Genomic DNA, 115,343 nt, shown 5'->3' with positions numbered 1-115,343 from the left:
TTAAGTTCGGAATCAGTTCATAGGCTTGAAAAATAAATCCGATATTTCCTCTACGAAATTCAGCGAGTTGATTTTCATTCATCTTTACGATGTTCTGTCCGTTTATGTAAATATTTCCTTCAGCAGGCTTCATAAGGCCTGCCATCAAATTGAGCAGTGTTGATTTGCCTGATCCTGAGCTGCCTAGCAGTGCGACCATGCTGCCTTTCTCTACTTGAAAGTCGATGTGCTGCAGGACGGGAGTGACCTCATTTCCATTGCGAAAGGAGTGGGACAGCTGTTCGATACGTAGCATTGGGGCATTACCTCCTTCTTGTGTTCTAATGTCATGTTCATCTTGTTGTTGTGTCATGAGTATGACCAATGCCTTTCTAGTAACTAAATTATCATATCAACTTATGGATGGGCATGCGAGCTTAAATATCGTGAAATTAGCTAATGTGACAAAAATGAAAGATTTAAGTAGGGAGAACCACGGATAAGACAACTTTCGACACAGTTACCCCTTCATTTCTTTCAAAAAAATAGCCAGACGTGATATGCTATTTAGAGATGTTGTTTGGGTTGTTGCATATTTCCTATGTGCAATAGCTACTGAAAGGATGGCAAAATGAAGACGTTACCTCAAATGTTTATCGAACAGATGCAAAATCGACTTGGCGAGGAGTGGGAGTCTTTTTTGCACAGCTATCATATATCGCCTTATGCTGGATTGCGGGTAAATACGCTTAAAAAAAGTGTAGAGGCATGGAAAGAAATTGCCCCCATGGAATTGACGCCGATACCTTGGACGAAGGATGGATTCTATATTGATCCTTCACTTCGCCCAGGCAAGCATCCTTATTATCATGCTGGCTTCTATTATATTCAGGAACCGAGTGCGATGGCGCCAGTTGAGCTGTTGGAGCCGCAGGATGGGGATTATGTGCTGGACTTATGTGCAGCACCTGGAGGAAAGTCGGTTCAAATCGCATCCCGAATTGGGCAAAATGGAGTGCTTGTTACGAATGACATTCATCCGGATCGGACCAAAGCACTTGTAAGAAATATGGAGCTGTACGGAGTCACACGAGCGGTTGTGTTAAATGAAGACCCATCCCGAATTGCCGATGCTTTTCCACAATGGTTTGATCGTGTACTCGTGGATGCACCGTGCTCTGGAGAAGGAATGTTCCGCAAAGACCCTGATATGGTTCGTGCATGGGAACGTGAGCCGGTTACTGCTTACTCGGCCATGCAGCAGGAAATATTGGACAGTGCTGCCAAGCTTGTTGCTCCGGGAGGTCGCCTAGTCTATTCGACTTGTACATTCTCTCCTGAAGAGAATGAAGCTTCGATTGCACGATTCCTAACCAAATATTCTGACTTCCGTGTGAGAGCGGTAGATTTGAAACACGGAATGGAAGCGGGACGACCAGAGTGGGCGCGAGCATGTATGGAAGAGCAGGGCTGGGAGGCTTCAGATGAAGCAATTGAAGCAACGGCAGGAACGATACGCTTATGGCCCCACAGAGTAAATGGCGAAGGTCATTATGTTGCGGTATTGGAACGAGAGGGAGAGCGACCAGCTCGCTCTGCTGCAAGCTTGCAACAACTGACAGCAGATGCTGGTGCAGTTCGTAAACTATCTCATGTCTCTAGCCGTCCTAAGCAGAAGGGTAAAGGGAAGCAGACCCATAAACCAGACTCTCGCAAAGATCAGATGGTAAGACTACCGAAAGGACTGCGCCGTCCAGAGCGTGAATATATCGATACGTATGCAGGGTGGAGCAAGCAACAGCTATTGAATGACAGGTATGAGCTAAATGCTTGTATTGGCAGCTATGCCTATGATTGTCCGCTTCCAGTGGAAAGCTTGCTAAAGTTGAAAGTTGCACGACCAGGCCTGTTTTTAGGCACGTTGAAAAATGGACGCTTTGAGCCTTCTCATGCGTTAGCACTTGCTTTGCAGCCAAGCGATATGCTTCGTGTATTGCCGTTGGAATTGGAACAGCAAGAAGTGATTGCTTATTTACGAGGCGATACGTTGACGATTGATCCGGAACGCCTATGCACCGTTTCCGATTTGGGTGTGAAAGATAGGAAAGGTTACGTTATGATAACATTAGAAAATTGTCCGCTTGGCTTCGGCAAATGGGTGGATGGTATTTTGAAAAATGAATATCCAGCTGCATGGAGGTGGACAACCTAATGGCTAAAATGAGATTGGACAAGCTGCTCGGACATATGGGGTTTGGTTCCCGTTCAGAGATTAAACGATGGGCTAAGGCTGGGCTCATAACGGTGAATGGTGCTGCTGTCAAAGACAGCGGCAAGCAAGTGGAACCCGATACAGATGATGTGCGATTCGATGGAGAGAAAGTGGAGTATCGAGAGTATGTTTATATTATGCTGCATAAGCCGCCAGGGGTTATTTCTGCGACAGAAGATCGTCGGGAGCGAACCGTAATTGATTTGCTGCCGGACGAGATGTTATGCTTTGAGCCATTCCCAGTCGGAAGACTTGATAAAGATACAGAAGGATTATTGCTGCTTACGAATGATGGCAAGCTGGCACATGAACTTCTAGCTCCGCGCAAGCATGTGCCGAAGACGTACTTCGCTCGTGTCAGTGGGGAGGTAACAGAAGAGGATGTAGCAGCCATGACACTCGGAGTAACGTTGGATGATGGTTATGTAACGAAGCCAGCACAGCTTGTCATAAAGAGCAAGGAGTCACTGGCAACGGGAGAAGTGATTAGCCATATTGAACTGACGATTACCGAAGGAAAGTTCCATCAGGTAAAGCGCATGTTTGAGTCAGTAGGCAAGCAAGTTGTGTATTTAAAACGACTAACGATGGGACCTTTGCAGCTCGATTCTGAGCTACCAATTGGACAATGGCGGGAATTGCGTGAGGAAGAACTGGCTTCTTTGCAGCAAGCTACTACTTAGCTTTTTAGCTTCTTGGCTTCTTAGTTAGTTTGAAAACAGCAGATGGAGGTTTACAGCATGAATAACATTAAAATGATTGCCCTTGATATGGATGGAACCTTGCTCCATGATGATCATTCTTTATCTGAGATGAATGCGAATACGATTCGCGAAGTTGCTGCTCAAGGCGTGGAGATCGTATTATGTACGGGTAGAAGCCCTGTGAGTACATTGCCTTATTTGGAGCAGTTGGGTCTAGAAGGTGTTGTTATTACTCATAATGGAGCGGCTACAGTAGCTTCTAAAGATAAAAGCATGCTTCATCAATTTGAGCTGAGCCAAATGGATCTAGAGCCATACTTAACATACTGCAATGAAGAAAAGGTGCATTATGATATCAACACAGCCTTTGACCTTTATGTGAACCAAGTTGATCTACTTTCCGCGGATTGGTTGGATACGTATAAGCAATTTTTAATTGAACCGAAGAATTTCCCAGGCTGGGACAACCTACCAAGCCCTGTTCTGAAGCTGACGATGAGTGGCTACAAAGAAGATATGGATCGTGTTCAACAGGCGTTGAGTCTATGGGATCACAAGGTCCAATTTATTCGGTCTGGCGATTTCTTTATCGATATTATGCATAGGGAAGCAACGAAAGGTAACGCCTTGAAGCATTTAACGCAGCTGCGCGGCATTTCGAGCGAGAATGTAATGGCTGTCGGCAACTATTATAATGACATGACCATGATTCAATTTGCTGGTATTGGCGTTGCAATGGATAACTCACCGCTCGATGTGAAGGCAGCGGCAGATGAAATTACGTTATCGAATAATGATGACGGTGTTCATGCAGTACTGAAGAAATATTTCTTAACTTAATAGGTGAACGCCGAAAAAGGAGGGGAGCAGTCCCCTCCTTTTTGGTGTTGCCATCGTTCGCGGCATCAGTAAGTTAAAGCACGAGAGATGATGACCAACAAGATGAACAATACCAAAACAACACCTATCGAATTGTAGTATCCTCCTACTGCGCCCATCTTCTCATTCCTCCTCTACCCTTGTAGTTAGCTCTACCGAAGGGGGTACAGGGTTCCGTGCAGATGTATTGATGCGGCGGAACTTCCGTCATTCGGCATACCGTATCATATGCTTCTATCACGTCTCGGTATAGGCGATTGTCCAAGGTGATTGTAATTGGGCGCATGTCTAACCGGATAGCATGGCATGCTAATGTTGATTAATACTTGTCAGAATAAGCAGGGGGTTATTATGTATCGCTTAGAAATGAGACCGGACTTTGTAACGGCAGGGGCAGAAGCTATCGATATACTCATAGATGGCGTATATACGGCGACGTTGCTCGTCATGTATCGGGAAGGAAGTAGGTTATACAGTACGCTTATTATCGATGAAGACGTGCTAAGCTCAAGTGAGATGGAGCATCAATTGGAACAAGTCGTAGAGCGCTACATTGATCGATTGTCTGATGCAGTAGATGCCGAGCAGCGAGAGTTGCAGGTTATTAATGGTAAATATTCGCATATTGTAAGTTCTTCTGTTGAGACATCGTGGGAGGAATGGGATGATGATGAGGAGGAAGAATATGAAGTTGATGATGAGTATGTTCTCGATGATGCCTATCAAGAGGATCAAACTGACGATGGGATCGTCGTTCAGGATTATTCAACGCTCAAGCTAACGACATCGAATCAAGGGCTTCAACAGCATATAGGCGACTACAAGCATGAATTAGCAATTTGTCCCCCACATCCAAGTGAGGCACTTGGCATTCAAATCATTCTCGCAAGAGATGATGGAGATACGTTGATGTATGATATTTATACGGAGCAGGGAGGCTCGTTGCCAGCAGGTTTGGTGACGATTAATACGGAAGGTGAGCAATTGTCGGGTTTTATAGACTTTAGAGTTCCTGGTACGAGCCGTGAGCGACACTATATAGGAGAATCGATCGTGCAAGAGCTGGCAAAGGAACAATCGTTTACAGCACTGCATTTGAACATGATGTTCCACGATGAAATAATTGATGATGCTTTATTTTACGTACATGTAGATGACGAGTAGGAAGAGCGTATTTTACACAGAAAAGTAAATATGCATTGCCCATAACATGAGTGTGCAGTTGAATCATGATATGATAACGAACCGCGGCTATATTTAAGTGGCCGCGGTTCGTTATACGTACACGAGAGTAGATGAAAGCTAGAGCAGATAGACAGCACGCAATCCTTTTGGATAATGGTTTTTAATCATATCATTAGCTAATTTACCCCAGCCAATTGGCAAACCATCGATAGCGACAAGCGTCCAGCCTTTCGTAACTTCGCTGCTGTTAACTTGTATATCTTGATCAAGCAGTAATGCTTCACCGTTCAAGTATTTCTGTATGGCTGCTACATCCGCTGCTGTAGACAACTGAATAGATGATGATGCAGATGTCGGATCAAGCAAAGATAACGCCAATGCATGAGCAGGCTCAATGCGCTGTTTGAGCACATGGGCGAGATGCAGGCCGGGACGTGGTACACGAAGTCCATTCAACTTTCCTTCCAGCCAATTGCTCTGTTCCGCGCTGAAATCAGATGGAGCTGGGAGCCAATATAGTTCCTCTCCGAACAGAATAGGCTTGCCGGACAAAGGAGTTTGCCAGCTAGGCATATATTCGCGCGTCCATTGCACAAACTGTTCGTATACGCCATCTGCATTTGAAGACGGATTGTGCTTACGGCCAGCTGCCTTTTTCTGTTTTCCTTTATTTCCTTTTTCAAAGCGAGTTGAAGTATCACTAGATGCGTACGACGTCATAGCAACGGAAACAGATGAAATCGTGCTTTCTGCTGTATCTTCAAGATGGCTAGCACGATGTAAGACAGCTACATAATGGCCTTCTCCGCGCTGTTTATGCGGCCATATGCGTTCTTGTTTCACAAGTGTAAAATCTGGATAACGATCCAGCCAACGTTCAATCGTTTGTTCATTTTCCGCGTAATTGAACGTACATGTGGAGTAAGCGATTGTACCTCCAGGCTTTAACATTTTAACCGCGGCTTGAATGATGTCCCACTGACGAGTTGCGCACAATGTCACGTGATCAGGAGACCATTCTTGAATAGCATCTGGATCTTTACGGAACATGCCTTCGCCAGAGCACGGCGCATCGAGCATAATGCGATCAAAGAACATAGGGAAGCGCTCTGCCAGTGTATCTGGATCGGAGTTCGTAACGATTGCATTCGTACATCCCATTCGTTCCACATTGCTTGCTAATATTTTGGCGCGTTCACGATGTATTTCATTTGCGATAAGCAGTCCCTTGCCTTGCAGGCGTCCAGCAATATGTGTCGTCTTCCCACCTGGTGCAGCTGCTAGATCGAGGACGATCTCGCCTGGCTGTGGATCGAGCAATTGAACGGCGGACATGGCAGACGGTTCTTGGATGTAGTACAATCCTGCTGCGTGATACGGGTGTTTGCCTGGACGTGTAGTGGAGTCGTAATAATAACCTTCGTCACACCATGGCACGGATTGCAGGGAAAAGGTGCTCATCATTGGCTCTAGTTTCGTTTTATGCAGTTCCCACTTAAGGGGATGGATGCGCAGTCCGTACGTACGTTCTTTATAAAAGCTCTGTAAAAATGCTTCTGTTTCTTCTCCCAGCATCTGTTTCATTTGCTGCTTATACGTTTCTGGGAGGATAGGTTGGGTATTGATGTTGGTCATACTTGAGTTATTGCTCCTTTTAGTAAATGTAAATTCAGATAACAACGGAGTTGGGGAGCTTAGCCAAGCCAAACCAAATCAAGCTTAATCGTAATGGTAAGGCTCTGCTGAACTCCTGCTTGAACAATTATTAATTGTGTAATACTACTATAGTAATAGTGTACCGAACGTAGGCTATTGCATGCAATGTTCTAGTTGATTCCATTTTCTTAAGATATTGTAACGAAACTAAGCAGCTATTGAAACGTAAGGACATAGTGTTCATCAAACGGATAAATGGATAATAAGTTTGTGTGAACAACCGTATCGCAGATGTTGGATACAGAGATAGATGAAAGGGGTCAACAACAGATGAATGATATCGTAGTGGAACTGCGAAATGTCACCAAAAAAATTCGTGGAAAAACACTAATTGATCAGCTCTCCTTCCAGGTAAAGCGTGGAGAGATTTATGGTTTCTTGGGCCCTAATGGTGCCGGGAAAACAACGACAATTCGAATGATGGTCGGCTTAATGAGTATAACGTCGGGTACCATTCTTATAGAGGGTCATGATGTGGTCAAGAATCGGGCTGAGGCGATGGCTCATGTTGGGGCAATTGTTGAAAATCCAGAGTTGTACAAGTTTATGACCGGCAGACAGAACCTTCAGCACTTTACGCGTATGAGCGGGAAAGCTGTTTCTCAATCACGTATAGATGATATCGTTAAGCTTGTCGAGTTGGAACAGGCCTTGGACAAAAAGGTGAAGAACTACTCTCTAGGTATGAGGCAGCGTCTCGGTATAGCACAAGCACTGCTGCATCAGCCATCTATTCTTATTTTGGATGAACCGACCAATGGTCTTGATCCTGCCGGAATTAGAGAGCTGAGGGATTATTTGAAGCGTTTAGCTAGAGAAGAGAACATTTCTATCTTGGTATCTAGTCACTTGCTATCAGAAATCGAGCTTATGTGTGACCGAGTAGTGGTTATCCAACATGGTAAATATGTAGGAGAACAAATTCTTGACACGAAGCATACAGAAGAGCAGCAGGCGACTCGTACGATTCAATTCCATGTGGAGCAAGGGGAAACGGCCGTACAGTCGTTGGAGGGAACTTCCTATCAACCAGCACAAGTGGAGAATAACGTCGTAACGCTTACACTTACTCGCGATCAAATACCTGAAGTTGTTGAACACTTCGTTCGTCATCATATCAAGATTTATGAAGTACGCTCTATTGCGGAAACATTAGAGGACAAGTTCTTGTCGATGACGAAAGGAGGTCACATTCAATGAGTTACTTTACATCATTAGTTCAGAATGAATGGATGAAGATAACGAGCAAGAGACAGCTGCCGTACTACCTTATTTTCTTATTTGTCGTTCTAGCCGCTGCAATTGGACTTCAGTTATGGTCTCAATCCGAAGGCGGTAGCGAAGTGGGCAGTGTGGGGTTCACTTCATTTATTTTTGGGATTACGAGTGTGTTTACAGGTATTTTTTCCATCGTCATTGCATCGCAGATTATTACAGATGAGTTCAAAGATGGAACGATTAAGCAATTGCTGATTAGACCTGCTAGCCGAACAATGATACTAATGTCCAAGTTAGTTACGATTATTTTAGTCGTCTTGTTCGTTAATTTGGCTATGCTGCTTGTAACGGCACTTGCCGCGTTTATTTTATTTGACTCTTCTGCTGGCGGAATTAATGTGTTGTGGGAGGGAACCATTCTTCCATTCTTTTTGACTCTGCCAAATGAATTGTTTTATATATTGGTTGCGTTCACAGCAGCTGTGTTGACAAGAAGCTTAGGGCTTTCCATTAGTATTGCCGTTATCTTGAATTCGTTGGCTGGTATGCTTTCCATCTTTATTGCTGAAAAACCATGGTATAAGTATACGGTGTTTCCACATCTTAATTGGAAATCGTATTATATGGGTCAGCCACCAATAGAAGGTGTAACATTTGGCTTTACATTCGGTATTTTTACGCTGTACATGTTAGCGCTGCTTCTTATTTCCATTTGGGTGTTCAAAAAACGCGATATACAATAATGGTTAGCTCGATTGTTCAATACGCATTGAGAAATGAATGCATGAAAAACCTCCAGTCCCACTGTGCTAGTGGAACTGGAGGTTTTGTTCGTTATATGTATGGTGGCATAGTTGACGTATGAAAAATGAAATTAGTACGAACTGAGTGGTGTAATTTTCCCTTCGATTTCTTGATAGCAAGTAACACGATTTTTGCCAGTTTGCTTGGAATGATACATCGCTTGATCTGCTTCTCGAACGAGTTCCTCGATTGATTGTCCTTTCATTAGGGAACTGTAGCCGATGCTAATCGTAGAGCCGGTTTCTTCTTCAACTCGTGCTCGAATTTGTTCAGCAATATGTGCGGGAGACAGTTGTTTCTGCTTCGGCTGAACAAATGCAATAATTTCTTCTCCACCAAACCTTCCCGCCAACCCACAATCATCCACTTCATCTCTGACAATTTGGGCGACTTTTATTAACACTTCATCCGCTACAAGATGGCCCTTCGTATCATTGAGTCGTTTGAAATTATCAATATCACAAAAGATAACGGATACTTTTTGGCTTTTTGCAATATATTGATTCATTCTTTGATACATGAAGCGACGATTGTACAATCCTGTTAATCCATCGGTAATGGAAGAACGATACGTAGTTTGTAAATTTTCGATAATTCGTTCAAAGAATATAAACAGTACGATTGTAAAATAAATTAAAATCATAAACAGCTTCGTAATGAGCAGTGACTCACTCATGCCGCCGTACCACAATACATTAATAAATATAGTAAGCAGTACGCCAAGGTAGGCAAGGATCGCACAGGTGTAGCGAGTGCGTTGATTGATTTTTGGGGCGATCCACCTGTAACATAATAATGCGATGACGACTTGATAAATAATAAGCGGCCATGCTGTAATCTCGATATAGCTGCCATCCGGAGATAACAGCATAGATAAGTAAGAGGTGATTGGCACGCCTAGAAATAAGATCATGAAACGCATGCGCATTTTGCGATTGAATCGTTTGTATAGTCGCAGGATGGCGACATTAATCATTAAAAATGAGGTCATGAATAATACGGATCTTCCCGCGCCGAGCACTTGCTGTGTCGGATTGTCCAGAGCTGAGTCATTAATAATCATTAATCGATCCAACGCCATAATGACGACAGATAGGAAAAGTAATATATAAGCATTTGAACGTTGTTTCATATACAGGCGAAAAGCCATCAGCATCATAATAAGCATGATATATAAGTGACACATACTCGTTAGTGCGATGATGTCGCTATCTGTGAACAACAATTTCACATTCTCGTACATGGGGGCACTCCTAATATTGTACTTTACTGTTATTTAACTTCTAATATATTATAAACGATGGTGTGTGAAATGCGAAGAAAAAGGAGGGCCAACTATGAAGATTTTACAAGCTTTGTTCTTCCCGCCTGAACAGCCCGGCGGTGTATCCTCCATGATTCCTCACTTATTGGAGCGATTCCAGTCCTCTAACTGGTCAATGGAGCTATTCTCACTGCCTAAACGTATTCGTGGTAAAGGTCAAGAAAGTGTAGAATTTGAAACTTTTAATTGGGAGAAGTATGAGAGTTCTCCTATCGTACAAAAATATATTCAGACCTATCGAGATTATATATGGTGGACCAAGCTGCGTATCCAGCAGCCTTATGATCTTATTCATGCGCATCATCCAATCGCTGCGCTAGCGATGAAGCGGCTGTTCCCGGATACCCCGCTCATTGTGACGATTCATTCTAGTTATGAGCAAGAGCTTATACTAAATGAGCATATTAAGCCAGGAAGCATTGAACATACATTTTTAACATCGATCTATAAGGAGCTGGAAGCGAGAGCGGATAAGATTATGACCGTGTCGGAGTCATTTAAGTCTTACTTGGGCGCGTATGTCCAGCGGCCTGAGCAGATTGAAGTATTGTCAAATGGATTCGATGAGAAAAGATTCAAGCCAATTGCACATGATAACGAGGTTCCTCAATTAATAACGGTATGTCGTCTTGTACCTGCAAAGGGGCTGGATGTTCTGCTGCATGCTTGTGCGGAATTGAAGCGAAGAGGGTATCCGTTCGTGCTCCATATTATTGGAGATGGCCCGATTCGAAAGCAATTAGAGCAGATGGCTGTAGAGTTAGACATTTACGATGAAACGATATTTTACGGCTACATGCTGCATCCAGAGGAGTTCATGCCGTTTTCTGACATATTCGTTCTCCCGTCTCGTGCAGAAGCGTTCGGTTCTGTATTTGCAGAGGCTGCCCTGTGCTGGTTGGCGCTGGTGGGAACCAATGTAGGTGGAATTTCGGAACAAATTGAGGATGGCGTAAATGGATTGCTAGTTGCTCCTAATGATGTTGGAGCGTTGACCAATGCGTTGGAGCGGGTAATAACAGATTCCTTTTTCCGCTATGAACTGGCGAGATCAGCATGGTCTAAAGCAAAGCAGGTGTATTCTTTATCGCGTGTTGTGCACGAACTGAAGCAAATCTACCTTGCGTATCGGAAGTAAGGCAGGTAGTCTATGCCTAATCAATGAATATGAGATAGAACGACAATATAATTAAGCCTGTGTATGAAATAAGCCGATGCATAGCGATGCATCGGCTTATTCGTTATACTAGAGAGAAAGTATGTTCGTAGGGAGGGATGCCGATGAGCAGAATGCTGCGATTTATCCATGCGGCAGATCTTCACCTTGATAGTCCACTGCGTGGGCTGCAATCACTGCCGGATGTGCTGCAGGAGCGATTAGAGCAAGGGGTGTTCCGAGCGTGGGACCGACTTGTCGAGTTGGCGATCCAAGCAGAAGCGGATGCCATTCTACTAAGCGGAGATTTGCATGACAGCACGCATCGTTCGTTAAGAGCAGTATGGCGATTAGAGAGAGGTATGAAACGGTTATCTGACAAAGGGATAGCTGTGTTTATTATACATGGTAATCACGATCCATTGACGACAGAAGAGAATTGGTCATGGCCATCTGGAGTAACGGTATTTGGTACTGATAAGCCATCCTCTCATTTCATATATGATCGATCTGGTAAGCCTGTAGCTGTCGTAACAGGTATGTCTTACGGCCAGAAGGCGGTCTATGACAATATGTCTCTTCAATACCCTGAACAGCCAGAGTGTCATGTGAAGGAGTATACATTGCAAGTTGATAGTGTGGTCAATGGAGACTCAATGCCATCATCAGAGCGCATGTATCGTATTGGCATGCTTCATGGAACGGTTGATGGACGTGCTGAACATGATCCATATGCACCGTGTTCACGAGGGGATTTAATTCGAAAAGGTTATGACTATTGGGCGCTAGGACATATCCACAAGCGGGAAGTTATACAGGAACAACCCTATATCGTATATGCGGGTAATATTCAGGGCAGGCATATAAAAGAAACAGGTGCGAAAGGCGTTTATGTGGTAGACGTTCAAGAGGATGGAGCTACTGAGCTTGTTTTTCATCCTTTGGATGATGTTCGATGGTTTGATGAAAGTTTATCTTTGCAGGGAATTGAGACGAGGCAGGAGCTGTTAGAGGCCATGTTTGCTCGTATAGAGGGATTGCGTGGCTCAGAGCGTTTGAGCTGTGCTCGGCTGACCTTGATAGGTTCTTCTCCACTGCATACAGAACTCAAGCGTGGGAGATTGGCAATAGAGCTAGAAGAAGCGTGGAGAGAGGCGGAGCGGCTTCGTTTAGAAGAGGGGCTTGATGCGGTATGGCCGATTCAGCTTCGTATACATAGTCAAGCGGTCGTTGAACTGGAAGCATGGAGGGAATCGGAATCTTTTGCAGGTGAGCTCATTCGAATGACAGATCAAGTATATGAATCTGATGAGGCTCTTGAAGTGCTTTTACAGGAGGCTTTGATAGCTTTAGGTGGGAATGCTAAGCTGCAGCAGTGGTTGGGAAATCAGTCTATAGAAGTTAGGCGTAAATGGTTGGAGGAAGCACTAGTATTGGCAGCCGAAATGCTGCATGGAGAGGAGCAACTGACATGAGAATCGAACGTGTCGATATAGAGCGGCTCGGTCATTTGCACAATAAGTCCTACTCCTTCTCGTCAAATGGATTGACGGTTATTTTGGGTCCAAATGAGTCAGGTAAAAGCACGATAACAGATGCGATAAAAATGATGCTTTACGGCAGGCCCAAACGCTCCTCGGATCGATATGGCATAGCAGGTGAGCAAGTGTTTGCAGGTCGAATGGAAGCGACAGATGTGCAAGGTGTTAGATGGCTGCTCTCACGATCCAACAACAAAGTCGATGGGAATACTGCCATTCAAAGGCTCGGCAATGATGGAGCCATATATGAACTGCGCCAATCGGACATGGAACGGGAACTGTTAGGCGGCGTGCATCCTGAATTATTCGGTCGACTTTTCGCCATTTCTCTCGATGAGCTGCATGCAGTACATACGCTGCAGGGCGATGAATTGCGTGCATTTATGTATGACAGCGGCTTTCAGGCGGGGAGATCGGTTGTATTAAGCGAGCAGGCTTTGCAGCAGGAGTTAGATCATTTGTTCAAGCAGCGGGGGCGTACACAGCTGATCGCAGTTACTTTGAATCATCTAGATCGTGTACATAAGATGAAGCGAGATGCGGAGCGATTGCAGGGGAAGCTGCAATCGTTGTATGAGGAGCAGGAACAATTGGAACGGCTGCGTTCTTCACTGCATGATGAAATTGCGCAGACTAAGCAGGACCGAGGGTGGATGGAACGTGCTCTTCATATTTCCGATGATTGGGTCCGCTTGCTTTCAATAAAGGCTCAACTCGCTGACTTGCAATCTTCCGCATCATGGCATGCGGCTTGGGATGAGCGCTGGGAGACATTCACTCGTGAACGTGAGCGATTGGAGCTCCGAGAAGAGCAGCTGGAATTGGACAAGCGGAAAATAGTACTGGAGTTAAGAAAGCTGTCTCCACGCAAAGAAGTATTGCAGTCTGCTGCCGAAGTAAAGCGATTGGTCAGTATGGTCGAAACGGTTAGGCATTGGGCCGATTCTGCACGTGAAATAATGCTAGAAATAGATAGCTGTACAGCGGAATTGCAGCTGTTAGCACGACAAGCTGGACCAGATTGGACACCAGAACAGCTCTATAAGGGAGATTGGCCCTACTCATTAGGTCATGAAGTTGAACGTATACAATCCGAAACGGAGCGAGTTAGTGGAGACAAACATACGGTTTCTCAAGAACATGCTCGAAAGATGCGGGAATACAGTGAGCTGACAAATGGGTGGGAACAAGCGGAGTTAGCTTGTGATGCGCATAAGTCAGCGGGAGTAACAGATAGCGGGTGGTCACCTGACGCTAACGAGATAGAGCGTGTACAGCGCCTGTGGGTTCAATTGCAGGAGGCAGAAGACCGGCTGCTGAGTCACCCAAATTCAAAGGTGTCCGCGAACGCTGGACAAGATGAAGCAATGCCGGATGATGGAAGCCTATCTCATCGAGGTAGTAGATCTGCTCGTAATAGCCGTATTAGCCGTAGCAAGGGCCAGTCGTCGCATCGTATTACAGCCCTTATTTTAATGTTGATGGGTACTTGTACAGCTGCTGTATTAGGGTTTAACGGGCTATGGTTAGCGGCCGGAATGCTGTTTATTATAGGTATCATTGGAGCTTCTATTTCTTTGTTTGTGTTAGAAGGCTGGAAGCAGGATTATTCTGCGGGTGCATCGCTACAAACTGTGCAAACAGAGCATCCACATACAGAAGCGCTGCAGCAGATTGCAGGTATAAGAGAAGAGATTGTAAAAGGTTTGAAACCTATTCTACCTATTGTGTCCTCCCAACATCAAGGAGAGCGGAAAGAAATGATCGTTCAATTATCATGGCAAATGGTGTTGGACTGGAAGGAAGAATGGCTGCGATTGGAGCGTAGACGACAGTCGTCAGCAGATGAGGTTGAACAAGCAGAACGTCGTATTCGCATATCTGCTCAAGAAGTAGAGGCTGCTATTCAACATGTCGAGCTGAATCAACAAGCATGGCAAAGGTGGCTTCAAGAGCATGCGATGCCGGAATGTTGGAGTTCGACAAATGTGCAGGAGCATTTGCGTCGTGTGGAACAAGCTATCCAGCTTCATCAGCAGATACAGAGGCTGCGTGAACGGGAGCATCGCTTATGGGAACAAGTTCAATCCTATTGGGATAAATGTTATCGCATTATGCAACAAGCCGAACAAGCGTTACAGTCATCAGGTGATGAGTGTGCAGCGAATATGGAAGATGTGGATGTCATTGGCGGCATGAAGCTCATTCCTGCTTTACCATTTGACAGTAAGCGATGGATTGAATTAAGGGAGGTACTATTTTCTTCTATCGTTCGTTTGCAAGAACGGATGGAGCATGAAGAACAGTCTTTTGTTATGTTCCGTCAGCTTGAACAGCAACGTCGTGAGCTTGATCTGAAACAGGAAGAACTGCAAGCAGAGCGCAACCAATCATCCCGATTGCATCAACAATTATGGGAAGAAGCAGGGAGCACTGGGGAAGATGAGTTTCTTGCGCTTCAACGTCAAGCGGCAGCGTATAAGCAATTACGTACAGAATTGCGCCAAGTAGAAGCCATTTGCTATCGTGGCGGTACTGAAGCAGATTTCATTCCAATAGAGGCGTTGCTAATCAAACATGATAAGCAGGAGCTTGCTCAGAAAGTGAGTATGCTTCTAGATCAAGTCGAACGTCATGAGGAACAGCAGCGTGAAGTCGAGCGCCAATTTGGTCGAGTGCAGCAAGAGATCGATAGTTTAAGGCAGCGTATTATGAACGAGCATATTGTTCAAGAGCAAGCTTCCTTAGAAGCGAAGCTAGATACACAGGCTGAACGATATGCTGTACATGCCATTGCGAAAACGCTGATAAGGCGCACACGACAGCGTTATGAAGAGGAGAAGCAGCCACTTGTATTTCAACGTGCGAGTCAGTATTTACAGCGTATGACAGAAGGGCGATATGTGAGAGTGCTGACGCCGTTTGGCAGTGATTCTATTGCTGTGGAGCGTATGGATGGGAAATTATTTGATAGTTTGCAATTGAGTAGAGGAACTGCAGAGCAGGTCTATTTGGCGATGCGCTTTGCTTTGGCGGATGGGATGTCTGAACGGACGTCGCTTCCATTTGTTTGGGATGATATATTTGTGAATTTTGACGAGGCTCGACTTCGTGCGACGCTGTCTTGTTTGCCGGATCTGCTAGTTCGTCATCAAGTCATATGGACCACTTGCCATCCACATATGGTGGATGTGTTGTTGGACATTGTGCCAGACGCTCATGTGTTGAACGTGTCCGAATAAATGGAATATGGATTTGAATGAGGGCAAGTCTATGGAGAGAATAGACTTGTCCTTTAGTTTTATTTCTAAATTAGAATTATTATTGATAAGTTGGGTTCGATATGTTATATTGAAACAAGAATAATATGATAATAATTATCATCTAATAATAAATATGAGTCTTAGACTCAAGATCAAGCTTAACAATGATTGGAGGAATTCCATTGACGAAACGGCAAAGTATCGTATTTTCACTGCTAAAGCGTACATGGTCGCCAACAACGGCAATAGATCTTTATACGACGCTTCATAAAGAGAATTGTAATGTTTCACTATCTACAATTTATTTGAGCCTGAAACTATTCGTAAAAGAAGGCTGGGTAGAGGAGATAGAGGGAGAAGGATCATCGAAATATTACGTAGTTAACGAAGAAATGTTGATTGGAGCATGATGGTTTAAGTTAATTACTCCAATACTGCTCGGTAAAGAAAGACGAGTTGTGGGGGAGTATGATAGGGAAATTGGATATACACATACAGATAGCCTGTCGGGAATGCATCCTGACAGGCTTTTGATATAAATTAGGTTAGTGTCGATTAAACGGATTGAATTTGGAACGTTGAAGTAGTTTAAAAGTGCTGGACCCTCGCATTAAGTCAGCAGGTGGTGCCTGCGGAATGGTTTCTGGCTTAATTCGGATGAGTAAGTACATCCAAAGTAGACTAAACATGCCGAATAAGGGGTATAGAAACGCTACCAGTGGTTTGAATCCGAACTGACTCATAATGAAGCAGAATACCATTAGTCCAGCAATGACGAGCTTAGGAGGCAGCTTGAATCGCTGACGAATTTGTAAGGAAACGCCGTATACATCCGCGAGGAAGGTCGTGAATATTTCTGAAAAAATCAGCACGATATAGACGATCTGAATGAACATGCTGAGTCCATCTGCAATATGGCCCATCGGAATATCGTACTGTGTAATACCTGGCATATGGGCAGATAGGGCGAAATGTCCAGCAAACAGCATGGCTCCTATCATAATACCGCCAATCCATCCTCCCCAGCGAATGACTTTTTCATCCCTCATCGACGCGCCTAATGGTACGAGAACGGCCTGAGCCATAGCTAAATTAAATGCGCTGTACAGAATGGGGGCAGACCATGCCGCATATAGAGGCTTATCACTGATTAACATAAATGCATTTGAGGTACTTGGCATCTCAATCGTATCCCATAAAATAAAAGCAGTAAAAATCAGCATGGTCGGTACGACGATTGAGTTTAAGTGCAAAATCGCATTCATTCCCCGATTCAGTACGAAGTAGGCAGCGATCATCGTAAGGAGCAATCCCGTCTGGTAATGCATATTTAGATGCTCTACGAAAATAGATCCTGCACCAGCGAGCATAACCCCATTGACACTTATTAGAACAACTAATGTAAACATGCTAATATGCTTTCCGGTTCGTTCGCCAAATAAAGCGATATTAACATCTTCGTAGGATTGAGCCTGAAGACGATTAGCGATGAGCATAAGCTTCGTTCCAAGCCAAACGAATAGGATGCTTGCTATAAATATTGTAATCATAGCTAATCTGCCATAGGATGTGAAGAACTGTACGATTTCTTGCCCTGTTGCAAATCCAGCACCAACTACAGTTCCGATGTATGTGAACGAGATTTGCATAATTCGAAGTAATGACTTCATTGTGGGTAACCTCCTTGAGCGAAGTTGTACTTGTCCGAAGCAAGCTCATGATAAGATGTATGCCAAAAAGCAGTTGGACATGACTTGAAAAGGGATAAGAATCGCTAATTTGCCTTGTATAAGATGAGGGGGATTTGAGGAGGGAGAAGTGATTGCAAAACATCGCAAAAAACCCTATCGAAGAGCTGTAGAGATTCGAAAGGGTTCTAGGTTCCTTATGGGATGATTGTATTAACATCTTAGAAAGTACGGAATAAGATGAGTTACTTGATTGATTAAGCTGGATGGGAAAATAATTTAACGGATTGAATAATCTGTGTCTTCGGGTCGAGATCTAACCGCAATAAGGCATCGTCTCCTGTATAACTCCATACGTAACCTGTATCTCGATCAGGTTTGCCAAGCACTTTCTCGGCATTGCCTTGATGGTCGCCTACTTTAAGCCCTTCGATACCAGTCGATTGCCCTGCACCGGACACTTCAACGAAAGCGATATTCCCGTTCTCCATGCATCCGACCGTATATCCATCATATTCCCATATTTCGATCTTAGGTGTGTCATCCATAATAAATTGTGATTGTGGCTTTCCCAATTGTTTGGTGATTTCTTTCTCCGTGGAGGTTAAAGATAATCCTAAAAGCTTAGGCGAATTGCGATCGAACGCGTCACCATCTTGCCGCTTGTCCTTGGGAGCTGTTGTGGATGTAACTTTATTAGATTGAGATTGAGACGAAGGGTTATTTGAATGGTTGTCCACTTCTTGTCTATGTGTGCTTTCTTGTTCAACTCGACAACCTGCTAGTACGCTGATGATGAGCGAGAAAGTCATGAGAACAAGAAGGCTACGACGCCACTTTCGCATCATCATGTTTGCCTCCCTTAACCGCCACGCGACGGATCTATCCTATATTACCCTATATCGAAGAGTAGAATCAAATATAGGCTAAATAATGTATGGTACACTGCCTGTAATAAACTATATATCGTTTTAGACGCATAAATCTCCATTTTGTTGCAGAAGAATAGCAATTGTTTACTTTTCTCATTGCGTATTGTTGGCATATAATAATAAGTAAGCAGGAGAGGGGGCTGAGCAAATGGTACAGGAAACAACCGTTCCATTTATGCAGGGTAAAGTGTCAGAGGCTAAGGTACATTTCGAACGTGCATTAGATTGCAAACACACAGAATTCGATGATCTGTATCCTTATATGATAGAGCATCCCCAGTTTTTTTGGTACAAACGATACGTGGCATGGTCAGAGCTTCTGACGGTGGTTAAGTTGTGCCAGGAATTAGATGTACCTTGGAGACAATTGTTCAGTGTACAACAGGCAGAATATGTAGATAAACGAGTCATGTCAGCCAAAGTGCTGGATTACTGGTTTGAGAAGAATGATACACGTGAACATGTCGGACATTAATAGCTAGAGCATGTTTAGGAGGCCTGTGGAGCAGCGTGTTAGGTGCTTGACAGGCCTTTAAGCATATAGATTAGATGGAAGTGGCAAGGCAATCAATTAGATGGTGAGTGAGAAAAAGGAGTATTTTTATAATGGATGAATTGACGTTAGATCAGTATCGCAACGAGGGGACTTTTGTCCGTGTCGTAAGAGATTTTTTAGAGATAAATGATGTAAAAGGCTATGTGGTTGCTTGGGATGACGACACAGTTATGATTCGTAGGCGGAATAGACGCGTTGTGAAGTTAAAGCGGAGTTATTTCATCCAACGTATGGACGAGCCAAGACAGCTGCCGCCTGGTTTACTGGAAGATATTTGATTGATGTTGATGAGTATTGGATGGATGATTCTTTCGCAGTGTATCAGGCGAAATGGCTGCGTGTGTCTTGTGAGACTATTTTAGGTTGTGGTAAATCAAGGTTATGTTATTGCGGTAATTCGGACACAAGAAGCACAAAAAGTCCAAGACTGTGTTTGATGTGTTAGGGGATCTATTTGAGTGATTAGGCATAATAGCACATGTGTACGGACAAGCTAAGGCGTGCCCCTTTGGGTTCACCTTAGCTTATTTTTGTAGGAGTAGATGCTAATTGTCTAATGGAAATAGTAAAGTCACACTGTATAAAAATGAAATATCCCACCTAGAAGGCGTATTGCCTGATATCGTGCATGCTTATCATACTTTCACAGGAGCATGCTTTCAGGATGGGGCATTAGATCAGAAAACGAAGGAGCTTATTGCATTAGGAATCAGTCTATTTGCCAATAATGAAGTATGTACGCAATATCATGTTCGTGAAGCTCGGCATAAAGGCGCTTCGGATGCAGAGATATTAGAAGCAGTGGCAGTTTCAGCTGCTCTTGGTGGCGGACACGCGTTATCGCAAGGAGTGACAAGGGTGCAAGAAGCTTTACGGGTTGCGGAAAAGGAATAGCTGTAAGCACGGCGGAACTTGTCCATTATTGTGGGCAAGTTTTTTGATTTGAGCGATGATAAGGAAAACTTCTACAAGATCATGTGTGTTTAATTGACTTCATATATTACGCATGCTATATTAATATTTGTATTTATGTTCCAATAAGGTTCAACAAGGTATATGAATCTACTTTGTGTAATGATAGAGTTTATTCTAATTTGCAGTTATGGCGGAATTGGCAGACGCGCTAGATTCAGGTTCTAGTGCCCGCAAGGGCGTGGAGGTTCGAGTCCTCTTAACTGCACCATACATACACATTTTGACCCTCTTGCCCAGCAAGGGGTTTTTTGTTATTGATAAATGAATATAAATAAATAGGAATACATTCTCATGACAAGTTTGTAATAACCACGTATAGTAGAACCAAACAACGGAGAGAGATTGTATATCAACATGCATGCAATCAGGGGAGGTACATCTATGAAGCAACAACACCTATCAAAGCATAAGCGATTTAAAAATAAAGCAGCAGCATTACTTGCATTCACATTGTTATCTGGTACAGGTATACTGTACGGCATGCCAAGGATGCATAGCGTAGAAGCAGCAGCTATACCAGTTAGCATGCACGCTGTGAATCCAAGTGCTAATCAGGCTGTAGGAAAGACAATTGCCCGTGAAATAACAATGCAGGGCATTTCGATTGGAATGACAGAAGCGCAGCTTGTGAAGAAGTTGGGGCAGCCAATACGCAAGGATGCGAGTGAATATGGCTTCAAATGGTACATATACAACAAAGACTACAAAAAATATTTGCAGGTTGGCGTTAGTAACGGAAAAGTAGTCGCGCTTTACAGTAATTCTACAGGCTGGATATCCAAGAAAGGAATCAAGGTTGGCACGTCTCGTACTCAAGTAGAGAAGCTATACGGTAAGCCGATCAAAGAAATCAAGAAAGGAAATACGATTTACCGATATAATCAGGTACCTAACTCCGCTATCTATGCAGTGGATAATACGTACACGACTGTCTTTTATGATAAACATCGTAAAAATATCGTCACGGCTGTTCAAGTCATAGATAAACAAACCGAGTTGGCATTCAAAAGTTTTCACGGGAAGCCAAGCATACAATTGCAGCAAAGCTTTGAACGCCAGTTGTTAGACTTGGCTAATGCTTCACGGGCACAAATGGGCAAGAAGCCCTTTAAAGCGGACACTGAAATTGCCAGTACAGCTCGTAAGCATAGTCAAGATATGAGTAAGCGTTCTTTCTTCGACCATGATAATCCCGATGGTAAATCTCCATTTGATCGCATGGACGATGATAATATCTCGTATTCTTCAGCTGCAGAGAATATTGCTGCGGGTCAGACGAGCGCTATTATTGCTCATGAAGGATGGCTCAATTCATCGGGACATCGTAAAAATATTCTTGGGGATTTCGCGCGCTTAGGTGTTGGAGTAGCATTTGGCGGTGAGTTGGAAGTGTATTATACGCAAAATTTTTATACGCCATAGTTGGTATCATATTGGATGAAGTCAAGCTAAAGGAGGAGTTCTCATCAAGAGGGCTCCTTTTTACTGTCTGTATTTTACAGGCATTAAATGTAAAGAAGAATAGTTGCATTTGCTTGGTTTTTACGATTTCAAGCACGAGTACCCTTGTGGATAATCGAATCGCAAGGGTGTTTCTGATCTTTCTGAGTTTTTTAAAAAGCACCATGAGGCGAGAAAAAATGATCAAGTATACTAGAATCTATCACTCAGATCTATTTTTATAAATTACCAAAAATATTACAGTAAAATAAGAAATTAGCTCAACCTCAACGCCCCCAACGATTTGAATCCTGTAACTTCTGTAAACAAAATTATATTCCAATATTTATGACTTGTTCCTAAACTCTATCAGATGCATGATCTCAAGGTAAGATTTTAGGAGGTTATCATAGTTATGCAAGTAAAACCCTACATAAAGCGATGTATGGCAGGTCTACTGTTACTCACTTTAACACTCACCATGTTCCCTCTCTCTGCACTAGCCGGAAAGTATTCGATGTCTTATATTTACTTCGGTACGCCAAGTAAATATGTCCAAGCCGTTGATCAGACTCAAGATAGTTTGGACATGATCTCGCCAAGTTATTTTGATCTGAACAAAGACGGTTCTTTGTTGTTGAGCCCTGCGCTTGACCCTTCATTTATTACGGAAATGCACCGACGCGGCATAAAGGTTATTCCTTTTCTGAGCAATCATTGGGATCGTGAAGTTGGGAAACAAGCGATGCGCAATAAGGACAAGCTTGTGAAGCAAATTGCGGAAGCGGTCAAGAAATACAATTTAGATGGTGTCAACGTCGACATTGAAAATTTAACGACGGCAGAGCGTGACGTACATACCGAGTTTGTGCGCATGCTCAAACAGGCGCTGCCAGCTGACAAAGAAGTGTCTGTTGCGGTAGCGGCCAATCCACATGGATGGAAGACGGGCTGGCATGGATCGTATGACTATAAGGCACTCGCTGATGCTTGTGATTATCTGATTATGATGACATATGACCAAAGCTATCGTGGAGGGCCTGCTGGTCCTGTAGCTAGTTTGTCATTTGTGGAGAAATCCATTCAAGAAGGTTTGAAAGATATACCGAAACATAAATTAATTATGGGTATTCCTACTTTCGGTCGTTATTGGAATGAGGATGGAAGCATCAAAGGAGATGCCATTCAGCACAGCCGTATTGATTCACTAGTGAATCAATATGGTGGTCAATTCAGTTACGATAAGACATCCGAATCGGCAAAGGCTACCTTTACTATAAAAAAAGGAGATCCACTGCCGACCATTCACGATAAAAAGCTGACACCTGGTAATTATACCGTCTGGTACGATAACAATCGGTCGATTAAAGCGAAGTTAGGTCTTGTTAGTAAGTATGATCTCAAAGGTGCTGGTGTATGGAGCTTAAATGAGGATTCGGGTGATTTATGGAACCATTATCGTTCATGGCTAAATGGAGTGGCTTATTTGGATACGGTAGGTCACTGGGCAGAGCAATCGATTTCGATGCTGCAGGATAAAGGTTGGATGACGGGACTGAAACCGAATTATTTTGCTCCTAACTCAGCGCTAACACGTGCGCAGGCTGCTTCTATTCTTGTTCGAGCAAATGGCTTAAATGGGAATTCGGCACAAAGTGGAGGCAAGCAGCGATACTGGGATGTACCGGTTCAACATTGGGCTGCAGAGGCGATTCATATCGCTTCTGCGGCTGGTCTTGTATCAGGAATGCCTGATGGAAGCTTTGCTCCGAACCGGGCGGTAACGAGGGAAGAAATAGCGGTTATGATTAACAGGTTGGTGAAGCAATCGCCTTCGTCGAAGACTTCCAAACCAGTGATTGAATCGTTCAAAGATGTAACGCCATCTCGTTGGTCTTATCAAGCTATTATGGAGTTAGCGAATAAGGGTATTGTTAGTGGATATAAGGATGGAACTTTCCGTCCTGTTCAACAGGTGACTCGGGCAGAGATGGCGTCGCTGCTGTATACTGCATGTAAGTAACGAGTTACGAATAACGAACCATATTTGGTTGTACAAAGAAAGAACCCCTTATACGCTCATCTTATTGGAAATGAGGTGAGCGTATAAGGGGTCATATTATTTCCAGTCTTTCTCTTCGACTTGACCGTCGATTTCTTCTACGAAACGATCGAAGCATTTGCAGTAGAAGTCTTTACGGCAGATTGGGCATGGAATTGTAAGTAAGCGAGTAATGCTCTTGATGCCGTCACCACGAATTAAGCGCAATTGTGTTGCATCTTGCAAAGTTACGATAAGCTGGACTAGCTCGGAGTCATTGTTCTTTGTTTGTGTCGATAGTACAACTGATTTCACAAGCGGTTGATACGTCGTCATGATAGTTTTTCACCTGCATTTCAATTTTTGCGTACTATTCATCTTAGGTTATGAAGACAAGCCTTGTCAATGGAATCAAAGTGGAATTTCTAGCATGATATGCGATTTTTGAGCGCATATTATAACAAAATGGGTATTGTTGATTTTTTAAGCAATCCATTGTAGCAACTCCATTTGATGTCAGGAGGCTTAAGAAATAAATGGTTGACAACTGTGATAAGCGAAAAACGTGTTCCAAGCGAGTAGTTTGCATTTTTTTGAGTGTGGTTGTAATGACTCTTGTATTCGTGAATGGGAACGGAGCTCCGATAGAAGCTTCAGCCAATTCTTCACAAGCAGTGCAAACATCTAAGACAACAATTGCTATCGTCATCGATGACTTTGGTAATAACATGAAGGGTACAGATGATATGCTGAACCTTCCTGTACCAATTACCGTTGCCGTAATGCCTTTCCTGCAAACTTCGGCTAAAGATGCAGAGAAGGCGCATCAGAAGGGCCATGATGTGATTGTACATATGCCGATGGAGCCGAAGTCTGGCAAGGCAAGCTGGCTTGGCCCAGGTGCGATCTTAGCGAATATGACTGACGCAGAAATTGAAAAGCGTGTTCGCGAAGCGATAGCCGCTGTGCCGCATGCTGTAGGCATGAACAATCATATGGGTTCTAAAGTTACTGCTGACAAGCGAATTATGCGCGTTGTGCTCAAAGTTTGTAAAGAGAAAGGTCTTTATTTTCTAGACAGCCGAACTAATTTCCGCTCTATTGTTGGCGAAGTCGGACAAGAGGTTGGGGTAAACGTACTGAACAACCATCTCTTTTTTGACCAACAATATACGGTGGCTCATATTAGTAAACAATGGAGCAAACTCATGGAAATGTCCAAAACTCAGCCTGTTACGATTGCCATAGGGCATGTTGGTGTTATTGGGCCTAGAACAGCCTCCGTTTTGCGCGATTCTATTCCGGATGCGACACAGCAAGTTCGTTTCGTCCGTGTTTCTGACTTAGTTAAGGAACAACGTTCAGCCCATTCTCAAGAGAAAGTAGCAAAATAATGCATGATCGCATTGCACATCTGCTCGGCTACTGCAGACTGTTTTGAAGAATGGGTGAGCATCGCACGATCCGCATCATTGCTGATAAAGCCCATCTCTACGATAACAGCAGGCTGCTGCATTTTCCGCAGCAAATAAAAGGTTGGGCCAATTTGACAGTCATGGCGAGTGTTGAAAGATGGATTCATATTTTGCTGAATAAGATGCGCGAGCAGTGAGCTGCGACCTTCTTCAGAATGAAGCACGATAGGGCCGCGAGTTCGACTATTCTTACTCCAGTTCACGTGTAAGCTTATAAACATGGACACGGGCAGCTCTTTAGCAAGTTGGCGTCGTTGTGCCAAGTCTTTGCGATGGCGAGAACGAGTCGCTGACCAACGATTATCATCACTTAGTGCATAATCGCCCGTTCTGTTTAATACAGCGGGAATCCCTTTGCTGCGTAGAAGCAAGTATAATTTACGAGCAATAGCTAAGTTAATATCCTTTTCCAGTACATTACCGTGTACGGTACCGCCATCAATTCCACCGTGACCCGCATCAATAAGAATTGCGCCAGGATGGAATATATGCTTTGTATTCGGACTTAGGTTTAGGTTGTTCTCGGGACGAGCATGATGTTCGACATTCTCCATTTGTTCAGACTCATCGTTTGGAATAAGATAAGCAGCTTGAGCTGGCAAGCTGCTGGAGCAAATGGCGAATATGAGCAGCAGCATCGCTCCGATGAATAAAGTTCGTTTCATGGACATCACAAGATACCTCATTTCCTCCATCATTCCTATTTTGTAGGCTGTCACGAATGAAGGGAAGGCATCCTATGTGATTGTTGCCAGTGCTGCAATCGATTCCTTTGTTTAGATTAATGGAGTCATGAGCACACTATAGACAAAGAAAGAATCGCATACAATTCGAGGTGAGATCTGATGGCAAAAAAAGAAGATCTGATTAAATACATCACGAAGCAAGTTGTTACGTACGTAGATACCCCACAGACAGAGCGTCAAGAGCGTCGTATTGAGGAGCGTCAGCGCCCACGAGAGCATTGGATGGTACGCTGGTTTGGTCTTGTTCCATTTAGCATTAGCATGTGGGCGGAGCAGCATGTAAAGGGAAGCAAAGCAGAACAGCCAACGAAAGTACAAGGCCGCTCGATAAGCAACTTGTTTACGAAATGGATGAAACGAACATCGTAGAGATTATTGTCGATTGGCAACGATGATGAAAGCGATGAACAAGCAAAAGGCGTTCCACTGAACAGTGGTGCGCCTTTTGTATGATTTACTACTTCAATTTTTATTCTGCAATAATCGAAGTAATATACCCATGTTTCAGTATAATGTCCTCTGCAAGCCATCTTTTTGACGGAGTATTTGCTCCTGCTCCTGCCACAATCCAGTAGCGTTGACTAGGGGGAACGGATAGTGCGGAAGAGGAAGCCGGAATAGCGTTGGGATTTGAATGCGTTAATTCACTACTTGGCTCCGCCGCCGTCCATTGCTGTTTGCCAATGACCGCGTAAGGGATATTCCATGCTTTTTTGCTTTGTTCTTTACGAATGACATAAATCCAGTTCTGGGATGAAGTTGTAGGATTCCAGCTTTGTATCCAATTAACGGCACTCTTACCACGCAGCTGATTACTACTAGCCATCCATAAAATGTTGTCATAAGGGTCAAATGCCTGCCCTTGTATGCTGGCCTGAGCTTGTAAAGAATTCTTTGATGTTGAATCTGTACGTAACGTGCTGACTGTACGAATCGGGACACGTTTCTTTAGTTTGTTACTTGTCGAAACGGTCGTTAGATTCGTTTGTTCGTTCAGCTTATTGTCCAACTGCTGCATCCATGCTTGAGGAAGTAGTTCTCCCGTAATTGCATCGATCCACTTTGTTGAGGAAGAGGATTTTATTTTCCATGCAGCAATTAACGGTGTATAGTATATCGGTTCGATAGCTGTGACGGATTGATATTGGATACCATGCTGTATTAATGCCTGTTTTAGTGCAAGATGATCATAGGGCAGATCGGGTCCTTCACCATACTCAGTCAATTGGTAACTGCCTTGTTCTGTAGCATGAAAAATAAGATAGCCTATCGGCATATTGTCATGATTAAGTACACGGACAAGCCATCCGTGCGTTCCAGCACCTAACGGCTGGATATCGGTTGCAGCTTGTGTCCATGAAGTAAACGGGTCGTGCTGCGCCAATTGCTTGATCGTCGTTTGAACAGTCTGCTTCAGTGAAACTTCGATATTATCTTTTTTAGTAGTTGTAATAGCGTTAGAGGAGACAGCGGCATTGGTAACGGTTGGCGTAATTGTACAAGACAATACGGTCATTGTGATAACCATCATCCATAATTGTTGTTTACGTGTCGTGCTCGTCCACTTTGAGCTAAAAAACATGGGTTGCACCTCACTTTATCATGATCGCTGATAGTATAGCTTTACCCGAATTGACAATTTTTAAGCCGATTGTCGAGTAAAGATATGCATTGATGCATAAAATCTCACAGCTACTATTGTAAAAATAAATAGACAAAAAGGCTGTCGGTTTAGCACATGCTCTGCTTCCGACAGCCGTTCTAATTTTGACGCAGTGTGACGTATAGACGGATGAGGCGTAAATAAACGTCAATTTGATCTTCAAATGATGTCGTACGCTCATGTCATTACTTTGTTGGAACGTAAATAAACAATCGCAGCGTTGATGATAGACATTTCAATTCGAGGCTGGAACTGCCATTCGATTTCGTTGCGGCGCATTTCATATTGCTCTTCTAGCGTTCGTTCGTTCGGCGGCTCTTTATCGGTTGTTTCATGCTCGGTGTCGTCTCTCTTATCTTCAGTGACTTCGATTGTTAAAATAATGGATTCCGAAGCTTGGTCTGCTTTTGCTTTTATTTCTGATTCTGTTACGGAGACAGTCCCTTCATTTGCTGCTGCCTTAGCTTTATTTTCAGCTTCTTCCTTCAATAATGGCTCATAATAAGCGGCTAAACGATCCCACTCATCTTCTAGACGCTCACTAGCTTCCACAGCCCATGTTTCGTCACTGTTGCGCACATGCTCCGTCAGAAGCTGTTCGATCTGCTGGACTGCCTGATCCAAGGTGTAACGCCAAGCCATCGTATGGACCTGTGCAGGAAGCTTAGGTGTAAGTTCACACTGCATCATTTTATCCATAAAATCGGTATGCAGGGTCCCGCTAATAAGGGAGAACCCGATGGAATGGAGTTCTTCACGTTTCAAATCACAAGCGAATTCCAGCTTGACATTAAGCATAATCCATGGTTCATAGGCAACAGAATGGCGTCCGCGAGCAAACTGGATTTCTGATCCGCTATCTAAGCTCTCGTACAAGGAGACGAAGCGTCCGCTTTCTTTCGCAACCTCCATAATTTGAGCCAGCCGTCTTGAGCCAAAGTCCACATTTTCTCTAGGAATTCGATCAGGGCCGCGAGCACCGCCATTGAAACCAGGCGCTACACCAAATGTACGTTGTATGGCCGCTTCACCAGCCGCAACTGGGTTCGCTGGTACTCCCGGTGCAGTTACATAGCTAATAGGGGCTCGAAACGAATCGGCTGGCATGTTGGCTGGATCGAAGACAAAGGTGTAGCGCATCGTCTCCGCTTCGGTTCCTGTTCGATCTATAAAGCCCCAGTAATAAGGGCGATTCGTCAATAAACGATCGGCTTGCTCAGATAGTTTCACTGTTACGTAAACGGGTGTTTTCTCCATAATGCTGCAAGACATCGCATCAAGGTAGCGCATGATATAAGATGAGATTTGATCCGTATTCATACGCTTTTATGCCTCCGCTTCCGTACTGTATTGGTTCAAGAAGGATTGTACAGCTGCTCTTCGCTCATCCTGTGCTTGAATTGTTTTATCAGTGTGCACTTCGTCGCGAATCGAGTTGAGCGATTGCCCTAACGAATGAACTTCACGTTCAATATCTTCTTTTGAGTTGGCTTCTAGCAAAATACGTGACAGATTGCGCTCAAAGCTGCCTTGCTCCTCAAAACGCTCCAATATCATATCTAGCCTGCCGATCACCAACTCGAACATATTAATTTTCTCGTGCAGCAGGTTGAGGATATGCTCCTCAATGGTTCCTTGTGTGGAAAGGTTGTAAATCTTCACATCATTCGTTTGTCCCAGACGATGGACGCGTCCGATCCGTTGTTCGACACGCATGGGATTCCAAGGCAAATCAAAGTTGATCATATGGTGGCAAAATTGAAGGTTAATGCCTTCACCACCAGCTTCTGTAGCAATCATCACTTGAGCGCGACCGCGGAATAGATCCATCATCCAATCTTTCTTGCCTCGGTTCATACCACCCCGATACGGTACGGCTAGCAGACCGTGATTGCTGAAATATTGCATCAAATATTCTTGCGTAGCCCGATACTCGGTAAAGACGATAACTTTCTCATTCATTTCTCGAATTAGGTTCATCGCCGTCTCGGCTTTTGTATTTTCTTTAATACCTTTGATTAAGTCTACGAGCTCCCAAATCTTACTCCGGATTGGAGAGTCTTCTGCGAGCTTTTTAGACAAGTTGACTAAGGTTAAAAAGACAGCATCACGGCTGGAGCATACTTCACGCTGCAAGGTGATCATGGCGAACATGCTGCCAAGGTCTCCACCATTGGATTGATACTGTTCTTTGACGAATGTGGTAACCCCGTCATAGAGCGCTTGTTCCTCTGCTGAAAGGGTAAGTGGGATGTTTTTGACGATCCGCTTTGTAAAATGAACACCGCCTTCGCCGCGACGGTTGCGAATCATGACTTTAGATAGCTCCTGCTGCAAACCGCCTTCATTTTTCGGAAGACGTTTATCTGCCACATAATTAGCACTATATTCTCCCTGACGGCCTAGCTGACCTGGCTTCAGTAGTGTAATCAGGTTATACAGCTCATTCATGTCATTTTGCACTGGAGTTGCGGTTAGCAGAAGACAGAACTTTTTGCGCAACTGCACAATGAACTGGTAATTGGTTGTTTTGCGGTTTTTTAATTTATGGGCTTCATCGATAATAATCATGTCATACTCTTGTTCCATCAAAATGGAACGATGCGGTTCACGCTTTGCAGTATCCATGGATGCGACAACGACTTCGGATTGCCAATGATACGGCTTCTTCTGAGCGACAGCTGAGATACCAAACTTATGATTTAGCTCGCGTACCCATTGCAGAACGAGTGAAGCGGGCACAAGGATCAACGTTCGTTTCACCAAATTGCGAACCATGTATTCTTTCAGGATGAGTCCAGCTTCTATCGTTTTGCCTAGACCCACTTCATCCGCAAGTATGGCACGGCCTCGCATCTCATGCAGCACTTTACGGGCTGTGTCTAGCTGATGGGGAAGAGGTTCTACACTCGTTAGGTGCGTAAGGCATTGCAGCTCATCGAAACTTTTTACTAATCGTGCTTGCTCGGCTTCATAAGCTAGCTGGAACAACGTCCAATCGTCCCAAGGACCGTTGTGATCGATACGTGTGCGGAACGATTCCAACCAACTGCGGTCGATACGAAGCGGAACACGCTCTTCCGCGTGCTGCGGTTGTAAATCTTCATTCACGTGATGGACCTCCTTGTAGGAATGTGTTGGAACAGGTAGATGTAGTATGAACGATTTGAGAAGGTTTCATAACTAAGTTTCATAACTAAACAAGCTTTCTACTTGCTTGTTACTTCTGGATGGTGTCCATTACCTATATGGGTCAGGGTGGGGTATAATAGATGAATAAGTATATTTTGGAAATGAAAAGAGGGAGTTTCATGAGTATGTGGTTGGTCTTCGCCCTCTTGTCAGCTGTATCCGCTGCGTTCGTGGCCATCTTTGGTAAGATTGGCTTGCAAGGGGTAGATCCGAACGTAGCCACGACAATACGTGCTGTCATTATGGCGTTATTTATGATTGCGGTTATTGTCGTGCAAGGGAAATGGCAGTTAGTCGGCGAGGCGCTTGAAAATAGAAAAGCATTGCTGTATATCGGGTTAAGCGGTATTGCAGGAGCAGCTTCATGGCTGTTCTACTTCATCGCATTGAAATACGGAAAAGTAACGCAAGTTGCGCCGATTGATAAGCTGAGCGTCGTGTTTTCGATCATTTTGGCGATAATTATTCTTGGTGAGACGTTGAACTGGATGTCTGGGATTGGAGTCGTGCTTATTACAGCAGGTGTACTGTTTATTGCATTTAGCTAAGGGGGGACAGCGATGCTAACGATTGAGCAAGTACATAAGCATTATGATGGCTCGCATGTATTGAAAGGGATTTCGATGGAGGTGCCACGGGGGCAGTCGATTTTATTTCGCGGGGAGAACGGTTCTGGTAAAAGCACATTGCTGCGTATGATCTGTGGGCTTTTGAGGCCAACTTCTGGCCATGTACGGTGGATGGATGGTTTCGAAAAGGAAGCCCAGCGTGTGATCGGGTATGTGCCTGAGCGATTCCCTCAGTTGAATATGAGTCCGTATGAATATTTAATGGCTATGGGTCGCATTCAACGGATGTCTGATCACGATATTCAAAGTAGGATGGATGAGCTAATAGGGCTGTTCCGCATGGAATCGTATCGCAATCAACGCATGAATGGCTTTTCGAAAGGAATGCTGCAGAAGGTCAATCTCGTTCAAGCGATGCTGCGTAAGCCTGACCTGCTTGTGTTGGATGAGCCTTTATCCGGCTTGGATATCGATGCACAGAGGAAACTACAGCAACTGCTTATTGAGATGCATAGGGAGGGCACAGCATTGATGATGGTCTGTCATGAATCCGATCTGCTGGATAGTGTGGCTGAGCGTATCATTACGCTGGAACGAGGTTTGGTTGTAGGAGATGATGAGTTAGTAGACGTGAGTGAGAGTGGTGTCGAGCGGGTCGAGTCAGTTGCTCAGAAGATGAAAACAATGCGTGCGGAGTCAGCATCTCGTTCTCGTATTGTCTGTTGTCGGGTGGGCGAGGAACTGCGCCGTTTGCTGAATGCTTATGAAGGTGTTATTATGCTGAAGTCGTATGAGGAAGAGGAAGATTGTGAAACACATTGCAAAACGCATTGTATTTCCATAGAGGTACTTACGCCAGCTAGCGATGATGTACTGCGATTGATCTTAGCAGCAGCTGGTTCAGTCGTGTCTGTGCAGCAGATTAGCGCTGATAGTGCTAAGAGCACTGGAATTAAGGAAAATGAGGAGGAAGAATTATGCGCCTCTCATTAATTCGCTATTTTCTACTATCTTTCAGTCGTACGAATCGTTATGTAGCTCCATTGATCGTGTATTTGCTAACCTTTACGCTGTTCTATTCGCAGAAGCCCAATCCGATTATCGGCAGCTATGCCGCGACAGCGGTCATTTTTTTATTTATAGCAGGATGGTTCAGCTATGCATTTCATGAATCGCAAGATCGTGTACAAGAGCAGTTAGCGTTGTTACATACGAAAAAGATATCTACTTATTTTTTGAGCAAATGGGGAGCATTGGCACTCATGCTGGCTTGTCTCTCTTTGCTTACCGTCGTGTATCCAATTGCGATAGGTGCGTTCGCTGACTCGGTTAGTTTTCAAATGGGAGTTTTAGCATTTTTGATTCATTTAGAAGTTGGGATGATCGCCAGTGGTGTTGCGCAGATGTTTCAATCTCGATTTGTTCCCAGTAAAGGAATGGCGGTAAGTGGGATTATTATCGTTTTCGCGTTATCGTTGTCTCAGAGCAAGTTAGCCGAAATGCTTCCTGATATGCTGCACGTTCTGCTATGGCTGCTTCCGCCGGTGAAGCAAACGATTGAGGTGATAACGCAGAGTGCGGTGCTTTCTGTACATGAAATGTTATGGTCCCATGCGATTACCTTGGGGTACATCGTGGTTCTGCTTGTTATTTATGTGATGCGTGTAAAGCGAACGGATATGCATTGTAAATAGGGTGTAGCAGCTAACTATTATTCTAGTAGTGGCAATATCTATATCGTATCGTTTAGGCAAGCAAGATGTCGTGTAATAATAAAAAAAGTGATAGATATGGTAGCAGATTAAGAAGTGGAATAACAATATTTCGACGATTTTGAAGGGCTGTTGTCAATTGAGTCGTCTTATCGATATATAATGACAAGATGGGGTGTCGAAAAGATGAATGGAATTGTAAAAATATTCGGACGATCGTTATGGAGCATGTGCATAGTGCTTCTCGTTCTGCTCGGAGTGGAAGGTATTCGTCTCGCTGTGAACACGACGTTAGTCGCAAATGGCGCGATGAATCAAATAGAAGTATCGCACGGGAATATCATGATGGCTTTACTCGTGGTGATGCCAATACTCGTTCCGTTGGTTGTGTATCGTAAAGCGAAACGTGAAAATATATCGTCGAGCGCTTATTATGTGGGTGCGATTCTCTCTTATGTCGTGGCGGCAGCTGCCATGTCGGTGCTGAATATCGCATGGTACCAAGTGGAGCAGACGATGTTATCGCAACAGATTCAATACTTGAACTTTATTGATGTGTTTGGCTGGGGCCAATTCGATAACTTCGGTATGTTTATGTATCAGGGAACGGCATTCTTGCTAGTAATGGCTTGCTTGCATTTGCTCTTCTCCGTTCATGGGAAACTGGGCTTTGCGATTTGGTTCGCAGCTATTGCTAGTTTGTCTGTCGGCTTGTCCGTCGATATGCTGCGCGAGAAGATTGCGAACGGTTTGACATACTTACTGTTCAATGATACATGGATGGAAGTTAGCGTCATGATGGCCATTGCCGCGGGTGTGTTGGCAGCTGTAAGTTATCTCTTTATCGTGACGAAGAATAGGAAGAAAACATCGGCAGAAGGAAACCCTGCGGAATCCAATAATGGCCCAGAAGGGGCGCAAACTAATGGTTATGGCACTCCGGCGCAGCGGTTCGGCATTGGAGATATGCAAGCTCGTGATGGTGCGTTCGTACCAAGCGGAGCAGGGACGGGTGCAGGCGCAGGATTTGCGACAGGTGTTGGTGTAGGAGCTGTTGGAGCTTCGACAGCTGCTGGAGCGCACCGAAAAACGGATTATTCTTGGGATGTAGCTGACTATAAAGAAGAGTTGGAATCGATTAAGTCTTTTAAGCCTGCGGGAATGGAATACAGTTCTGAACCGAACAGCTCGTCGAGCGGTTCATCGAATAATTCTTATAGTTCGTCTTACGGATCGTCCAATAGTTCTAGCAGTGTGAAATATCCAGAACCGCCTGTATACCCACCAGAGCCGAGCATTCCAGATGGGCGGGAGTCGTAGATAAATTGTGTATTAGTGAGTGAAGAGCGAAGGTTGTTGCAAAGAACTTGTGTGATAATAAGGAACACATATGAAGTTTCATCTGATAGGATTCCGAAAGAATCGGAGGCAACAGAGTTATACGGTTGTCTCCTTTTTGCGTTCTTATAGCCGAAAAAGAGGGGGAACTTAGTGAGTATGTCGAATATATATGTGAAAGATTACCTAAATATTGTAGGGCATAGGGAAGGATGCCTATGGATTAGGATGCGTCCTTTGGCGCATTGGCTTAGTGGAGTTCGGTCTATTGAAGGGCGAAGATGGTATCCTGATCAGAAAGAATGGAGTATACCCGGTACAGAACCAAGTGTAAGGAGATTCGTCACCCTATTTAAAAATGAGCCTGTTATTGTAGAGGATTATGTACTGGCCATCTTCCCGATGCTCCGTATAGCTCGGAAGGAAGGGCATGGCGTCAAAGACTGCAACAAAAAATGATACTAAAAGGCTTTAGTGCAAAAACTCAAAAAGCATATCTTGGACATATGGACCGCTTCATAGAACACGGTAATTATATGATGGGAAATGTGACTTCAGCGGATGTGCAGAGCTATATGCTGCACCTGCATGAGCAGAAGCGATCACATTCCTATGTGAATCAAGCCATTAGTGCTCTACATTTCTGCCTATGCGATGTAGAAGGGAAAGTAGGATTTCCAAAACGTTGGACAAGACCTAAAACAGAAAAGAAGCTGCCGACTGTGTTGTCTCAAGAGATGTGATGCATATTTTGCAGCACGTAGATAATCGGAAGCATCGCACTATACTTACATTAGCTTACTCTTCTGGATTACGCGTAGGAGAAGTGGTTCGGCTGCGAGTTATGGATATCGATCCTCAACGTGGAGTCGTACATGTACGGCAAGCTAAGGGGAAAAAGGATCGATATACCGTGTTATCTCAAGTGGCCTACGAGCTGTTAGTGCAGTATATGGAGCACTGTATGTCAACGAGAGAACCAAAAGCCAGGCTATTCTCAGGGGGAACAAAAGACGGCAAGCCTTTGACGGAAAGAACGGTTCAATATGTATTTGAAAAAGCAAAGCAGCGAGCTGGTATACAAAAGCCAGCTACTGTGCATACGTTAAGGCATTCATTTGCGACTCATCTGTTGGAAGCGGGTACGGATTTGCGCTATATTCAAGAGCTTCTTGGTCATTCTAGTTCCAAAACGACTGAAATTTATACTCATGTCAGCACACGCGACATTCGGCGTATTCAAAGTCCTTTGGATCGGATGTGAGCAGAGATGGGCTAGGGAGGGTGTATTACGGCTGCGTAATTGATTGTTTAGCATAAGTGAGGCTATTTTAGATTCGCAGATTGTGGCCATATTAAATGATCTGCGAATTTCGTATATTGGGTTGAGATAGATATATTCACGAAATTCGTAGATTAGAAGTTAGCTGAAATTGACTTAAAGGCAGGAGAAAACAAATTAAAAAACCCAAACCAATAATGAGTTTGATAGGAATAGTTCTTTGCATGATAACAGTTTCAGTGCATTTATGTTATAGATTTATAAGAATATCTGATGTAGGAATAGGGATGCTGTTGTCTCTTACTAATGCCTTATTATTAGTGTTTACTTTACTGTGGAGTCTAATGGGGGTACTTGAATTGAGAATACTATTAAAGGCGTACAAGAATACAAAGAATGAGTTATATGACGAAAGATTAAATAAAGATAAAAATATGGCTGAGTTAAGAAGAAATAAATTTTATATGTCAATAAATATCAGTTATTTAATCATCATAATGTGCCAATTCGTTTATGTGATTTTTAATTGGGATGAAGTAAATATATAACAACAAGATCTTGAAAGAAAATTCGAAGAAGTGGTCAACATCAGCTAACACCGTATCTACGCTGCGGGCTACGCCCTTGGTTCGAAAGATGAGTAAAGCAGGGAAGTTGATTCAGCTCACAACCCTGCGAGGCTAAGTCCGTCGGACCCGGCGCGATGCGCCTTAAGCCTCGTAGGGTTCGTAGATACAAGAACGTTATAAGAAATCAGCGCTTAAACTGCAAAACTCAAACATTATTTCATTTAATAAAGTCTCGAATTGAAGGTGATTATTTTGTATGACTATTTAATGATATATTCTGATGAGGGGTATAGGAATTCTATTAAAGCAATTGATTTTGAACAATTTATGATAAGAACTTTGGGATTTGAACAATTAACGAAATTGAAATTGTATAAAGAAATTGGTGGGGAACTGGTTAGATTTACGGGCATTCAGGCGAACTCTGATGGGAGTTATGCTTTTGAGACTCTTGATGGAGTGGAAGAGATTAATTTAATAGAAATTGATTTACCAGAGAGAATTGACGATGAAATTGAAAGTGAAATTTTAAAAATAGCAAATACAATTGCTAATGAATATTCTTGGATTATAGATTTACGAGATGAGTAATATTTTTTGGTTATTTCGAAGAAGGCGCTGACATCCTATAACACCATATTCACGCATCGGGCATCCGCCCGCGGTCCCAGAAGGATATTCGGAGAAGTAATTGCTGTGGACACATCCGACTTTGTCGAATGTCGTGAATATACGAAACGTTATAAGAAATCCCCGCAGATATACTAAAGTTATTAGGAGATACTACAATGATTTATTTAGAAATACATCAAGTTCAAAGATTAATGAAGCTAGGTTTTAAACCGCCATACGATTTAGGAGAAGTATATGCAAGTCGGATCTACTATTACAATGATGATGCGTGGGCAGTAGGAGGAAGAATAACTGGAGAAGATTTAATACTAGCCCCTGAAGAAGTATATAAAGAAGGAATAAGACTGTATTCAATAGATGAAGTCTTGGACTGGGTCCACATGGAAGGACTTGGGCTCAGACTTGATAAAAACATAAACTCGGGTTATAAATTCACAATCATTGATGAGTTTGGAATAGAGCATAAGGGATCTGGCGGAACATTAAATTATGCTGTATTCAATACAGTAGAAAGATATCTTGTAAAAAGAAATAAGAAAGTGTAGTTGAAAAGATTCGAAGAAGGCGGGAACATCTTATAACAACGTATCTACGCTGCGGGCTTTGCCCATGGTTCGCAAGATGAGTAAAGCAGAGAAGTGGAGTCAGCTCACAACCCTGCCAGGCTAAGTCCTGCGGACCCAGTCGCTGGCGCTCCTTTAAGCCTCTCGTGTTCGTAGATACAAGAACGTTATAAGAAATCCCCGCAGACAATAAAACTATGGAGGAACAAATCATTAAAAATATTATTCAAATTGCTGAACGAATTAACCAGGCAGCTATGAAGAACCAAGTAAAAGAAATTGAAACTTTGATTAATGAAATAAACATATCAGAGCAAATGGGAATACATAGTTTTTTAGATATTAGAGGACTGGAAACGATCACAAACAATAAAGACATTCTTAATATACATCCAGGTGTGAAGGAGCACGTGATATGGTTATACTTTTGCAAAGTTGAATGGTCGGATCATAATTTCTCTGAACTCATAAGAATATATAGAGAAGAAAAATATTTAGCTTTGGAAAGTCGAATTGTAAGTGCTTTAAAAGAAGATGAAGTTAATGAAAATCAAATCGGAAAGATCCAAGAGGTTTTTAATTCAAAGGAGATAGAAAAACAATTAAAAAAGTGGAATGAAAGAAGAATGTAGGATGGTATCGCTTCGAAGGCAGTAGCATCTTATAACAATGTATCTACGCTACGGGCTACGTCCTTGGTTCGCAAGAAGAGGTAGGCAGAGGAGGGTATTCAGCTCACAACCCTGCGAGGCTAAGTTCTGCGCACCCAGTCGCTGACGCTCCTTTAAGCCTCTCGGGTTCGTAGATACGGGAACGTTAGACGCAAATATTGCAGTTGTGATAAAAGCTATTATGAAAGTGACCAATGGAGAGTGCAATGAAAATCAATAATCTAAAAACAAGATTAACGAATGAAGTGTGCATTACGAATAAGAATTTGTTTGTTGATTTTATAATTGATGATAGATGGTCGTTATACAAATTAGTTGAGAGACATGGTTTTATTACTAGTATTGGAAGTGGAAAGGAAGAATACCGATTAGAGAAAACAAATGAATTATTATTAAAGAAATTAAGTGAATTAGGAGGGAACAGATATCCAATCTTTATTTGTCCAGACTGTGGTGATCTTGGATGTGGCTATATTTCAGTAATAATCGAAAAGCAAGGAGGAACAATAATTTGGCGCGATTTTATGTTAGGAGAAAGTGTGAAATTAACACATATAGGACCATTTTGTTTTGATGTAGGTAACTATATTAAAGAAATAAAAAAAACAAGTACATATTTTGAAGGCTAATCATATGAAGGTAACAACTACGTCTAACAAAGTATTCACGCATCGGGCATGCGCCCTCGGTCCTAGAAGAAGATTCGGAGAAGTAGTTACTGGGACACATCCGACATTGTCGGACGTCGTGAATCCAAGAACGTTAGCTGAAATCGAACTGAATTCAATAAAAACACTAAAGGAGACAGAGTGTGAAGAATAATGGTTTGTTAGAAATAAAACTAACTAACTTATATAACATGATCAACGAAGAAGGCGACATTATTGATTTTATTTGGTGTTCAGAAGAGCTTTATTATCCATATTACTTACACTTTGGTGATACTAACTCCGAGTTTAGCTCGGGTTCACTTATTGCATTTTTAGGATTGTTATTGGAATGGGATGATGGTAGCGGATTTCCCTTTTGTCAAGAGAAAGAATTTAATACATGTTATGAATTTGATAAATTTATGGAATATTTCATTGTTGATAAAGAAAAGATAAAAGATCGCTTTCCATATATATTCGAATTAATAGTAATAACACTAAATTCAATATTCAATACAGAAGACATTTTAACTATATTTTCAAACATAACAAAAGAAGATTTAAAGAGATATGAAGATTTTGTTAGGTCCAATAAAGTAGAGAATATAGACAGAGAAGTTTATATGAAAGCATTGAATGAAGCGGGGATAGTTTTAGGTAATTCATAGAAGAGTTCGACATCAGCTAACACAGTATTCACGCATCGGGCATACGCCCTCGGTCCCAGAAGAGGAATCGGAGAAGTAGTTGCTGGGACACATCCGACATGTGTCGGACGTCGTGAATCCAAGAACATTATGTGAAAGGACTGAAAAATCTATATTGAAAGGAATTAGAAAGATGGGTTTGGGAACTTCTCAAGTAGATAAATACCTTGAATTACTGAATTATTCCAAATTGAAGAGGAAAAACCTTAAGGAATCTAATGAGTATTTACAGGTAGTTGAGAGAAACATTAATAAATTTAGTACTAAAGAATTGACGGTAATGAGAACAGAACTTACAGCTTTAGTAGAAACTTATAAACTAAGTTCAATAGTAACTTCAATGATTTCGACATTAGTTGCAATAGTAGTTGTAATAATAACTGCAATGAAAGAACTAGTACTTATTGATAAATCTGATTTCATTGAAAAGAATGTAATGTATGTTGTAATTGTTAGTGCTTGTTCGATAGTTTTCTTTCCTACAATACTTTTCTTAGGGAGATACATAAAAAAATATAGTATGTTGACTCAAGTATTAGGTTTAGTTGATAACCTAATAGATGAGAGAAAGAAGATTGATGAGCTGATAGGTGAAGCTTACAAAGAAAATTTGAAGTATCTCAAAGAAGACAGTCCCATCACATAACACAGCATTCACGCATCGGGCATATGCTCACGGTCCCAGAAGAGGATTCGGAGAAGTAGTTGCTGTGGACACATCCGACGGGACGTCGTGAACACAAGAACGTTATATGAAAGACATGTTACTAAATATTTGAGGAGTTTTCTTAAAGATGATAAAAAATATAGAAAACATAGAACCGTTTATTGGTAACTTTACAATCCGTCAAATAGAATGGCTTTCGAATTTTCACTTATATATTACTCAAGACAAGTTTTTTGAGAACATATCAATACTAGATATAACTTTTTTAATTAAGAAGGTTTCAAAAACATATGAAATAATTATAAGATTTTCGAATATATAAAGTCTTAAGCTTGAATCTGGAGGAGCACTAACACAAATAAGTGGATTTAATATTAGAGATTTAAAGGATCATGGATATCACCCAATGAAATATTTAGTTGAGGATTACGAGAACGGAATTATTAACTTTTATTGTAATGATATTGAATTTTTAAGTCTTAAAGAAAGTGAGAACATAACAATTTAGATTACATATAGAAATATTGAATGTTGTTCGAAGTGGACATGTCCATCATATAACAAAGTATCTATGCTGCGGGCTCCGCCCTTGGTTCGCGAGATGTGGTAAGCAGAGAAGTGGATTCTGCTCACAATCCTGTGAGGCTAAGTCCATCGTACCCGGTCGCTTTACGCTCCTTTAAGCCTCTCGGGTTCGTAGATACAAGAACGTTATAGGAAATTGCTGAAATGAACAAAACATATGATTCTTTGGGGGAACGAAGATGTCGACATACTACTATTTTAAGTGTAATAAATGCAATAGAAAAGGAGGATTTTATTCGAGACAGGCTTGGGGATGGGGAAATTTTGATATCATTGAAAGTTTTAAATTTCTAGCATTTCATACAGATCAGTGTGGGGAAGAATACATAAGAGTCATATCAGAACATAATGATGATTACGAAGAGGATTTAAATACAGAAACATTAGAGTTTTATAAGAGAGACAGTTACGAAAATTTCCCTCTATCTAATGATTGGGGATTTATGATGGATGTTAAAGAGAAGGGTATTGATGAATTAAATGAAGCCTGGGTAACTGAGAGGATAAAAGGAATAAAGCCTGATAATGGAATAAAAATCAGAGGAACAATAACTGCTATAGAATATGAAGAGAAAAAGCGTGGTTATGCCTATAAAGCTTATTTTTTGTCAGAAGATGAAAAGGAATATACTTTTATAGACTTCGATAAAGTACTGCCGCAGATAGGGACAAAGTATTTTATACTTGGTGAGATTGTGAATAGTGAAATAATAGAAAAGGTAAACGTAGGAGAAATAAAAGGGACATTGATAACAACAAGAGACATGAAGCTGCTTGTAGATTCAAAGTAGTCATCAACTTTCTATAACACAGTATTCACGCATCGGGCATTCGCCCTCGCTCTCAGAAGATGATTCGAAGAAGTAGTTGCTGTGGACACATGCGTGTGGACACATCCGGCTATGTCGGGCGCCGCAAATAGAAGAATGTTATCGGAAAATCATGCAATCTACCAAAAGGAGATAATATGGGGACAACAATGCTATGCTATGTCGAGAAGAAGATTTTTCGAAATGACGATATGTTAAAACAAAATGGAGTCTGGACCTCAATAGATAATTGGAAGAAGAACGAATATGCAGTGTTGTATCCTGAAAGAAAAGAGTCGTTATGGTATATAGATTGGAATGATTTGGTGTATAAGGGTGGAGGGTATGATCTCCATGCAATACTGGCTAATCAAAGAAACACTTACATTAAAATTCCATATATTAGTGATCCCAAAGGGTTGCCAAATGATGTTTCCGAACAGATAAGACAAGAGTTTGAAGGTGGAGAATCTCATGTATGTACTTGGTTTACGTTTGATGAACTATTCAAGTTTAATTGGGATCAAAAGATAGAATATGAGGATTATACTATGGATAACGAATTAGTCATTGATGTTGTTGATTATCGTGCAAGTGGAGAAGAATTTTTGAAGGCGCTGGAGAGACTAGTACATAGAGAAGACCCGTCAAATTTTAGAGTTGTAATTATGTTTCATAATTAATGATTACATATAAAAATTTCAAGGATGGCATGAACGTCCTATAACATAGCATTCACGTTTCAGGGCTATCACCCTCGGTTGTCCAGATGTATAGTCATGGAAGGGAGCCTGACAACAAACGCTCCAACCTAAGATAAGAGCTATCTAAGGCTGTGGCGTTTGTTGAATACAAGAACGTTATAGGAAATGCGCTGAAAGTGAGATAAACAATGATTATACAAAAGATGATTAAAGAATATTTTGATGAAGATGGAAGTCTTCGAGATATTTACATTACGCATGGATGCAAACTAGATTGGGAATCAATATTCGAATATTTTGATAAAAATAAAATCCAGTACAAAATCACCAAAGACGGAGAACTAGTTTATGAAAGGGCAATTAATCAATTAATGAAACTTAGACAAGACTATTCTCTTAACATATCGATAGATTACAAAGGCATTTCGATATCTGGGTATTTTTACGAAGCGGATCAAATTGAATTTGATACTTTGCCAGAGCAGATTCAAACTGAAGATGCAGTGAATTCACTGATAGAGTTCATGAAGGACATATCACAACAAACGAATAAAGAAGTGATATTAACTGAAGAAATGGACATAGAAAACGAAGTTTTTAGAGTAACTCCTAGTGGAACAATAAACTTTTAGTAAGTATTTCATTCGCAAATGACCTAACACAGCATTCCCGCTTCGGGCATTCGCTCTTGGTCCCAGGAGCAGCTTCGTGTGAGCTATGGACACATCCGATTCAGTTGGATGTTGTGAAAAAGCGAAGTACCTGGATTTTAAAATTTGAGCAGTCAGAGGAGAAAAATAAAATTATAAATAAGATTTCGGTTGAAGAGATGGCCAGTAAATTTATAGAAGAGGATCATCCAACCATATTAATTGATGGAAGACCATTAGATCTTATATTAAATGATTTATTTCCAAATGAATTGTTACTGGGGTTAATTCCAATGATTACAGATTGGATCAGCTTAGAAGAGGAAACGAAATTGGTAGAAGATGTATATGAAGCGAATCAGGAATTGAAGATATTACCGATTTTGATGTGCCCCGATGATTGCGACTTATCATGTACATTAGTTGTAGCTGAAGTTGAAACTATACATGACCAAATTAAGTGGCTGCGAATCGGAATTGATATGAATAATCCTAAGGAATTGATTGAACAGAATAGATTTTTTGAAACGAATGTCAAATGGCTAAATAATATGTCAGCGATGACCTTTAGTAAAGACGATTATAAATCATTGGATAAGATATATAGAAAAAATAATTGAGTGAAAGTAAACTTAGAGATGTCAGGTGCTTCGTATAACACCGTATCTAGGTTGCAGGCTGCGCCTTGATTCGTAAGCAGAGAAGTTGATGCAGCTCACAACCCTGTGAGGCTAAGTCCTATCGACTCAGTTGCTAGTGCTTCTTTAAGCCTAATAGCGTTCGTAGATTTGAGAAAGTTAGCCGAAATCAACTGAATAGAGAATATTTTTATAGGTGATTCAATGAAGAACTGGATAGAGATAAATTCAACACTAAATAATCAGATTTGGCAAAGTATATATAACAATTTTAATTTTAAACCTAGTATACATAAAGAAGATTGGCCAAGTTTCACGCTGCCAGGGCCCTTCATTGTTTATGATATTGCACATTTATTTGGAGAGGATTTTGAGTATCTCTACTTAGATCTAGAGAATTGTATATTAAATGCCATGATTGCTTGCTCTGAAGAAAATGAATATTTATATGCGCTTGACTGGCAGCATGAATCATATTTGTTTAACCCGCGTTTTGAAAGTCCTATAAATGAATTTAATGAGTGGCCGATTCCATTATACCCAAACGGAGACTATTACTTTTTTATAAAGAAGGATTTTTCATGGGGGTATCTAGGGCATCCATGGGAGAAATCGATAAGTGTATTTGGAGAAGAGCTAATAAGAGCAATTGAAACAAATAAACCTAAACTATTTACTAAAGCAATAAGAAAGAACATCTAAGAAATATTAAAGAGCTACATGGGGGATTCGCAGAAGTCACCTGCCGTATATAAATCCGTGTTCAAACCTCAGTCTCTGCTCTTGGTCTAAAACGAAGTAAAGAAGCGGTTCGAGTGGAATGATTTAGTGGAGTAGCGTACTCAAGCGGACAACATCCACATCTTTAAGATAAGAGCTATCAAAGGGATATGGACGACGTGAATACAAGCACGTTATTTGAAATTACCGAAATACTATCAAAAGAACAGGAGAAATAACATAATGGTACCTTTTCCTCAAGAATATGAATTCATTGAACTCTTTGAAACAGAACCAACAAAACTTGATGAAGTAGTTCCATTCTTTTATAACAACAAAACATACAAATTATGTAGACCGAATGGAAATTTGTTCTTTGAGATTGATCTGGTAGTCACTGGACTAGAATCGCGTGGAAAAAAGACGGAATTTTAGTAATCGATCTTACTTTGGAGAAGGTTAAGGGAATAGAGATTGAAAAAAGGTCTGGAATGGAATTTTTAAATCTCTATTTTGATGAAGAACAAGGGTTAAGAACGCTGGTAATAAAGACGAAGCCTGAAATATCAATCATATGGGGAACAGTTAGAGATTAAAGAAAATGTGAATGTTGTAATTCGAAGATATTGGTGAAATTTGACCATACTTTAGGGTCCGATGATATGGATGACATTACGGGAACAAGCCCCCTATTAAAATCATACGACAGAAGGTGCAAGATCATAAAATTATTATTCGTATGTAGTAAAAACAAATGGCGAAGTCTAACCGCGGAAACAGTCTTTAGTGACTTAACTGAGTATAATGTTAGATCTGCAGGTACCGAAGACAGTGCTAGAATTAAAGTTACAGGTGGTCATATTGGTTGGGCAGATATTATTTTTGTAATGGAGAAGAAGCATATAAGAAGAATCAGGGATAAGTATAATCAAGAGCTTATCAATAAAAAAATGATTTGTCTTGATATACCTGATGATTTTACATACATGGATGAAGAATTAATAGAGACATTGAAATCAAGAGTGTCAGAACATATAGAAATACCGGAGAATTTTTGAAAAGGGCTCGTAGAAGACGACAACTTCATATAATATAACTAGGAATAGGTTTGGCGGAGGGATATGACTACTTGAAACATTCGGGAGGAGTGAGCAAATGATATCCACTACAACGGCAAAAATGATAAATCGTTTACCGGATAAATTAGTCACATACATATCTAAAAAAATTGTAGCTAGATACCTAAAGAAATATGCAAACATAAACATAGTTGGTAGTGAAAACTTAAAAGGAATACAAACGCCAACGATTTTTATTTGCAATCATTTAAGCAATTCAGATGGATTAGTTTTAGGCAAGGTGCTAAAAGAGATTGATCCGACTTTTGTAGCAGGTGCTAAACTGTCCCATGATGCTGTTACAAGTATAGGGGTTAATGTAGTTAAGACTACAAATATTAAACCAAATACAGCTGATAAAGAGGGCCTTGAGAAAATTATTAAGCTTGTAAAACAAGGGGAAAGTTTATTGATTTTCCCTGAAGGAACAAGAAGTAGAGCTGGTAGTATGATTGAAGCAAAGAAAGGAATCCTTCTTATCGCAAGAATGACAGGAGCACCTATCGTGCCTATTGGGATATATGGGACAGAGAAACTGCTGCCTATCAATACAGACGGAGATATGAGAGCGGAAAGCTTTAATTATGCAGATGTCCATATCAATATTGGAAAACAATTTAAATTTCAAAAGAGAACAAAAGAACAAGACAAAAGTGAATATGAAGACTTCACTCTAAAATATATGATGTATAAAATAGCAGAATTATTGCCTGAGCATTATAGAGGCGTATATAAATAAGCAAGCTATAATTCTAGAACATAAAATACTGTGAGAATGCTCAACTATATATGCTAGAATCAAGATAGAAAGAAGAGGTAGGACGAAATTGTAGGAGGTGGAACGAATGAAATGGCAAGAAGTTAGAGAACTGTTTCCTGATCAATTTGTTCTAGTTTCCATTCTTAATTATCATGAGGAAGGCAACAAAAAAATTGTAGATGAAGTTGCGCCGATTCGCACGATATCAGAAAAAGAGGCTAATAAAGAGTTTTTTCAAGCAAAACCAGGCAACTTAGTTTACCATACTTCAAATCCAGATTTTGTAATTCATCTTCGTCGTGATCCTTTGATGAGAGTGAGACGTAACAGTAATGACAATTAACTATGATGGACAGTTAATAACAACGTCAATTACCGTTACATTTAGAGGACGAGTATTGAAAATAGACGATGTCATTATAGATACAGGGTCTTCACATACTATAATTAGTCCTGATATTTTAGAGGGAATTGGAGTGACTTACGAAACAGGAGATTCTATTTATGAAGCTTATGGGATTGGCGGAAGCATTCCTTTTTACACAAAAATTATGGACAGGATTGAAATAGGTACAAATAGTATTGAAAATATAGAAGTAGATATTGGTATACTGCCAAAAGATCATAAAGGGCTACTGGGTTTGGATATACTGAAACAACAAAATTGTATTATTGATTTAAAAACATTAGAACTACGTATTTGAACTGTGGAATGCGGAAATATTAAGGTGAGTTCTAATATTTGCAGAATGACCATAGCAAAAAACCTCCAAATCCACATCGTGGCTGGAGGTTTTTTACGTTGTTTAATAAACGCTAGTAAACATACTATTTAAATAAATTCAATGTCGTAATAATGATCGGCATGGCAAACACGTCGATAAGAAACGCACCTACGATAGGGACGATCAGGTAGGCTTTGCGGGAAGGCCCGAAGCGTTCCGTTACCGCAGCCATATTTGCCATGGCATTTGGTGTAGCGCCAAGCCCATGTCCTGTAAATCCGGCAACCATTACGGCTGCGTCATAGTCTTTGCCCAACATTCTGAACAAGATGAAAATGCCAAACAGCACGATAAAGATAACTTGTACCAACACGATGAGAAGAAGTGGAAGAGCAAGATCAGCTACTTCCCATAGCTTGATGCTCATGAGCGCCATGGATAGGAAGAGACCGAGTGTAACGTCACTTATTAGGCCAATGCTCTTCATGTCGATGGTACCTGGTTTGAATGCATCTATAATGTTGCGGACGATAACGGCTACAAACATAGCTCCGACATATCCGGGAAGGACAAAGTCTGTTGCTGTTGAGAACAGTCCTCCTAAATATGTCCCTAACGCCATACAAAATGTAATGATCAGCACTTGGATGAAAAATGTATTCGTTGTTATCGGTAGCACTTTTTCTTCTACGTTTGCTGTTTCTTCCGTTGTTTCCGTCGGCTTCAAATTATATTTGGATATCAAATATTTTACGGTCGGACCGCCAACTAGACCGCCGGCGATAAGTCCGAAGGTAGCTGCTGCAACCCCGATGGACAACGCAGAGGGAATTCCCATTGCTTCAATCGTTTGTCCAAATGCGCTTGCCGCGCCATGTCCGCCTTCCATGGAAACTGCCCCAGCCATCATCCCGATTAGTGGATGGAGGCCAAATAACGAGGCAAGGGAAACGCCAATCGCGTTTTGTGCCAAAGCTAGAAATCCGCAAGCAAGCCAGTAAATGACGAGCAGTTTGCCGCCTAGTTTAATCAGTTGAAAGCTTGCTCCCAATCCTACCGTGGTGAAGAAGGTGAGCATGAATAGACTTTGCAGCGATGTATCCAATGTAATTTCCATTACACCTGTCGCTTTCAGGATCGTAGCTAGGGCAGCAAACAGCAGTCCACCGACAACTGGTGCCGGAATGCAAAACTTTTGCAGTACGCCTAATTTCCTGACCAAGAAGGTCCCGAGTACGAGCAGGGCTACGGCCAAAAATATCGTATTCACTTGATTAAGTGCCAGCGTCATCCATATTCCTCCTCATAAATGCCATAATGGCTTCATTTGTTAAATAAGCGCCTAGCTTTACCGTTCTTCCGTTCTCGTCGAGAGTAGGATTCACCTCACAAATATCAAAAGAAAGCGTTTTCTTATGAGCGGCAACCGTGCGGATAAGGTCTCGAACAACCATCGGTGTTAATCCAAATGGAGACGAAGCACTGACTCCTGGTGCAAATGCCGCATTGATAACATCGGTACAAAGGGTGAGCATGACATAGTCCTGTTCTGCTATGAATGCGTGCAAGGACGAAACAATGTCATCCATTTGCTCTGCATGCATCTCTTCTTCTAATATATAGCGGGTACCTAGCTCGTCCGCTATATCGAACAGTTCCTGTGTATTTCCAAAACGCTGAATGCCCAGTACAAAATAAGAACTGTTGCTATCTTGCTCTAATATTTGTCGGAACATGGTCCCTGAGGACGGTTGTGTGTCATAGGGACGCATGTCGAAATGGGCGTCAATGTTAATAATTCCGAGTGAAGCATCTGGTCCAATATGTTTGCGAACACCTAAATAATGCCCATACAGCGTCTCATGTCCTCCGCCTAAAATAATAGGAGTAGTAGAGTTGGACAAGAGGTCAGAGACAGCATTACCCAATGCTTCTTGGGCTTCTTCAAGCTTATCATTGGAACAACTCACATTACCCGCATCTATTAGGCGGTGACCCTCTGCTTCTCTCCAAGGTATACTTGCGAGCGCTTGTCTAATTGCATTCGGAGCATTCGCCGCGCCTAATCTTCCTTGATTACGTCGAACGCCTTCCTCGCATTCAAAGCCGATAATGGCGCAAGTATTGGTAGAGAAAGTTTCCCGTGGTGCATGTAACTCCATTGGTTCCACGATTTGATGATAACGGAAGCTGCTTCTTCTTTCCGTATGATCCGTTCGGCCAATCCATACATCGGCTCCAACATGGTTTCGCAATGTCCCCACCCTTTCTGCGTATTTTGTTCATTATATGATGACATTCTTATAATTTTAAATATATAATACAAATAAATTAATAGCTTTTAGTTATAAATAGTGAAGGGAGGAGCAATTTGGATATTAAACAATTACATTATTTCGTAACCGTTGCCGATCAGTTGAGCTATTCCAAAGCCGCACAAAAGCTGCATATATCACAGCCATCTTTAAGCAATGCCATAAAGAACATAGAACGTGAGGTAGGTTCACCGTTGTTCGAACGAAGTACGAGAAAAATCGAACTGACGGATGCAGGCATCGTTTTATATCAAAAATCGATTGGGCTGCTTTCTCAGATGAATATTTTGAAAAAAGAAATGGAAGAAGTTAAAATGACCGGAAGAGGGGAACTTGTCATTGGGATGATCGAGTCGGTCAGGCAGTGGGTTCCTCAAGTGATCGGTGAATATCAAAGTCGCTTTCCTTCGATTCACATTAAGCTGTTTGAGGTTCTGAGCAGAAAAGCAGTGGTCAATTCATTGCGAAAATACCATACCCATCTTATCATTACGAATCAATGCATCCATGAAGATGATATTGAATCGATCCCTTTATATCATGAAAAGTTGGTCCTTGTGCTGCATCGGGATCACGCTCTCTCCAGAAAGAAGTCCATTACATTAGAAGAATTGGAACAAGAACCTTTCATTATTAGCATGGAAGGGTTCCAGACGAGAGAAGATATTTTGCATGCCTTTGCGCTCGAGCAAGTATCTCCGAACATCAAATTTGAAATCGAACGGTTTGAAACGGCTCTGACATTAGTAAGAGAAAATCTTGGCATTGCGATTATGCCTGAAAATTACTTAGTTGAACCGAGAGATCCGACCATTGTTCGAAAAACGATAGATTCACCTGCCTTAGAACGTACAGTCTATTTAATGTTTATGAAAAATCGTTATTTGGCACCAGCAGTCCAATGCTTCTTAGAAGAAATCCAGCGTAAGTTTGTATCGAGGAAAATGGAGCTATAGGTGTAAGTTATAGTAAAGTAACAGTATAGGTGTAGCTTAGGAATAGTGAGGGTATGAAAATGACGAAGAAATTGTATTATGATTCTGCATATATTCGAGAATGGAAGACACGAATTACACGAAAATTGGAGCGGGAAGATGGAGCTTATCTGGTACTGGAGGAATCAGCCTTTTATCCACACGGTGGAGGACAGCCCTGTGATTTGGGTTGGATCGACAACATTCCGGTACTTGATGTAGTTGTTGAAGAAGAAGAGATTCTGCATAAAGTCGAGCGTTTTCCTGAGGGTGAAGAGATTGACTGCCGCTTGGATTGGAATAGAAGGTTTGACCATATGCAGCAGCATAGCGGTCAGCATTTGCTGTCAGCTATTTGTTTGGATGTATGCGGGGCGGAGACGCTCAGTTTTCACCTAGGGCAAGATTACGCTACGATTGATATTGCACGAGCTGATCTGCCTCAAGATCAGTTGATGGCGCTTGAGCTGGCAGTTAACGAACAGATTTACCGCAATCGCAAAATAACGAGCTATTTTGTGAATCAGGAGCAAGCTGCCGCCCTGCCGCTAGTGAAGCAGCCGAAGGTAACGGACGATATCCGAATCGTTGAGATCGAAGGCATCGAATATAATGGATGCGGTGGTACCCATGTCTCGGCAACAGGCGAGTTAGGCATAATTAAGCTGCTAAAAGTAGAGAAGCAGAAAGGAAATATGCGTCTTTATTTTAAATGCGGATACCGTGCGTTGAACGAGTTTAATATCGGAATGGACATTCTCAGCAGTTTATCGGTCAAGTTTAAAGCAGCAAAGGAAGAGATCTTGGATCGGATTGTAAAATGGGAACAGGAGCAGAAGCAGCTCCAAGCTGAATTGAATGCTGTGAAGGCTGAAAATGATGCTTACTTAGCTGAGAAGTTGTTGGCAGATCGTCAGGGGAGGCTCATACAGCATGTTTTTGCGGACAAGTCACTTAAAGACATGCAGAACTTAGCGGCTAAGATCTCTGAGGAGACTGATGTTATCGTGCTCTTGATGTCCAACGCGGATCATAAAGTGCTTTTAGTCCAGGGAGGAACGAGCGGATTTGCTTGTGGTGCGTTCTTTAAACAGCATCTGGCTGACTATCGTGGCAAAGGTGGAGGCAGCGACAAGATGGCACAGGCTGGATTTGATACGAATGAGGATGCAGAAGCGTTTTACCATTTTACAGTGCAGTTTTTACAAGAGCTGTAGAGGTTTGCTGGATGAAGTAGAGGGCTAATGATGTGCTTTATAAAATAATAAAGAAGCCAAATGCGATATGGACGCTTGTACTGCAATGTCCATAATGGTAAAATATAACTTAAAAGAATATAAACTAACCAAGAAGGGATAATTTATCCCACTTAACTATACGGGCCAAGTGTTAACGCACTTGGTCTTTCTTTATCATTTCACATGGGAAAGTAATATTGAAGCCTTTCATTAAGGAGTTAGATTGAAAAATATAGTTGTTCGTTTATATGTTAGAGGAGGTTGGACAGGTGATAGTACGACCATTTAATAGGTTCATTCGTGTTATAAGTGAAAAATGTATGGACCGTATTCGAAATATAGCGCGCAATAGACAGCGCAGAAGATTAATCAACAAAACCCCTACTATTATTTCTAACAATTGCGTTGGAGGGATTATCTATCATGATTTAGGATTGCCTTTTAACTCACCAACCATTAACTTGTATTTTGAACATGACGAATTTATTAAATATGTAACTTATTTAGAAGAATACACGAAGACCGAATTGTTTGAAGATACGGAAACGGAGGACAATTTTCCTGTTGGCGTATTGCGGAATGAGTATGGGGAAGTAAGGCTGTACTTTATGCATTTTTCATCCTTTGAGGAAGCAAAAGAGAAATGGGTAGAGCGCACGAAACGCATAGATTTCACTAATATTTTTATCATTATGGATGGAGTTCTCCACTATACGAAAGAGGACTTAGAACAGTTTGATGACATTAGGTACACGAATAAAGTCATTCTTACAAATGGTGTTGAGAGCAGCTGTAAGGCATCATATCCGCTGTATTTTTATGATGAGACGTATTTTGATGGTAAATTGTTGACTTTTAGAAGTAAGTTCAGTACAAAAAGATATTTGGACGAGTTTGATTATGTTGCGTTTTTGAATGCTGGTGGCTCTAATGAAAATGAAAAAGTTATTCTAAGATCGAAGAAATAGATAGGGAGCGGGTGTACGCAGTGAAAGTATCATCAAAAACGGCTTTTCAGGCAATGATCAATTATTTAGAAGCCTATTACGAAAGAACAAAGTCTGATGATGTAGGTAGTATTTTAGGGGATTTAACTAGCGGTTTAGATCCAGCTGTTAAACACGACTGGGAAGAAGAGATTTCATAAGCTCATGAAATAGAAAGTTCCCAGTCGAGTCATCTATTTCTGAACAGTGATGTTGTTCATCAAGGGATTCATCTTTGTAGCTTAGTTCAAACGAATAATCCAAAAGCAATGTATGGTGGACTAGGTACTGTAAATGCTGAATGGAACACAGCGGAATGGTGAAATAGTAAACAAGATGTATAAGTTCCGGGCAGCAAGCATTTCTCTATAATGAGGAATGCTTCTTTTTATTTTATCTAGAATATCCATGAGTTAACGATAATAATATCTTTATTAGAGATAAATATATATTGCAAAACGATAAATAATGCTTTACATTTAAATAGATGATTATGAAGTGAGGTGTTTTTATGAAACGAGGTTCAACGCTTTTTTTAAAGATGGCTGTTTTTCTGATGGGAGCGCCGATTGTTGCTTTATGTATTTTCTTCCCTATCGTAGCGATGAAAGCAGCAGCCCATTATCCGGAGTTGGCTTATTCGCAATATCCTGCTTTAATAGGTGTATATGCAACCGCGGCAGCGTTTTTCGTAGCATTATATCAAGCATTAAAGCTGTTAGGCTATATTGATAAGAATATTGCTTTCTCAGATCGATCTGTACTCGCTTTAAAGAAAATAAAATGCTGTGCGATTACAATTAGTATTTTGTTTGTGGCTGGCTTGCCACTCCTATATCTCTTTGCGGAAGTGGATGACGCTCCAGGTGTCATCTTAATAGGGCTGGTTATTATATTTGCTTCAACGGTTATCGCAGTATTTGCTGCGGTACTTCAGAAGCTCTTACAAGATGCCATTGATATAAAATCAGAAAATGATTTGACAGTCTGAGGTGAAATGAACATGGCCATAATAATCAATATTGATGTCATGCTGGCTAAAAGGAAAATGAGCGTAACCGAACTTACAGAAAAGGTTGGCATTACGATGGCTAATCTGTCTATTTTGAAAAATGGAAAGGCAAAAGCAATTCGATTTTCAACATTAGAGGCAATTTGCAAAGCATTAGAATGCCAGCCTGGAGATATTTTAGAGTATAGAAACGAGGAAGAATCGTAGAAAAGCACGGATATCCTGTGGCTTTATTTTCTTGCTTATCGTTGTAGGGCTATCGGCTCTTTGTACATAAGTGTATAATAATGGAATAATATCTGTCGGCAAGCGCCCCAGTCCAAAGATAAGAACTATCTAAGGCTGGGGCGTTTTTTATTTGAAAATGTATGTTGGACGTACAAGTTGCTATATATGTCTAACCAACACAATTGTTAAGGAGCCATTTGATGAAGCCTATATGGATTAATGACCGTGTATCGTTGAAAGTTATCGGCGAGACGAATGCTAAAGAAGTATTGGACTTTGTAATTAGGAATCAAGGCTTTCTGAAGCCATGGGAAGTCGAACGAAATGCTGATTATTACAGCATAGAATATCATCAAACACTGCTTCGCGAAGAATTTAGCATAATTCAACAAGGCAATCTCTTTAAGGTTTGGCTCTTTAAGGAGGATACGATTATTGGATCGATAGCGCTCAGCAACATCGTAAGAGGCGCTTTTCAATCTTGTCATTTAGGATACCGAATAGATGAGCGGGAGCAAGGGAAAGGAATCATGACGGATGCTTTACGAGCAGTTATTGATGTGGCTTTTCAACAATTACAACTACATCGAATTGAGGCCAACATTATGCCTAGGAATAAGGCGTCTATAAGAGTGGTTGAAAAGCTCGGATTTGAACACGAAGGACTGGCTCGAAAGTATTTGAAAATAAAAGGGGTATGGGAAGACCATATACATATGGTTCTACTAAATGAAGAGATGCACTGATTGAAATTTACAGCACTCATTCTAAGGAGTTCGGAAGGTGATAACTTGGGAAAAGCAGTACATTATTCGATCGAGCCTCCAGGAAGTTTTCAAGACTTAGTTGACCTTTATGAAGCGCTAGGGTGGAACTCCCTTCATCTCACTAAAGATGAAGTACAGCAAATGTGCAGTGGGAGTTGGCATGCCGTATATGTCTATGATAATCATCAGCTAGTTGCTATGGGGCGCGTCATATCAGATGGTGTCATTACTGGTGTGATATGCGGGATATGCGTTCTGCCGAGCTATCAACTACAAGGCATCGGTAAAGAAATCGTAAAAAGGTTAACTCAACATTGTGTGGAACATCGAGTGATTCCTCAGCTTATGTGCATCGAAAGTTTGATACCTTACTATGAATCATTAGGATTTAAGAAATTTACTACCGGAATGATGATGCATATGGAACGATAACATTTTTATCAGGAGGACATCATCCATCATGAATACACAACAAATAAATGCAGAAATTTCATACACCAAATTATTTTCACAAAGCCATGAGGAAGAACACCTTATTCGATTTTGGGATGATGAGATTCCTGATATGTATTCGCGTAATTGTACGTTAATAAAAGAGAAAAGTGCTAATTTAGCAGAAGTCATTATAAATGAGCTTACATTGCGTAAAGAACAAAATAAGGATTTTTTACGAATAGAAATGAACTTTGATGTGGATAACGAGATACTGGAGAAGTTGCCCATGGTAAGGAGGTCGATATATTAGCATGCCAACAATCTATGGGATTGGACTTCGCGACAAGAAGAATTGAGCGTAAATCAAAAGTTTATCAGGTGGCGAGTAATCCGTTAGATTTATACGTTTGTTATGTTACAGACATACCAGTTGGGAATTGTGAACTTATGCTACTGGAAAACATAGCGAAGATCGAAGATTTCGACATTTTAGAAGAGCATCAAAGAAAAGGTTAATGTGAAAAAGGATGAGATCAATGCTCGGGTTACCAAAAGGCCAAGTTTACCTCGTTCCTTGGACGGAACAATGGGAAATTGAATTTAATGAAGAAAAGAGCAAAATTAGGTGCGAAGTGAATGGTAGCATCGTGGCGATTCATCACATAGGGAGTACTGCAATAAAAGGCTTAAGCGCGAAGCCGATTATAGACATTGCGATAGAGCTAAAGTCATTTGATGACGGGATTCATTGTATATCTGGGTTGGAGAGACTTGGATACGTATACAGAGGAACCGATGTGCTGCCTGATCGGCATTATTTTATTAAAGGTGAGCCTAGAACATATCAAATCCATATGTATCAGACTGGTAGCGAGTATCTGGATAATCAGCTGACGTTAAGAGATTATTTAAGAGAAAATGAAGAGGTAAGGAACGAGTATCAAAACCTTAAACAAAAACTAGCAAATGAACACTCGACGAATAAGCTAGCTTATGCGGATTTAAAGACAGAATTTATAAATAGAATCATACTGGAAGCTAACCAAGGGAAATAGTAATTGTATATTACCGTTCATTCACAAAACGGTGCTTACATCATCTGCTATTTAAATGTACAATAGAGCAAGTGGCTATACAGACAACAGACGACCCTGCCGAAGATAAGAGGTATCTAAGGTAGGGTTATTCGTTTATAATTGCAGCAGCAACATGCTATAAAAATGCTAATACTATATTCTTTTTACATGGAGATATGAAAATGTTACAAAGTCTATTTGTTGTATGTATATTAACGATGATTATACACATGTTTGAAACCTTATCTTATTCACTGCGCTTGGCTGGGATTAGGGTCAATAAATTGGCAGTTGCACTATCTTTAACGGGAATTATTTTATTAGTTTCAAGAACAGCCAATCTGATACAAGCACCGATGACAGCCAAATTCATCGACTATGCCAAGATTGAGCCTACATTTGACGTATTAGAATATCTTAGAATGATCCTTATCGCCGCATCCATAGGCACTCTGCTCGCAATATTGCTGTCTCCGACGTTTGCTCGTATTTGGGAAAGGGTAATCTTGAAGCTGCAGCTTGCTGGTTCTCTTCCGAAGATGATTTCGAGTGTTACCATTGGACAAATAAAGAACGCGAAGCACTATGTGAGAAAGCCGTCTTTTCGTATTTCTAACTTTCGTTACCTAGGAATTCCGAAGCGATTCATCATGTTGAACATACTCGTCACAGGCATCTACTCCGTAGGTGTATTAGCATCTTTATATGCGGCTCACTTGGTGCCTGAATTGAGTACTTCGGCCTCGCAAGCATCCGGTCTAATTAACGGGATTGCGACTATACTGCTCACTATTTTTATTGATCCACAAATTGGCCTACTTACAGACAAGGCATGCCAGGATGAGAAGTATAAAGAGCAGATTGGCAGAATCTATATCATGCTCATGGCTTCTAGATTTGTTGGAACGATCTTAGCTCAGTTGCTGCTCGTTCCTGCCGCGTATTTCATAAGTGAAATGGTGAAGATCTTTTGAACGTAGTGAGGATAGTTTCTCATGATCCTGGTCCTTGAGGTGATATCAATACGGATATTCGGATATTTCTTTATTACATTTATGGGATTATTTGTTGTCATCGCTTTATTTTCTTCATGGCTTTAACATTACATGCAATTGTGCGCAAGGAAAGGATAGAGATATATGCCATACGAAATTGAAAGCAAATTTGTCATTTCTGTAGCTTCCAGCGCTTTATTTGATCTTTCGGAATCCGATCAAGTATTTCAAGAAAAAGGGGAGGATGCTTACCGGAAATATCAAAGAGAGCATGAAAATGAAGTGTTTGCAATGGGGGTTGCTTTCCCTCTAATTAAAAGATTACTGAGTATTAATACTCCACAGGAGCAGCTTGTAGAGGTTGTCTTGTTATCCCGAAATGATCCAGATACGGGATTAAGAGTGTTCAAATCTATCGAATATTATGGATTGTCGATTAGTAGAGCCGTATTTGTTGCAGGCAGCAATCCGTTTGAATATATGGGCGCATTTAATGCGAGTTTGTTCTTATCTGGTAATCCGAAGGATGTAAAAGAGGCGGTAGAACGGGGGTATCCAGCGGGTTGTATTTATCCATCGAAATATGTTGATGATGAAGAGGATACGGAGCTGCGTTTGGCATTTGATTTTGATGGTATTATTGCGGATGATTCTGCTGAATCTATTTTTCAGGGCGGCGCCTTGGAGAACTTTCATTCCCATGAAAGAGATATGGCGGGTGAACCGTTGCCTGCTGGTCCGTTGTTGCGATTTTTCACTGAGATCGCGAATCTGCAAAAGAAAGTAATTGCCAAAAATCAAAGTGACCCAACCTATAAACCGAGGATCAGAATTGCAATTGCGACAGCGAGAAATGCTCCTGCGCACGAGAGAGTTATTACAACGCTCAGGAAGCTGGATATTCGAGTGGATGAGGCATTTTTCCTCGGTGGAATTGAGAAGAAAAGAGTACTAAGCATATTTAAACCACATATTTTCTTTGACGATCAGGTTAGCCATATTGAGGGAGTAGCGAGAATATTCCCTTCTGTTCATGTGCCTTTTGGTGTAACGAATAAATAATTAGAAGTAGGTGTACATATGGATACAAAACGAATAGCTGCTGAACGAGCAGTGGATTACATACAAGATGGGATGGTTGTAGGGTTAGGCACTGGCTCCACTGCCTATTGGGCTATTCAAAAATTGGGTTTAAAAGTGCAGGAAGGACTACGAATTAAAGCGATTGCTACATCTATTCAGTCGGAAGAGCTTGCACGGGAACTTGGAGTTTCGTTGGTTTCCTTTTCTGAAATGAATGAGATTGATATTACAATTGATGGTGCGGATGAAGTAGATCAGGAGCTTAATCTCATTAAAGGCGGGGGTGGAGCACTGTTACGAGAGAAGATCGTGGCTGCAGCTAGTAAACAACTTATTGTTATCGTGGATGAGAGCAAGTTAGTGAAGCGTCTAGGTGCGTTCCCTTTGCCGGTTGAGATCGTTCCATTTGGGCATGAGGTGACAATAAAAAAGCTTTATGATCTAGGCTGTGAACCGAGGTTGAGACAAATCAATAACGAGACCTATATAACGGACAATTCCAATTACATCGTTGATTGTCATTTTGGCCATATTGAAGATCCGCAACAACTGCACAACAAGCTTAATTTGATACCAGGTGTGGTTGATAACGGACTGTTCGTGAATATGACGAGCCGAGTAGTAGTTGGATACCAGGGTGGAGAAATAAGTGAGCTTGAAAAGTAGTTATAAATGAACCAGAACAAGTAGGTGGAAATATGGAGAGGTATACCCAGCTCGGTGTATATGGAATTCTTGTAAAGGACAATAAAATATTGTTAATAAGGAAATCTAGAGGGCCTCATACAGGCAAGTGGGATTTACCAGGGGGAAGAATGGAGTTTGGTGAACAACCTTATGAAGCTTTAAAAAGAGAGTTTCTAGAGGAAACAGGTATAAGTGAATTGGAGGGTACAATAAAGACTGCAACTTCGTATACCATTACGTACCCTTTCAAGGTGAATCAGTTAGAAGAATTGCATCACATAGGTATTATCTACGATGTTAAATTATTGAGCGATCGTTTTCAGTTAAAGACAGAAGGTGATCAACATGATTCGCTTGGAGCTGAGTGGATCTGTTTAGATGATTTGCACAATCTTGAAATTACACCGTTCGTTAAAGAGGTTTTTCATACATAGTATGGAATCGTTTAGATTGCTCGTGTGAATCGTACCTGTATGATCGACATATACTTAATAGGCCCTACTAATCAAGGAGATGCACGCACGTAGTAACGGGAGTACTTACATGATAGGAAGGGGAGATGTTCATGGAACTACAGTCTATTATGCAGCATTTAGATGATACAAGAGACGAATTAGTAGAAATACTCAGTGGATTAAATGAAGAGCAGTTACATAAAAGGAAAGACGCAAGCAGTTGGAGTGTTAGTCAAATAGGTGAACATCTATGTACGGTAGAAGAATTGTATGTCGTAGCCATAAGAAAAGGGTTAAAGAGCAATGAGGACTCATTTGTCGAAAGTAAACCAATAGAAGTTCTGCTGGATAGAAGTAAAAAATTTGAAGCACCTGATATGGTGAAACCGATGCAAGAGTACTTAGGATGCCATGAAATCTTGAAAAGACTATCTAACTCGCGTCACAAACTATACGAATTATTACACTCTTTAGAAGATCCGTCGGTTCTAAGCAGAAGATATTTTAAACACCCGGCTTTTCAGGAGTTGTCACTATTGGAATGGGTTAAGTCACTGTACATACATGAGCAAAGGCATATGAAGCAGATTCGTGAAATTATAGATGCTGGTTAACCCTTTGACGCCTGATAGGGCGTTTTTTTGTGCTTAAAAATGGAAGGAATACATAAGTCTGAATAAGTATGCATATTACTTCAGTAGGTATAAATAAATCATGTATATGCTTATTATCTCGTTATGTATGCAGAAATGTGTCAAAAATGACGAATTTCGAAGAATTGTTTACGATAATGTGAAAATCAATACTAACAATTGGATATAGATATGATATGATAATAGTAATCTTCAATGAATGACAAATCTCTGATTTCTTAGTAAATTGAGGAGGGTCCATCAATAGTTTAAAAAGGGGGTCTAGACATTCCATTTTCCCCTGAGCAGATGAGCTCAGGTTGATTTTTGGTGTTAAGATTGCTTTTTTTAAGTCGTTGATGAGCAGCATATTGGGGATGCTCGCTAATCAAGACTGGTGGTACCATATTTTCGAGAATCATTTTTCATGTCCAAAATTAAGAATAACAAGCGCAACTAAGGAACTTGAATGGCGGCTTTTCCAAGAAAACTGCCAGCCAAAGCCACTACCCATGCAAAATGGGGTTCAGGCCTTGGTTTTTGTGTATGCCTAGGGTTTGTAGAGAAATTCTCACTACCTAACGGTAACAGAATGTTATCACTGCAATTTACCGGATTTTTCATAGCCTATAAACGTAATTATTTTAAACTATAAATCATAGTGAGAGACCATGCAGCTAGAGAACCTACAACAGTAACTACAAATATTAGCGTGTAAGGACGGTAAAAAATGAGTAACAAACAAACGAAAACAGACGTTATTTTAATTGGTGCTGGCATTATGAGTGCAACGTTGGGGACATTGCTTAAAGAATTGGCACCAGAGTGGGAAATGAAAGTATTTGAGAAGCTTGCTAACGCAGGTGAGGAAAGCTCTAACGAGTGGAACAATGCAGGTACAGGGCATGCTGCACTATGTGAGCTTAACTACACTTCCGAGAAACCAGATGGAACCGTAGACATTAGCAAGGCTGTTAAAATTAACGAGCAGTTCCAAGTATCGATGCAATTTTGGTCATATCTTGTAAGCAGTAGTTTGATACGCAATCCTCAGGACTTTATTATGCCATTGCCTCATATGAGTATGGTACAAGGAGAGAAAAATGTAGCGTTTTTGAAAAATCGTTTTGAAGCGCTGTCAAACAATCCTTTGTTCCAAGGAATGGAGTATTCTGACGATCCAGCAACACTGGAAAAATGGATTCCGCTTATTATGAAAGGCCGTACATCGAATGAGCCTATTGCAGCAACGAAGATTGATTCCGGAACGGATGTCAACTTTGGCGCTTTAACGCGACTCTTGCTTGATTATTTAGAGACTAAGAATGTTAATATTGAATATAAGCAAAGCGTTGATGATATAAAACGTACGAGCGATGGCTTATGGGAATTGAAAGTGCGAAATGTCGACACCGGTAAGGTGGAACGTCATGTTGCCAAGTTCGTATTTATTGGGGGCGGGGGCGGAAGCTTGCATTTGCTGCAAAAATCCGGTATTCCTGAAGGTAAAGCTATCGGCGGTTTCCCAGTCAGCGGCCTCTTTATGGCATGCAACAACCCAGAAGTGATTGAGCAACATCATGCAAAAGTATATGGTAAAGCACCAGTTGGTGCGCCGCCAATGTCTGTGCCGCATTTGGATACTAGATATATCGACAACAAGAAGACGTTGCTCTTTGGACCGTTTGCAGGCTTTTCGCCTAAGTTTTTAAAAACAGGTTCTATCTTTGATCTAGTAACTTCCGTTAAACCGCATAATCTCGTAACGATGCTAGCGGCAGGAGCTAAAAATGTTCCATTAACGAAGTATTTGATCCAGCAAGTCATGTTATCGAAGGAACAGCGTATGGCAGATTTGCGTGGGTTTGTACCAGATGCTAAGAGTGAAGACTGGGATTTGGTAGTAGCAGGTCAACGTGTACAGGTAATTAAGGATACTGCTGAGGGCGGTAAAGGTACGCTTCAATTTGGAACGGAAGTTATAACTGCTGCAGATGGTTCAATCGCTGCTTTGCTTGGTGCTTCTCCTGGTGCTTCTACGGCTGTTCAAGTTATGCTGGAAGTTATGCAAAGATGTTTCCCGCAGCATATGAGCGAGTGGGAGCCTAAAATAAAAGAGATGATTCCGTCCTATGGCGTGTCACTTGTGCAAAACCCTGAACTTATCAAGGAAATTCATGCAGTAACAGCGCGTGCACTTGATTTACATAGTGAACCGCAACCCGTTGTGTAAGACGGGAGTTTACAAAATATATGATTAAGTTAAGCGGCCTTCGTTCTGAATTTCATGGTACGGAGGCCGTTTTACTTTGACTGGAATATTGCTGGGAGGTAAATCGTGGGAGGAACACTTTATGCAAAATAATATAGAAGGAATACGCTCTAATTATGCTATTGGGCAAATCGAAAGTTATCGATCAATCAATAAAGGCAGCATTTCAGATGCATATCATATTGTATCGGAGCAGCGGGAATGGGTCCTTCGAAGATTGAAGAATAGAGTACAAGGCATTAATGAATACATAATCGCTGCAATGTTAGAAAATGACCATATCTGCCCGAGGATGATGACAAACAAATCTGACTTAGGATACAGCTGACATGAAGCGTACATAACATACAATACCGATTTCTGTTAGGCATTATTTGATGAAAAACATTCAGTTATGGATTGTAAGGGGCGTACTTGCATTGCTTCAATACTCAAGTGATGAAAATAGCTTTATGGTAGGTAAAAACGAGAAGAATGATAGATGTAGAGTTGAAAATAAATAACATCATTCAGAATCGATTTGCTTAAATAGTGTGCCCCTCTTTTGTGTGACCTTTTCCCGGGTAATAATTTCAATATCCAAACCATTAGTGCGCATTTTTGATTGATTTTTCAAATCGGCAAGTGGTCTATCAAATCAACGGCTATGAGCGTGTGTCACTATCGCAAGTGTAACCTTCTTTTCAGAACTTTATCAATAGGAAATAGATGATTGCTTGCTAAGGATAGACAAGCGGCTGTCATATTGCATAGCGGTATAGTGTCATATGACAAAATTTAAATATGCTACATTGAAATGTGGTGAAAAATCACATGATATGACCGCCTGTGGTTTGTAGTTAATCGTTTTCCTTTGTTAGATATAAAAAATATAATTTTAAAATCAAACGTGGATATTCCTGGGGATCATGATGGTTATTTCCATATTATTAATGGTATGATAGTAGTAATTTACGAATGGTTATAAGTCGGAACATCATGGATTGAAGGGATGTAGAAGAAGTTATTATAGGAGAAAATATTGATCAACAAATTATAAAACTCAATTTTTTCGATACACGGTTTTGTTTGAATCTTGGAGCAGGTGGGATCACTTCTGTAAAATTAAGAGATAACACCTTTATTAAATTGCGATTGCTTACATTTGTACTTGGCGGAGTTATTCTTCAATTCCTTGTTAGCTGTATTGTGTTTATTTCTTTTGGTGTGGGAAATGAGCAATCGTACTTCTTGCCATTTTTATTTGGAGTTATAAACCTATGGAGTATTATAAGATGCATGCTTCCTAAGCAATATTATTTTAATGGAACATTATATCCAAGCGATGGATTGAAGATGATACAAGTTATTAAAATCAAAATAAATGAAAGTGAATAATAGTTAGAGAGATGTTACTAAATATAAAATGGAGGACACTTCATGAGAGGGAAATCAATCAAACTCTACATAATGGGTGAGAATTATAAAAATCTTAAAACAGCTGAATTAAGTAATTGGACCGGGAAAGCTTATATTGGGCAAAGGAAACATGTTCAGACACTGCAAGGTTTTGAAGAATTATCAGCACCAGGTATTTATGTGTTGATTTCAGAACTAGAAGACTCTTTTCAAAAGAAAATATATATAGGTGAAGCGGATGAAGTAAATAAAAGGATTTCCGACCACTTTAAAAATAAAGATTGGTGGAGTGACTTTGTAATTTTTATAAGCAAGGATGCTAATTTAACGAAATCTCATGTAAGATATCTCGAAAGAGAATTGTATGAAATAGCTAAAAGAAATCAGACTACTATTGAAACTGTAAATGCGAATACTCCCCCAGGTTCAAAATTGCCACTCTCAGACTGTGATGATATGAAACATTTTAATGAAAACATTATTTTTGTTTTAAGTAATTTAGGAATTATTGATTTTACTAAAAAGAAAGTTACTGAAGTCAAGGAAGATTTTGTTCAGGAACGGAATAAGGATAGCGTTTTTTATTTGAATGTATCTGGAATTAAAGGCGAAGAGACAAGAGAAGCGATGCTAGTAGCAGAAGACGGAGCATATAAACTTCTGAAGGGATCTTCTATACGAAAGGATATTGTGAATAGTTTTTCTAGTCATAACTATGTAAGGTTAAGAAATCAGCTTGAACAAGAAGGTTATTTCATATTATCCAATAGTGGCAGTTTTTTTGAACTTGCAAAAGATGTGGAATTTACCTCTCCATCGGGGGCAGCAGCTGTTGTGAGAAATTGTTCGATGAATGGAAGAAGAGAATGGAAATTAAAGAGTGGAGTGAGTTTAGATGAATATGAGAATAGAAGCTCTATCGAGAATCTTATTTAATAATATAAACATACATAAAAGGACGGACAATTATGACGCGACGGATCATTGTAACAGGCGGGGCTATTATTCGAGATAACCAAGGGAGAATCCTGCTGCAGAAGCGCTCTGATTATGGTGATTGGGGATTGCCGGGTGGCGGTATGGATCCTGGCGAAACCATTGAAGAGACGATGATTAGAGAAGTAAAGGAAGAAACGGGGCTCGAAGTTCTGCATTCCAATTTAGACTCCATATATACAGGTGAGCGAATGGAATATACATATCCAGATGGAACCGAAGTTGTATTCGTTATGTTTCTATTTCAGGTAGAGGCTGATTTACAAGGAAAGATTGCCGATGATGGTAAGAGTCTTATTTTCACAGACCCGCACAATGAGTCTTTGCAGCTTGTATTTAAACGAATAGAAGATATCGATATCCAAACTATCAATAAAGTACAAAAACCCGTATTTATGGATTTAAAACAAGGCAAAGTTGGCGTATTAAGGAATTAGTATCACTGGGCGTTATCGAATAGGTAATGGGACCATTTTGAAATATAGAATAAGGAGGCGTCCAATTATAATTCGTTCGAAACAGAGTGCTCTTGCAATGGCATTAATACTTAGCTTTGTTTATGCGGTTTCTATAGAAATCCTCTCCATTATTATTCGACAAATTGAGGGACCCATAAGGGTAGAAGTTATTATATTTGGGCTTATCGGCTTGTACGCCTTTCAAATGAATAAAATATCAGAAAGCAACAGCCCAGCCCAGTTAATTTGGAACAAAGTTATTCATGAATATACGAATGCTCTAGCATGAACGGACTAATTGCCCAACTATATAGCGAGGTAACGAAATGACCACTTTACTGACTGGAATCATTATCGGAATTTCCATAGCAGCACCTGTCGGCCCAATTGGTATCTTATGCATTAGAAAAACATTGGCTCACGGAAGAGCATATGGATTAGCCGCAGGATTAGGAGCGGCAGTTGCTGACGCCTTGTACGGGTGTATTGCAGCATTTGGTTTCACAATAGTGACACGATTTTTAGTGAGTTATTCCAATTGGATACATCTAATAGGTGCGTTGTTTTTGTTATATTTGGCTTACAGTACGTTTAGAGCGCCAGTTAGGGATCAAATGGAAAATGAGCCATATAAACTAGGCGTTATGAAAATCTTTGGCACAACCTTATTATTAACACTTACAAATCCATTAACGATCATTTCGTTCATTGGCATTTTTGCTGGAATGAATATCACATCCTCATCGGAATCATCTTTCATGCTTGTTCTCGGCGTATTTGCAGGTTCGGCATTTTGGTGGCTGGCACTTTGTTCAGTAGTAAGTCTATTCAAAAGAACGATTAGCGTAAAATCTATGAAATGGATAAACGCTCTATCCGGACTTATTTTACTCAGCTTCGGTATGTATATTATTGTATAATGCCTAATTTGAGGTGCATCTATGTAATGCAATGGTACAATTCATAGAAGACGTTACGAGCAGGCCTTTTCCTGACCTAGTTCAAGAGTTGATATTTAAACCATTAGGGATGAAAAATAGTAGTTACATTTGTGAAATGTCAGGAGAAAACGAGATTAATTTTGCTCATGGGCACAATAAAAATGGAAACGTGATCGATAATAAGTATTGTATATATCCTTATCCATCGGCAGGGGGCTTATGGTCAACAGCTTCAGATTTGGAGCTAGCTGTTTTCACTCGGCTGGGGTGTAGGTTGCTAATGTATGCTGAAGCTTCATCCGCATGTAGGTACTGGAGCTGTCATTGTGACCAATGCTGATCTCGATGTACATCAAAATGAAGGGCTTATCGGTGAACGAATGCGTTCCATCCCAATGGATGTGAATTTTACTTGGCCAGAATGAATTGTCGGAACGTTGTTCATGTTATGTAGTTACGCTCATAAATGACTGAAGAAGGAGTGGGATGATGCAGCCAGTTAAATTATTTTGTCTACCTTACGCAGGTGGTTCATCTGCTATTTATGCCCGATGGAAAAAGTACATTGACTCATCAAAAATCGAGCTTTTGCCTGTCGAACTTGCAGGGAGGGGCGCAAGAATGGGAGCACCACTTTTGGACTGTATGGATGAAGTGGTTGAGGATGTTTATCATACTATTAAAGATGAAATTGGATCAGGTCCGTTTGCATTTTTTGGATACAGTATGGGATGTATAGTTTCTCTTGAACTAGCACACCGGGTTGTGCAGCGAACAGGGCGGATGCCGCTTTATATGTGTATGGCTGCAAGAAAGGCACCGCATCTACCGGGGCGGAAAAATCCTCTACACACGCTTTTGCCTGAGCAATTCGAGCAGGAGGTTATTAAATTAGGAGGCACCCCTCCAGAACTATTCCAGGATGCGGAGCTAGTGAGCCTATTTGTCCCAATGCTTAGAGCAGATATGAAAGCTTTGGAAACACATCAATTCCAACCTAAGCCTACCCGCTTGACATGTGATTTCTCCGTTCTTGGAGGAATTCAAGATGACATTTCCCTCGAGGAGTTGAGTGAGTGGGGTCAGTATACAGAAGGAACGTGTACAACTTATCAATATGAGGGTGGACACTTCTTCTTGAATGACCACTCAGAAGCGATTGTCCAACATTTGCAACAATCGATTGAAGAGGCACTCCGTAGACAGAAGCTTCTGCTGCAGCATTAGAATAAGCGTGATTCTGAATTGTGAACGAACGCCAACCTGCTATTTTACGACTAACTTTATTCGTTATCGATATTGCATAAGTCATACCACTCCATGTAAACGGCTTTTCTCATAGTGCTCTTAAGCAATCGATGAGTAAATTTGAAACAATCCTGAACTATTATCTTTTCCAAAATATAAAATCACCGTTATATGTAATGCGAAAGGCTACTTGCTAAAATATGAACAGTCTTATTAGAAAGAGCAAACGAAGCAATCTCTAGAAGTAACTCCAATAGTATTTTGAATAGAGGATGTGCTTGTACATAGAGAAAAACAAAGGTAAAATATAACTATAAATATTAATGTGCGAGAATAGCCTTTCGTTCCTGATGAATAAACAACTAGCTAGAAAAATAGTAGATAATCGTACTGTAAAGACCAAGTGTTCCAAGCATTTGGTCTTTCATTATAGAGTGATACCTACGAATGAGGAGGCAGAACAATGAAGATTGGATTTGTACTCTTTAATGGAATTACGTTTTTGGACTTTATCGGATTTTATGATGTAATTTATCGGTTAAACAATTTCGTCAAAACACAGGGAACGACCTGGGATATTTGTGGGCTAACAGAAGAAATTACGGATGAGCTAGGATTTACGGTGAAAGTAACGAAAGTCAAGCCAGACCTTTCTCAATATGACTTGCTGTATGTGCCTGGTGGAATAGGAACTCGTAAGCTAAGATACGATAAAGAGTTTATTGAATGGCTGAAGCAGGCGGAGAAAGTGGAAACGATTGTGTCTGTATGCACGGGTGCGCTATTGCTTGGGGCAGCTGGGTTTTTGGAAAACAAAAAAGCTACGACTCATCCGAATGCATATGATCTGCTTGAACCTTACTGTGAAGAAGTAGTTCATGCAAGAATTGTGAAAGATGGCAATGTAATTACCGCTGGAGGGGTAGCGACAGCAATAGATCTTGCCTTATATATGGTTGAGCTATATGTCTCTAAAGAAGCGGTTGAAGTCATTAAGAAACATATCGATTACCCTTATGATGTGAAAGGGATTGTCGAAGTTTAAGTACGCGTTCAGGGATGTGATACCAACACTGAAATAGAACTTTAAGAAAAGGTGAACTTGATTCAAGAGGTTGGACAACTATTGTACATTTTGAAGATTGGAATGCACGTTCTTTCTACTTTCTAGAGCCAGATGGCAGCTCAAAGAAGGGCGACAATGGTTTATGTCTGACGTCATAGCTGCATCACGACCTACTAAGATTCATATAGAAGATGCACAAGGCATTGTCATTACATACTCTTCACGAAATGAAATTAAAATAATAACTACGTATACTTAATGAGGCGAGATATGAATTCTACCATTCCATCACAGCAACTGATTCAGGATATCGAATCTTCAGAAATCGACTATATGACAGAACGTATGATTGCGATTCAGAACAGGCCAGATAACCCTGAGGGGATTGAGATTCAGCGGTTTGGAAATGCAATATGCTACTATAGTCGAACAATGCCGTGGCCAACATTTAATACGGTAAAGGGTCTAACAAGCGCAGATATTGAAGTTGTTGAGCCGATTGTTGATTTTTATAAAAGCAGAGGTAGACAAGTGCAGCTTGAAATCATTCCTTCCATGGTCGATAAAAGCTTTTTGAAGCGTTTAGCAGACTTAGGACTGTATCAATCGGGATTCCATTGCTCTTTGTACACGGAACCTAGATTTCATTCTGAAGAAGTTCTGGATCGAGTTCTCATCAAGGAAGTTCAAGAGGATCAGTTTGATCTGTATGCGACCATTCATTGCAGAGGAACGGGTTTGTCGGATGACGGCATTCCTTATGTAGCTCAAAATAATAAGGTGCTGTATCATCGTCGAGGTTGGAAGTTCTTTATCGCGTATGTGGATGAAGTTCCAGCGGCAGTTAGTGTCATGTATATCAACAATGATTTGGCTTCGCTAACTTTTGCAGCAACATTGCCGGAATATCGCAACCGCGGATTGCACAGTATGATGCTGCAAACAAGAATAGCTGAAGCGAAATCTAATGATTGCAATCTGGCAATTAGTCAATGTGCTTTCCTATCACAAAGTCATCGGAATATGGAACGTATAGGAATGAAGTTGGGTTATGTGAGAGTCTCTTGGACGGAAGCTTAACTTGTTTAAAGAACGTGGGTTTTAATATTTTTTTGATGATGAACATAGGGAATTTGGAACGGCTACACTTAGACCTGTACCCAGAGTGCGTTCCTATTTTGGAGTTGTTTGATTTTATTGTTATGAGGTGAAGGGTATGCTATCATAAGCGTATCATTAACATGCTCGAACATTCTACTTTTTTGTCTCATATCTTCCGAAGCTTTTACCCCATATCCACTCATATTATGGAAACGAGTTAAGAAACTAGATTTTACCCTTAAATGCTTTTAAGTTGTTTAATTGATAACGCATACTCCCCTAATTCATTGACTTTTCTTCCGATAATTACATTTTTGAGGAGGGTCTCAAATTGAATGTTAATCACCTGCATTACTATAGGTATCGGCATATTAATTGTTTCATAGCACAATATCTTTCAGAATTACTTGACAAAGGAATCCCAGTAGATTATCTATTTTATGATTCATATATCGATACGGATGTCATAATGAATGAGATTATTGTGAATGGGGAAACTCGATGGGCCATGCAGGCACGTACATTAAAAGACATTAGTATTATTGGTATTCACATTTTACATAGATACTTCCCGAATTTGTTATCGGCATATCCGTACATGAAAAATAAATTTGAAGAGAATAAAATAGTATACTTGTGGGTTTCTCAATCATTTATACCTCATTTAGCACATTTACCAAGCGGTATCCACTCAATTGGTATCCAAGGCTATGAAGAGACTGAAAAATCGTTTATAATCTCCGATGTCCCGGGGTTAGTAGGGCATTCCTATGATGAACGACACATACAAGACGCATTTGATAAATTAGAAGAAGAGTATAAGTTTATTTATTATTTGTATGATAAAGAATATAGTTTTCCTGAAGAGACAATCCAACTACTTATTAGTGACTTTGAATATAACTTCATGAATATTAACGAAGATTTGACGTTGTATGACAGGGTTATTGAACTGCTTAGTAATCCACCCTTAAATAGGGATGAGCAGGAGATTCTATATACCCACCTAGAAAATGTTTTTGCTGTGGTTGCGGGATCACGATATTTTTTATCTAAATTTTTCAAGATAACTCGTTATTCTGATATTGATCAGCTAATAGAGATCAGTAAGCTTTCTGAGAACATTCAGAACATCCTAAGAAAAGCAATAGTTGGAGGGAACATAACGAAGTATAACGTCGAAGAAAAAATCATGAAGCTAAAATCACTGGAACAAGAAAATATTAAAACCATAAAAGAATTGATTATACACAAAAGAGAACAATACGAGAATAATAATGAGACACAAAATAAATCTCAATCTATGGCTGTCGACATAGGGTTAAAATATAAAAGTATTGATCTGAACCGTGGAAAACTAGAGTGGGTAGATGTAATACAAGATGAGTACCTATATGGATACGAGATATTTATCGATGATAAATGGTGTGGAAGCACCTTGTTAAATTCGTATGAGCTAGTAAATCTTAATTATGACACCAGCTATCACATACGCGTACGAGTTAAAAATTTTTCGGGCTATATTGAACAATATAATGATAGTGTAACGATTCATACAGGAAATAAAAGAATGAACATTGCACTAGGAAAACCAGTTTATTGCTCGTCAGAGGAAACATCCATCTTCACCAAAGAAAATGTGAACAATGGAATCGATGGAACAAGATGGGGCAGTGTAGTAGGAAGTGATCAAGAATGGATTTGTATTGATTTGCTAGAGACAGCTCGCATTCAGCGGGTAGTATTGAACTGGGAATCTCATGCCAAGTGCTATACAATTGATGTATCTGATGACAATGTGACATGGGAGACCATTATTGTTAATAATCATGGTGTAGGTGGGGTTGAGGAATTTAATAACCTTCAGAATATCGATTGCAGATATATTAGAATGAATGGCCTAATGAGAGGTACAACTTGGGGTTATTCTTTATGGGATTTTGAAGTGTACGCGGTATAATAATAGAGTAAGTTTTAAGGGTTTTTGTGTATTATTCAAATCAATTGAATGATAATATGCTTCGATTCCAATACGTGTATTGTCTTATATCAGCACATAATTATGTAAGTATGAGAAGTGGTCCGTAATAATGATATGCTCCCATCATAGTAGACAGTAGAAAAACAAAACTTCTACTACTACAGTGATGGGGGTTTTTGTGATGTCTAAAAGAAGCTCAACTTCTTTATGAAACAAAATTACATGCCGTTCAACAATGCCTAGCGCATAAATCGTACGGGCAACCTTTGCAATGTGCAGAGATAAGAATGTGCTAACTTGTAACTGATTTATTGTTATGAATCCGAGTGTATGCTACGATAACTACAAATATATTGGACTTATTTACTACTCAGTACCTAGATTGCTTTTTTAACCTCACATCACTCCATTTTTCGATTTATTATTGCCTTTCACGCTTGTTTTCTGCTTCTTCTGATAGTGCTGCAAGATCTCATTTACCAAATGTATTTCATATTTGTTAAGGTTTCATTTTCAAGGAGGGATTTCTTTGAATGTAAATCATATGGACTACTATAAGTATCGGTATCTCAATTGTTTCAAAGCTCAATACCTTGCCGAATTGCTTGAAAAAGGAATACCGGTGGATTATCTTTTTTTTGATGCTTATGTGGAGACGGATGACATTTTAGAGCATACTATTAATAATGGGCAAGAACGTTGGACATTGAATATAAAAACGCTAAGTGAATTAGCACATGTCGGGATATATGTATTGTATCGATATTTTCCTACTATGTCTTCCTCATATCCGTATGTGCAAGAAAAGCTTGCTGCAAATAAAACATTGTATATGTGGGCATCGCAAAATCATTTGCCGCATCTAGCGCATCTGCCAGATGGTGTTCATGTAATTGGACTGCAATCTTATAATGAGGAAGAAAAAACGTTTACCATCTCTGATGTTCCTGGTATATCAGGGCATCCGTATGAAGAGGTACATATTCAAAATGCCTTTAATCATTTGGAAGATAGCTTCAAGTACATCTACTATCTTTATGACGAAGATTATACTTTTACGGAAGAGATTGTAGAAATTTTAGTTAGAAAATTCGAAGACAGCTTCTTGCTTGTTAACGAGGATTTCAAGTTGTACGATCGGATGAATGAGCTGTTTCAGCTGCATTATGACACCCAAGATGAACAATTAACTTTATATCATCGTATGGAAAATGCATTGGCAGTTATTGCAGGCTCTCGTTACTTCTTAGCAAAGTTCTTAAAAGTTATTCGCTACCCAATAATTAGTGAATTAGAAGAAATTAGTAAACATGCTAATAGTCTTCAAAAAGTGTTTTTGAAAGGGAAAGTTGGAGCTAACATCAGCAACTATAAAATTGAAGATAAATTGTTGTTGTTAAAGTCATTGGAACTAGAAACGATATTGAAGATTAAACAATTAATTGTTCAAAAGAGAGAGGAACACGGACATCCTAAGGAGATAAGAGAGCATGCTCGTATAACCATTACTGATATGGGTCTAACTTGTAAGATGTTAGATTTAAACAAGGTGAAATTAGATTGGACTGAGGTTATGCAGGAAGAGTACCTGTATAGCTATGAGATATATGTGAATGATACGCTGCATGGAACTACATTGCTGAATACCTATGAAATAACGAATCTTGCGTATGACAGTCGTGTGGAAATACGTATACGAGTTAAAAATTTCTCTGGTTATATCGAGCAATGTAATGATTGTGTAACGATCCAAACGGGATATAAAGATACGAATTGTGCACTAGGCAAGCCGGTTACCTGCTCGTCAGAAGAAACTTCTATCTTCACGAAAGAAAATGTGAATAATGGTGTTGAGGGTACAAGATGGGGCAGTGTTGTTGGAAGTGACAAAGAATGGATTTGCATTGATTTGTTAGAACAAACGGAAGTTCAGCGAGTCGTATTGAACTGGGAATCCCATGCTCAGTCCTACACCATTGATGTATCGGATGACAATGTCAATTGGCAAACCGTTGTTACGAACGATAACGGTGTAGGCGGCGTTGAAGAATTTAATAACCTTAAAGATATTAAGTGCAGATATATAAAAATGAATGGCCGAAAGCGAGGCACGACTTGGGGATATTCATTATGGGATTTTGAAGTGTATGCAGTCTAATGCACCGAATACAACTTCATATGAGAAATCAACTATACAAAACAGCCCTTGTCCTTCAGGAGGATAAGGGCTGTTCCACATCAATGTGAAAATTATTATAATTCGGATACTTGCGCCATAGAACTGAGTTTCTTCGACAACAGCACGAGAATCAAGCCGAGGACGATAGCAGCAGCACCAATAATGGCAAATACATTGAAGTAGCCAAGTGTTGTAATATTGGATGCGAACTGGCTTCCTAGAATGTTCGCAATCCCTGTACTAGATAACCACACACCCATTAGTAAGGAAGTTAGCTTAACAGGCGAAATTTTGTTTACGATAGACAATCCAACAGGTGACAAGAACAATTCCCCAAGGGTATGGAAGAAGTATGTGCCTACGATAAACATAATATGAGCTTGAGATACAATACTGTTCGGATCGCTGCCAGTTTGCATAACTGCTACTAGCAGTACCATATATCCTACGCCCAATAGTATCATTCCGAGTCCCATTTTAACACCAAAGCTAAGGTCTCCACGTTTGGAACGAGCAAGCTTTAACCATAGTGCAGAGATGATTGGTGCGAGAATGATAATGAACAATGGGTTAATGGACTGGAACCACGACGTCGGTATTTCAAATCCGAACAACGTTTTATCAACAAATTGATTCGTATACAACGTCAACAAGCCGCCTGCTTGTTCAAATCCTGCCCAGAAGAAAATAACAAAGCATGTGATAATTAAAATAACTTTTGTGCGCTGCTTCTCAAGTGGTGTTAATGGTGTTTTTACTGCGGCATTCTTTTGATCGCTTTTACTACGCACAGGTGCTTTACCGATATCACCAAGATATTTAGGAGCCAACGTATTGAATATAATTTGCCCGATTACCATGCCGATACCGGACGCTAAGAATGCATATTTATAACCGTACAAGATCGTATCAGCCATAGGAATTTTGAACAACTGTTCTGCCAAGTACCCGCATACAAGCGGTGCGACAAAGCTGCCGACATTAATACCCATGTAAAATATCGTATAAGCGGAATCGACACGACGGTCACCCTTCGGATATAAATCACCGACGAGCGTAGATACATTCGGTTTGAAGAATCCATTACCGATAATGATAAACGCAAGGCCAACATACAGCATTGTCGTGGTTTGATCCATAAATAAAGCAAAGTTACCGATTGCAATCGCAATACCGCCAATCGTTACTGCAAGCCTTCTTCCTAGATATTTATCAGATAAATATCCACCCAACAGTGGTGTGAAGTAACATGCTCCGGTAAAAATACCGTAAACCGTAAGAGCGGTACTTTCTGAAAAGCCTAATCCTCCACTAATTAACGCGGTAGTTAAGTAAAGTACGAGCATAGCTCTCATTCCATAGTAACTGAATCTTTCCCACATTTCTGTGAAAAATAGTACATACAAGCCCGGTGGATGCTTGTCCTTGCGATTCGTTGCACTGGAAGCGGCTGCTTGATGAGTTGACATGATGTGTTCCTCCTGTCCGCAACGTTTATAATTATAAAAAAACGTAGTTGAATATTCATGATCATACGCTGATCTATTAGAGGGTGTCAACTGGAAATAGGGATTTACAATACTTAAATTCCAGTAATTTCAATAACGTAATATATACTATTAAAGATGAACAAGTTGTATCGTATACATGCGTGGTACATATTACCTAACCTTTTTGCCTAATCGTTAAATGCTCATAATGAACAGGCATAAAATTTAAAATATGGGTAAGTAACATCTAATAAGAAATAGGGTAAATTAAAAACAGCGTAGGGCGTATGAATTGGATTGTGGTGGCGTAACCGTACAAAAAGGGTTGCTGCACTGACTATATAGTCATGTTTAGTGTGGAGAGGGTCAAATGCGGCTGGATTCAGACTTTGTAACTTTCGAAATAAGAAATTATAATAAGAGTAACTTTATTGCAAAAATTATGAAATCTATTGTCAAAAGGAGAAGGTACATATCTAATGGAAATTCCCACGGTTGAGTTTATCCTCATTGCTTTACTGATTGCATTGACAGCCTTTTTTGTAGCAACTGAGTTTGCTATTGTCAAAATTCGTACGAGCCGTATCGATCAATTGGTATTGGAAGGACAAAAAAACGCCCTAGCAGCCAAAAAAGTAATCAGCAATCTAGATGGATATTTGTCTGCTTGTCAATTGGGTATTACCATTACTGCGCTTGGATTAGGATGGTTAGGAGAACCGACTGTTGAGAAGCTTCTTCATCCTCTATTTAACGAGTTTGGCTTAAAACCTGAGCTGGCTGGAATCCTTTCCTTTGTGATTGCGTTTGTTCTGATGACGTACATCCATGTGGTGGTAGGTGAACTAGCTCCTAAGTCATTGGCTATTCAAAAAGCAGAAAAGATTACTTTGCTGTTAGCGAAGCCAATCATTTTCTTTTATAAAATTATGTACCCGTTTATATGGCTCTTGAATGGTTCAGCGAATGCACTTATTCGTTTGTTCGGATTGAAGCCTGCGAGTGAGCATGAAGAGGCTCACTCGGAAGAAGAGCTTCAAATTATTTTAAGTGAGAGCTACGAAAGTGGTAAAATCAACAACACAGAGTATGGATATGTAAGTCGTATTTTTGCTTTTGATGAATTGTTGGCGAAAGAGATTATGGTGCCACGTACCGATATGATCTCGTTGGATGGTGATCTTACTGTAATGGAGAACATCCCGATTATGCGCGAGGAACAGTATACTCGTTATCCTGTCATACACAATGACAAGGACAATGTAATTGGAATGGTCAATATGAAGCAGTTATTCCTTACGATGGATGGGACGCTTCGTGAACAACCTTTGAAAAACTTAATTCGTCCTGTACTGACTGTCTCAGAAGCTATGCCGGTCAAGCAATTGCTGCGAAAAATGCAGCAAGATCATATTCATATGGCGATACTAGTCGATGAATACGGTGGTACATCAGGTATGATTACGATTGAGGATATTCTTGAAGAAATCGTCGGTGAAATTCGGGATGAATTTGATGCCGAAGAGCGCGCAGAGGTGGAGCGTGTAGGTGATGGTCATTATCGTGTTGATGGTAAAGTATTGCTCAGCGATGTCAATGACCTACTTGGTACTCATCTAGAAAGCGATGATTTTGATACGATTGCAGGTTGGTTGTACGATCGTCATCCAGAAGGAAAGCGTGGGAGTAAGATTGTAGTGGCAGGGGTTATGTTCACGATTCTTGAAAAGGAACGTCACCGTATCCGCAAAATTGAATTGAAGCGAATGGATGAAGTAGAGGGATAGTAATTCAACATTTACAGTTCATTGCTATTATGATATGTTAAGATTAACCAAAAAACGTATAGCACAGTGGCCGAAAGCATCGGACAATTCTCATAACTTGAGGATTGTCCTTTTTTGCGTTTCCAGGGGTTGCCAAGCGTGCTCAGAAGGAGATATATTCATATGATACACACCGTAGATCTGAAGTCATTCTATGTAGCAGGTACTTTTCATGATTGCTATGAGGACATGTACCTTTACGTGACGAAGCAAAGTGCCATTCAAAGTACTTTTCCTCGCAAACAAAAGGCAATGCCAATGGTTTATGGACTGCGGTTAGAACAGCGTTATTTCTCTGGAGTACGATGTAATAGCAATCAGGATATTTCGCATGGCGATTATGTAATTGAGGTACGTGGAGGAAGTTATGAAATGAGAGCGTACAGCCAGCTGTGTCTGGATGTAGAAGGAACTCTATCAGAAATTACTCCAACAGATCTTCCGAAACCAATTACGATCATTGAATTTGTTGGGACTCCTGACGGTTACGCACCTTGGTGGTGTTATATTCCGGTCTCATTTAAACCGTGGGAGGATATGAAAAATGATCGTAGATTGCCTCGTCACCTGAAGGCGGACATGATACTTAGAGAATCGCGCAGATGTTATTCGCTTGCTTACTAGCTAGATACTAACATGAAGAGGGGCAGATGTGATGAATATTCGTCCAGTTTTAAAGGAAGATGCTAGCTATATTCAAACGGTCGCTAGACAGTCTTGGAACGCCGCCTACGGTAATATTTATCCGCAATCATTTATCGATGAGTTTGTTAGTAAAGCTTACAGTGTAGATAGTCTGGAGCAGGGCGCAGAAAGAGACGAGCAGAGAGCGGAACGACATTTTTATGTTTGTGAAGCTGAGGGCTCTATTATTGCATTTGCCCAAGTAATGAGCCAGGAAACAGCTGGGGAATATGAGTTGCTGCGCATTTATGTGCAGCCAGAGCGGCAGAATGCAGGTGCTGGACGATTGCTATTATCTAATTTTTTGACTACAATCCCTCACATGAATAAGCTTGTAGCATGGGTAGAGGATAAAAATGAGCAAGGTCGGCGTTTTTATGAGCGCAATGGTTTTACAGTGACCTCGCAAATGGTAGAGAAGCATGAACATTTTGAAACCCAACTTATAGAGTATACTTGGCGGCGGTAATATTTTTATCGGTAGTAATCGATATTGTAACTTGAAGTACTAGAAATTGAATCTACGAATAGTAGAGCACCGAGTATATCGGTGCTCTTTTTGATATGTTCATTGATCAATTGGTTGTTTATGGATGAAATTAATTTCATGGAAGATATTAATTTTATTTGGAAAACGTTAACACACCTTGTATAGTTGACGTTGAAAGCGTTTTTCAGGTACTATGTAATCAAATGATAAATACTTCTTTGACATAATTTCATAGAGAAATGATAACGTATCGAAACTGATTTGCTAATTTTGATAGGATGCAGTAAGGAGACAACATTTTTATGATTGAAAATGAAAAGCCTTACATTGTAGTAGAAGTTGCAAAACTTTATTATCAAATGGACCTCAGCCAGAAGGAGATAGCAGAGAAGCTGGGAATATCTCGGCCCTCTGTTTCACGTTACTTAAAGCTGGCGAAGCAAAGCGGTGTCGTTAAGATTGAAGTATTTGATCCTATCGATTACTGCTTAAGCTTGAAGGAACAGTTTCAACAGCATTTCAATTTGAAAGAGTGCATTATTACGATGGCACCTGTGAATGATTCAGAAGTTATAAAAGAGGTAATATCTGAGAGTGTAGCCCAATATGTTCATGACATTGTCAAGGACGGTGATACAATTGGCGTCACTTGGGGAACGACACTGTATAAGATCGCCGGCAAAATGACTTCTAAGCATGTTCAAAATGTAAGAGTCGTTCAGCTAAACGGCGGAATAAGTTTCTCGGCAGATACGTACGCTTTCGAAATTGCCAGTCTTGTAAGCGCTGCATTTCATACAACCCCATACTATGTACCGGTTCCCGCAATTGTGGATCATACGCTTGTCAAACAAGCGATAGTATCGGATAAGCACATCAAAAAAGTGTTGGAGATTGGCCGTGAAGCAAACATTGCTATCGTAACAACAGGTACGCATCATAGTAATTCCGTCCTTATGAAGGCTGGCTATTTATCGGCTGATGAAATGAAAGCTTTGGATCAGACGAAGGCAGTTGGTGATATTTGCGCTCGTTATATTAATAGAGATGGACAAATCTGCTCTACAGAATTAGACGAACGCACAATAGGGATTGAACTGGATGTTCTAGCAAAGAAGGAAACGAGTATTCTAGCAGCAGGTGGACGTGAAAAAGTAGATGTGATGTTAGGTGCATTACGAGGGCGTTATGTAAATGTGCTCGTAACAGACCAATTCACAGCTCAAGCAATGCTAGATCAATTGAACGCAAACTAATGGAATGAAGAAGGGAAGATTCAAGATGAACCAACAACTTGCAAACATGATTGACCATACGCTATTGAAACCTAATGTACAAGATGAGCAAATCGTAGAGCTTTGCCAAGAGGCAAGACAATATCAATTCGCTTCGGTTTGTGTTGAGCCTTGTTACGTAGCTCTTGCAACTGAGCGATTGAAAGATAGCGGAGTGGACATTTGCACAGTTATTGGCTTCCCACTTGGGGCTAATACATTGGCAACAAAAGTGTTCGAGGCTAAAGATGCAATTGCAAACGGTGCAACTGAAATCGATTATGTCTTGAACATTAGCGATGTGTTAAACGGACGTTGGGAGCAAGTTGAGCGTGAAATGCGTGCGTTCACAGAACTTCGTGACGAAGCAAACACAGCTGTAATTGTTAAAGTCATCTTGGAAACGTGCTACTTGACGGATGCTCAAATTGTGGAAGCTTGCCGTTTGGCTCGTGAAACAGGATTGGATTTCGTGAAAACGTCTACAGGCTTTGGAACAGGCGGAGCAACAGTTGAGCACATTCGCATGATGCGTGAAACAGTTGGGGATGCATGCGGCGTGAAAGCTTCTGGAGGTATTCGTACTCGTGAAGACGCATTGGCAATGGTAGAAGCAGGAGCAAGCCGTATTGGTGCAAGCGCAAGTGTTGCTATCGTTACAGATGGCGGCAGCAAAGAAGGCAGCGGTTATTAAGATTTGATTTAGAGTTTCTAGTTGTGCTGCTTTTCGCTGCATAGCGAGCGGAAAGCTTACCACACAACCAACTTAGGGAGGACATCTCATGAACGTGTTAAGCGGCTTGATAGGGATTGCAGTTATTTTTGGAATCGGTTTTCTAATGTCTTCGAATCGTAAAGCGATCAAACCGCGTACGATATTGCTTGGTTTGCTGCTGCAAATTACCTTCGCTTACTTAGCTATTAAAAATGAATTCGGCGTTAAAGTAATGGGTGCGCTGTCTAACTTTGTTAATGGCTTGATCGGTTATGCGAATGAAGGAATTATGTTCTTGTTCGGCGGATTATATGATAAGGCAGCGAATGGTAGTGCAGACAGCGGAATCTTCTTCGTGTTTGCGTTTCAAGTATTGCCGCTCGTTATTTTCTTCGGTGCACTTATTGCAGCGCTTTATCATCTAGGTATTATGCAATTTATTATTCGCGTACTTGGCGGTGCTATTTCTAAGCTTCTAGGTACAAGCAAGCCGGAATCTTTGTCAGCAGCTGCTAACATTTTTGTTGGTCAGTCTGAAGCTCCACTTGTTGTTAAGCCATTCCTTCCTAAAATGACAAAGTCTGAGTTGTTTGCGGTAGTAACGGGTGGTCTAGCATCCGTATCCGGTTCTGTATTGGCAGGTATTGCAGGAATGGGTGTCGACCTCAAGTTCTTGTTGGCAGCATGTTTCATGTCTATGCCATCTGGACTCATTATGGCGAAGTTGTTCATGCCTGAAACGGATAATTCCGAGCGTACATTTACAATTGATGTGAAGAAAAATCAAGGTGAATCGGTCAACTTGATTGAAGCGATTTCCGTTGGTGCAATCGATGGTATGAAGCTTGCTGCAACGATTGGTGCGATGCTACTTGCAATGACTTCTCTTATCGCGATGTTGAACGGTGGTCTTGGCGCAGTTGGCGGCTGGTTCGGATTCAGTATTACACTTGAGCAAATCTTCGGTTATATCTTTGCTCCATTGGCACTAGCAATCGGTGTTCCTTGGAATGAAGCTGTGCAAGCTGGTACGTTTATCGGTCAAAAAATTGTATTGAACGAGTTTGTTGCTTACTCTAACTTTGCTCCAGTAATGGGCACACTATCTGAGAAGACACAAGTTATTATTACATTCGCATTGTGCGGATTTGCTAACTTCTCCTCAATTGCAATCTGTGTAGGTGGTATCGGAAGCCTTGTTCCTGAGCGTCGTGCAGAAATTGCTTCGATCGGTCTAAGAGCGATGTTCGCAGGGGTGCTTGCTTCCTTGCTTAGTGCAACCATTGCAGGTATGTTCGTATAATAAGAAGAAACAAGTTATAATAAGATAACGATAACTTTACTATTAGTTATTACATTATGTTTAGACACGGAGGGTTTTACTATGCATCAAACAGCGCATATTAATGAAGCAAAAGACTTTATTTTGACAAAGACGAATCTTCGTCCAACTATCGGTATGATTCTTGGTTCTGGCCTTGGTGGACTTGCAGACGACATCGCTAACGCAGTTGTCATTCCTTACAGCGAGATTCCTCACTTTGCTAAGTCTGAGGCAGTAGGACATGCGAACGAGCTTGTTATCGGTGAGTTGGAAGGCAAGATCGTTGTAGCTATGAAAGGTCGCTTCCACTACTATGAAGGTTATTCGTTGGATGATGTTACGTTCCCAGTACGTGTAATGAAAGCGCTTGGTGTAGAAAACGTTATTATTACGAATGCTTGTGGCGCAGTGAATACGAGCTACAAAGCTGGCGAGCTTATGCTTATTACAGACCACTTGAACCTTGTTATGAACAACCCACTCATGGGACCTAACAACGACGAGCTTGGCGTTCGTTTCCAAGACTTGTCCAAAGCATACAACCCAGAGCTTCGTGAACTGGCTCTACGTGTTGCAGATGCTCAAAGCATCAAAATGCAGCAAGGTGTTTACGCTTGGTGGACAGGCCCGGCTTATGAAACTCCAGCTGAAATCCGCATGATTCGTACGCTTGGTGCTGATGCAGTAGGTATGTCTACGGTACCAGAAGTAATCGTAGCGAACCATGCAGGCATGAACGTACTAGGTATTTCTTGCTTGACGAACATGGCTTGCGGTATTCTTGACCAACCGCTTAACCACGAAGAGGTTATCGAGGTAGCTGCACAAGTAAGAACTTCATTCGTTGCACTTATTAAAGGGATTTTGAAAGAAGTTTAATCACATATAAAGTAGTAAGATAAGGGTCTTATTCGGTAAGGCCCTTTTCTTATTTATTCATTTTGAGGAGAATGGTTGTAGTGAAAGGAATTATTTATGTTTTGTTGGGAGCTTGTTTCTACGGGGTATTATCTACGTTCGTAAAACTTGCTTATGGCGAAGGTTTCATCGTCAATGATGTTGTTGGTATACAATTGCTGATTGGTGCTTTGATTCTTTGGGGGCTAGTAGGAAGCAAGAAGATAGTGGGCTCTAAGCAAGCCAGCAGAGGTAGTCGCCAGCCGTCTATGAATGAAGCGCTGTTCCTACTTGTTGTAGGCTCCTCTACAGGCTTGACAGGCGTGTTTTACTATCAGAGTTTGCAATATGTATCCGCTTCCTTCGCGATATTGCTCTTGTTCCAGTTCACTTGGATGGGAGTTGTATTAGAAGCGATCACAACACGCAAATTTCCTGCCAAAGAGAAGCTGGTTGCACTTATTCCGTTGTTAGCAGGAACGGTCATTGCCGGCGGAATGTTGTCTAAGGGTGTTACTTTCCACACACATGGGATTATATATGGTCTATTATCAGCTCTAACGTATACGATCTTCATTTTTGTTAGTGGTCGAGTTGCCACAGATGCTGATTCGTTAACGCGTACTGCCTATATGGTAACAGGCGGCTTTATCGTTGCGGCTATCGTCGTGACGCCTACATTCTTCTTTGAGCCGTCGATTATTTTCGATGGACTTGGCAAATACGGTTTAATCCTTGGCATTATGGGTCCTGTATTGTCTACACTGTTCTTTGCAAAAGGAGTACCGCTTACGGGTGCTGGCATGGCATCTATATTAGGTGCGATGGAGCTTCCAATGGCCATCATTATGTCGATGCTCGTCCTTCACGAGCAAGTAAGCCTGCTTCAATGGGGGGGCGTTGCTCTCATTATGTTCGGTGTGGCATGGCCAGAGTTAGTTAGGCGTAGACGAGCTCGTGAGGCATCAATTATATAAACGAAAAAGGAGCGATGAGCTCCTTTTTTTGTTCGTAAGCGTGGATATATGTATGCAGATTTGATTTGTAAATGTACAGTAGATAACGTTGAAAAATAATTTACATGCACTATGCAGCAAGACTTAGTGACGAATTGTCTCTGAGTCTTATTGTTTATTTTGTAGAAGTTGTCTACAAATATATTGCTAATACTAGAGCAGCGGCGTACAATCTTGGCGAAAGCACAATCTATCACGAAATTGAAGCTTGTGCTGTTCATTGCTAGTCTATACTAATGAAAAGGGGAATGAAGAAATGATTAAGAAACTTACGGTTGCAAGTGTGTTGGCAGTAGCGTTGCTCGGTTCAGCAGTTGGGGTGCAGGCAGCGGCAGTTACTACGAATCAGGTATCCTCGTTAGGCTATCAAACAAATAGCTATGGAGCAGAGGCAGGTGTGAAATCTCTCAATAACATTCCTCCTGGGTGGGTGCATGTAAGAACAACGGGTCCGAGCTGGGATCAAACATTCATTATTAAAAATCTAAATGGCGCCCCTTATGGAGCGGAAGTAGGCATTAAGTCATTTTATAATCTGCCTAGTGGTTGGGTTCATGTAAGTACGACAGGGCCAAGCTGGGATCAAACGTTTATTATTAAGAATCTGAATGGTGCTCCAAGCGGAGCGCAAGTTGGAGTGAAATCGTTTTATAACATACCTGTTGGGTGGGTGCATATTTCAACGACTGGTCCAAGTTGGGATCAAACCTACATCTTCAAAAAACTCTAATTCACTTTAGGTGTACAAGCATTAATATTCCTCTTTGTTTCCTCTATACGACACACATTTACGTATTTTTGAGCATGATTCATTGCTTTTTAATGTCTATTCACGGGACTCTTCTTCCCTTAATGTTTGTGAGAATTCAGCCTTTTATTATATGATATTTTACGGAAAGAAACTTAAAAGCCTGCAATTCTCTTATACCAGCTGAGGCTGACGGCAAGAGATTGCAGGCTTTTGATGTTACTTAATAACGTAATGATAAAGGGGCTTATACAGCCGCTGCAGCGGTTTTGTCAGCGCACTCTGTTGAGCAGTGTCCGTTATGCTCTGCCTCACACGCATCGCACACGATATGCTGCAAGTGGCAGGAATCAAGTTCACAATTAATATAACGGTCTGCTGGCTTCTCACAGTGATGGCAGCGACCTACGATCACAGCTTCATCTGTATGGTTGATCGGTACAGAGATCCGCTCATCAAATACATAGCATGAACCATCAAATAGTCTTCCTTGTACTTCTGGATCTTTACCATAGGTAACGATACCACCATCAAGTTGGTAGACTTCATCAAATCCTTCTTGGATCATCCAGCTGCTCAAAATTTCACAGCGAATACCGCCTGTACAGTACGTAAGGATCTTCTTGTCCTTAAGATCGCTCATGTTGTCACGAATCCATTCTGGGAATTCTCTAAAGCTGTCTACTTCAGGACGAATGGCATTACGGAAATGCCCGAGGTCAAATTCATAGCCTGTACGTCCATCGAGTACAACTACATCATCACGTTGTAGATATTCATGCCATTCTGCTGGGCTGAGGTGGCCACCTGTAAGCACGTTAGGGTCAAGATTTCTATCATCTACACGGAACGTAACGAGTTCCTTTTTATAACGTACATGCATTTTCTTGAAAGCATGTTCTTCTACTGGATCTATTTTAAATACCGTATCTGCAAACAGAGGGTTCTGTTTCAAATCATGCATATACTGTTCAGTTTGTTCAATTGTTCCTGTTAATGTACCATTGATGCCGCCGTCCGCAATCAAGATGCGACCCTTAATGCCCAACTGTTTGCAATATTCCAAATGTTCTTGAGCAAGCTGCTCAGCATTCGGAACATCAACAAATTTATAGAAAAGCAAAAGCGCAAATTTAGCTTTTTCAGTCAAATGTATCACCTGTTCGTTTAGATTTGCATACTGCTGTTAGCAACTATTCATATAGTGCCTGATCAGTACGTTAGATAGTAAACCATTTTCTATAGAAAGTATTGTATCACAAATAGTGATGAAATTCACAGTGGGAGTTCAATCCTAATCTGACAGAAATCAAGAAACATCATTCGAGATTGTTGTGGACAAATTAACCATTTTGCTGATTAAATGAATCTACAATTACTACGTAACATCTAGGAGGCTTCTATGATTCGTAAATTAATAGTAGATAATGAAGTTATAGCTCAACAAATGCTCGGTGTACAAATCCCTTCTTATCAAGTAGAAGCAGAATTAATTGGCTTTTATGATATCCCTCAATTGAAGGACACTGTACAAACATTGATGTCTAGCAATGAGACTTGTGTAGGATATTTTGTAATGGAAGAACTGGCTGCCTTTATTTCATATACAGATGAAGGGAAGTTTATTGATATTTGTCGTCTGGTCGTTCATCCCGATCATTTTAGAAAAGGAATCGCAAAAAAATTAGTGGCGCATGTTATTGATGTAATTGCAAACAATAAAAAAGTAATTGTAAGTACAGGCGCGAAAAATACACCTGCTAAGCAATTGTACAAACAATTTGGTTTTCAAGAAATGAAAAATATCGAAGTGGCACCGGATTTATTCATTACTTTATTAGAGAGAAACTAGTTTCGTCAGAAATACTTAAAAGAGCTATCGGTCAATTGTTCAGGTTTAATCCTGTTCAATCTTCCAATAGCTCTTTATCATAATAGGATCAATATAGGATCAATTTAGCATAAAGTGACCGAACCGATGCTTATGCACCGAAATCTTTTTTATTTGATGCTGCAGGGCTATCTTTAATTAACCTTTGTTCAAGTTTAGCTCCAAATTCCTCAAAGTAATTCGTAAACCGATCGAATGCTTTTCGGTTCACGATCCAATCTGCCAGCTTCACGCAACCATAAGCGAAGAGCATACCCGCAAACATATCAATAATCCAATGGATATTCAAATAAAGCGTTGAAATCATAATCGAGATACCGAAAACACCAACAACCCAGCGATACCACTTGCTGCGTTCACGCATCGCTAATAGAACGGCTGCAAAAGCAATGGACGTATGCATACTAGGGAAGCAGTTAATCGTCACATTGAACGCCTCCGCTGCTGTTAATCCACGTTCTAGTAAGTCTGGAGTTCCTTGTACGTACCACACTTCCTGCAAGAAGATGAGGTTGTAAAAAGGTAGGATTAGCGGTACTTGCAATAAATAGCCTGCGAGCGCGTAGCGTCCAAATTTCTTCACGTCCTTCGTGAAGAAGGCGCGAATAATACATAGCCAATACGTCAATGTAAAGCCGTATATATACACAGACTGCATATATGTGGTTAACCATTCGGGTTGCCAAAGCTGAAACATCGATGGTGCGTTGCCGGGTATCGAGTTAAACCATTCATTCCAATTAAATGTATGGTGCATCGACTCGGTTTGCCAGGCTACGACTTTGAACCAGAATGGATTCGCATATTTGTAGATAATGTAGAAGATCAATAATGTCAGTAGTCCAGCTGGCATAAAGCGAAGCCAAGAAATGGGTTTGGCATCTTTACTCACTCCCCACAAGGAAGCAATCATGACAATAAGACACCACAATTGCCAGTTCTCAACTCGGAAGATGAGGAATACTAACAACGCCATAATAGTTGCTAAAATAATAAGATACGTTTTTCTTGTTAGCAAAGTTATTCACCTTTTCAGTTTTCTTTTGAATTTCACAGACAATTTTTGTATTATAGCATAGGGTTAAATGATTTTACGATAGAAAAATAATGACCATCTGGGTATAAATCAGGTTATGCTATACATTTGCTTCTGAGCATCCATATAAGTTCTTGGGACATAGCATAAATTGAAAGAGGTTGGAGCCTCATGCATATGAATATAGATGTACATAGGAAAACGAGTGTGCAAGAGTAGAGGGGTTTTGTTTAGATGAATGTTCACCTTGATCCATTTGATCGTGACTTTGAATCCATTGAAGCGATTGCGGACACGATTAGTCAGATTCTGCAATGTCCGGTTACGATCGAGGACAGTAACCATAGGCTGCTTGCATACAGCACGCATGCGCCTGATACCGACCCTGTTCGTATTGCAACGATCATCGGCAGGCGTGTACCGGAACATGTCATTAGTATGCTGTGGCGTGAAGGTATCATTCAACACATTATGGATAGCCAGGTTCCCGTTCTCATCGAACCGATTGATTCCATTGGCTTGAATCGGCGTATTGCCGTTGCGATCCGCCATCATCATGATATTCTGGGGTACATATGGGTGATGGATGAGTACAAAGGGATTGATGAACAAGGGCTGGATGATTTGAACAAGGCTTCACATGCAGCTAGAAGCAAACTGCTGCAAGTTCAAACTCAACGTCGTAGGCGCGAAGAACAGAGCTTTGAATTTTTCTGGGGAATGCTTACCGGAAGTATGGATTCCGAGCATCGAATCGTAGATCGAGCGCACCAACTTGGAATTACATTGCCGAAGTCCTATAGAGTTATGATTATTGAATTTGAAACATTGCTAAATGAAAAACTATATGAACAAGTGCTGTATACGATACTTACGGCACAGCGACATCGGAAAGTGCTGCATGTTAGGCAAGAGCAGCGCTTGCTTGTGCTTATCGATGCGACGGATGATGACATTGATGGGCACATTGCAGGCTGGATGCTGCTCATGGAGCGAATGCAGCAGCGCTTTGGGGTGAAACCCGTTCATTTAGCTAGCGGGCTATCTTATTCCGTGTATATAGATGTGGTGAAAAGTTATCAGGAAGCAATAACCGTTATGAATATAAAGAAGCATTTGCCTGAGGAAACGAAGCATTTGCATCGATATGAAGAATTGGGTTGGTATCGCTTCCTTCCTGCCATGATACAGGAGCGCCGAGCACGTCCCATGCAGCATTCGAGTTTGTCTAAGCTCAAAGCGTACGATAAAGAGCATCAGAGCGGGTTAGTTAGTACGCTGTCCCTATTTCTGCAAGCAGATTGCAATGTGAAACGAGCTGCTGAAATGCTGCATATTCACTCCAATACACTGATGTATCGCTTGAGGCGAATTACGGATATTGGCGGCGTTGATTTGAACGATATGGAGCAAAAAATATCATTGTATTTGGAATTAAAAATGGACCAATGGCAATCATAAATCAGTTAAGTATCCGCTTTGTGTAATTTCACAAGGCGGATTATTTTTTTTCATAAAGTTGGACGAAGCTGTGATCGCCATAAAAGGTTATATTAAATGTAAGCAATGATACTTTTAACATGTGCAATAAATGAGGGGGATTCAATGATGATTATCGGAGTTCCAACAGAAATAAAAAATAATGAAAACCGCGTTGCTGCAACGCCTGCCGGAGTCATGGCTTTAAGCCAAGCAGGGCATAAAGTGCTTATCCAAAGTGGAGCCGGTGTAGGCAGCGGATTCGAAGATCGCGATTATGAACAAGCAGGTGCTGTTATTGTACAGCAAGCTGCTGATGTGTGGGCACAAGCGGAGATGATTATGAAGGTTAAAGAGCCGCTTCCTGCTGAATATGGATACTTCCGCAAAGGACTTATTTTATTTACTTACTTGCATTTAGCAGCTGAGCCTGAGCTAGCAAAAGCGTTATTGGATTCGGGTGTAATCGGCATTGCTTACGAAACGGTGGAAGTCAATCGTACATTGCCTTTGCTGACTCCGATGAGTGAAGTAGCGGGACGTATGGCAGCACAAATTGGTGCTCAATTTTTAGAAAAAGTTCACGGTGGCAAAGGCATCTTATTAGGCGGTGTGCCAGGTGTACAACGTGGTAAGGTGACGATTATTGGTGGCGGAGTCGTTGGGACGAATGCAGCCAAAATTGCGGTTGGACTTGGGGCAGATGTAACGATTATCGACCTGAGTGCGGATCGTCTTCGTCAAATCGAGGATATTTTCGGTACAAGCGTGCAAACGTTGATGTCCAATCCGATGCATATCGCTGAGTCTGTTCGTCATTCGGACCTTGTCATTGGTGCTGTATTAATTCCAGGTGCTAAGGCGCCTAAACTTGTTACAGAGGCGATGATTCAATCGATGCAGCCAGGGTCTGTAGTTATTGACGTAGCAGTGGATCAGGGTGGTATCGTGGAAACGGTTGATCGCGTAACTACACATGACCAACCTACTTATGTGAAACATGGTGTTGTACACTATGCCGTAGCCAATATGCCAGGCGCTGTATCGCGCACTTCAACGATGGCACTGACTAATGTAACATTGCCTTACGCGCTGCAAATCGCTAACAAAGGACTCGAGCGTGCACTGCAAGAAAACAAGGCATTGCTAGCGGGTGTGAATACGGCTGGTGGTGAAATGACATATCATGCAGTAGCGCGTGACTTGGGCTATTCCTATGTGCCAGTAGAAGACGCATTGAAGAAGGCGCTTCTTGTACATTAATTACGATGAACGAACAAGCTGGTATCCAGATGAAAATGGATATCAGCTTTTTTCTTTTTCTATATGTATACTTGCTTCTGCGTAATGATAAACATTTGTATACATGGTTATCTGAACGGTGGTTATATAGTGATATAATTATAATCAAAATTTGGATATAGAAATAGAAGTAGGGAGGTGTAGCCTTGTATATCATGCGTAAATGTATCTCTTCACTCATAGCGACAATTATTTTCTCCTTCACACTACCCATGATATTTTTCGGAGTAAACATTACTACAATAGTGTCTTCGCTATTTATCGTAGACTCTACTGGTCGGCTGCTTTTGACAATGATTATGTTTGTGCTGGGAGGCACTTATTATGCTCTAGGAATTCCATTGTCCATATTAATTGACCTGATCATGCGGATAGGTAGTAAAAATGCGGGAGAAGCTCCTTCTACATCGTTTGTTATTATTCGCTTGTTGGGCTATTTGCTGTTATATGCAATTGGGGGAGTGGTATCAGCATATATTACCCTTAGTCTTTTTATTTATGACGATCAACATTCATGGGAATGGCGTCACATGCAATGGAAGGAGATCATCACCTTTATTGCGGCGGCGTGGTTATTTGCATGGATTGATTATTTACTCAGCAAGCTCAAACTTTTTAGCCCACGTAAACCTCTAATAGATAATGGGAATGATGAGTCTGTACTTATGGAGAAGAGTGAATAAGTACTGTTCTGAATTCCATTGTTGCTGATCGTTTATAGTTAATGATACAATATGGAAAAGTTTTACGGAATTAACTGCAATGGGAACAGGTAATCCTTCATTTATGTCTAATCAGAAGTGATCTTTTTACCGATGTATAAGTTGAGGCTTAGACATAAATGATAAGAGTATACAGATGATTATCATTTGCACATGGAGGGTTAAATGATGTATACTCTTGCTCTAGTCTTGTTACTCTGCCTCATTGCTGTTGGGTATTTGTGGTATGAGCGATTTGTTATTAAATCCACGAAGAAGTAGAAACATCTCTACATTGATCCGATGATAAAGAGAGGCAAGCTTCCTTCGTTATATGAGAGTTGGTGACTCGTGTATGGCTTCGTTTACACTTAAACAAGTCAAAGCATGGAAGACTTATCTAACGATTGTTGGATGGCTTGTCTTTATTTTATATTTGTTATATGCTACATACTTGTTGTTTTTCGGCTTTTATCGAGCTATGGACATGAGTGGTAAATACGCAATTAATCTCGTTCCTTTTCAAACGATTAAGGAATATATGTTCCACCTTGATTATTATCCATTTGATGTGTGGTTTAATAATTTATTCGGCAATGTATTGTTATTTTTGCCTTTAGGGTTTCTAATTCCGCTGTTGCTGCCTGTATTTAAGCGCTGGTGGATTATTGTACTTTTATCCTTTGCTCTCACAGTTACCATAGAGATGCTCCAATACGGTCTTCAGCTTGGTACATTAGATGTTGATGACATGATATTGAATCTTGGCGGAGGATGGCTTGGATACGGTTTGCATATTGTAGCTAGACATTTGTGGACGGAGCAGGCAAGAAGGATCAATAGCTCACACGCATCTGCAGTGGATTAACGAAAAGCGTAAGCGGATAGGATTAAGGACTTATATATAGGATTGGAAAACACCGTACCTAGGCGTATGGTGTTTTTTGTTTTTGTTGCCAAATATGAATTCTTTCTTAAATGTCAATCTCGTTATACGATGAAGCTTTACAATAAGTGCAGGAGGGTTGAATGGAATGTTAGATGGAACTTCTATTTTATTGGCAGAGGATGATCCCGAGATTGCTCGTATTGTCCGCGATCATTTTCGCAGGCAGCGATGCGATGTAACATGGGCATCCACTGGACTAGAATGTTGGGAAGATTTTCGTAATGGCGATTATGATCTGGTTATTGTAGATCTGATGATGCCTGAAATGGACGGATATGATTTATGCAAAAATATACGGTTAAATAGTGATGTACCGCTAATTATTATAAGTGCTCGTGCTGAGGATGAGGACAAGGTACGTGGTCTTCAACTTGGTGCAGATGATTATTTAACGAAGCCTTTTAGTTTGACAGAACTTACTGCAAGGATACAATCGATCCTTCGTCGTTATCGTCAAGGAAATGCCCAACCATCTCAAGCGATGAAAATGGTATTTAAGCATGGTTTATTAGTAGACTTTGAGCGTCAGCGTGCTTATTTGAACGAAGAAGATATTCATCTGACGAGTAAGGAATGGGCTTTGCTTGTGTTGATGGCAACACACCCGGATCGAACGTTTTCCAAGACCGAGTTATATGAGCATGTTTGGCAGCAGCGCCATGAGGACTGTACAAATACGATTAATGTTCATATTAAGAGTCTACGGACGAAACTTGGGGAACAAATTCGTAATCCGAAATTCATTGAGACCGTTTGGGGCAGTGGATATCGGTTTATTGGAGAACGTGACCAATGAAGCTCCGTAATTGGCTAATGAGCGCTTTTTTAATCGTTATGCTGCTTCCCGTTATTGCTTTTGGCTTATTTGCTTATATAACGTATGAGCACGATAAAAGCGAGTCGCTGGAAGAGTACGTTCAAGTTGCAGAGAAAATGCAGGAGTATGAGGGACAAATCGTGAACCCGAAATGGTATCGTGTACAGTCAAGTGAGAGATACAAGCCGCTTGAATTGCTGCTGGATGACTCTGTTGAGCTAACGTTGTATCGAGCAGACGGGTATCGTTTATTTTCCACGAATAAGGATGACCATCAACAATATTTCCTGCGTATCCCCGCTGAAGAGCTGTACAGCAAGCTTTATCATCTTGATAAGACACCACGTGCTTATAAAATGAAGCAACCTGTTTTTCACGGTGATCAACTCATTGGATTTTATGATTTGCGTGTAGAGAGAGAGCAGTATGTGGAGCAAGTCAGCAACACGGTATGGCAGCTTATTGCCGGAATTATTTTGTTCTTTGTCATTTTATATGTCATTGTATGGTTGCTTGTAAAGCGTAAGCTTATTCAGCCGATGCGCCATCTAATGAGCCAGATGAGTGCACTTGCGAATAATGAGCCTGTTACAGAGTGGAAGCAAGCTTCCAATGATGAGATGGGGATTTTGATACGACATTTTGGAAATATGCGTGAAGATATTGAGACTGCGCGTGAAGAAGTGGCGAGAGAGCAGCAGGATAAGCAATTTATGGTTGCTTCTCTATCTCATGATCTGAAAACGCCGCTAACTTCGATTCAAGCCTATATGGAAGCACTTGAGAATGGATCACAACTGACTCAAGAAGAGCAAGAGGATTATCGGGCAATTGTTAAATCAAAAGCAGAGCAGATGCGTGGGATGCTTGATGACCTAACGCTGTTTGCAGCATTGCGGTCTTCTAAATATCCAACGAACTTGATTGAGGTTGAAGGCGAAGAATTATTTGATATGCTGTTTTCTGGTTATGATGCCTTGTGCAGCAAACAGGGTGTGGAGTTAAAGACGAGTATCGAAGTGCAGGGCACTTATCAAATGGATCCTAAGCAGATGATGCGTCTGACAGACAATCTTGTTAGTAACGCGCTTCGTCATACCTCTGCTGGAAGATGTGTTGGTATGGCAGCTGTATCTGGCAATGTGCAATTACCAGATTGGCTGGCGCCGTTTGAGCAGCAGTTGAATGATGTGCAAAGGATAAATTCAGCGAGTCTTATTATTTTCAATGAAGGTGCGGTCATCCCTGATAAAGTTTTATCTGAATTGCTCGAGCCGTTCGTTCAAGGCGAGCAGTCACGACCCAAGTCCATGCAAGGTTTCGGATTAGGTCTAAGTATTACACAGGAAATTATACGCAGACACTGTGGGCAGCTTCATTTATGGTCAAAAGCTCCTTATGGTACGGTCGTGATGTGTCAATTTCCAATCCATCCAAATTCGAATACTGTGAAGGAGGACAAAGATACATGAGAACAAAAGGTTTGATAGTTATCAAGTGGATCTTTGTTGTCGTCATCGTTTTTTCGTTGACAGGCTGTGGCTGGAGTTGGAATTGGAATAAGTCCGAATCACCTAGTAATTTCTTAGATATGGTAACTCCGCCTAACTATGAATTGGTTTCTTATTATGCGGAGGCGAACATGACTTATACGTATAAGGACGGGAAGTCAAAGGATGAAAAGTATTTGATAAAAGAATGGGTGGATGCTAAGCAGGGGCGGGTTTATCGCGAAATGATAGAGGGAAATAAGGTTCATTATAGTATACAGACACCGCGAGACTTGCTCACTTATACACAGGGCGATAAAGTAGCCTACACCACTTCATTTTCCCCAGATGATCCAGAAGTGTCCTTTGGAACTCGCGAAAGTTTTATGATGCAGATGGAGTCGATTCGAAAAAATTACAACATTAAATCGTTAGAGGATGATACCTTTTTGGGACGACCCGTACAGCGTCTGCGTGCTGTAACGAAAGATTCATCTTATCGGTCAGAAATAGAACTGTGGATTGATAAGGAAACATGGATGGTATTGAAAGATTCAGAACGGTCCGACGAAGTTGAATTTGTAACGGAGTACACGCTCTTTGAAACGAGGAGCAAGTTCGAAGATAAAGAACTGGAGTTAATTATTCCGTCACATGTAAAGATTGAGGAGATGGATGAAAGCAGCAAGCCAGATCGAATTACTTTGCAAGAGGCTGCCAACTTACTAAAGAGCGGTTTGATGCATCTGCCTCAAAATCAAGATATTAAACTTTCACATGTGGAAAAAGAAGTGTATGACTTTGGAGAGGATGTAGACTGGACATTAATTTCACTTATTTATGATAAGCCTGACGGAACGCCAATGTTTCAATTGTATATCTCACCATCTGCAAATGTTGGAGATCATACTTCGTCAGACGATAACAAAGTGAAGGTCAGAAATAAGCAAGGGACGTATTGGGAAGAGCTTCAGATTCTATCTTGGGAGGAGAATGGCTATCTCTACGAACTAATGAGTCGTCATCCTGACTTAAAGCAAGATGAACTGCTTACATGGGCGAAGAAACTCATTCCATATCCATCCCCAGTAGAAAAGAAACGATAGATACAAGACAAGGACAGCGGAGGGATCGTCATGATAGAGAGAGAAAACCAACCTATGCGGATGCTGCATAAAAATATGTTAGATGTATTTAGGTGGCGCAGTATTTTTAGTACTTCCTTACTCTTATTAGGAGCCATCGCTTACTTCATATGTGCGTATATGTGGAGTTGGCTAATGTGGCCAGCCATTACAGCATGTATAATTGCTGTCTTGTTGTTTGTCTTGTATGTTTTTATTTGGCCTAAACTTGAGTATCAATACTTTTCCTTTATCGTTCACGAAGAGGAAATGGAGATTAAGCAAGGGGTCTGGTTCCGCAGTCACGTGCTCATTCCAATGACCAAAGTACAGCATGTAGAAACAGAGACAGGACCACTGCTGCGCAAATTCGGGCTAGCATCTACGATGATTGTTACAGCTGCCGGTACGCATAAAATTAGTGGATTGCTGCAGAAGGAGGCAGATGAGCTTAAGTCTTATATCGGTACGCTAGCACGGGTGGTGGATACTGATGAATGATCAAGACAATATACAACATTCACCAACTCGATATAAGCTTCATCCTGCCCAAATATTGCTATCTTGGCTGGAGGTCATTAAGGCTCTTATTCCATTAATTATAATTGTTTACTTAGATATAAGAGATTCGGCTCAATTAGAAGTATACCATGCCATTCTGCCTGGTTTTTTGCTACTTGGACTATTGACAAGCTACTTGTCTTGGCAGCGATTCTATTATGTGCTGGAGCATGACCGTGTTCGTATCCACAAAGGTATTTTGTTTAGAGAAGAACGTAATCTTTATTATTCTCGTATTCATTCTGTGAATGTGGAGCAGCCGTTACTTCATCGCTTACTAGGTATAGCTCGGATCAAGATTGAAATGCCGGGGGGGAAGTCTGAAGGGGATGGCGTACTAAAGGCAATAACACTAGCAACGGCAACCGAATTGGAGCAGTGGATTCGTAGTCAATCATCATCGATGAAGCAGAAACAAGAAGGCAAAGAAGAGGGACAGGTGCAGCAAGAGCCGAGAAATGATGCTCCCCCGTCACATCTAGCGTTGGAGCAGCCTCCCATTTTTTCACGTGATGTTATTGATAACAAACGAGAGCAAGAGCATGATGCCACAAAACAAACCGCTGCTTATACATACAAGCTGCCTTTGAGCGAAGTGTTATTTGCCTCGATTACAACGGTCAATATTGGTTTGGTTATTACATTTATACTGGGTGTTATTTCATTTGCTGATGACATCCTGCCAGCATCACTCTACGATCGAATTGTTTCAGTGATTCAGGTGATTTTCCCAACTTGGTGGGGAATCGTCATCGTAGGTGTAATTGCGGCATGGGCTCTTTCCACGGTTCTTTATATATTGAAGTATGGTGGATTCCAATTAGAGTCTGATGGAAATCAAATGAGTATTTCCTATGGATTGTTAGAGAAGAAGAAGCATGTCTTTCGCATTAAGCGCGTACAGGCGGTTGTTGTGAAGGAAGGTGTTCTGCGTCAAGTGCTTGGATATGCAGAAGTTGGACTTCATGTCGTATCTTCTAATAAAAACGAAACCGTAGTTTTGCATCCATTTATTCGTAAGCAAGTTCTGCGAGGCTGGTTGTCTGAGAGGCTTCCACAATTCCATTGGGTCGAGCGGGATAAACGTTCCCCAAAGAGAGCAATTTGGAGCTTCTTCAAATGGGATATCTTTATAAATGGATTACTTACAGCTGCTGCGGTTTGGTATTTTGGTATGGTTGGCTGGTGGGTTCTTTTATTATTTGTCGTAACTGTGCCGCTTTCTTATATGTCGCATTCGGATGAGGGATTCACGTGCCGAGACGAACAGCTCACCATTTGGAAAAGGGATTTGGCACGTTATACGATCTTTGCACGTCGTAAGCAAATGGTGACCTTCCAAAAGATCGCAACGCCTATTCAGAAGAAGATGCGTCTACAGCGAATGAAAGTAAAACTGATGGGGGATGTTGGGGGAACCAGCTTCAATACGCAATGCTTGGATGAGCAAGATGTTGAAGTGGTATGGAACTGGTTTAGGAGAGATCAACAAGAAAAACAACAACAAAAATAACTATAGCCTGCGACAGCCTTGGTTTCGTGTAACAACGAACTAAGGTTGTCTTTTTTTATGCACTACGAAGCGTCAGCTGGGCTACCATCCAAGAAGATAACGGTCTTGGATGGCTGGTCCCAGCTGACTGGAAGATGAAATACTTTCTTTAGTAATGAAATAGGCACGTATGTGCGCTTATTTTTAATAATTGGTTTTTCGGTTAAAGTAACATCTTTTCCATTTACTTTAAGTTTGTCACTAATAGAGTACCAATTTACCTGGTGTCGTGCATCTTTCATGATGACGGAATGGGAAGTAGAATCCCAACTCAGTTCTACGTCCATCACTTCATGAAGCTGTGAGGCAAGGATGTAGCTAGCGCTTTCGTGCATAATTGCTCCTGATAAAATAGGTTCCCCATGAGCGTTGACCACATTAACGGCTTGATTATCCATTGCAGCAGCTGCCTGTACAGGTAAAGCGGGATGAAACGTAAGAGAGATGGCTAATGTAAAGGTTATTAGGGCGGTTTTTTTCAATTTCATAACCTCCTTCTATAGAATGACGTTTTATGACTAGAAAAAGTTTCATGAAATGATCGTTCAAACAACATTTATTTTCCTTGACAAAATAAACCACCTAGGTATGATTGCATTATGTGAATAAAAATTAAAATCATTCATAAGATCACGATAAGTGCTGTTGGAGGGCAATCGATATGCCAAAGTTTAATGATCATCAGCGTCAAGCGATAGGTGAGCAGTTCATTGACCATGCTAGACATTTATTCACCCAATTTGGACTTAAGAAAACAAGCATTGCTGATATTACGACTGCTGTTGGTGTAGCGCAAGGTACATTTTATTTATTTTATCGTTCAAAAGAAGAGCTCTTTCTTGATATTCTTCTTTTGGAAGAACGAAGTGTTCATGCATCCCTCTCATCTTTCTTAAACCAATCGAAGATGAATCGATCACAGTTTAGACAATTTTTATTACACTCGATTTCTTTGGTGGAAAACAACCCGTTATTAAAATGGCTGTATGATGCAGATACAATGAGTGCGGTTATACGTAAATTATCTCCGGAGAAACAAGCTGAGCTGTTTCAGCAAGACAAGGATACGATGAAGTCGTGGATAGAACGTGGTCAGGCCGAAGGATGGATTACAGCCAGGGAACCGGACCATATCGTTAGTTTGATGCAGGCGCTTGTGCTGGTGGCGCTGCAGAAACAACAGATTGGTGAAGATAGGTATGCAGCTACATTAGAATTGCTTTGTGATTGTATTGCACAGGGCATCATTCAGGAGGAGAGCGCCGATGATTGAAGTTCATGAATTGTTTTACACGTATCCCGGCAGCAAGCAGCCGCTATTACAAGATATGAATTTTCAAATCGGTACTGGAGAAATTTTTGGATTGTTAGGGCCTTCTGGTGCTGGCAAAAGCACAACACAAAAAGTTCTAATCGGCATGTTGAAAGATTATACAGGTAGTGTAAAAGTACTGGGGGGTGAGATTGCCAGTAGCAATAGAACGTTTTACGAAAAAATCGGTGTTGCATTTGAATTTCCTAACTTTTATATGCGATTAACAGCACGGGAGAACTTACAAATGTTTCGTTCGCTCTACTCCGTCCCGACAGTGGAAGTGAATGAAGCGTTACGTTGGGTTTCTCTAGAGGACTACGCGGATCGAAAAGTTCAGGACTATTCCAAAGGTATGAAAATGCGCTTAAACTTGGCACGCTCGCTTATGCATCACCCGCCACTACTATTCCTCGATGAACCTACTTCTGGATTAGATCCAACGAATGCAGCTCATATCAAGCAACTCATGATCAAACTAAAAGAAGAAGGCAGGACGATCGTTCTGACTACGCACAATATGGCTCTTGCAGAACAGCTGTGTGATAGAGTTGCCTTTGTCGTTGATGGAAAGATTCGACTCATTGATACACCAGCTCGTTTGATGAAAGAAGCTGGTCAGACTCAAGTAGAGGTGAAATACGCCCATAAAGATGGCAGGGTAGAGGCTTTACACATACCCATTCATGAGTTAAGCCAGAATAGACAATTCCACAGCATAATGAATTCGCAGGAGCTCTTATCTATTCATAGCCATGAAATGTCACTTGAACAGTTATTTATTCGAGTTACAGGGAGGGCGCTTCATGAAGCAGAACAATAGGTGGATAGATATGGGGTTACTATCTCGATTCGCTTCGATTGGGGCATGTCAATGGTCACTTCTTCGTAATGGAATCTGGAACGAAATACGCATTCAATTTCGCCATGGTTTCTACTATGCTTATGCCTTAGTTAGCGCGTTATATTTAATCATTTTGCAGCTTGTACCAATTGAATATCGTGAATCTGCGAATGTGTTCATTACTTTTACAGACCCCAGTGTGCTTGGATTTTTCTTTATAGGCGGCTTAATCATGATTGAGAAGGGACAGCATTTGCTTGATCCGTTATTTATGACCCCTTATTCTCCTGAATACTATATATGGTCTAAAGTACTATCTCTAAGTGTTCTGTCCGTATTAAGTAGTTCAATCATTCATTTGTTTACGTTTGGTTTTACGGCACACTTTATCACTTTTTTATGTGGGGTGTGGCTTACTTCTATTATGTTTACTTTACTCGGTGTAGGAGTGGCTGCAAAATGCACGACAGTAAATGAGTTTTTTTCTGTTTCATCGTTGTATGGAGCAATCAGTATGGTGCCGCTGTTGGGCTGGCTAAATCTATGGGAATCTCCAATTTACTTGCTCTGGCCAACACAGGCATCCCTTCTAATCATACAGTCTGTATTTGAACCATTGCACATCATGGAAGGAGCATACGCCTTTCTTTATTTAACTGTAGCTTCTATCTTGCTGTTTGGTTGGGCCCGCCATCGCTTCTATCGGTACATGATATCTATACAAGGCGGAGGGAAACGGTTATGAAAGGGTTAAGTATGCTCATTATTGCAGAGGGGAAGAGGTTGCAATCCGAACGAATGCAGTTACTCCTGATGGCTTCTCCTTTGTTGCTTATCGGTATGACGGTATACGTGCTGCCTGTTATTCATCAATCTATTTCTATGTATGATCAGATTAATCTCAATGCCTATTACCCTCATTTATTCGGTATGTTTGTCTGTTTAATTCCACTCATGTTAGGAGTTGTTGCAGGGTTTGCTCTATTGGAGGAGCGTGATGAGCAGCTCATAGCGTATTATTCGATTACCCCTATTTCTAGACAAGGATATATGATAGTCCGGTATATGCTGCCCATTTCCGTTACAGCTGTTTATATTATGTTAATCTTTGTTCTGCAGCAGCAAATAACCATCTCTTGGTACTCTTTCTTGATTATTTTTAGTATGTTGATGTTGGAAATGTTAATGATGGGACTTGCGATGAGTGTATTTGCGATGAATAAAGTAGAAGGGCTTGCTTTATCAAAAGTGGCAGGCGTTATCGTCGTCGTTCCACAGCTTATCTCTTTTTTTCCGCAACATTTGCATTGGCTGGGCTGGTGGGCACCTCCGTACTGGATTATAGAAATGTTGACGAATCCTGATATTGTAGCTGGTTCTGAATTTACTACTTTCTTTGTAGGTATGGTTGGTTTATCTTTGCACAGCGTTGTTTTGCTTTGGTTATATCGCAAGTACAGGCGTCAAGTGGAATAAGGACTGACTAGTGAGGGGCTGTTATTATTGATTGATCATGTGTATGTATCCTGCATGTAAACATAAATAAGCCCAGTCAAACTCATCTTTATTTCTAAAGAGGAATGAAACTGGGCTTCATACGCAGATTATAGTTATTCTTCGGTACTGCTATTTATCAATGGGCTACATGTTCCAGCATACAGTACGGTTAGGCGGTGCAATGCTCTTGTACAACCAACATAGAGTAAACGAGCTTCTAATGGCCGCATGCCATAGCGATTGCTGTCTGCGCCTACGATTGTAACGGCATCGAACTCCAAACCTTTAGATAAATATACAGGCAGTACGGAAATGCCCCCTGCATACGTATCTTGTTTACCATCCATCAAATTAATGTCCCAACCATTTTCTCTGAGCTGAGCAGCTAATTGACGAGCCTCCTCAGTCGTGCGAGTGAGAAGGGCTGTGGTGTCAAAGTTATGTTCCTTCATGGCGTTAAGCTCAGCTTCAATATAAGTGAGCTGGTCATTGACGTCATGTGAAAGGACTTGCACAGGTTCTCCGCTGCGGAAGACAGGCTCTGCTAGGATGGGATTCGTAATTCCGCGCTCCAAGATGACATTGGCAAACTCTATAATTTCCATTGTAGAGCGATAGCTTCTTCTTAACTCAAAATAACCTGTGTCTTCTTCTTGGAACAGATTGCGAAGTTCTCCCCAACTCTCGATGCCTGCATAAGCATGAATACCTTGAGAAAGATCGCCCAGCACAGTAAATGATTGGCTGCGGACGCATTGATTCAATAAAGCCAGATGAAGGGGAGAGAAATCTTGCGCCTCATCAATGACAATATGATCAAATGTATGCGTTCGCTCAACACCGTACATAAGCGTATGGATATAGGTCAACGTTGTTAAATCTTCTTGGCGAATGTGATTCTGTTTCAAATCGCTGACGGTTTGTTTCCATAATGCTGGTGTTAAGAACTGACGTACAGCGTCTGTTTTTATCAACGTCTTGTAAATATGCAGCACATCCGGCTTTGGCCATTTTTTCATATAGGCTTTCAGGCGGGAAGAAGATTTACGCTTCTTCTCTTGAAGGGCTGTACGAGAGCGTTCACGTTTCAGTTCCATTTCGATCCAACGTTGAATACGTGCAGATACACGTTCAAGCCGCTTGGCAGGAGCATAAGAACGATATTCTTCGTGATACCATGTCACCAGTTGTTCATGCTGAATTGCCGCTCCGTCCCATGGAATGAAGTCTTCTTCTGGTACGGCTTGCTCGACGATTTCTTGAACCGCATTTTGAATAAGTTGTTTCCATGGAAGAGAGCCTTTCATCCTACCTCCAGCAGCTTGAACATCTTGACTGGCTCCTTGCAGTTCACCGTACCAAAGCTCAGCTTCTTCTGCTGCGCTGATGAGATGTATCCGTTCGTCCAGACCCGTTAACTCTAGTGCCCAATCAGAAAAGGTACGCTGTTGAATATCACCTACACCAAGTTCAGGGAGTACATCAGAGATATAGTCCAAGAACATCCGGTTCGGGGCAAATATAATCATTCGTTCTGCTCGGACTTGCTCTTGGTACTGATAAAGTAGAAACGCCAAGCGATGTAGGGCGACGGTTGTCTTACCACTACCTGCAACTCCTTGTATAAACAAGGCTTTATTTTTCGGTGCGCGAATAATAAGATCCTGCTCTGCTTGAATGGTGGATACGATATCGCGAAGTTTATTATCTTTATTTTCTCCTAGTCGGTAGACGAGAAACTCATCATTCACATGTTCGTCTCCAGATGAGCGATTATACGTATCTGCTACACGCTGCAAACGTTCCTGACGAATGAGCAAATTTCGCTTCAAATCGACATGCGCTTCTTCTCTTCCTTCAGGAGTCTCATACGGAACAGCATCTTCTCCCCCATTAAAGGCATAAAATAGACTAGCGACGGGTGCTCTCCAATCCAATACAAGTGGGTAGGCCTCTGTATCGCCGAGCTTCCATGTCTCCTCATCGTCGACGCCTTGTTTACCAATATAGAGAATATGGCTCTTATCGCGATTGACTTGTCGTACGTCCATTCTTGCAAAGTAGGGGTCTTTAATCGCTCTCGACAGCCTTTGCCTTCTTGTTTCACGATGATCTTCAAGTACTTGCTCTGTGAAGTCAGAGCCGCGATAGATCGGAATTTCTTTTAATTCATCATACTGCCTGTGAATAAGAGACAATGTCTGTTCGAGACGTTGTTCTTCTTCTTGATAGGCACTTTGAAAAGATTCGCTCACTTTCAGTTACCTCCTAAGAGTAGATTGAAATAGCAATGAATTTTTAAGTACGTAAAAAACAGGAAGGTAACTATACCATAATGAGTCAGTGAACACAACTTACAGCATTGTATTTCCCGTTCTGGTATGTCTTTATACCCTAAGTACGAAAGTAGTGGACATGAAAAGAAACCGGGCATCCTCATTGGAATACCCGGTTGTGTGCAACGAATATTATTTACCTTCAACGATTGCATCAAGCGCAAGCTCGATCATTTGGTTGAATGTTGTTTGGCGCTCTTGGGAGCTAGTTTGCTCACCTGTTAGAACGTGATCGCTCACTGTTAGCAAGGACAAAGCTTTAACGCCATGTTTTGCAGCCAATGTGTACAATGCAGCAGTTTCCATCTCAACAGCCATTACACCAAAGTTACCAAGTCTGTTTACAGCCTCTGGGTTCTCGGAGTAGAAGTAGTCAGATGTATGCACGTTACCAACACGTACTTGCATTTGACGCTCTTGAGAAATCATGTATGCACGGTGCAAAAGATCGAAATCTGCGATTGGCGAGAATGAAAGGCCAGGGAAGTAATGCGAAATGATGGATGAATCTGTTGTAACGCCCTGTGCCATCAATACTTCACGAAGTTGAACTTCATGTTGGATTGCTCCGCAAGTACCTACGCGAACCAATGTTTTAACGCCGTAATCTTTAATAAGCTCTGTAGCATAAATAGAGAAGGACGGAATACCCATACCTGTTCCTTGAACAGAGATACGCTCTCCTTTATAAGTACCTGTAAAGCCGAGCATGTTACGAACTTGGTTATAGCACTGCACATCTTCTAAAAATGTCTCTGCAATATGCTTCGCACGAAGCGGGTCACCTGGAAGAAGTACTTTCTCTGCAATTGCACCTTGTGGAGCTTCTAAATGTATACTCATGCTATACCTCCAAATTGTCATTCATGTAGTGTAACAACTTCGTCTCATCTTATTTTTGAATACGCTCACATTGACCAGCGGTTTAAAATAGGTTCAATGTAGACGCTGTTTATTAGGATGACACGAAAATGCTGTTTGAATACTAGCCTAACACCACATATTCATCATTTCAGTGTTTTGTAACGTTTTCATTTTGTGTTCTTGCTCACAAAAAAATAGTTCTCAGCTTCACTGCGACTAGGTCGAAGGTTGGACTACAATGGTGCTAGAATCATTTAGCAAAAAATTCTGGTACAGGCATTTACACGATAAATCGGTTTGGCATTGCTAGGTGTCATTATAGCATCTAACCATTGAAATGATGTGTACTGTCCTTACGGCGCCAGAATCGCTGCTTCTGTTCTATATAGGAAGATTCGCTGATATCTGACATTTTTTTCAAATTCATAATTGTAATCGTTTTCTGATTAACCGCAATGATTCCTTCATCTTGAAATTCTTTGAGTGTCTTGGACAAAGACTCTCTCGTAACGCCTATCATATTGGCAAGCACATGATGAGGAAACTTATATTGAATTTGAATGTAACCGCTATCTTCAGTGCCTAAGTTTGTTGACAGGTCTAACAGCAGGTTCGCGCATTTACGTCTAACATCCATAAAGGACAAGTAGCATATTTTACGATTCAATACGCGAATGTTATCTACGAGCTGGCAATAGGCACGACGCAGTATCGAGGGATATCGTTCGGTTAGCTGCATAAAGTCTTCACCGCTAAGCATCCATGCCTGAACATTATCCATTGCTTCAATAGAAGCAATTCTAGCAGAGGCGGGATCAATAGCTTCCACTTCGCCTACCGTTTCGCCAGGGAAGAAGAAGTTGAAAATAAATTCTTTATCTTCCTCAATGCGATAAACTTTGACGAAGCCGGAACGAATAATAAAAATGTCTCTATTCGTATCTTCTTCATAAATAATGGTGTGATTTTTCTTGAAATGACGGTGTTTTAGCTTAGGGAGCAGTTCTTGTATAGCATGCTCAGGCAAATCCTGAAAGAAGGTAACCTGACGCAAATCATCAATCATCGTATGAATCCACCTTGTTTATAGTATCACTAGTGTCATCATACACTAGAAAACGCTTTCAAACCAAGTTTAACTTCTTTTACTTTAGTGTGGAGGTGATGTTTTTAGTTACCAGCTATAAGTCTAGTAACAAAGTTATGGTGCATTTTAGTAACTTAGGTTACGATAGGTAATGGCAATTCCAATACATCATTCATAGGGGGAACATACGCATGAAGAAAAAAGGTTGGTTATTAATGCTTGCAAGTGTTATGGTGCTTACGCTCGTTTTGTCTGGCTGTGGTGCTAAAAACAAAGAGACAGATCCAGCAACTGGTGGCTCTGCACCAAAAAGTGATCTAAAAGTAGGCCTCGTAACAGACTTGGGTAGTGTAAACGACAAGTCGTTCAACCAAAGTGCGTGGGAAGGCTTGCAAAAGCTTCGTGATGAAAAAGGTGTTAGTGTTAAGTACATGGAGCCTAAAAAAGACGCTGAAATCATTCCTAACTTGAACCAGTTCGTAAAGGGCGGCTATGATTTGACATGGGCAACAGGCTTTACAATGATGGACCCTGTTAAGCAAATTGCAGGAGAAAATCCAAATGCTAAACTTGCTATTATTGACGCGGAGGTACAAGCACCAAACGTTGCTTCCGTCCTGTTCCAAGAGCATGAAGGCTCATTCTTGGTTGGTGTTATTGCTGGTCTTACAACTAAAACAAACAAACTTGGATTCGTTGGCGGTTTGGAATTGCCGGTAATCAAGCGCTTCGAGGTTGGCTTCCGCGAAGGCGTAAAAGCAGTTAACCCAGAGGCAGCTGAAAACTTGAAAGTTATTTACACAGCTGACTTCAGCCGTGTAGATAAAGGTAAATCTGCAGCTTCTACGATTTATGAAGGTGGCGCGGACATTATCTTCCACGCATCTGGTATGACAGGTAACGGTGTATTTAATGAAGCAAAAGAGCGTAAACAACGTGGTGAAAATGTTTGGGTTATCGGCGTAGATATGGACCAATCCTTGACATTTGGCGATGACATTACATTGACTTCAATGATTAAGCGTGTTGATAACGCAGTAATTGAAATTTCCAAGCAATTGGAAGGCGACAAGTTCCCAGCTGGTAAAACAACTTACATGGGCTTGAAAGAGAAGGGCGTAGATATCGCTCCTACTTCTACGAAGAACGTTGCTCCAGAAGTATTGGAAAAAGTAGAAGAGTACCGCACAAAAATTATCAACGGTGAAATCAAAGTTCCTAGCGAGTAATTGTACTTTTGACGATATGCATTGCCAATTCCCCTGCCGCTTAAGTGGTGGGGGAACTTCTTAAGGAGGAATCCGTATGACCGCTCAACACGACATCGTTCTTGAGCTTAAGGGGCTCACCAAGCGATTTCCGGGAATCGTTGCAAATGACAGCATAGACTTACAGTTGCGCAAAGGTGAAATATTGGCGCTGCTAGGTGAGAACGGGGCCGGGAAATCGACTCTGATGAATATGGTGTTTGGTCTGTATCAGCCAGATGAAGGTGAGATTTGGATAAATGGCCAACCTGTTTCTATGGACACCCCTAGTAAAGCGATTGAACTCGGCATCGGAATGGTTCATCAGCACTTTAAGTTAGTTCCACCGTTCACGGTAACTGAAAATATTGTACTAGGTATGGAGACGAAGAAAGGTTTAGCTATCGATCTTAAGTCATCCGCGCAGCGGATTCAAGAATTATCGGATAGATATAACTTAAATATTAAGCCACATGCCGTTGTAGATACAATCTCTGTAGGGATGCAGCAGCGTGTAGAAATTATGAAGATCCTATATCGTGGAGCGGATATTCTAATCTTTGACGAACCGACGGCTGTATTGACGCCACAAGAGATTACGGAATTGCTTGCGATATTGAAAGGTTTGGCGGCAGAAGGCAAATCTATCATTATCATTACGCACAAGCTTAAAGAGATCATGGAAATTGCAGATCGCTGCACAGTTATTCGCAGAGGTAAAGTCATCGACACGCTGGAAGTAGCTGCAGCTTCTCCCGAAGCGCTTGCAGAGCGTATGGTAGGGCGTAACGTAAGCCTTCATGTAGATAAAGAAGCTGCACAGCCTGGTGAACGTTTGTTGGAAGTGAAAGATCTGCATGTTAAAGATTCAAGCGGTCAAAATATGCTCCGCGGTGTAAGCTTTGATATTCGTGCTGGTGAGATCGTTGGTATCGCTGGTGTAGATGGTAATGGACAAAGTGAACTAATAGAAGCGCTGACTGGCATGATGAAGATTGAGTCTGGCTCCATTCGTTTGGAAGGCAAGGAAATGGCTAACCTATCTCCGCGGACAGTTAGTGAATTGGGTGTTGGACATATTCCACAGGATCGTCATAAGCATGGACTTGTACTTGATTTTACAGTGAGTGAGAATTCTGTTCTGAAATCGTATTACAATAATCCTATGAGCAAGCTTGGAATATTGCAAGAAAGCAATATTAGAAAAGAAGCAGAGCGATTCATTGAAAGCTATGATATTCGTACCCCAGGCACAGAGGTTCTGGCACGTTCCTTATCGGGTGGTAACCAGCAAAAAATTATTATTGCACGTGAGATCGAAGCGAATCCGAAATTCCTCATCGCGGCACAGCCAACTCGTGGCTTGGACGTAGGTGCAATCTCATTTGTGCATAAGCAATTGATTGCTGAACGCGATGCTGGCAAAGCGGTACTTCTTGTTTCATTTGAATTGGATGAAATATTAGATGTAGCAGATCGCATTCTCGTTATTTTCAATGGACAAATCGTTGGAGAGACGACTCCTTCGGCGACAAATGAGCAGAAGTTAGGGTTAATGATGGCAGGAAAGTTGGGGGGAGAATCGTCCAATGGCTAAGCTTAAGTCACTCATGAATGTTTTTAGACAAGAATCCATTTGGATTTCGATCATTTCCATCTTTCTAGGGTTACTGATTGGTGCAATCGTTATGCTGGTCGGCGGCTATGAGCCTGTACTAGCTTACCAATCCATGATTGAGAAAATTGTAGGGAATCCTTATGATATCGGAGAAACGATTCGTTCTATTATGCCTCTTATATTGACTGGTTTGGCTGTTGCGGTTGCATTCCGCGGCGGAATGTTCAACATCGGGGTTGAAGGACAAATCGTAATGGGTTCTATCGGGGCATTGTTTGTAGGATACTTCTTAGATCTACCACCAGTACTACATGCTATTGTTGCTATCGTTGTAGGTGCTATATTCGGTGGTCTGTGGGGGATGCTAGTTGCTTGGTTAAAAACGAGCAGAGGTATCAACGAGGTTGTAACTTGTATCATGTTGAACTGGAGTGCGCTATATATTAGCCATATCGTCGTTCGTATGTTCATGATGGAAGAGGGGACAGCTCGTTCGAAGCTCATTCAAGATTCAGCAAGCATTGAAATTCCTTTCTTAATTCAATGGTTTGATGGAGCTCGAATTCACTGGGGATTCATCATCACGATGCTTCTTCTAGTCGGCTACTCCTTCTATATGAACAAGACGAAGTGGGGCTATGAGCTGCGTGCAGTTGGTTCCAGTAAACATGCTGCACATTATGCTGGTATTTCTGTAAATAAGACGATCCATCGCACATTCTTTATTTCCGGTATGATGGGTGGATTAGTTGGTACATTTGAAATCTTAGGTGTGTTCAAATATTTGGCTATCGCGCCAACGACTTCAGGGCTAGGCTTTGACGGTATTGCGGTTGCATTGCTAGGTATGAATACAGCAATCGGCATATTGTTGGCTGCTGCATTGTTCGGAGCATTGATGTACGGTTCGCAAGGAATGAGCTTTGGTGCTGACGTACCAGGAGAAGTAATCCGCATGGTTGTTAGTATCATCATCTTCTTTGCAGCGGCTCCAGGCATGCTGCGCGTATTATTCCAACTTCGACGTTCGACTCGTAGGAAGGAGGTGAGCGCTCGTGGAAATGATAGCGTTTCTCATTAATGGTACGTTCGTATTCGCGACTGCGCTTATCTTTGCAGCATTGGGTGGTCTCATCACTGAGCGTGCAGGTGTAATTAACCTTGGATTAGAAGGCTTCATGGTATCCGGTGCGTTTACAGCCGGTGTAGTCACTTATTATGCTGAGCAAGCAAATATGGGTGGTGCATCACCGTGGATTGGATTTTTAGCTGCACCAATCTTCACCTTGTTATTCGCCCTATTGCATGCTATCGCTTCCGTTCGCTTTAAGGCTAATCAAGTAATTAGCGGTATCGTTGTAAACATGTTGGCAGCGAGTTCTACGTTCTTCTTCGTAAAACTGTTGTTTGACGGTGCGGCGGAAACGCCATTATTGCACAACGTATTTAGTAAAGCCAGCATTCCGGTTCTGTCTGATCTTCCGTTCGTAGGAGTTGCTTTCTTCAGCCTATATCCGGTAACGTATATTGCAATTGCATTAGCTATCATTATTTACTTCATTATGTATCGTACACCACTAGGCTTGCGCCTACGTGCTGTTGGTGAGCACCCTGGTTCGGCAGACACTGCAGGTGTTCGTGTAAATCGCTTGCGCTTCTTGGCTGTATTAGCAGGCGGGATGATCGCATCACTTGGTGGAGCAACCGTTACATTGACGATGAACAGCAGCTTTACCTTCCATACGATTTCGGGTCAAGGATTCATTGCCTTGGCAGCTGTAATCTTTGGTCGTTGGCATCCAATCGGAGCCTTTGGTGCTGCCTTGTTCTTCGGTGTAGCACAGGCGGTTAAAGACCAAATTCAAGTGGTAGAAGCGGCGAAGCATATTCCGAATGAAATATTCTACTTGCTTCCTTATGTGCTTACGCTTGTCGTTCTTATCTTTACATCCAAAAAGTCCAGTTCTCCGGCTGCACTTGGAGTTCCGTATGAACCTGGCAAACGTTAATCATCATCGTAATTGATAAAAGACCTACTGTGAAATTGATTTTCGCAGTAGGTCTTTTTGCATGAAATGATATAACTTCATGGGAAAGTATCACAATTCGTTGTTTACTCATCTATTCGTTTACGCAGTTGCTTCATACAATAGTAGTACAGAAGTCTATAAAGAGAGATGGAAAGGAGAGAATGATTATGTCGCCTACTGACTTGAGCACATCACAAGGCTCAGCGCCAGATCCAGGGCTCAAAAAAATCAAAGCATCACAGCAAAGTGGATGGCAGCGCTTTATTAAGCAAATCGATATTCAATTGATGGTACTGCCAGCTCTCTGCTTCGTATTTGTTTTTAGTTATATTCCGATGTACGGGGTACTAACTGCTTTCCAGGATTACAGCTTGTTTAAAGGGTTTTTTGCTAGTAACTGGGTTGGTTTTAAGCACTTCATAGCTTTTTTCAATTCTCCTGATTTTGAGCGAGTATTACGCAATACACTCGTTATTAGCTTTTTGAAGTTGCTAATTAGCTTCCCAGCACCTATTCTTCTTGCCTTAATGCTTAACGAGGTTGGCAACAAATACTTTAAGAGCCTTGTTCAAACGTTAAGCTACTTGCCACACTTCTTGTCTTGGGTTATCGTATCGGGCTTTGTTATTTCGATGTTGTCTGTCGACAACGGCAGTATTAACATCATTTTAGAGAAGCTCAATTTAATTGAAGAACCACTGAATTTCCTTTCGATGCCTGAATACTTCTGGTCTATCTTGATTACGACCAACGTCTGGAAGGAGATCGGATTCGCTTCAATTGTATATTTGGCCGCCATTGCAGGTATCGATCCTCACTTGTATGAGGCAGCTTCGATGGACGGTGCGAGCCGGTTTAAACAAATTTTCCTGATAACGCTTCCATGTATCATGCCTGTAGTAATCATTTTCATGATTCTGGCAATCGGAAACATTATGAACGCTGGATTTGAAGATATATTGCTCCTGAGCAAGGATAAGATCGTTTGGAGCGTATCGGATGTTATAGACACCTACGTACTCAGGGTAGGTATTGAAAATCATCGATACTCTTATGCAGCTGCAGTAGGATTGTTCAAATCAGTAGTCAGTATCATTCTACTCACAATAGCTAACGCGGTCGCTCGTCGCAGTGGCAACAGTTTGTGGTAGGGAGGAGGTAGCACGATGAAACTAACATTTGGCGATAAAATGCTTCAGTTTTGGATTTACTTGTTTCTGACTTTGCTGGCCTTCGTAACGTTCTACCCATTCTGGAATGCCGGTGTTATATCTTTAAATGATGGCAAAGATACGATGCTTGGAGGAATTACCTTCTGGCCTCGAGAGTTTACACTCGAGAACTACAAAATCGTACTGCAAGATGAACGTATCATTAATGGCTTTGTTATTTCAGTTTTACGAACCGTCTTAGGTACGTTGCTAAGTATATTTGCAACATCTCTACTAGCATATGGAATGACGAAGCGTGAACTTATGGGTCGTAAATATTACATGATTATGTGTGTGTTCACGATGTACTTTAGTGGTGGTTTAATCCCGACATACTTGCTTATTCGTGAGTTGGGATTGATGGATACATTCTGGGTTATGATCTTGCCAGGTTTGGTATCGGTATGGAATATGATCATCTTCCGTACGTTCTTTGCAGGATTGCCGGCAGGACTTGAAGAGTCGGCGAAAATGGACGGTTGCGGACCTTGGAAAACGTACTTCTTTATCGTTCTTCCGTTGTCAGGTCCTGTTATCGCAACGTTGTCCTTGTTTACAGCGGTAGCCCATTGGAATGAATGGTTTATCCCGAGTATTTACATTAACAATGAGAACCTATTGCCAGTCCAAACCATTCTACGTAATACGTTGAATGCCAATATTATGACGGAGCAAATGAGTAAGCTGGATCCACAGGCTGCTGCTCGAATGGCAGGTGCATCCAATGTAACTACGAAATCGCTATCAATGGCGACAATGATGGTAGCTACATTGCCGATCATTATGGTATATCCGTTCTTACAGCGTTTCTTCGTTAAAGGTGTATTGGTAGGTTCCTTGAAAGAGTAGTCTCTAACCGATGTTGTTTGAAGCTTTTGCTTTGAACATAGATGATCCTAGTGATCAGCACATGCATAATAAGAGAGGGGTTATGTCTATGAAGAACCGTTGGGGTAAGTCATTACTGCTTCCGCTTATCGCGGTATTCGCAGCAATGTCATTGTTGGCTGGCTGCGGCGGCGGAACACCTGCTGCAACAACACCAGAGAAAAAAGGTTCTGAAACAACAGCACCAGAAGCATCAACAGCAAAGTATGAGTTTGGTAAAGAGCCGCTTGAAATCGAATTGTATGGTCACTATGACTGGTTCTCCATGCCAGCATGGGGTGGTGACCCTGCTACGAAGTGGATTCAAGACAACATGAAAGTTACGATTAAACCAATTCTTTCCGGTGGTAAAGCAAACCAAAAGCTTAACACATTAATCGCAGGTGGAACGCTTCCTGATGTAATATGGATGCAGCGTGATGGCGAAGTTGAGCGTTTGCGTCAAAATGGATTGCTTGTCCCATTCGATGATTATTTGGATAAATATCCGAACCTGAAAGAGTGGGCTGGCGAAGATACGCTTAACATGCTTCGTTCACCAGATGGAAAGTTATATCAGTTCCCGAACTGGTATACAAAAGAGCCTAACGGTAACGGTGGCTACATGTTGAACATTAAAATGTACAAAGAGCTTGGTGAGCCTAAAATTGAAACGTTGGATGACTTCTATAACTATCTGAAATTAGTTAAAGCGAAGTATCCTAACGTAATTCCGTTCGAGCCAGGCTTAGAAGGACAAGGATTCGATACGCTTTACTCTGCGTTTAAAGAATCTAATCCACCAACTCACATCTCGATGCGTGCTGTACCTAATGGCGACAAGTTGACATCGCTCTTCTTGGATCCAACTTACCGTGAATCGATGCAGTTTATTAACAAACTGTATCGCGAGGGCTTGGTAGCAAAAAGTGCGTTGACGCAAACAGAAGACCAAGTTAAAGAAAAAGTTATGAATGGTCAAGTAGCTGTTTATTCTTCTGCAGATACGACAAAGTTCGGAAGTATGGGACATGCGGCATTGACAAAGAAAGATCCGAATGATGGCTACTTCATGATTTGGCCATTTGCTAAAGCTGGAATTCCTAAAGATAAAATTAATCCTGGTCACTACAACTCTTTGGGTTGGAACGTAAGTGTAATTACAACTTCCGCAGAAAATCCAGAAGCAGTATTTGCATTCTGGGATTATATGACTGGTCCTGAAGGATTCCGCGTATTGTTCTGGGGACCTGAAGGTCTATACTGGGAAGGTGTAGATGCTGACGGAGTACCGAAATTGAAAGATGAGTACTTCACAAAAGAAAAAGAACGTCAAGATCTGATGGATAAGTTGGTTAACTTCCAATGGGTTGGTAACACGGGATACATTGATCCTGCTAAATCCAAGTTCGAGCTTCAGCTTCCACCAGAAAAACGTACATGGGAAACAAGATGGCAATCCGAGATCACTTGGAAAACGCAATACAATGCTACTGAGTTCCAAAATCTAGATCCATCAAAAGAATCCGATGAAGGTATCGCAAGACAGGCTGTAGAAGATATCTACTTGGAAGCTCGTTCTCAAGCATTGTACGCGAAGAGCGAAGAAGATGTATTGAAAGTGCTAGACAAAGCACATGCTGATGCAGAGGCTGTTGGCTACAACACAGTGCTTGAATACAAAACAAAAATGTGGCAAGAAAACAAACAAAAGCTTGGTAAATAAGAACGTCTAGTAGAGAAGTTAAGTCTATACAATCGTATAGACTTAACTTTTTTTGTTTTTTTATTAAAACAATGGTCGTGTGAAAGAATAGGTCATGATACAATAGATCCATAAGTTGGAATAGTTCGCGACATATTTTTGTCGTTTAGTTACGTCTTTAGTTATTTGCTTTTAGTTATTTGCTGGTATATTCAATAATAATGATATGATAACCGCTTTAACTTGCTGTTTATATATTTCGAGGGGGTCCTGACATGTACAAAGTGTTGTTAGCAGATGATGAAGTGTTGGATCTAGAAGGAATGAGGCAGTTTATTCCTTGGAGTGAACTGGGATTAGAAGTAGTAGGTGCCGTGAATAATGGATTTTCGGCCTATGAACTTATACAACAACAGCCTGTCGATATTCTTGTAACAGATGTACATATGCCTAACATGTCTGGACTTGAACTGGCAAGACGTGCATTGGAACATAAACAAGATATGCGTATTATTTTTGTAAGCGGTTACCAAGATTTTCAGTATGTCAAGCAAGCATTATCCATGAATGCATGCAGTTATGTTCTGAAGCCAATGGATGATGAGGAGCTTATTCAATCTTTAAATAAGGTGACAAAGGATCTAAACGAAGACAAAAGGCGTAAAGAAGCGGAAGAGAACTATGAAGTTATGCGCCCAATGGCCAAAAATGAATTAATGACTCGATTATTAGAGGGGGATTACAAGAGGCTGACTCTTATGGAGCTAGATAAGTTATCCCAATCTGTTGGACTTCATAAGCTTCAATGGCCCTTGCAGGTTGCCGTTGTTGAAGTAGATGATGCAAGAACAAGTGGCATGCTTGGTACATACTCGACAGAAGAGAAACTGCAATGGCAGCAGACATTTAGTCAGGATATGCAAGAAGTATGTCATAGCTGTGGAACGATTCATAGCTGTCAATTATCTAAGCAGAGGCTTGCAATCTTAATGACTAGTGAGCATGTGGCAAATTGTATGCATGCGATAGTGAATCAAGTTCAGGCGAAATATCCGTTTACGTTTACGGTAGGGATCGGTGAAGCTGTACATGAAGTAGACCAGTTAAGCGCTTCTTATCAGCAAGCAATTGAAGCAGTTGAGGGTAAAATGTTCCTTGGAAAAGGGAAAGTTATTCCCTACATGGATGTAAAGCGTACTCCTGAAATGGAAGATGCCCGAACACTCGATATTCGAGTAGACGCTATGTGTCAAGCCATTTCGGAATATGATCTGGTGCGGATTCATGATGAAATTGATAATTTATTCCACTCCGTTGCGAGTATTCGCTCTAAATTTACCGTACATAACTTAGCATTGTATCTCGTCATGAAACTGGATCAGCATTTACAATCTATGGATGAGGATGTATTTCGGATGCTAGGCATGCAGCTTCATAATTTAGATATCTTGCAGAAATTCGAAACGACTAGTGATATCCGTTCTTGGCTTGTGCGGCAAGTATTTTATATCTCAGAAACGTTGCAGCAGAAATCACTTTCTAAAAATAGTCGTTTGATTCGAGAAATTATTAAAGTTATGGAAGATAACTTACATGAAAATATCGCGCTTAAAGATATCGCTCTTCAATTTTCCTTCTCCCCTAACTATTTAGGATTCCTATTTAAGGAAGAGGTAGGTAAGTCATTCAGTGAGATGTTATTTCAGCTACGTATGGAACGAGCGAAAGAACTGCTCAAAGATCCTTCTATGAAAATATATGAAGTAGCTAATCAAGTGGGATATCGATATTTGCCGTATTTTAGTAGACAGTTCAAAGAAACTTACGGTACAACTCCAATGGAGTTCCGTAAGAAATTATGAGGATGTGGAGAGGATGAGGGCTTTACAGCATCATCGAAGAGGATATTTTCCGTTTGGTTACAAATTGTTAGTGACGTATGCGATATTCATTATTGTACCTCTAATTGTGATTGGAATCGTATCCTATAGTATGTATGTAGAGTCCGTGCGCAAGC

Annotated in this window: 118 protein-coding genes and 1 tRNA gene (2 of these 119 cut by a window edge); 99 read left to right on the top strand and 20 right to left on the bottom strand. The window is 41.1% G+C overall.

The window, feature by feature from the left end:
* Nucleotides 1-295: the 5' end (the start) of an ABC transporter ATP-binding protein gene (locus H580_RS0119485; RefSeq protein WP_028596270.1), read on the bottom strand. Its footprint begins 428 nt before the window's first position; 295 of the gene's 723 nt are visible here — the first part of the coding sequence; the start codon lies at nt 293-295; its stop codon lies off the left edge, out of view.
* A 315-nt stretch (nt 296-610) separates the two neighbouring features.
* Between H580_RS0119485 and H580_RS0119480 the strand changes: the two genes are divergently transcribed.
* Genes H580_RS0119480 through H580_RS0119470 form a run of 3 tightly spaced genes read left to right on the top strand, consistent with a single transcriptional unit; the run spans nt 611 to nt 3,795 of the window.
* Nucleotides 611-2,191, top strand: coding sequence for an RsmB/NOP family class I SAM-dependent RNA methyltransferase (locus H580_RS0119480; RefSeq protein WP_028596269.1), 1,581 nt, complete (start codon nt 611-613; stop codon nt 2,189-2,191).
* A gap of 8 nt (nt 2,192-2,199) precedes the next feature.
* Nucleotides 2,200-2,934: a pseudouridine synthase gene (locus H580_RS0119475; protein ID WP_157283037.1), complete on the top strand. Its 735-nt coding sequence runs from the start codon at nt 2,200-2,202 to the stop codon at nt 2,932-2,934.
* Nucleotides 2,935-2,991: 57 nt separating this feature from the next.
* Complete coding sequence (locus H580_RS0119470) at nt 2,992-3,795, top strand: Cof-type HAD-IIB family hydrolase (RefSeq protein ID WP_028596267.1); 804 nt, start codon at nt 2,992-2,994, stop codon at nt 3,793-3,795.
* Between the two features lie 65 nt (nt 3,796-3,860).
* Here the strand turns inward: H580_RS0119470 and H580_RS25995 are convergent, their stop codons facing one another.
* Nucleotides 3,861-3,953, bottom strand: coding sequence for a sporulation protein YjcZ (locus H580_RS25995; protein ID WP_084509389.1), 93 nt, complete (start codon nt 3,951-3,953; stop codon nt 3,861-3,863).
* Nucleotides 3,954-4,185: 232 nt separating this feature from the next.
* On the opposite strand from H580_RS25995, the gene H580_RS25615 reads away from it, so the two are divergent.
* Nucleotides 4,186-4,998, top strand: coding sequence for a hypothetical protein (locus H580_RS25615; RefSeq protein ID WP_051217584.1), 813 nt, complete (start codon nt 4,186-4,188; stop codon nt 4,996-4,998).
* 138 nt (nt 4,999-5,136) lie between these two features.
* On the opposite strand, the gene H580_RS0119455 is transcribed toward H580_RS25615, so the two are convergent.
* The gene (locus tag H580_RS0119455; RefSeq protein WP_028596266.1) at nt 5,137-6,654 is read right to left on the bottom strand and encodes an RsmB/NOP family class I SAM-dependent RNA methyltransferase; all 1,518 of its coding nucleotides are present in this window, start codon (nt 6,652-6,654) and stop codon (nt 5,137-5,139) included.
* Between the two features lie 351 nt (nt 6,655-7,005).
* On the opposite strand from H580_RS0119455, the gene H580_RS0119450 reads away from it, so the two are divergent.
* Together H580_RS0119450 and H580_RS0119445 are read left to right on the top strand one after the other, a co-directional pair.
* Nucleotides 7,006-7,935, top strand: coding sequence for an ABC transporter ATP-binding protein (locus H580_RS0119450; protein WP_028596265.1), 930 nt, complete (start codon nt 7,006-7,008; stop codon nt 7,933-7,935).
* Nucleotides 7,932-8,696: an ABC transporter permease gene (locus H580_RS0119445; RefSeq protein ID WP_028596264.1), complete on the top strand. Its 765-nt coding sequence runs from the start codon at nt 7,932-7,934 to the stop codon at nt 8,694-8,696. The genes H580_RS0119450 and H580_RS0119445 overlap by 4 nt, the downstream gene beginning before the upstream one ends.
* A 131-nt stretch (nt 8,697-8,827) precedes the next feature.
* Here H580_RS0119445 and H580_RS0119440 read toward each other — a convergent pair whose 3' ends face one another.
* Complete coding sequence (locus H580_RS0119440; RefSeq protein WP_051217583.1) at nt 8,828-10,000, bottom strand: GGDEF domain-containing protein; 1,173 nt, start codon at nt 9,998-10,000, stop codon at nt 8,828-8,830.
* A gap of 94 nt (nt 10,001-10,094) precedes the next feature.
* Here H580_RS0119440 and H580_RS0119435 point away from each other — a divergent pair, with 94 nt between their 5' ends.
* The 4 genes from H580_RS0119435 (at nt 10,095) to H580_RS24870 (ending at nt 16,451) form a co-directional block, all read left to right on the top strand.
* A complete protein-coding gene (locus H580_RS0119435) occupies nt 10,095-11,219 on the top strand; it encodes a glycosyltransferase family 4 protein (protein ID WP_028596262.1) in 1,125 nt (374 codons plus the stop codon).
* Between the two features lie 143 nt (nt 11,220-11,362).
* Nucleotides 11,363-12,712 carry a metallophosphoesterase family protein gene (locus tag H580_RS0119430; protein WP_051217582.1) on the top strand — a complete coding sequence of 450 codons (1,350 nt, stop codon included), beginning with the start codon at nt 11,363-11,365 and terminating at the stop codon, nt 12,710-12,712.
* The gene (locus H580_RS0119425; RefSeq protein ID WP_028596260.1) at nt 12,709-16,020 is read left to right on the top strand and encodes an AAA family ATPase; all 3,312 of its coding nucleotides are present in this window, start codon (nt 12,709-12,711) and stop codon (nt 16,018-16,020) included. Before H580_RS0119430 ends, H580_RS0119425 begins: the two co-directional genes overlap by 4 nt.
* Nucleotides 16,021-16,223: 203 nt before the next feature.
* A complete protein-coding gene (locus H580_RS24870) occupies nt 16,224-16,451 on the top strand; it encodes a transcriptional repressor (protein ID WP_051217581.1) in 228 nt (75 codons plus the stop codon).
* A 135-nt stretch (nt 16,452-16,586) separates the two neighbouring features.
* Here H580_RS24870 and H580_RS24865 read toward each other — a convergent pair whose 3' ends face one another.
* Both H580_RS24865 and H580_RS25610 read right to left on the bottom strand, forming a co-directional pair.
* Nucleotides 16,587-17,711, bottom strand: a complete 1,125-nt coding sequence (locus H580_RS24865; RefSeq protein WP_245583602.1) for a YkvI family membrane protein — start codon at nt 17,709-17,711, stop codon at nt 16,587-16,589.
* Between the two features lie 275 nt (nt 17,712-17,986).
* On the bottom strand, nt 17,987-18,580 hold the full coding sequence (locus H580_RS25610; protein WP_157283029.1) for a DNA uptake lipoprotein: 594 nt from the start codon (nt 18,578-18,580) through the stop codon (nt 17,987-17,989).
* 229 nt (nt 18,581-18,809) lie between these two features.
* Here H580_RS25610 and H580_RS0119405 point away from each other — a divergent pair, with 229 nt between their 5' ends.
* From H580_RS0119405 to H580_RS24850, 6 genes are all read left to right on the top strand, one after another.
* On the top strand, nt 18,810-19,136 hold the full coding sequence (locus H580_RS0119405) for a hypothetical protein (protein WP_028596259.1): 327 nt from the start codon (nt 18,810-18,812) through the stop codon (nt 19,134-19,136).
* A 131-nt stretch (nt 19,137-19,267) separates the two neighbouring features.
* Nucleotides 19,268-19,495 carry a hypothetical protein gene (locus H580_RS0119400; RefSeq protein WP_036605523.1) on the top strand — a complete coding sequence of 76 codons (228 nt, stop codon included), beginning with the start codon at nt 19,268-19,270 and terminating at the stop codon, nt 19,493-19,495.
* A 271-nt stretch (nt 19,496-19,766) separates the two neighbouring features.
* Nucleotides 19,767-20,111 (top strand): carboxymuconolactone decarboxylase family protein, encoded by a 345-nt coding sequence (locus tag H580_RS0119395; RefSeq protein WP_028596257.1) that lies wholly within the window; start codon nt 19,767-19,769, stop codon nt 20,109-20,111.
* A gap of 202 nt (nt 20,112-20,313) precedes the next feature.
* Nucleotides 20,314-20,400, top strand: a tRNA-Leu gene (locus H580_RS0119390).
* A gap of 173 nt (nt 20,401-20,573) precedes the next feature.
* A complete protein-coding gene (locus tag H580_RS24855; RefSeq protein WP_051217579.1) occupies nt 20,574-21,614 on the top strand; it encodes a CAP domain-containing protein in 1,041 nt (346 codons plus the stop codon).
* Nucleotides 21,615-22,047: 433 nt separating this feature from the next.
* Entirely contained in the window at nt 22,048-23,655 is a 1,608-nt protein-coding gene (locus H580_RS24850) for an S-layer homology domain-containing protein (RefSeq protein ID WP_051217578.1), read from the top strand.
* 96 nt (nt 23,656-23,751) lie between these two features.
* On the opposite strand, the gene H580_RS0119375 is transcribed toward H580_RS24850, so the two are convergent.
* Nucleotides 23,752-24,009 (bottom strand): hypothetical protein, encoded by a 258-nt coding sequence (locus H580_RS0119375; RefSeq protein ID WP_036605522.1) that lies wholly within the window; start codon nt 24,007-24,009, stop codon nt 23,752-23,754.
* 272 nt (nt 24,010-24,281) lie between these two features.
* Here H580_RS0119375 and H580_RS24845 point away from each other — a divergent pair, with 272 nt between their 5' ends.
* Nucleotides 24,282-25,067 carry a divergent polysaccharide deacetylase family protein gene (locus H580_RS24845; protein ID WP_051217609.1) on the top strand — a complete coding sequence of 262 codons (786 nt, stop codon included), beginning with the start codon at nt 24,282-24,284 and terminating at the stop codon, nt 25,065-25,067.
* On the opposite strand, the gene H580_RS0119365 is transcribed toward H580_RS24845, so the two are convergent.
* Nucleotides 25,046-25,819: an N-acetylmuramoyl-L-alanine amidase family protein gene (locus H580_RS0119365; RefSeq protein ID WP_028596255.1), complete on the bottom strand. Its 774-nt coding sequence runs from the start codon at nt 25,817-25,819 to the stop codon at nt 25,046-25,048. The genes H580_RS24845 and H580_RS0119365 overlap by 22 nt on opposite strands.
* A 174-nt stretch (nt 25,820-25,993) precedes the next feature.
* On the opposite strand from H580_RS0119365, the gene H580_RS24840 reads away from it, so the two are divergent.
* Entirely contained in the window at nt 25,994-26,263 is a 270-nt protein-coding gene (locus H580_RS24840) for a YqzE family protein (RefSeq protein WP_036605521.1), read from the top strand.
* Between the two features lie 100 nt (nt 26,264-26,363).
* Here H580_RS24840 and H580_RS0119355 read toward each other — a convergent pair whose 3' ends face one another.
* The 3 genes from H580_RS0119355 to H580_RS24835 form a co-directional block, all read right to left on the bottom strand.
* A complete protein-coding gene (locus H580_RS0119355) occupies nt 26,364-27,476 on the bottom strand; it encodes a hypothetical protein (protein WP_028596254.1) in 1,113 nt (370 codons plus the stop codon).
* Between the two features lie 258 nt (nt 27,477-27,734).
* A complete protein-coding gene (locus H580_RS0119350) occupies nt 27,735-28,877 on the bottom strand; it encodes a YqhG family protein (RefSeq protein WP_028596253.1) in 1,143 nt (380 codons plus the stop codon).
* A 6-nt stretch (nt 28,878-28,883) separates the two neighbouring features.
* A complete protein-coding gene (locus tag H580_RS24835; RefSeq protein ID WP_051217577.1) occupies nt 28,884-30,668 on the bottom strand; it encodes a DEAD/DEAH box helicase in 1,785 nt (594 codons plus the stop codon).
* Nucleotides 30,669-30,868: 200 nt separating this feature from the next.
* On the opposite strand from H580_RS24835, the gene H580_RS0119340 reads away from it, so the two are divergent.
* From H580_RS0119340 to H580_RS0119225, 22 genes are all read left to right on the top strand, one after another.
* Nucleotides 30,869-31,297, top strand: coding sequence for an EamA family transporter (locus H580_RS0119340; RefSeq protein ID WP_028596252.1), 429 nt, complete (start codon nt 30,869-30,871; stop codon nt 31,295-31,297).
* Between the two features lie 12 nt (nt 31,298-31,309).
* The gene (locus tag H580_RS25605) at nt 31,310-32,311 is read left to right on the top strand and encodes an ABC transporter ATP-binding protein (protein WP_051217576.1); all 1,002 of its coding nucleotides are present in this window, start codon (nt 31,310-31,312) and stop codon (nt 32,309-32,311) included.
* A complete protein-coding gene (locus tag H580_RS0119330) occupies nt 32,296-33,012 on the top strand; it encodes a hypothetical protein (RefSeq protein ID WP_028596251.1) in 717 nt (238 codons plus the stop codon). Before H580_RS25605 ends, H580_RS0119330 begins: the two co-directional genes overlap by 16 nt.
* A 204-nt stretch (nt 33,013-33,216) precedes the next feature.
* Nucleotides 33,217-34,350: a hypothetical protein gene (locus tag H580_RS0119325; protein ID WP_028596250.1), complete on the top strand. Its 1,134-nt coding sequence runs from the start codon at nt 33,217-33,219 to the stop codon at nt 34,348-34,350.
* 171 nt (nt 34,351-34,521) lie between these two features.
* Nucleotides 34,522-34,827: a hypothetical protein gene (locus H580_RS0119320; RefSeq protein WP_157283027.1), complete on the top strand. Its 306-nt coding sequence runs from the start codon at nt 34,522-34,524 to the stop codon at nt 34,825-34,827.
* On the top strand, nt 34,824-35,111 hold the full coding sequence (locus H580_RS26535; protein ID WP_211224424.1) for a phage integrase N-terminal SAM-like domain-containing protein: 288 nt from the start codon (nt 34,824-34,826) through the stop codon (nt 35,109-35,111). Before H580_RS0119320 ends, H580_RS26535 begins: the two co-directional genes overlap by 4 nt.
* Entirely contained in the window at nt 35,111-35,632 is a 522-nt protein-coding gene (locus H580_RS26530; RefSeq protein ID WP_211224426.1) for a tyrosine-type recombinase/integrase, read from the top strand. The genes H580_RS26535 and H580_RS26530 overlap by 1 nt, the downstream gene beginning before the upstream one ends.
* Nucleotides 35,633-36,471: 839 nt before the next feature.
* Nucleotides 36,472-36,810, top strand: a complete 339-nt coding sequence (locus tag H580_RS0119305) for a hypothetical protein (RefSeq protein ID WP_245583600.1) — start codon at nt 36,472-36,474, stop codon at nt 36,808-36,810.
* A gap of 197 nt (nt 36,811-37,007) precedes the next feature.
* Nucleotides 37,008-37,397 carry a hypothetical protein gene (locus tag H580_RS25600; protein WP_051217575.1) on the top strand — a complete coding sequence of 130 codons (390 nt, stop codon included), beginning with the start codon at nt 37,008-37,010 and terminating at the stop codon, nt 37,395-37,397.
* Nucleotides 37,398-37,612: 215 nt separating this feature from the next.
* Nucleotides 37,613-38,047 (top strand): hypothetical protein, encoded by a 435-nt coding sequence (locus tag H580_RS0119295; protein WP_028596246.1) that lies wholly within the window; start codon nt 37,613-37,615, stop codon nt 38,045-38,047.
* Nucleotides 38,048-38,292: 245 nt separating this feature from the next.
* Nucleotides 38,293-38,715 (top strand): hypothetical protein, encoded by a 423-nt coding sequence (locus H580_RS0119290; RefSeq protein ID WP_028596245.1) that lies wholly within the window; start codon nt 38,293-38,295, stop codon nt 38,713-38,715.
* A 182-nt stretch (nt 38,716-38,897) separates the two neighbouring features.
* Nucleotides 38,898-39,404 carry a hypothetical protein gene (locus tag H580_RS0119285; protein ID WP_028596244.1) on the top strand — a complete coding sequence of 169 codons (507 nt, stop codon included), beginning with the start codon at nt 38,898-38,900 and terminating at the stop codon, nt 39,402-39,404.
* Between the two features lie 112 nt (nt 39,405-39,516).
* Nucleotides 39,517-40,089, top strand: a complete 573-nt coding sequence (locus H580_RS0119280) for a hypothetical protein (protein ID WP_157283025.1) — start codon at nt 39,517-39,519, stop codon at nt 40,087-40,089.
* A gap of 785 nt (nt 40,090-40,874) precedes the next feature.
* On the top strand, nt 40,875-41,486 hold the full coding sequence (locus H580_RS24815; RefSeq protein WP_051217574.1) for a hypothetical protein: 612 nt from the start codon (nt 40,875-40,877) through the stop codon (nt 41,484-41,486).
* 176 nt (nt 41,487-41,662) lie between these two features.
* Nucleotides 41,663-42,187, top strand: a complete 525-nt coding sequence (locus H580_RS0119265; RefSeq protein ID WP_028596241.1) for a hypothetical protein — start codon at nt 41,663-41,665, stop codon at nt 42,185-42,187.
* Nucleotides 42,188-42,396: 209 nt separating this feature from the next.
* Nucleotides 42,397-42,840, top strand: coding sequence for a hypothetical protein (locus H580_RS0119260; protein WP_028596240.1), 444 nt, complete (start codon nt 42,397-42,399; stop codon nt 42,838-42,840).
* 56 nt (nt 42,841-42,896) lie between these two features.
* A complete protein-coding gene (locus tag H580_RS0119255; RefSeq protein ID WP_157283023.1) occupies nt 42,897-43,478 on the top strand; it encodes a hypothetical protein in 582 nt (193 codons plus the stop codon).
* Nucleotides 43,479-43,700: 222 nt separating this feature from the next.
* Nucleotides 43,701-44,198, top strand: coding sequence for a DUF2716 domain-containing protein (locus tag H580_RS0119250; protein WP_028596238.1), 498 nt, complete (start codon nt 43,701-43,703; stop codon nt 44,196-44,198).
* A 740-nt stretch (nt 44,199-44,938) separates the two neighbouring features.
* The gene (locus H580_RS0119240; RefSeq protein WP_028596236.1) at nt 44,939-45,274 is read left to right on the top strand and encodes a low molecular weight protein tyrosine phosphatase family protein; all 336 of its coding nucleotides are present in this window, start codon (nt 44,939-44,941) and stop codon (nt 45,272-45,274) included.
* Between the two features lie 97 nt (nt 45,275-45,371).
* Nucleotides 45,372-46,073 carry a lysophospholipid acyltransferase family protein gene (locus tag H580_RS0119235; RefSeq protein WP_028596235.1) on the top strand — a complete coding sequence of 234 codons (702 nt, stop codon included), beginning with the start codon at nt 45,372-45,374 and terminating at the stop codon, nt 46,071-46,073.
* 106 nt (nt 46,074-46,179) lie between these two features.
* Nucleotides 46,180-46,437 (top strand): hypothetical protein, encoded by a 258-nt coding sequence (locus tag H580_RS0119230; RefSeq protein WP_028596234.1) that lies wholly within the window; start codon nt 46,180-46,182, stop codon nt 46,435-46,437.
* Nucleotides 46,427-46,798: a retropepsin-like aspartic protease gene (locus H580_RS0119225; RefSeq protein WP_028596233.1), complete on the top strand. Its 372-nt coding sequence runs from the start codon at nt 46,427-46,429 to the stop codon at nt 46,796-46,798. The genes H580_RS0119230 and H580_RS0119225 overlap by 11 nt, the downstream gene beginning before the upstream one ends.
* Nucleotides 46,799-46,922: 124 nt before the next feature.
* Here H580_RS0119225 and gltS read toward each other — a convergent pair whose 3' ends face one another.
* Entirely contained in the window at nt 46,923-48,110 is a 1,188-nt protein-coding gene (gltS, locus tag H580_RS0119220) for a sodium/glutamate symporter (protein ID WP_028596232.1), read from the bottom strand.
* Entirely contained in the window at nt 48,094-49,083 is a 990-nt protein-coding gene (gene hutG, locus H580_RS0119215; protein ID WP_036605520.1) for a formimidoylglutamase, read from the bottom strand. Before hutG ends, gltS begins: the two co-directional genes overlap by 17 nt.
* 107 nt (nt 49,084-49,190) lie before the next feature.
* On the opposite strand from hutG, the gene H580_RS0119210 reads away from it, so the two are divergent.
* From H580_RS0119210 to H580_RS0119065, 27 genes are all read left to right on the top strand, one after another.
* The gene (locus H580_RS0119210; protein WP_028596230.1) at nt 49,191-50,090 is read left to right on the top strand and encodes a LysR family transcriptional regulator; all 900 of its coding nucleotides are present in this window, start codon (nt 49,191-49,193) and stop codon (nt 50,088-50,090) included.
* 59 nt (nt 50,091-50,149) lie between these two features.
* Complete coding sequence (locus tag H580_RS0119205) at nt 50,150-51,325, top strand: alanyl-tRNA editing protein (protein WP_028596229.1); 1,176 nt, start codon at nt 50,150-50,152, stop codon at nt 51,323-51,325.
* Nucleotides 51,326-51,615: 290 nt separating this feature from the next.
* Entirely contained in the window at nt 51,616-52,314 is a 699-nt protein-coding gene (locus tag H580_RS0119200; RefSeq protein WP_051217571.1) for a DUF1919 domain-containing protein, read from the top strand.
* Nucleotides 52,315-52,334: 20 nt separating this feature from the next.
* Nucleotides 52,335-52,493, top strand: coding sequence for a hypothetical protein (locus tag H580_RS26290; protein ID WP_157283021.1), 159 nt, complete (start codon nt 52,335-52,337; stop codon nt 52,491-52,493).
* Nucleotides 52,494-52,843: 350 nt separating this feature from the next.
* On the top strand, nt 52,844-53,323 hold the full coding sequence (locus tag H580_RS0119190; RefSeq protein WP_028596227.1) for a DUF2975 domain-containing protein: 480 nt from the start codon (nt 52,844-52,846) through the stop codon (nt 53,321-53,323).
* Between the two features lie 12 nt (nt 53,324-53,335).
* On the top strand, nt 53,336-53,551 hold the full coding sequence (locus H580_RS0119185; protein ID WP_028596226.1) for a helix-turn-helix domain-containing protein: 216 nt from the start codon (nt 53,336-53,338) through the stop codon (nt 53,549-53,551).
* A gap of 221 nt (nt 53,552-53,772) precedes the next feature.
* Nucleotides 53,773-54,318, top strand: a complete 546-nt coding sequence (locus H580_RS0119180) for a GNAT family N-acetyltransferase (protein WP_028596225.1) — start codon at nt 53,773-53,775, stop codon at nt 54,316-54,318.
* A 45-nt stretch (nt 54,319-54,363) separates the two neighbouring features.
* A complete protein-coding gene (locus H580_RS0119175; RefSeq protein WP_028596224.1) occupies nt 54,364-54,771 on the top strand; it encodes a GNAT family N-acetyltransferase in 408 nt (135 codons plus the stop codon).
* A 28-nt stretch (nt 54,772-54,799) separates the two neighbouring features.
* Nucleotides 54,800-55,084: a hypothetical protein gene (locus H580_RS0119170; RefSeq protein WP_028596223.1), complete on the top strand. Its 285-nt coding sequence runs from the start codon at nt 54,800-54,802 to the stop codon at nt 55,082-55,084.
* A 226-nt stretch (nt 55,085-55,310) separates the two neighbouring features.
* Entirely contained in the window at nt 55,311-55,829 is a 519-nt protein-coding gene (locus H580_RS0119160) for a GrpB family protein (protein ID WP_028596221.1), read from the top strand.
* Between the two features lie 203 nt (nt 55,830-56,032).
* Nucleotides 56,033-56,824 carry a lipid II flippase Amj family protein gene (locus H580_RS0119155; RefSeq protein ID WP_028596220.1) on the top strand — a complete coding sequence of 264 codons (792 nt, stop codon included), beginning with the start codon at nt 56,033-56,035 and terminating at the stop codon, nt 56,822-56,824.
* Nucleotides 56,825-56,989: 165 nt separating this feature from the next.
* Entirely contained in the window at nt 56,990-57,907 is a 918-nt protein-coding gene (locus H580_RS0119150) for a 5'-nucleotidase (RefSeq protein ID WP_028596219.1), read from the top strand.
* 18 nt (nt 57,908-57,925) lie between these two features.
* The gene (gene rpiA, locus H580_RS0119145) at nt 57,926-58,594 is read left to right on the top strand and encodes a ribose-5-phosphate isomerase RpiA (protein ID WP_028596218.1); all 669 of its coding nucleotides are present in this window, start codon (nt 57,926-57,928) and stop codon (nt 58,592-58,594) included.
* Between the two features lie 32 nt (nt 58,595-58,626).
* Entirely contained in the window at nt 58,627-59,049 is a 423-nt protein-coding gene (locus H580_RS0119140) for an NUDIX hydrolase (RefSeq protein WP_028596217.1), read from the top strand.
* A 131-nt stretch (nt 59,050-59,180) separates the two neighbouring features.
* Nucleotides 59,181-59,684 carry a DinB family protein gene (locus tag H580_RS0119135; protein ID WP_028596216.1) on the top strand — a complete coding sequence of 168 codons (504 nt, stop codon included), beginning with the start codon at nt 59,181-59,183 and terminating at the stop codon, nt 59,682-59,684.
* Nucleotides 59,685-60,432: 748 nt separating this feature from the next.
* On the top strand, nt 60,433-61,935 hold the full coding sequence (locus H580_RS0119125; RefSeq protein ID WP_028596214.1) for a malate:quinone oxidoreductase: 1,503 nt from the start codon (nt 60,433-60,435) through the stop codon (nt 61,933-61,935).
* A 121-nt stretch (nt 61,936-62,056) separates the two neighbouring features.
* Nucleotides 62,057-62,302, top strand: coding sequence for a hypothetical protein (locus H580_RS0119120; protein ID WP_028596213.1), 246 nt, complete (start codon nt 62,057-62,059; stop codon nt 62,300-62,302).
* A gap of 1,091 nt (nt 62,303-63,393) precedes the next feature.
* Nucleotides 63,394-64,308 carry a GIY-YIG nuclease family protein gene (locus H580_RS0119110; protein WP_028596211.1) on the top strand — a complete coding sequence of 305 codons (915 nt, stop codon included), beginning with the start codon at nt 63,394-63,396 and terminating at the stop codon, nt 64,306-64,308.
* Nucleotides 64,309-64,340: 32 nt separating this feature from the next.
* Nucleotides 64,341-64,805, top strand: a complete 465-nt coding sequence (locus H580_RS0119105) for an NUDIX domain-containing protein (RefSeq protein WP_028596210.1) — start codon at nt 64,341-64,343, stop codon at nt 64,803-64,805.
* Between the two features lie 347 nt (nt 64,806-65,152).
* Complete coding sequence (locus tag H580_RS0119095) at nt 65,153-65,746, top strand: LysE family translocator (RefSeq protein ID WP_028596208.1); 594 nt, start codon at nt 65,153-65,155, stop codon at nt 65,744-65,746.
* A gap of 31 nt (nt 65,747-65,777) precedes the next feature.
* The gene (locus H580_RS27085; RefSeq protein WP_157283017.1) at nt 65,778-66,107 is read left to right on the top strand and encodes a serine hydrolase; all 330 of its coding nucleotides are present in this window, start codon (nt 65,778-65,780) and stop codon (nt 66,105-66,107) included.
* A complete protein-coding gene (locus H580_RS26280; RefSeq protein ID WP_157283015.1) occupies nt 66,052-66,192 on the top strand; it encodes a hypothetical protein in 141 nt (46 codons plus the stop codon). The genes H580_RS27085 and H580_RS26280 overlap by 56 nt, the downstream gene beginning before the upstream one ends.
* 61 nt (nt 66,193-66,253) lie before the next feature.
* Nucleotides 66,254-66,994 carry a thioesterase domain-containing protein gene (locus tag H580_RS0119085; RefSeq protein WP_084509376.1) on the top strand — a complete coding sequence of 247 codons (741 nt, stop codon included), beginning with the start codon at nt 66,254-66,256 and terminating at the stop codon, nt 66,992-66,994.
* Between the two features lie 484 nt (nt 66,995-67,478).
* Nucleotides 67,479-68,060 (top strand): DJ-1/PfpI family protein, encoded by a 582-nt coding sequence (locus H580_RS0119080; protein WP_028596206.1) that lies wholly within the window; start codon nt 67,479-67,481, stop codon nt 68,058-68,060.
* Nucleotides 68,061-68,351: 291 nt separating this feature from the next.
* Nucleotides 68,352-69,161 (top strand): GNAT family N-acetyltransferase, encoded by an 810-nt coding sequence (locus H580_RS0119075; RefSeq protein ID WP_028596205.1) that lies wholly within the window; start codon nt 68,352-68,354, stop codon nt 69,159-69,161.
* 352 nt (nt 69,162-69,513) lie between these two features.
* On the top strand, nt 69,514-71,142 hold the full coding sequence (locus tag H580_RS0119070) for a discoidin domain-containing protein (RefSeq protein ID WP_028596204.1): 1,629 nt from the start codon (nt 69,514-69,516) through the stop codon (nt 71,140-71,142).
* 550 nt (nt 71,143-71,692) lie between these two features.
* Nucleotides 71,693-73,321 (top strand): discoidin domain-containing protein, encoded by a 1,629-nt coding sequence (locus H580_RS0119065; RefSeq protein ID WP_028596203.1) that lies wholly within the window; start codon nt 71,693-71,695, stop codon nt 73,319-73,321.
* A gap of 95 nt (nt 73,322-73,416) precedes the next feature.
* On the opposite strand, the gene H580_RS0119060 is transcribed toward H580_RS0119065, so the two are convergent.
* The gene (locus H580_RS0119060; protein WP_028596202.1) at nt 73,417-74,811 is read right to left on the bottom strand and encodes a peptide MFS transporter; all 1,395 of its coding nucleotides are present in this window, start codon (nt 74,809-74,811) and stop codon (nt 73,417-73,419) included.
* Between the two features lie 500 nt (nt 74,812-75,311).
* Here H580_RS0119060 and H580_RS0119055 point away from each other — a divergent pair, with 500 nt between their 5' ends.
* The 9 genes from H580_RS0119055 to H580_RS24805 all read left to right on the top strand — a co-directional run bounded on the left by H580_RS0119055 (nt 75,312) and on the right by H580_RS24805 (nt 83,788).
* Nucleotides 75,312-76,619, top strand: a complete 1,308-nt coding sequence (locus H580_RS0119055; protein WP_036605519.1) for a hemolysin family protein — start codon at nt 75,312-75,314, stop codon at nt 76,617-76,619.
* A gap of 162 nt (nt 76,620-76,781) precedes the next feature.
* On the top strand, nt 76,782-77,282 hold the full coding sequence (locus H580_RS0119050) for a hypothetical protein (RefSeq protein WP_028596200.1): 501 nt from the start codon (nt 76,782-76,784) through the stop codon (nt 77,280-77,282).
* A 31-nt stretch (nt 77,283-77,313) separates the two neighbouring features.
* Nucleotides 77,314-77,811: a GNAT family N-acetyltransferase gene (locus tag H580_RS0119045; protein ID WP_028596199.1), complete on the top strand. Its 498-nt coding sequence runs from the start codon at nt 77,314-77,316 to the stop codon at nt 77,809-77,811.
* A gap of 323 nt (nt 77,812-78,134) precedes the next feature.
* Nucleotides 78,135-79,088: a sugar-binding transcriptional regulator gene (locus H580_RS0119040; RefSeq protein ID WP_245583599.1), complete on the top strand. Its 954-nt coding sequence runs from the start codon at nt 78,135-78,137 to the stop codon at nt 79,086-79,088.
* A gap of 25 nt (nt 79,089-79,113) precedes the next feature.
* Nucleotides 79,114-79,800 (top strand): deoxyribose-phosphate aldolase, encoded by a 687-nt coding sequence (gene deoC / locus H580_RS0119035; RefSeq protein WP_028596197.1) that lies wholly within the window; start codon nt 79,114-79,116, stop codon nt 79,798-79,800.
* Between the two features lie 88 nt (nt 79,801-79,888).
* Nucleotides 79,889-81,124, top strand: a complete 1,236-nt coding sequence (locus H580_RS0119030; RefSeq protein WP_028596196.1) for a NupC/NupG family nucleoside CNT transporter — start codon at nt 79,889-79,891, stop codon at nt 81,122-81,124.
* A gap of 81 nt (nt 81,125-81,205) precedes the next feature.
* Entirely contained in the window at nt 81,206-82,024 is an 819-nt protein-coding gene (locus H580_RS0119025) for a purine-nucleoside phosphorylase (protein WP_028596195.1), read from the top strand.
* Nucleotides 82,025-82,104: 80 nt separating this feature from the next.
* A complete protein-coding gene (locus H580_RS0119020) occupies nt 82,105-83,019 on the top strand; it encodes an EamA family transporter (RefSeq protein WP_028596194.1) in 915 nt (304 codons plus the stop codon).
* A 295-nt stretch (nt 83,020-83,314) separates the two neighbouring features.
* On the top strand, nt 83,315-83,788 hold the full coding sequence (locus H580_RS24805) for a hypothetical protein (RefSeq protein WP_051217570.1): 474 nt from the start codon (nt 83,315-83,317) through the stop codon (nt 83,786-83,788).
* A 265-nt stretch (nt 83,789-84,053) separates the two neighbouring features.
* Here H580_RS24805 and trhO read toward each other — a convergent pair whose 3' ends face one another.
* A complete protein-coding gene (trhO, locus tag H580_RS0119010; protein WP_028596193.1) occupies nt 84,054-84,956 on the bottom strand; it encodes an oxygen-dependent tRNA uridine(34) hydroxylase TrhO in 903 nt (300 codons plus the stop codon).
* Between the two features lie 252 nt (nt 84,957-85,208).
* Here trhO and H580_RS0119005 point away from each other — a divergent pair, with 252 nt between their 5' ends.
* A complete protein-coding gene (locus H580_RS0119005; protein ID WP_028596192.1) occupies nt 85,209-85,658 on the top strand; it encodes a GNAT family N-acetyltransferase in 450 nt (149 codons plus the stop codon).
* Nucleotides 85,659-85,788: 130 nt separating this feature from the next.
* On the opposite strand, the gene H580_RS24800 is transcribed toward H580_RS0119005, so the two are convergent.
* Entirely contained in the window at nt 85,789-86,715 is a 927-nt protein-coding gene (locus H580_RS24800) for a phosphatase PAP2 family protein (RefSeq protein ID WP_051217569.1), read from the bottom strand.
* A gap of 252 nt (nt 86,716-86,967) precedes the next feature.
* Between H580_RS24800 and H580_RS0118995 the strand changes: the two genes are divergently transcribed.
* The 9 genes from H580_RS0118995 (at nt 86,968) to H580_RS0118950 (ending at nt 96,669) form a co-directional block, all read left to right on the top strand.
* Nucleotides 86,968-88,194 carry a PucR family transcriptional regulator gene (locus tag H580_RS0118995; RefSeq protein WP_028596191.1) on the top strand — a complete coding sequence of 409 codons (1,227 nt, stop codon included), beginning with the start codon at nt 86,968-86,970 and terminating at the stop codon, nt 88,192-88,194.
* Between the two features lie 147 nt (nt 88,195-88,341).
* Nucleotides 88,342-89,475, top strand: coding sequence for an alanine dehydrogenase (gene ald, locus H580_RS0118990; protein WP_028596190.1), 1,134 nt, complete (start codon nt 88,342-88,344; stop codon nt 89,473-89,475).
* Between the two features lie 185 nt (nt 89,476-89,660).
* A complete protein-coding gene (locus H580_RS0118985; protein WP_028596189.1) occupies nt 89,661-90,197 on the top strand; it encodes a hypothetical protein in 537 nt (178 codons plus the stop codon).
* A 373-nt stretch (nt 90,198-90,570) separates the two neighbouring features.
* A complete protein-coding gene (locus H580_RS24795) occupies nt 90,571-91,083 on the top strand; it encodes a VanZ family protein (protein WP_051217568.1) in 513 nt (170 codons plus the stop codon).
* Nucleotides 91,084-91,249: 166 nt separating this feature from the next.
* On the top strand, nt 91,250-91,960 hold the full coding sequence (locus H580_RS0118970) for a response regulator transcription factor (RefSeq protein WP_028596188.1): 711 nt from the start codon (nt 91,250-91,252) through the stop codon (nt 91,958-91,960).
* The gene (locus H580_RS24790) at nt 91,957-93,453 is read left to right on the top strand and encodes a sensor histidine kinase (RefSeq protein WP_051217567.1); all 1,497 of its coding nucleotides are present in this window, start codon (nt 91,957-91,959) and stop codon (nt 93,451-93,453) included. Before H580_RS0118970 ends, H580_RS24790 begins: the two co-directional genes overlap by 4 nt.
* Entirely contained in the window at nt 93,450-94,577 is a 1,128-nt protein-coding gene (locus H580_RS0118960; protein WP_028596187.1) for a LolA family protein, read from the top strand. Before H580_RS24790 ends, H580_RS0118960 begins: the two co-directional genes overlap by 4 nt.
* Nucleotides 94,578-94,607: 30 nt before the next feature.
* Nucleotides 94,608-95,096, top strand: coding sequence for a PH domain-containing protein (locus tag H580_RS0118955; protein WP_028596186.1), 489 nt, complete (start codon nt 94,608-94,610; stop codon nt 95,094-95,096).
* The gene (locus H580_RS0118950; RefSeq protein WP_028596185.1) at nt 95,089-96,669 is read left to right on the top strand and encodes a PH domain-containing protein; all 1,581 of its coding nucleotides are present in this window, start codon (nt 95,089-95,091) and stop codon (nt 96,667-96,669) included. The genes H580_RS0118955 and H580_RS0118950 overlap by 8 nt, the downstream gene beginning before the upstream one ends.
* Before the next feature lie 62 nt (nt 96,670-96,731).
* On the opposite strand, the gene H580_RS0118945 is transcribed toward H580_RS0118950, so the two are convergent.
* A complete protein-coding gene (locus tag H580_RS0118945; RefSeq protein WP_084509370.1) occupies nt 96,732-97,196 on the bottom strand; it encodes a copper amine oxidase N-terminal domain-containing protein in 465 nt (154 codons plus the stop codon).
* Between the two features lie 173 nt (nt 97,197-97,369).
* Between H580_RS0118945 and H580_RS0118940 the strand changes: the two genes are divergently transcribed.
* From H580_RS0118940 to H580_RS0118925, 4 genes are read left to right on the top strand one after another with little or no spacing between them, the layout of a single operon-like run.
* On the top strand, nt 97,370-97,981 hold the full coding sequence (locus H580_RS0118940) for a TetR/AcrR family transcriptional regulator (protein WP_028596183.1): 612 nt from the start codon (nt 97,370-97,372) through the stop codon (nt 97,979-97,981).
* Nucleotides 97,974-98,843, top strand: a complete 870-nt coding sequence (locus H580_RS0118935; protein ID WP_028596182.1) for an ABC transporter ATP-binding protein — start codon at nt 97,974-97,976, stop codon at nt 98,841-98,843. The genes H580_RS0118940 and H580_RS0118935 overlap by 8 nt, the downstream gene beginning before the upstream one ends.
* Nucleotides 98,827-99,609 (top strand): fluoroquinolone export ABC transporter permease subunit, encoded by a 783-nt coding sequence (locus H580_RS24785; protein WP_051217566.1) that lies wholly within the window; start codon nt 98,827-98,829, stop codon nt 99,607-99,609. Before H580_RS0118935 ends, H580_RS24785 begins: the two co-directional genes overlap by 17 nt.
* A complete protein-coding gene (locus H580_RS0118925; RefSeq protein WP_028596181.1) occupies nt 99,606-100,340 on the top strand; it encodes a hypothetical protein in 735 nt (244 codons plus the stop codon). The genes H580_RS24785 and H580_RS0118925 overlap by 4 nt, the downstream gene beginning before the upstream one ends.
* Before the next feature lie 134 nt (nt 100,341-100,474).
* Here H580_RS0118925 and H580_RS0118920 read toward each other — a convergent pair whose 3' ends face one another.
* From H580_RS0118920 to H580_RS24780, 3 genes are all read right to left on the bottom strand, one after another.
* Nucleotides 100,475-102,616 carry a HelD family protein gene (locus tag H580_RS0118920; protein ID WP_028596180.1) on the bottom strand — a complete coding sequence of 714 codons (2,142 nt, stop codon included), beginning with the start codon at nt 102,614-102,616 and terminating at the stop codon, nt 100,475-100,477.
* Nucleotides 102,617-102,829: 213 nt separating this feature from the next.
* Nucleotides 102,830-103,540 (bottom strand): purine-nucleoside phosphorylase, encoded by a 711-nt coding sequence (gene deoD / locus H580_RS0118915; RefSeq protein WP_028596179.1) that lies wholly within the window; start codon nt 103,538-103,540, stop codon nt 102,830-102,832.
* A gap of 346 nt (nt 103,541-103,886) precedes the next feature.
* The gene (locus H580_RS24780) at nt 103,887-104,627 is read right to left on the bottom strand and encodes a Crp/Fnr family transcriptional regulator (protein WP_051217565.1); all 741 of its coding nucleotides are present in this window, start codon (nt 104,625-104,627) and stop codon (nt 103,887-103,889) included.
* Nucleotides 104,628-104,839: 212 nt separating this feature from the next.
* Between H580_RS24780 and H580_RS0118905 the strand changes: the two genes are divergently transcribed.
* From H580_RS0118905 to H580_RS0118865, 9 genes are all read left to right on the top strand, one after another.
* On the top strand, nt 104,840-105,877 hold the full coding sequence (locus tag H580_RS0118905; RefSeq protein ID WP_028596178.1) for a BMP family lipoprotein: 1,038 nt from the start codon (nt 104,840-104,842) through the stop codon (nt 105,875-105,877).
* Nucleotides 105,878-105,953: 76 nt separating this feature from the next.
* Nucleotides 105,954-107,492 carry an ABC transporter ATP-binding protein gene (locus tag H580_RS0118900; RefSeq protein ID WP_028596177.1) on the top strand — a complete coding sequence of 513 codons (1,539 nt, stop codon included), beginning with the start codon at nt 105,954-105,956 and terminating at the stop codon, nt 107,490-107,492.
* The gene (locus H580_RS0118895) at nt 107,485-108,594 is read left to right on the top strand and encodes an ABC transporter permease (RefSeq protein WP_028596176.1); all 1,110 of its coding nucleotides are present in this window, start codon (nt 107,485-107,487) and stop codon (nt 108,592-108,594) included. The genes H580_RS0118900 and H580_RS0118895 overlap by 8 nt, the downstream gene beginning before the upstream one ends.
* Nucleotides 108,575-109,522, top strand: a complete 948-nt coding sequence (locus tag H580_RS0118890) for an ABC transporter permease (RefSeq protein ID WP_425414139.1) — start codon at nt 108,575-108,577, stop codon at nt 109,520-109,522. The genes H580_RS0118895 and H580_RS0118890 overlap by 20 nt, the downstream gene beginning before the upstream one ends.
* 188 nt (nt 109,523-109,710) lie before the next feature.
* Nucleotides 109,711-110,694 carry an ABC transporter permease gene (locus H580_RS0118885; protein ID WP_084509368.1) on the top strand — a complete coding sequence of 328 codons (984 nt, stop codon included), beginning with the start codon at nt 109,711-109,713 and terminating at the stop codon, nt 110,692-110,694.
* A 15-nt stretch (nt 110,695-110,709) separates the two neighbouring features.
* Nucleotides 110,710-111,603 (top strand): carbohydrate ABC transporter permease, encoded by an 894-nt coding sequence (locus H580_RS0118880; protein WP_028596173.1) that lies wholly within the window; start codon nt 110,710-110,712, stop codon nt 111,601-111,603.
* Nucleotides 111,604-111,691: 88 nt separating this feature from the next.
* Nucleotides 111,692-113,347, top strand: a complete 1,656-nt coding sequence (locus H580_RS0118875) for an extracellular solute-binding protein (RefSeq protein ID WP_028596172.1) — start codon at nt 111,692-111,694, stop codon at nt 113,345-113,347.
* A 254-nt stretch (nt 113,348-113,601) separates the two neighbouring features.
* The gene (locus H580_RS0118870) at nt 113,602-115,188 is read left to right on the top strand and encodes a response regulator (RefSeq protein WP_028596171.1); all 1,587 of its coding nucleotides are present in this window, start codon (nt 113,602-113,604) and stop codon (nt 115,186-115,188) included.
* 13 nt (nt 115,189-115,201) lie between these two features.
* Nucleotides 115,202-115,343, top strand: the 5' portion of a protein-coding gene (locus tag H580_RS0118865) for a cache domain-containing sensor histidine kinase (RefSeq protein WP_028596170.1). It continues 1,607 nt past the right edge of the window; 142 of the gene's 1,749 nt are visible here — the first part of the coding sequence; its start codon is at nt 115,202-115,204; its stop codon lies off the right edge, out of view.

This window comes from Paenibacillus assamensis DSM 18201 (genome assembly GCF_000422445.1).
Taxonomy (GTDB): domain Bacteria; phylum Bacillota; class Bacilli; order Paenibacillales; family Paenibacillaceae; genus Paenibacillus_B; species Paenibacillus_B assamensis.
This window is presented reverse-complemented; position numbering and strand designations above follow the sequence as displayed.

Bases quoted from the DNA above. Each gene is read 5' to 3' on its own strand.
- H580_RS0119150 (WP_028596219.1), top strand. From the start codon at position 56,990: ATGCCATACGAAATTGAAAGCAAATTTGTCATTTCTGTAGCTTCCAGC.
- H580_RS0119170 (WP_028596223.1), top strand. From the start codon at position 54,800: ATGAATACACAACAAATAAATGCAGAAATTTCATACACCAAATTATTT.
- H580_RS0119430 (WP_051217582.1), top strand. From the start codon at position 11,363: ATGAGCAGAATGCTGCGATTTATCCATGCGGCAGATCTTCACCTTGAT.
- H580_RS0119350 (WP_028596253.1), bottom strand. From the start codon at position 28,877: ATGAATACGGATCAAATCTCATCTTATATCATGCGCTACCTTGATGCG.
- H580_RS0119110 (WP_028596211.1), top strand. From the start codon at position 63,394: ATGAGAGGGAAATCAATCAAACTCTACATAATGGGTGAGAATTATAAA.
- H580_RS0119365 (WP_028596255.1), bottom strand. From the start codon at position 25,819: ATGTCCATGAAACGAACTTTATTCATCGGAGCGATGCTGCTGCTCATA.
- H580_RS0119185 (WP_028596226.1), top strand. From the start codon at position 53,336: ATGGCCATAATAATCAATATTGATGTCATGCTGGCTAAAAGGAAAATG.
- H580_RS24805 (WP_051217570.1), top strand. From the start codon at position 83,315: ATGATTAAGAAACTTACGGTTGCAAGTGTGTTGGCAGTAGCGTTGCTC.
- H580_RS0119475 (WP_157283037.1), top strand. From the start codon at position 2,200: ATGAGATTGGACAAGCTGCTCGGACATATGGGGTTTGGTTCCCGTTCA.
- H580_RS0119190 (WP_028596227.1), top strand. From the start codon at position 52,844: ATGAAACGAGGTTCAACGCTTTTTTTAAAGATGGCTGTTTTTCTGATG.
- H580_RS0119290 (WP_028596245.1), top strand. From the start codon at position 38,293: ATGAAAATCAATAATCTAAAAACAAGATTAACGAATGAAGTGTGCATT.
- H580_RS0119040 (WP_245583599.1), top strand. From the start codon at position 78,135: ATGATTGAAAATGAAAAGCCTTACATTGTAGTAGAAGTTGCAAAACTT.
- H580_RS24785 (WP_051217566.1), top strand. From the start codon at position 98,827: ATGAAGCAGAACAATAGGTGGATAGATATGGGGTTACTATCTCGATTC.
- H580_RS0119400 (WP_036605523.1), top strand. From the start codon at position 19,268: ATGGATGAATTGACGTTAGATCAGTATCGCAACGAGGGGACTTTTGTC.
- H580_RS0119230 (WP_028596234.1), top strand. From the start codon at position 46,180: ATGAAATGGCAAGAAGTTAGAGAACTGTTTCCTGATCAATTTGTTCTA.
- H580_RS26535 (WP_211224424.1), top strand. From the start codon at position 34,824: ATGATACTAAAAGGCTTTAGTGCAAAAACTCAAAAAGCATATCTTGGA.
- H580_RS0119455 (WP_028596266.1), bottom strand. From the start codon at position 6,654: ATGACCAACATCAATACCCAACCTATCCTCCCAGAAACGTATAAGCAG.
- H580_RS0118935 (WP_028596182.1), top strand. From the start codon at position 97,974: ATGATTGAAGTTCATGAATTGTTTTACACGTATCCCGGCAGCAAGCAG.
- H580_RS0118950 (WP_028596185.1), top strand. From the start codon at position 95,089: ATGAATGATCAAGACAATATACAACATTCACCAACTCGATATAAGCTT.
- H580_RS0118870 (WP_028596171.1), top strand. From the start codon at position 113,602: ATGTACAAAGTGTTGTTAGCAGATGATGAAGTGTTGGATCTAGAAGGA.
- H580_RS0119405 (WP_028596259.1), top strand. From the start codon at position 18,810: ATGGTACAGGAAACAACCGTTCCATTTATGCAGGGTAAAGTGTCAGAG.
- H580_RS0119005 (WP_028596192.1), top strand. From the start codon at position 85,209: ATGATTCGTAAATTAATAGTAGATAATGAAGTTATAGCTCAACAAATG.
- H580_RS0118895 (WP_028596176.1), top strand. From the start codon at position 107,485: ATGGCTAAGCTTAAGTCACTCATGAATGTTTTTAGACAAGAATCCATT.
- H580_RS0118880 (WP_028596173.1), top strand. From the start codon at position 110,710: ATGAAACTAACATTTGGCGATAAAATGCTTCAGTTTTGGATTTACTTG.
- H580_RS25995 (WP_084509389.1), bottom strand. From the start codon at position 3,953: ATGGGCGCAGTAGGAGGATACTACAATTCGATAGGTGTTGTTTTGGTA.
- H580_RS24790 (WP_051217567.1), top strand. From the start codon at position 91,957: ATGAAGCTCCGTAATTGGCTAATGAGCGCTTTTTTAATCGTTATGCTG.
- H580_RS26530 (WP_211224426.1), top strand. From the start codon at position 35,111: ATGCATATTTTGCAGCACGTAGATAATCGGAAGCATCGCACTATACTT.
- H580_RS0119260 (WP_028596240.1), top strand. From the start codon at position 42,397: ATGATTATACAAAAGATGATTAAAGAATATTTTGATGAAGATGGAAGT.
- H580_RS0119235 (WP_028596235.1), top strand. From the start codon at position 45,372: ATGATATCCACTACAACGGCAAAAATGATAAATCGTTTACCGGATAAA.
- H580_RS0118995 (WP_028596191.1), top strand. From the start codon at position 86,968: ATGAATGTTCACCTTGATCCATTTGATCGTGACTTTGAATCCATTGAA.
- H580_RS0118955 (WP_028596186.1), top strand. From the start codon at position 94,608: ATGATAGAGAGAGAAAACCAACCTATGCGGATGCTGCATAAAAATATG.
- H580_RS0119480 (WP_028596269.1), top strand. From the start codon at position 611: ATGAAGACGTTACCTCAAATGTTTATCGAACAGATGCAAAATCGACTT.
- H580_RS25600 (WP_051217575.1), top strand. From the start codon at position 37,008: ATGATTTATTTAGAAATACATCAAGTTCAAAGATTAATGAAGCTAGGT.
- H580_RS0119225 (WP_028596233.1), top strand. From the start codon at position 46,427: ATGACAATTAACTATGATGGACAGTTAATAACAACGTCAATTACCGTT.
- H580_RS0119080 (WP_028596206.1), top strand. From the start codon at position 67,479: ATGAAGATTGGATTTGTACTCTTTAATGGAATTACGTTTTTGGACTTT.
- H580_RS24865 (WP_245583602.1), bottom strand. From the start codon at position 17,711: ATGAAGTCATTACTTCGAATTATGCAAATCTCGTTCACATACATCGGA.
- H580_RS0119180 (WP_028596225.1), top strand. From the start codon at position 53,773: ATGAAGCCTATATGGATTAATGACCGTGTATCGTTGAAAGTTATCGGC.
- H580_RS0119375 (WP_036605522.1), bottom strand. From the start codon at position 24,009: ATGACGACGTATCAACCGCTTGTGAAATCAGTTGTACTATCGACACAA.
- deoC (WP_028596197.1), top strand. From the start codon at position 79,114: ATGAACCAACAACTTGCAAACATGATTGACCATACGCTATTGAAACCT.
- H580_RS25615 (WP_051217584.1), top strand. From the start codon at position 4,186: ATGTATCGCTTAGAAATGAGACCGGACTTTGTAACGGCAGGGGCAGAA.
- H580_RS0119025 (WP_028596195.1), top strand. From the start codon at position 81,206: ATGCATCAAACAGCGCATATTAATGAAGCAAAAGACTTTATTTTGACA.
- H580_RS0118960 (WP_028596187.1), top strand. From the start codon at position 93,450: ATGAGAACAAAAGGTTTGATAGTTATCAAGTGGATCTTTGTTGTCGTC.
- H580_RS0119030 (WP_028596196.1), top strand. From the start codon at position 79,889: ATGAACGTGTTAAGCGGCTTGATAGGGATTGCAGTTATTTTTGGAATC.
- H580_RS0119470 (WP_028596267.1), top strand. From the start codon at position 2,992: ATGAATAACATTAAAATGATTGCCCTTGATATGGATGGAACCTTGCTC.
- H580_RS0119425 (WP_028596260.1), top strand. From the start codon at position 12,709: ATGAGAATCGAACGTGTCGATATAGAGCGGCTCGGTCATTTGCACAAT.
- H580_RS0119450 (WP_028596265.1), top strand. From the start codon at position 7,006: ATGAATGATATCGTAGTGGAACTGCGAAATGTCACCAAAAAAATTCGT.
- H580_RS0118905 (WP_028596178.1), top strand. From the start codon at position 104,840: ATGAAGAAAAAAGGTTGGTTATTAATGCTTGCAAGTGTTATGGTGCTT.
- H580_RS0119155 (WP_028596220.1), top strand. From the start codon at position 56,033: ATGTTACAAAGTCTATTTGTTGTATGTATATTAACGATGATTATACAC.
- H580_RS0118885 (WP_084509368.1), top strand. From the start codon at position 109,711: ATGTCGCCTACTGACTTGAGCACATCACAAGGCTCAGCGCCAGATCCA.
- deoD (WP_028596179.1), bottom strand. From the start codon at position 103,540: ATGAGTATACATTTAGAAGCTCCACAAGGTGCAATTGCAGAGAAAGTA.
- H580_RS0118900 (WP_028596177.1), top strand. From the start codon at position 105,954: ATGACCGCTCAACACGACATCGTTCTTGAGCTTAAGGGGCTCACCAAG.
- H580_RS0118890 (WP_425414139.1), top strand. From the start codon at position 108,575: ATGATAGCGTTTCTCATTAATGGTACGTTCGTATTCGCGACTGCGCTT.
- H580_RS0119105 (WP_028596210.1), top strand. From the start codon at position 64,341: ATGACGCGACGGATCATTGTAACAGGCGGGGCTATTATTCGAGATAAC.
- H580_RS24855 (WP_051217579.1), top strand. From the start codon at position 20,574: ATGAAGCAACAACACCTATCAAAGCATAAGCGATTTAAAAATAAAGCA.
- H580_RS0119435 (WP_028596262.1), top strand. From the start codon at position 10,095: ATGAAGATTTTACAAGCTTTGTTCTTCCCGCCTGAACAGCCCGGCGGT.
- H580_RS0119055 (WP_036605519.1), top strand. From the start codon at position 75,312: ATGGAAATTCCCACGGTTGAGTTTATCCTCATTGCTTTACTGATTGCA.
- H580_RS24850 (WP_051217578.1), top strand. From the start codon at position 22,048: ATGCAAGTAAAACCCTACATAAAGCGATGTATGGCAGGTCTACTGTTA.
- H580_RS0119340 (WP_028596252.1), top strand. From the start codon at position 30,869: ATGAGTATGTGGTTGGTCTTCGCCCTCTTGTCAGCTGTATCCGCTGCG.
- H580_RS0119160 (WP_028596221.1), top strand. From the start codon at position 55,311: ATGCTCGGGTTACCAAAAGGCCAAGTTTACCTCGTTCCTTGGACGGAA.
- H580_RS24780 (WP_051217565.1), bottom strand. From the start codon at position 104,627: ATGATTGATGATTTGCGTCAGGTTACCTTCTTTCAGGATTTGCCTGAG.
- H580_RS0119085 (WP_084509376.1), top strand. From the start codon at position 66,254: ATGATGCAGCCAGTTAAATTATTTTGTCTACCTTACGCAGGTGGTTCA.
- H580_RS0119135 (WP_028596216.1), top strand. From the start codon at position 59,181: ATGGAACTACAGTCTATTATGCAGCATTTAGATGATACAAGAGACGAA.
- H580_RS24815 (WP_051217574.1), top strand. From the start codon at position 40,875: ATGTCGACATACTACTATTTTAAGTGTAATAAATGCAATAGAAAAGGA.
- H580_RS0119075 (WP_028596205.1), top strand. From the start codon at position 68,352: ATGAATTCTACCATTCCATCACAGCAACTGATTCAGGATATCGAATCT.
- H580_RS0118875 (WP_028596172.1), top strand. From the start codon at position 111,692: ATGAAGAACCGTTGGGGTAAGTCATTACTGCTTCCGCTTATCGCGGTA.
- H580_RS0118940 (WP_028596183.1), top strand. From the start codon at position 97,370: ATGCCAAAGTTTAATGATCATCAGCGTCAAGCGATAGGTGAGCAGTTC.
- ald (WP_028596190.1), top strand. From the start codon at position 88,342: ATGATTATCGGAGTTCCAACAGAAATAAAAAATAATGAAAACCGCGTT.
- H580_RS0119045 (WP_028596199.1), top strand. From the start codon at position 77,314: ATGAATATTCGTCCAGTTTTAAAGGAAGATGCTAGCTATATTCAAACG.
- H580_RS0119440 (WP_051217583.1), bottom strand. From the start codon at position 10,000: ATGTACGAGAATGTGAAATTGTTGTTCACAGATAGCGACATCATCGCA.
- H580_RS0119325 (WP_028596250.1), top strand. From the start codon at position 33,217: ATGAATGGAATTGTAAAAATATTCGGACGATCGTTATGGAGCATGTGC.
- H580_RS0119095 (WP_028596208.1), top strand. From the start codon at position 65,153: ATGACCACTTTACTGACTGGAATCATTATCGGAATTTCCATAGCAGCA.
- H580_RS0119205 (WP_028596229.1), top strand. From the start codon at position 50,150: ATGACGAAGAAATTGTATTATGATTCTGCATATATTCGAGAATGGAAG.
- H580_RS26280 (WP_157283015.1), top strand. From the start codon at position 66,052: ATGCTGAAGCTTCATCCGCATGTAGGTACTGGAGCTGTCATTGTGACC.
- rpiA (WP_028596218.1), top strand. From the start codon at position 57,926: ATGGATACAAAACGAATAGCTGCTGAACGAGCAGTGGATTACATACAA.
- H580_RS27085 (WP_157283017.1), top strand. From the start codon at position 65,778: ATGGTACAATTCATAGAAGACGTTACGAGCAGGCCTTTTCCTGACCTA.
- H580_RS25605 (WP_051217576.1), top strand. From the start codon at position 31,310: ATGCTAACGATTGAGCAAGTACATAAGCATTATGATGGCTCGCATGTA.
- H580_RS0119050 (WP_028596200.1), top strand. From the start codon at position 76,782: ATGATACACACCGTAGATCTGAAGTCATTCTATGTAGCAGGTACTTTT.
- H580_RS0119330 (WP_028596251.1), top strand. From the start codon at position 32,296: ATGCGCCTCTCATTAATTCGCTATTTTCTACTATCTTTCAGTCGTACG.
- H580_RS0119445 (WP_028596264.1), top strand. From the start codon at position 7,932: ATGAGTTACTTTACATCATTAGTTCAGAATGAATGGATGAAGATAACG.
- H580_RS24840 (WP_036605521.1), top strand. From the start codon at position 25,994: ATGGCAAAAAAAGAAGATCTGATTAAATACATCACGAAGCAAGTTGTT.
- H580_RS0119355 (WP_028596254.1), bottom strand. From the start codon at position 27,476: ATGTTTTTTAGCTCAAAGTGGACGAGCACGACACGTAAACAACAATTA.
- H580_RS0119265 (WP_028596241.1), top strand. From the start codon at position 41,663: ATGGGGACAACAATGCTATGCTATGTCGAGAAGAAGATTTTTCGAAAT.
- H580_RS25610 (WP_157283029.1), bottom strand. From the start codon at position 18,580: ATGATGATGCGAAAGTGGCGTCGTAGCCTTCTTGTTCTCATGACTTTC.
- H580_RS0119060 (WP_028596202.1), bottom strand. From the start codon at position 74,811: ATGTCAACTCATCAAGCAGCCGCTTCCAGTGCAACGAATCGCAAGGAC.
- gltS (WP_028596232.1), bottom strand. From the start codon at position 48,110: ATGACGCTGGCACTTAATCAAGTGAATACGATATTTTTGGCCGTAGCC.
- H580_RS0119120 (WP_028596213.1), top strand. From the start codon at position 62,057: ATGCAAAATAATATAGAAGGAATACGCTCTAATTATGCTATTGGGCAA.
- H580_RS0119295 (WP_028596246.1), top strand. From the start codon at position 37,613: ATGGAGGAACAAATCATTAAAAATATTATTCAAATTGCTGAACGAATT.
- H580_RS0119140 (WP_028596217.1), top strand. From the start codon at position 58,627: ATGGAGAGGTATACCCAGCTCGGTGTATATGGAATTCTTGTAAAGGAC.
- H580_RS0118945 (WP_084509370.1), bottom strand. From the start codon at position 97,196: ATGAAATTGAAAAAAACCGCCCTAATAACCTTTACATTAGCCATCTCT.
- H580_RS24845 (WP_051217609.1), top strand. From the start codon at position 24,282: ATGACTCTTGTATTCGTGAATGGGAACGGAGCTCCGATAGAAGCTTCA.
- H580_RS24795 (WP_051217568.1), top strand. From the start codon at position 90,571: ATGGCTTCGTTTACACTTAAACAAGTCAAAGCATGGAAGACTTATCTA.
- H580_RS0118970 (WP_028596188.1), top strand. From the start codon at position 91,250: ATGTTAGATGGAACTTCTATTTTATTGGCAGAGGATGATCCCGAGATT.
- H580_RS0118925 (WP_028596181.1), top strand. From the start codon at position 99,606: ATGAAAGGGTTAAGTATGCTCATTATTGCAGAGGGGAAGAGGTTGCAA.
- H580_RS0119250 (WP_028596238.1), top strand. From the start codon at position 43,701: ATGAAGAACTGGATAGAGATAAATTCAACACTAAATAATCAGATTTGG.
- H580_RS0119125 (WP_028596214.1), top strand. From the start codon at position 60,433: ATGAGTAACAAACAAACGAAAACAGACGTTATTTTAATTGGTGCTGGC.